The organism is Delftia lacustris, assembly GCF_040267515.1.
GTDB lineage: Bacteria > Pseudomonadota > Gammaproteobacteria > Burkholderiales > Burkholderiaceae_C > Comamonas > Comamonas tsuruhatensis.
On record NZ_CP141274.1, the window covers coordinates 4,303,396 to 4,417,122 of the forward strand.

General features: G+C 64.7%; 106 protein-coding genes and 2 pseudogenes (1 of these 108 only partly in view). 36 read left to right on the forward strand and 72 right to left on the reverse strand.

The genetic code is table 11. From position 1 onward, the window contains the following. Positions 1-137 precede the first annotated feature (137 nt). Positions 138-1,280 (reverse strand): DUF3883 domain-containing protein, encoded by a 1,143-nt coding sequence (locus U6958_RS20980; protein ID WP_074923465.1) that lies wholly within the window; start codon positions 1,278-1,280, stop codon positions 138-140. Positions 1,281-1,599: 319 nt separating this feature from the next. On the opposite strand from U6958_RS20980, the gene U6958_RS20985 reads away from it, so the two are divergent. Both U6958_RS20985 and U6958_RS20990 read left to right on the forward strand, forming a co-directional pair. Continuing rightward, on the forward strand, positions 1,600-1,974 hold the full coding sequence (locus U6958_RS20985) for a nucleotide pyrophosphohydrolase (protein ID WP_016448215.1): 375 nt from the start codon (positions 1,600-1,602) through the stop codon (positions 1,972-1,974). Then, the gene (locus tag U6958_RS20990; RefSeq protein WP_074923466.1) at positions 1,971-3,842 is read left to right on the forward strand and encodes a DUF2075 domain-containing protein; all 1,872 of its coding nucleotides are present in this window, start codon (positions 1,971-1,973) and stop codon (positions 3,840-3,842) included. The genes U6958_RS20985 and U6958_RS20990 overlap by 4 nt, the downstream gene beginning before the upstream one ends. 462 nt (positions 3,843-4,304) lie before the next feature. Here U6958_RS20990 and U6958_RS20995 read toward each other — a convergent pair whose 3' ends face one another. Beyond that, positions 4,305-6,569: a DEAD/DEAH box helicase gene (locus U6958_RS20995; RefSeq protein ID WP_074923467.1), complete on the reverse strand. Its 2,265-nt coding sequence runs from the start codon at positions 6,567-6,569 to the stop codon at positions 4,305-4,307. An 18-nt stretch (positions 6,570-6,587) separates the two neighbouring features. Beyond that, a pseudogene (locus tag U6958_RS21000) lies at positions 6,588-7,379 on the reverse strand (BREX system ATP-binding domain-containing protein); the annotation flags it as partial. Positions 7,380-7,435: 56 nt separating this feature from the next. Here U6958_RS21000 and U6958_RS21005 point away from each other — a divergent pair. After that, positions 7,436-8,244, forward strand: a protein-coding gene (locus U6958_RS21005) for an IS5 family transposase (RefSeq protein WP_085930546.1) whose coding sequence is annotated in 2 segments (ribosomal slippage) — positions 7,436-7,766 and positions 7,766-8,244 — 810 coding nt in all. Because the reading frame shifts where the segments join, the coding sequence is not laid out codon by codon here. Positions 8,245-8,252: 8 nt separating this feature from the next. Here U6958_RS21005 and U6958_RS21010 read toward each other — a convergent pair. Together U6958_RS21010 and U6958_RS21015 are read right to left on the reverse strand one after the other, a co-directional pair. Then, positions 8,253-8,768: pseudogene (locus U6958_RS21010) on the reverse strand (BREX system ATP-binding domain-containing protein); the annotation flags it as partial. Then, the gene (locus U6958_RS21015; protein WP_074923314.1) at positions 8,765-11,161 is read right to left on the reverse strand and encodes a TerB N-terminal domain-containing protein; all 2,397 of its coding nucleotides are present in this window, start codon (positions 11,159-11,161) and stop codon (positions 8,765-8,767) included. The gene U6958_RS21015 and the pseudogene U6958_RS21010, both read right to left, overlap by 4 nt. A 362-nt stretch (positions 11,162-11,523) precedes the next feature. Here U6958_RS21015 and U6958_RS21020 point away from each other — a divergent pair, with 362 nt between their 5' ends. The 6 genes from U6958_RS21020 (at position 11,524) to U6958_RS21045 (ending at position 22,118) form a co-directional block, all read left to right on the forward strand. Continuing rightward, positions 11,524-12,870 carry a hypothetical protein gene (locus U6958_RS21020; protein ID WP_143044648.1) on the forward strand — a complete coding sequence of 449 codons (1,347 nt, stop codon included), beginning with the start codon at positions 11,524-11,526 and terminating at the stop codon, positions 12,868-12,870. Then, a complete protein-coding gene (locus U6958_RS21025; protein WP_074923312.1) occupies positions 12,867-16,232 on the forward strand; it encodes an RNaseH domain-containing protein in 3,366 nt (1,121 codons plus the stop codon). The genes U6958_RS21020 and U6958_RS21025 overlap by 4 nt, the downstream gene beginning before the upstream one ends. A gap of 32 nt (positions 16,233-16,264) precedes the next feature. After that, positions 16,265-17,986, forward strand: a complete 1,722-nt coding sequence (gene xseA, locus U6958_RS21030) for an exodeoxyribonuclease VII large subunit (protein ID WP_074923318.1) — start codon at positions 16,265-16,267, stop codon at positions 17,984-17,986. After that, a complete protein-coding gene (xseB, locus tag U6958_RS21035) occupies positions 17,983-18,306 on the forward strand; it encodes an exodeoxyribonuclease VII small subunit (RefSeq protein WP_083393655.1) in 324 nt (107 codons plus the stop codon). The genes xseA and xseB overlap by 4 nt, the downstream gene beginning before the upstream one ends. A gap of 93 nt (positions 18,307-18,399) precedes the next feature. After that, positions 18,400-20,235 carry an ATP-dependent endonuclease gene (locus tag U6958_RS21040; protein ID WP_244160537.1) on the forward strand — a complete coding sequence of 612 codons (1,836 nt, stop codon included), beginning with the start codon at positions 18,400-18,402 and terminating at the stop codon, positions 20,233-20,235. Between the two features lie 11 nt (positions 20,236-20,246). Beyond that, the gene (locus U6958_RS21045; protein ID WP_074923317.1) at positions 20,247-22,118 is read left to right on the forward strand and encodes an ATP-dependent helicase; all 1,872 of its coding nucleotides are present in this window, start codon (positions 20,247-20,249) and stop codon (positions 22,116-22,118) included. A 122-nt stretch (positions 22,119-22,240) separates the two neighbouring features. Here the strand turns inward: U6958_RS21045 and U6958_RS21050 are convergent, their stop codons facing one another. From U6958_RS21050 to U6958_RS21135, 18 genes are all read right to left on the reverse strand, one after another. Further along, complete coding sequence (locus tag U6958_RS21050; RefSeq protein ID WP_074923310.1) at positions 22,241-22,483, reverse strand: DUF2274 domain-containing protein; 243 nt, start codon at positions 22,481-22,483, stop codon at positions 22,241-22,243. After that, on the reverse strand, positions 22,480-23,748 hold the full coding sequence (locus tag U6958_RS21055; protein WP_074923309.1) for a TrbI/VirB10 family protein: 1,269 nt from the start codon (positions 23,746-23,748) through the stop codon (positions 22,480-22,482). Before U6958_RS21055 ends, U6958_RS21050 begins: the two co-directional genes overlap by 4 nt. Positions 23,749-23,750: 2 nt before the next feature. After that, entirely contained in the window at positions 23,751-24,743 is a 993-nt protein-coding gene (trbG, locus tag U6958_RS21060) for a P-type conjugative transfer protein TrbG (RefSeq protein WP_074923308.1), read from the reverse strand. Beyond that, entirely contained in the window at positions 24,740-25,444 is a 705-nt protein-coding gene (trbF, locus tag U6958_RS21065) for a conjugal transfer protein TrbF (protein ID WP_074923307.1), read from the reverse strand. Before trbF ends, trbG begins: the two co-directional genes overlap by 4 nt. A gap of 11 nt (positions 25,445-25,455) precedes the next feature. After that, complete coding sequence (trbL, locus tag U6958_RS21070) at positions 25,456-26,811, reverse strand: P-type conjugative transfer protein TrbL (protein WP_074923306.1); 1,356 nt, start codon at positions 26,809-26,811, stop codon at positions 25,456-25,458. A gap of 12 nt (positions 26,812-26,823) precedes the next feature. After that, positions 26,824-27,579, reverse strand: coding sequence for a P-type conjugative transfer protein TrbJ (gene trbJ / locus U6958_RS21075; RefSeq protein WP_012436237.1), 756 nt, complete (start codon positions 27,577-27,579; stop codon positions 26,824-26,826). Beyond that, positions 27,576-30,053 carry a conjugal transfer protein TrbE gene (gene trbE, locus U6958_RS21080; protein WP_012436236.1) on the reverse strand — a complete coding sequence of 826 codons (2,478 nt, stop codon included), beginning with the start codon at positions 30,051-30,053 and terminating at the stop codon, positions 27,576-27,578. Before trbE ends, trbJ begins: the two co-directional genes overlap by 4 nt. A gap of 19 nt (positions 30,054-30,072) precedes the next feature. Further along, positions 30,073-30,357, reverse strand: coding sequence for a VirB3 family type IV secretion system protein (locus tag U6958_RS21085; protein WP_012436235.1), 285 nt, complete (start codon positions 30,355-30,357; stop codon positions 30,073-30,075). Next, a complete protein-coding gene (locus tag U6958_RS21090) occupies positions 30,354-30,746 on the reverse strand; it encodes a TrbC/VirB2 family protein (protein WP_012436234.1) in 393 nt (130 codons plus the stop codon). The genes U6958_RS21085 and U6958_RS21090 overlap by 4 nt, the downstream gene beginning before the upstream one ends. Next, positions 30,743-31,780 carry a P-type conjugative transfer ATPase TrbB gene (trbB, locus tag U6958_RS21095; protein ID WP_012436233.1) on the reverse strand — a complete coding sequence of 346 codons (1,038 nt, stop codon included), beginning with the start codon at positions 31,778-31,780 and terminating at the stop codon, positions 30,743-30,745. Before trbB ends, U6958_RS21090 begins: the two co-directional genes overlap by 4 nt. Continuing rightward, the gene (locus tag U6958_RS21100; RefSeq protein WP_012436232.1) at positions 31,777-32,241 is read right to left on the reverse strand and encodes a CopG family transcriptional regulator; all 465 of its coding nucleotides are present in this window, start codon (positions 32,239-32,241) and stop codon (positions 31,777-31,779) included. The genes trbB and U6958_RS21100 overlap by 4 nt, the downstream gene beginning before the upstream one ends. Next, positions 32,238-34,256 carry a conjugal transfer protein TraG gene (locus tag U6958_RS21105; RefSeq protein WP_012436231.1) on the reverse strand — a complete coding sequence of 673 codons (2,019 nt, stop codon included), beginning with the start codon at positions 34,254-34,256 and terminating at the stop codon, positions 32,238-32,240. Before U6958_RS21105 ends, U6958_RS21100 begins: the two co-directional genes overlap by 4 nt. A gap of 217 nt (positions 34,257-34,473) precedes the next feature. After that, positions 34,474-34,704 carry an EexN family lipoprotein gene (locus U6958_RS21110; protein ID WP_012436230.1) on the reverse strand — a complete coding sequence of 77 codons (231 nt, stop codon included), beginning with the start codon at positions 34,702-34,704 and terminating at the stop codon, positions 34,474-34,476. A gap of 25 nt (positions 34,705-34,729) precedes the next feature. Further along, on the reverse strand, positions 34,730-35,644 hold the full coding sequence (locus U6958_RS21115) for a LysR family transcriptional regulator (RefSeq protein WP_012436229.1): 915 nt from the start codon (positions 35,642-35,644) through the stop codon (positions 34,730-34,732). A gap of 17 nt (positions 35,645-35,661) precedes the next feature. Beyond that, positions 35,662-36,594: an electron transfer flavoprotein subunit alpha/FixB family protein gene (locus U6958_RS21120; RefSeq protein WP_012436228.1), complete on the reverse strand. Its 933-nt coding sequence runs from the start codon at positions 36,592-36,594 to the stop codon at positions 35,662-35,664. Continuing rightward, positions 36,595-37,344 carry an electron transfer flavoprotein subunit beta/FixA family protein gene (locus tag U6958_RS21125; RefSeq protein ID WP_012436227.1) on the reverse strand — a complete coding sequence of 250 codons (750 nt, stop codon included), beginning with the start codon at positions 37,342-37,344 and terminating at the stop codon, positions 36,595-36,597. A gap of 24 nt (positions 37,345-37,368) precedes the next feature. Beyond that, positions 37,369-39,150, reverse strand: coding sequence for an acyl-CoA dehydrogenase (locus U6958_RS21130; RefSeq protein WP_012436226.1), 1,782 nt, complete (start codon positions 39,148-39,150; stop codon positions 37,369-37,371). 24 nt (positions 39,151-39,174) lie between these two features. Further along, positions 39,175-40,542, reverse strand: coding sequence for an MFS transporter (locus U6958_RS21135; RefSeq protein WP_012436225.1), 1,368 nt, complete (start codon positions 40,540-40,542; stop codon positions 39,175-39,177). Positions 40,543-40,809: 267 nt separating this feature from the next. On the opposite strand from U6958_RS21135, the gene U6958_RS21140 reads away from it, so the two are divergent. Then, positions 40,810-41,088, forward strand: coding sequence for a transposase (locus U6958_RS21140; RefSeq protein ID WP_012436224.1), 279 nt, complete (start codon positions 40,810-40,812; stop codon positions 41,086-41,088). A gap of 188 nt (positions 41,089-41,276) precedes the next feature. On the opposite strand, the gene U6958_RS21145 is transcribed toward U6958_RS21140, so the two are convergent. Together U6958_RS21145 and U6958_RS21150 are read right to left on the reverse strand one after the other, a co-directional pair. Continuing rightward, positions 41,277-42,326 (reverse strand): MBL fold metallo-hydrolase, encoded by a 1,050-nt coding sequence (locus U6958_RS21145; protein WP_012436223.1) that lies wholly within the window; start codon positions 42,324-42,326, stop codon positions 41,277-41,279. 331 nt (positions 42,327-42,657) lie between these two features. Further along, positions 42,658-43,698 carry an AraC family transcriptional regulator gene (locus tag U6958_RS21150; protein ID WP_027015141.1) on the reverse strand — a complete coding sequence of 347 codons (1,041 nt, stop codon included), beginning with the start codon at positions 43,696-43,698 and terminating at the stop codon, positions 42,658-42,660. 194 nt (positions 43,699-43,892) lie between these two features. Here U6958_RS21150 and U6958_RS21155 point away from each other — a divergent pair, with 194 nt between their 5' ends. From U6958_RS21155 to U6958_RS21190, 8 genes are read left to right on the forward strand one after another with little or no spacing between them, the layout of a single operon-like run. Next, the gene (locus U6958_RS21155; protein WP_035479518.1) at positions 43,893-45,038 is read left to right on the forward strand and encodes an acyl-CoA dehydrogenase family protein; all 1,146 of its coding nucleotides are present in this window, start codon (positions 43,893-43,895) and stop codon (positions 45,036-45,038) included. A 2-nt stretch (positions 45,039-45,040) separates the two neighbouring features. Beyond that, entirely contained in the window at positions 45,041-46,108 is a 1,068-nt protein-coding gene (locus U6958_RS21160) for a CaiB/BaiF CoA-transferase family protein (protein ID WP_027015142.1), read from the forward strand. Continuing rightward, positions 46,105-47,772 (forward strand): long-chain fatty acid--CoA ligase, encoded by a 1,668-nt coding sequence (locus U6958_RS21165; RefSeq protein ID WP_035479516.1) that lies wholly within the window; start codon positions 46,105-46,107, stop codon positions 47,770-47,772. The genes U6958_RS21160 and U6958_RS21165 overlap by 4 nt, the downstream gene beginning before the upstream one ends. 27 nt (positions 47,773-47,799) lie before the next feature. Next, positions 47,800-48,981, forward strand: a complete 1,182-nt coding sequence (locus U6958_RS21170) for a thiolase family protein (RefSeq protein ID WP_035479512.1) — start codon at positions 47,800-47,802, stop codon at positions 48,979-48,981. Continuing rightward, complete coding sequence (locus tag U6958_RS21175) at positions 48,978-49,778, forward strand: enoyl-CoA hydratase/isomerase family protein (RefSeq protein ID WP_034386985.1); 801 nt, start codon at positions 48,978-48,980, stop codon at positions 49,776-49,778. Before U6958_RS21170 ends, U6958_RS21175 begins: the two co-directional genes overlap by 4 nt. Before the next feature lie 30 nt (positions 49,779-49,808). Further along, on the forward strand, positions 49,809-50,591 hold the full coding sequence (locus U6958_RS21180) for an SDR family NAD(P)-dependent oxidoreductase (protein WP_035479509.1): 783 nt from the start codon (positions 49,809-49,811) through the stop codon (positions 50,589-50,591). 33 nt (positions 50,592-50,624) lie between these two features. Next, the gene (locus U6958_RS21185; protein WP_230965136.1) at positions 50,625-50,996 is read left to right on the forward strand and encodes an enoyl-CoA hydratase/isomerase family protein; all 372 of its coding nucleotides are present in this window, start codon (positions 50,625-50,627) and stop codon (positions 50,994-50,996) included. Next, positions 50,986-51,420: an enoyl-CoA hydratase/isomerase family protein gene (locus U6958_RS21190; protein WP_230965135.1), complete on the forward strand. Its 435-nt coding sequence runs from the start codon at positions 50,986-50,988 to the stop codon at positions 51,418-51,420. Before U6958_RS21185 ends, U6958_RS21190 begins: the two co-directional genes overlap by 11 nt. A gap of 47 nt (positions 51,421-51,467) precedes the next feature. Here the strand turns inward: U6958_RS21190 and U6958_RS21195 are convergent, their stop codons facing one another. The 9 genes from U6958_RS21195 to U6958_RS21235 all read right to left on the reverse strand — a co-directional run bounded on the left by U6958_RS21195 (position 51,468) and on the right by U6958_RS21235 (position 58,831). Further along, the gene (locus U6958_RS21195) at positions 51,468-53,450 is read right to left on the reverse strand and encodes a relaxase/mobilization nuclease and DUF3363 domain-containing protein (protein ID WP_012436214.1); all 1,983 of its coding nucleotides are present in this window, start codon (positions 53,448-53,450) and stop codon (positions 51,468-51,470) included. A 436-nt stretch (positions 53,451-53,886) separates the two neighbouring features. Beyond that, on the reverse strand, positions 53,887-54,474 hold the full coding sequence (locus U6958_RS21200) for a S26 family signal peptidase (protein WP_012436213.1): 588 nt from the start codon (positions 54,472-54,474) through the stop codon (positions 53,887-53,889). Continuing rightward, the gene (locus tag U6958_RS21205) at positions 54,471-55,004 is read right to left on the reverse strand and encodes a DUF2840 domain-containing protein (protein ID WP_012436212.1); all 534 of its coding nucleotides are present in this window, start codon (positions 55,002-55,004) and stop codon (positions 54,471-54,473) included. The genes U6958_RS21200 and U6958_RS21205 overlap by 4 nt, the downstream gene beginning before the upstream one ends. Then, complete coding sequence (locus U6958_RS21210) at positions 55,001-55,264, reverse strand: hypothetical protein (protein WP_012436211.1); 264 nt, start codon at positions 55,262-55,264, stop codon at positions 55,001-55,003. Before U6958_RS21210 ends, U6958_RS21205 begins: the two co-directional genes overlap by 4 nt. Next, entirely contained in the window at positions 55,261-55,899 is a 639-nt protein-coding gene (gene parA, locus U6958_RS21215; protein ID WP_012436210.1) for a ParA family partition ATPase, read from the reverse strand. Before parA ends, U6958_RS21210 begins: the two co-directional genes overlap by 4 nt. Before the next feature lie 253 nt (positions 55,900-56,152). After that, positions 56,153-57,001, reverse strand: coding sequence for a replication initiator protein A (locus U6958_RS21220; RefSeq protein ID WP_012436209.1), 849 nt, complete (start codon positions 56,999-57,001; stop codon positions 56,153-56,155). Between the two features lie 26 nt (positions 57,002-57,027). Further along, the gene (locus tag U6958_RS21225; RefSeq protein WP_012436208.1) at positions 57,028-57,309 is read right to left on the reverse strand and encodes an AlpA family transcriptional regulator; all 282 of its coding nucleotides are present in this window, start codon (positions 57,307-57,309) and stop codon (positions 57,028-57,030) included. Between the two features lie 83 nt (positions 57,310-57,392). Continuing rightward, on the reverse strand, positions 57,393-58,142 hold the full coding sequence (locus U6958_RS21230) for a DUF2285 domain-containing protein (protein ID WP_012436207.1): 750 nt from the start codon (positions 58,140-58,142) through the stop codon (positions 57,393-57,395). A 341-nt stretch (positions 58,143-58,483) separates the two neighbouring features. Continuing rightward, positions 58,484-58,831, reverse strand: a complete 348-nt coding sequence (locus U6958_RS21235) for a DUF2958 domain-containing protein (RefSeq protein ID WP_012436206.1) — start codon at positions 58,829-58,831, stop codon at positions 58,484-58,486. Between the two features lie 223 nt (positions 58,832-59,054). Between U6958_RS21235 and U6958_RS21240 the strand changes: the two genes are divergently transcribed. Next, positions 59,055-59,348, forward strand: coding sequence for a helix-turn-helix domain-containing protein (locus U6958_RS21240; RefSeq protein ID WP_012436205.1), 294 nt, complete (start codon positions 59,055-59,057; stop codon positions 59,346-59,348). 365 nt (positions 59,349-59,713) lie between these two features. Here the strand turns inward: U6958_RS21240 and U6958_RS21245 are convergent, their stop codons facing one another. The 5 genes from U6958_RS21245 to U6958_RS21265 form a co-directional block, all read right to left on the reverse strand. Further along, the gene (locus U6958_RS21245; protein WP_003056203.1) at positions 59,714-60,028 is read right to left on the reverse strand and encodes a DUF736 domain-containing protein; all 315 of its coding nucleotides are present in this window, start codon (positions 60,026-60,028) and stop codon (positions 59,714-59,716) included. A 787-nt stretch (positions 60,029-60,815) separates the two neighbouring features. Further along, positions 60,816-61,277: a DUF6367 family protein gene (locus U6958_RS21250; protein ID WP_012436204.1), complete on the reverse strand. Its 462-nt coding sequence runs from the start codon at positions 61,275-61,277 to the stop codon at positions 60,816-60,818. A gap of 216 nt (positions 61,278-61,493) precedes the next feature. Further along, positions 61,494-61,703, reverse strand: a complete 210-nt coding sequence (locus U6958_RS21255; RefSeq protein ID WP_012436203.1) for a hypothetical protein — start codon at positions 61,701-61,703, stop codon at positions 61,494-61,496. A 62-nt stretch (positions 61,704-61,765) separates the two neighbouring features. After that, positions 61,766-63,805, reverse strand: coding sequence for a ParB/RepB/Spo0J family partition protein (locus tag U6958_RS21260; protein ID WP_012436202.1), 2,040 nt, complete (start codon positions 63,803-63,805; stop codon positions 61,766-61,768). A gap of 65 nt (positions 63,806-63,870) precedes the next feature. Beyond that, entirely contained in the window at positions 63,871-64,695 is an 825-nt protein-coding gene (locus U6958_RS21265; protein WP_012436201.1) for a DUF932 domain-containing protein, read from the reverse strand. Positions 64,696-65,601: 906 nt separating this feature from the next. Between U6958_RS21265 and U6958_RS21270 the strand changes: the two genes are divergently transcribed. Both U6958_RS21270 and U6958_RS21275 read left to right on the forward strand, forming a co-directional pair. Continuing rightward, complete coding sequence (locus U6958_RS21270; protein ID WP_074923303.1) at positions 65,602-66,285, forward strand: hypothetical protein; 684 nt, start codon at positions 65,602-65,604, stop codon at positions 66,283-66,285. Next, positions 66,282-66,500, forward strand: a complete 219-nt coding sequence (locus U6958_RS21275; RefSeq protein ID WP_350337283.1) for a hypothetical protein — start codon at positions 66,282-66,284, stop codon at positions 66,498-66,500. Before U6958_RS21270 ends, U6958_RS21275 begins: the two co-directional genes overlap by 4 nt. 142 nt (positions 66,501-66,642) lie before the next feature. On the opposite strand, the gene U6958_RS21280 is transcribed toward U6958_RS21275, so the two are convergent. Next, complete coding sequence (locus U6958_RS21280) at positions 66,643-66,993, reverse strand: DUF2958 domain-containing protein (RefSeq protein ID WP_074923302.1); 351 nt, start codon at positions 66,991-66,993, stop codon at positions 66,643-66,645. Between the two features lie 642 nt (positions 66,994-67,635). On the opposite strand from U6958_RS21280, the gene U6958_RS21285 reads away from it, so the two are divergent. From U6958_RS21285 to U6958_RS21300, 4 genes are all read left to right on the forward strand, one after another. After that, a complete protein-coding gene (locus U6958_RS21285; RefSeq protein WP_074923301.1) occupies positions 67,636-69,372 on the forward strand; it encodes a hypothetical protein in 1,737 nt (578 codons plus the stop codon). Next, a complete protein-coding gene (locus tag U6958_RS21290) occupies positions 69,369-70,340 on the forward strand; it encodes a DUF2726 domain-containing protein (protein WP_074923300.1) in 972 nt (323 codons plus the stop codon). Before U6958_RS21285 ends, U6958_RS21290 begins: the two co-directional genes overlap by 4 nt. A 2-nt stretch (positions 70,341-70,342) precedes the next feature. After that, positions 70,343-71,746: a DUF6035 family protein gene (locus U6958_RS21295; RefSeq protein ID WP_083393653.1), complete on the forward strand. Its 1,404-nt coding sequence runs from the start codon at positions 70,343-70,345 to the stop codon at positions 71,744-71,746. Positions 71,747-71,854: 108 nt separating this feature from the next. Continuing rightward, positions 71,855-72,238 (forward strand): AlpA family transcriptional regulator, encoded by a 384-nt coding sequence (locus U6958_RS21300; protein WP_074923299.1) that lies wholly within the window; start codon positions 71,855-71,857, stop codon positions 72,236-72,238. A 15-nt stretch (positions 72,239-72,253) separates the two neighbouring features. On the opposite strand, the gene U6958_RS21305 is transcribed toward U6958_RS21300, so the two are convergent. The 8 genes from U6958_RS21305 to U6958_RS21340 all read right to left on the reverse strand — a co-directional run bounded on the left by U6958_RS21305 (position 72,254) and on the right by U6958_RS21340 (position 78,250). Beyond that, complete coding sequence (locus tag U6958_RS21305; RefSeq protein ID WP_074923298.1) at positions 72,254-72,778, reverse strand: AlpA family transcriptional regulator; 525 nt, start codon at positions 72,776-72,778, stop codon at positions 72,254-72,256. Positions 72,779-72,782: 4 nt separating this feature from the next. After that, complete coding sequence (locus U6958_RS21310) at positions 72,783-73,058, reverse strand: hypothetical protein (protein ID WP_074923297.1); 276 nt, start codon at positions 73,056-73,058, stop codon at positions 72,783-72,785. Then, positions 73,058-73,252 (reverse strand): hypothetical protein, encoded by a 195-nt coding sequence (locus tag U6958_RS21315; RefSeq protein ID WP_143044645.1) that lies wholly within the window; start codon positions 73,250-73,252, stop codon positions 73,058-73,060. Before U6958_RS21315 ends, U6958_RS21310 begins: the two co-directional genes overlap by 1 nt. A gap of 12 nt (positions 73,253-73,264) precedes the next feature. Next, positions 73,265-74,521 (reverse strand): tyrosine-type recombinase/integrase, encoded by a 1,257-nt coding sequence (locus U6958_RS21320; RefSeq protein ID WP_074923296.1) that lies wholly within the window; start codon positions 74,519-74,521, stop codon positions 73,265-73,267. 301 nt (positions 74,522-74,822) lie between these two features. Continuing rightward, a complete protein-coding gene (guaA, locus tag U6958_RS21325; protein WP_026062747.1) occupies positions 74,823-76,439 on the reverse strand; it encodes a glutamine-hydrolyzing GMP synthase in 1,617 nt (538 codons plus the stop codon). Positions 76,440-76,470: 31 nt separating this feature from the next. Further along, positions 76,471-76,905: a type II toxin-antitoxin system VapC family toxin gene (locus U6958_RS21330; RefSeq protein WP_012204856.1), complete on the reverse strand. Its 435-nt coding sequence runs from the start codon at positions 76,903-76,905 to the stop codon at positions 76,471-76,473. Then, the gene (locus tag U6958_RS21335) at positions 76,902-77,180 is read right to left on the reverse strand and encodes a type II toxin-antitoxin system Phd/YefM family antitoxin (protein WP_012204855.1); all 279 of its coding nucleotides are present in this window, start codon (positions 77,178-77,180) and stop codon (positions 76,902-76,904) included. Before U6958_RS21335 ends, U6958_RS21330 begins: the two co-directional genes overlap by 4 nt. A 140-nt stretch (positions 77,181-77,320) precedes the next feature. Then, positions 77,321-78,250 carry a LysR family transcriptional regulator gene (locus U6958_RS21340; protein WP_074923295.1) on the reverse strand — a complete coding sequence of 310 codons (930 nt, stop codon included), beginning with the start codon at positions 78,248-78,250 and terminating at the stop codon, positions 77,321-77,323. Between the two features lie 93 nt (positions 78,251-78,343). Between U6958_RS21340 and ilvD the strand changes: the two genes are divergently transcribed. Next, a complete protein-coding gene (gene ilvD / locus U6958_RS21345; RefSeq protein ID WP_074923294.1) occupies positions 78,344-80,038 on the forward strand; it encodes a dihydroxy-acid dehydratase in 1,695 nt (564 codons plus the stop codon). Positions 80,039-80,151: 113 nt separating this feature from the next. On the opposite strand, the gene guaB is transcribed toward ilvD, so the two are convergent. Further along, on the reverse strand, positions 80,152-81,627 hold the full coding sequence (gene guaB / locus U6958_RS21350; RefSeq protein ID WP_013803023.1) for an IMP dehydrogenase: 1,476 nt from the start codon (positions 81,625-81,627) through the stop codon (positions 80,152-80,154). Positions 81,628-81,711: 84 nt separating this feature from the next. On the opposite strand from guaB, the gene U6958_RS21355 reads away from it, so the two are divergent. After that, positions 81,712-82,266, forward strand: coding sequence for a DUF4124 domain-containing protein (locus U6958_RS21355; protein WP_034364364.1), 555 nt, complete (start codon positions 81,712-81,714; stop codon positions 82,264-82,266). 19 nt (positions 82,267-82,285) lie between these two features. On the opposite strand, the gene U6958_RS21360 is transcribed toward U6958_RS21355, so the two are convergent. Then, the gene (locus U6958_RS21360) at positions 82,286-82,630 is read right to left on the reverse strand and encodes an RnfH family protein (RefSeq protein ID WP_016448868.1); all 345 of its coding nucleotides are present in this window, start codon (positions 82,628-82,630) and stop codon (positions 82,286-82,288) included. Then, on the reverse strand, positions 82,623-83,075 hold the full coding sequence (locus U6958_RS21365; protein WP_016452375.1) for a type II toxin-antitoxin system RatA family toxin: 453 nt from the start codon (positions 83,073-83,075) through the stop codon (positions 82,623-82,625). Before U6958_RS21365 ends, U6958_RS21360 begins: the two co-directional genes overlap by 8 nt. Positions 83,076-83,243: 168 nt before the next feature. Between U6958_RS21365 and smpB the strand changes: the two genes are divergently transcribed. The 4 genes from smpB to U6958_RS21385 all read left to right on the forward strand — a co-directional run bounded on the left by smpB (position 83,244) and on the right by U6958_RS21385 (position 85,654). After that, positions 83,244-83,717 carry an SsrA-binding protein SmpB gene (gene smpB, locus U6958_RS21370; protein WP_016448870.1) on the forward strand — a complete coding sequence of 158 codons (474 nt, stop codon included), beginning with the start codon at positions 83,244-83,246 and terminating at the stop codon, positions 83,715-83,717. A gap of 109 nt (positions 83,718-83,826) precedes the next feature. Beyond that, positions 83,827-84,243, forward strand: a complete 417-nt coding sequence (locus tag U6958_RS21375; RefSeq protein ID WP_016448871.1) for a hypothetical protein — start codon at positions 83,827-83,829, stop codon at positions 84,241-84,243. Between the two features lie 30 nt (positions 84,244-84,273). Then, positions 84,274-84,807 (forward strand): RNA polymerase sigma factor, encoded by a 534-nt coding sequence (locus U6958_RS21380; protein ID WP_016448872.1) that lies wholly within the window; start codon positions 84,274-84,276, stop codon positions 84,805-84,807. A 10-nt stretch (positions 84,808-84,817) separates the two neighbouring features. Further along, positions 84,818-85,654 (forward strand): anti-sigma factor, encoded by an 837-nt coding sequence (locus tag U6958_RS21385; RefSeq protein WP_074923293.1) that lies wholly within the window; start codon positions 84,818-84,820, stop codon positions 85,652-85,654. A 15-nt stretch (positions 85,655-85,669) separates the two neighbouring features. Here the strand turns inward: U6958_RS21385 and U6958_RS21390 are convergent, their stop codons facing one another. Continuing rightward, complete coding sequence (locus tag U6958_RS21390) at positions 85,670-86,365, reverse strand: DAPG hydrolase family protein (RefSeq protein ID WP_016448874.1); 696 nt, start codon at positions 86,363-86,365, stop codon at positions 85,670-85,672. 156 nt (positions 86,366-86,521) lie between these two features. Between U6958_RS21390 and U6958_RS21395 the strand changes: the two genes are divergently transcribed. Further along, positions 86,522-87,187, forward strand: a complete 666-nt coding sequence (locus U6958_RS21395) for a TetR/AcrR family transcriptional regulator (protein WP_074923292.1) — start codon at positions 86,522-86,524, stop codon at positions 87,185-87,187. Between the two features lie 75 nt (positions 87,188-87,262). Here U6958_RS21395 and U6958_RS21400 read toward each other — a convergent pair whose 3' ends face one another. The 4 genes from U6958_RS21400 to U6958_RS21415 form a co-directional block, all read right to left on the reverse strand. Beyond that, entirely contained in the window at positions 87,263-88,354 is a 1,092-nt protein-coding gene (locus tag U6958_RS21400) for an enoyl-CoA hydratase/isomerase family protein (protein WP_074923291.1), read from the reverse strand. Positions 88,355-88,507: 153 nt separating this feature from the next. Next, the gene (locus U6958_RS21405; RefSeq protein WP_074923290.1) at positions 88,508-89,521 is read right to left on the reverse strand and encodes a tripartite tricarboxylate transporter substrate binding protein; all 1,014 of its coding nucleotides are present in this window, start codon (positions 89,519-89,521) and stop codon (positions 88,508-88,510) included. Between the two features lie 42 nt (positions 89,522-89,563). Continuing rightward, positions 89,564-90,061: a MaoC family dehydratase gene (locus tag U6958_RS21410; protein WP_013803034.1), complete on the reverse strand. Its 498-nt coding sequence runs from the start codon at positions 90,059-90,061 to the stop codon at positions 89,564-89,566. A gap of 1 nt (position 90,062) precedes the next feature. Continuing rightward, on the reverse strand, positions 90,063-91,259 hold the full coding sequence (locus U6958_RS21415; protein ID WP_074923289.1) for a CaiB/BaiF CoA-transferase family protein: 1,197 nt from the start codon (positions 91,257-91,259) through the stop codon (positions 90,063-90,065). 83 nt (positions 91,260-91,342) lie between these two features. Between U6958_RS21415 and U6958_RS21420 the strand changes: the two genes are divergently transcribed. Next, entirely contained in the window at positions 91,343-92,233 is an 891-nt protein-coding gene (locus U6958_RS21420) for a LysR family transcriptional regulator (RefSeq protein WP_074923288.1), read from the forward strand. Positions 92,234-92,356: 123 nt separating this feature from the next. Here the strand turns inward: U6958_RS21420 and typA are convergent, their stop codons facing one another. From typA to U6958_RS21465, 9 genes are all read right to left on the reverse strand, one after another. Then, positions 92,357-94,186, reverse strand: a complete 1,830-nt coding sequence (gene typA / locus U6958_RS21425) for a translational GTPase TypA (protein WP_026062109.1) — start codon at positions 94,184-94,186, stop codon at positions 92,357-92,359. Positions 94,187-94,209: 23 nt separating this feature from the next. Beyond that, entirely contained in the window at positions 94,210-95,175 is a 966-nt protein-coding gene (gene truB / locus U6958_RS21430) for a tRNA pseudouridine(55) synthase TruB (RefSeq protein ID WP_047217232.1), read from the reverse strand. A gap of 4 nt (positions 95,176-95,179) precedes the next feature. Further along, the gene (gene rbfA, locus U6958_RS21435) at positions 95,180-95,551 is read right to left on the reverse strand and encodes a 30S ribosome-binding factor RbfA (RefSeq protein ID WP_016448883.1); all 372 of its coding nucleotides are present in this window, start codon (positions 95,549-95,551) and stop codon (positions 95,180-95,182) included. 6 nt (positions 95,552-95,557) lie between these two features. Beyond that, a complete protein-coding gene (gene infB, locus U6958_RS21440) occupies positions 95,558-98,413 on the reverse strand; it encodes a translation initiation factor IF-2 (RefSeq protein ID WP_016448884.1) in 2,856 nt (951 codons plus the stop codon). A gap of 23 nt (positions 98,414-98,436) precedes the next feature. After that, a complete protein-coding gene (gene nusA / locus U6958_RS21445) occupies positions 98,437-99,924 on the reverse strand; it encodes a transcription termination factor NusA (RefSeq protein ID WP_074923287.1) in 1,488 nt (495 codons plus the stop codon). An 86-nt stretch (positions 99,925-100,010) separates the two neighbouring features. Beyond that, entirely contained in the window at positions 100,011-100,589 is a 579-nt protein-coding gene (rimP, locus tag U6958_RS21450) for a ribosome maturation factor RimP (protein WP_026062108.1), read from the reverse strand. A 278-nt stretch (positions 100,590-100,867) separates the two neighbouring features. Next, positions 100,868-101,269, reverse strand: a complete 402-nt coding sequence (locus U6958_RS21455; RefSeq protein WP_016452383.1) for a thioredoxin family protein — start codon at positions 101,267-101,269, stop codon at positions 100,868-100,870. A gap of 10 nt (positions 101,270-101,279) precedes the next feature. Beyond that, positions 101,280-102,620 (reverse strand): cytochrome c, encoded by a 1,341-nt coding sequence (locus tag U6958_RS21460; RefSeq protein ID WP_074923286.1) that lies wholly within the window; start codon positions 102,618-102,620, stop codon positions 101,280-101,282. Further along, positions 102,617-103,444, reverse strand: a complete 828-nt coding sequence (locus U6958_RS21465) for a c-type cytochrome (protein WP_016448889.1) — start codon at positions 103,442-103,444, stop codon at positions 102,617-102,619. The genes U6958_RS21460 and U6958_RS21465 overlap by 4 nt, the downstream gene beginning before the upstream one ends. A 168-nt stretch (positions 103,445-103,612) precedes the next feature. Here U6958_RS21465 and U6958_RS21470 point away from each other — a divergent pair, with 168 nt between their 5' ends. Both U6958_RS21470 and U6958_RS21475 read left to right on the forward strand, forming a co-directional pair. Beyond that, a complete protein-coding gene (locus U6958_RS21470; protein WP_016448890.1) occupies positions 103,613-104,602 on the forward strand; it encodes a DnaJ C-terminal domain-containing protein in 990 nt (329 codons plus the stop codon). After that, positions 104,599-104,934, forward strand: coding sequence for a hypothetical protein (locus U6958_RS21475; RefSeq protein WP_016448891.1), 336 nt, complete (start codon positions 104,599-104,601; stop codon positions 104,932-104,934). The genes U6958_RS21470 and U6958_RS21475 overlap by 4 nt, the downstream gene beginning before the upstream one ends. Before the next feature lie 181 nt (positions 104,935-105,115). Here U6958_RS21475 and gmtX read toward each other — a convergent pair whose 3' ends face one another. From gmtX to U6958_RS21500, 5 genes are all read right to left on the reverse strand, one after another. After that, a complete protein-coding gene (gene gmtX, locus U6958_RS21480) occupies positions 105,116-105,796 on the reverse strand; it encodes a gamma-mobile-trio protein GmtX (protein ID WP_012204585.1) in 681 nt (226 codons plus the stop codon). Further along, positions 105,793-108,402: an integrase family protein gene (locus tag U6958_RS21485; protein ID WP_012204584.1), complete on the reverse strand. Its 2,610-nt coding sequence runs from the start codon at positions 108,400-108,402 to the stop codon at positions 105,793-105,795. The genes gmtX and U6958_RS21485 overlap by 4 nt, the downstream gene beginning before the upstream one ends. Positions 108,403-108,411: 9 nt before the next feature. Beyond that, a complete protein-coding gene (gmtY, locus tag U6958_RS21490; RefSeq protein ID WP_012204583.1) occupies positions 108,412-109,812 on the reverse strand; it encodes a gamma-mobile-trio recombinase GmtY in 1,401 nt (466 codons plus the stop codon). A 7-nt stretch (positions 109,813-109,819) separates the two neighbouring features. Beyond that, entirely contained in the window at positions 109,820-110,125 is a 306-nt protein-coding gene (locus tag U6958_RS21495; RefSeq protein ID WP_012204582.1) for a hypothetical protein, read from the reverse strand. Between the two features lie 284 nt (positions 110,126-110,409). After that, entirely contained in the window at positions 110,410-110,571 is a 162-nt protein-coding gene (locus tag U6958_RS21500; protein WP_012204826.1) for a hypothetical protein, read from the reverse strand. Positions 110,572-110,817: 246 nt separating this feature from the next. Here U6958_RS21500 and U6958_RS21505 point away from each other — a divergent pair, with 246 nt between their 5' ends. Next, positions 110,818-111,444 carry a lipocalin family protein gene (locus tag U6958_RS21505; protein WP_016448892.1) on the forward strand — a complete coding sequence of 209 codons (627 nt, stop codon included), beginning with the start codon at positions 110,818-110,820 and terminating at the stop codon, positions 111,442-111,444. 24 nt (positions 111,445-111,468) lie between these two features. Here U6958_RS21505 and U6958_RS21510 read toward each other — a convergent pair whose 3' ends face one another. Both U6958_RS21510 and U6958_RS21515 read right to left on the reverse strand, forming a co-directional pair. Continuing rightward, complete coding sequence (locus tag U6958_RS21510; RefSeq protein ID WP_046240372.1) at positions 111,469-113,157, reverse strand: ABC transporter ATP-binding protein; 1,689 nt, start codon at positions 113,155-113,157, stop codon at positions 111,469-111,471. Then, positions 113,154-113,727, reverse strand: the 3' portion of a protein-coding gene (locus U6958_RS21515) for an ABC transporter permease (protein WP_074924285.1). It continues 569 nt past the right edge of the window; 574 of the gene's 1,143 nt are visible here — the last part of the coding sequence; its start codon lies beyond the right edge, outside the window — the gene reads right to left on this strand; it ends in the stop codon at positions 113,154-113,156. The genes U6958_RS21510 and U6958_RS21515 overlap by 4 nt, the downstream gene beginning before the upstream one ends.

A 113,727-nucleotide genomic window follows, 5' to 3' on the forward strand; every position in this document is an offset into this window, starting at 1 on the left:
TTGCCGCCAGGGGCTTTTCTTGAATCATGGGCTATTGTCGTCGCGCTCCAGAGGATGCGCAGGGCAGCCCTCTTCAGCCCTCTTTCATGTGCCTGTGCTCAAAGCTGCGGGGAGCTCTGGCCCGGCCGACCTGCGCGTTACCCCACCAGGCGCCGGAACGACGCCCGAAAATCGATGGGCTCCAGGTGCAGCTGGTCCGCCAGCGGCCCGTTCAGGATGTAGAGCCTTGGTTCCTCCCGGAACTGAAAAACCCGGTAGAGATGGAAGGCATCCCCGGCCTCTGCTGCGAAATCCAGTTCGTTGCGGCTGATGATGAAGGACGAGGCATGCCCGCCATTGGTGGTCTTGACCTCGATGAAGCGATGCTCGCCGGGCCGCTCATGCGAGAGGATGTCGTAGCCGCTCCCGTCGCCGAGCCGGTCAGACACCCAGTCCAGCTGCTGGAAAAGCTCCGGATACCCGGCATGGACAAGTCGCCGCTGCTCGAATCCTATGACCCACTGCTCTCCGGCACGGCCAAGATGCCGGTTGGCTTCATCCCGCTGGGCCCAGTTCGTCTTGCGTGGAAATCTGACCTTGGCGCCGTCTTTCGCTAACTGCGCCACTGTCTCCAGCGCAGGCGGTTCAACCAGGCAGGCATGAAAACTCTGCTCAGCAGACGTCTTGACCTCCTCCATCGCATCCACCACACGGGAAACTAGGCCCGGCTGATTCAGGACGAACTGCTGCACCGCCTGACGCAACAGAAGCTGAGCGTTGCTCCGGGGCTTGTAGCCGCGGATGAAGGGCAGCTCCAGGTCATGCAGGACGGCGCTGATGTTCTGGAACTTCAGCTCCACCGATCCCTTGCTGCGCTCACGCAGCCGCTGGCGCAACTGCGCATTGAATTCGGTCTTGGTGTAGCGCTGCTGCTCGGCCTCCAGCAAAAGCATCTCGAAATACGACGCGACCGTGGCCTGCACCTCATCGAAGGTCCAGTCTTCACCAATGCGCACGACATCGAAGCCCAGATGCTGCAATCGAGGAACGACGGTGGCCTCTCCACCGGAGAAATCAGTCGGCTTGAGCGGTCCCTCCTGCGGGAACTGATGGCCGAACGCAGCTCCGACGATGGCCTTGGAGTCGCATAGCTGCCCGGTTCTTGCATTGCGAACCAAGAAATCGCGCGATTTTCCAAATCCGTATCGCTTCAGGAATGCCGTCCGACCAAGACGTGAAAACTCGTCCAACGCCGCCTGAACGGCCGCAGGACTTTGAAGGCGAGAGAGTTCAACAGCCATCAGCGTTTGGGAGAAGTATCTTCATGCGGAATCAATACCCACGGGCTAGGTCCGCAGCAGCACACAGCAAATTGCAAAGAAATAGTACTTTACGTTACAAACGCATGCTTGGTCTGGTAGCAGCCATGTCTTTCATGGGGAACACTGGACTTCGTCTGTCTGCGCGCAAGTGCTTGCACCTGGCCTGGTAATCAGGCGGCTAGTTCTTACATCCAAGCCTCGCCCGGGCTCAGAATCTTCCTAGGCGCAGCGATACTTCAGGTCTCTGAGTCCTAGGAACTGCAGAATAGGTAACAATCCGTTCCGAAAGGGTCTGGATGTGGACAAAAGTCTGATTGACGTGACGGGCGCGGTACACGCGCTGAGGCAGTTTGCGCAAGAGCGGGAGTGGCAGCAATTCCATTCACCCAAGAATCTGGTCATGGCTCTCTCGGGCGAGGTGGGTGAGTTGACCGAAATATTCCAATGGATGACCGAGGCCGACTCTCATTCGGCCGCCTCGAATCCTAAAACCGCCTCGGCGGTACGCGACGAACTGGCCGATGTCGCCCTGTACCTCATCCGCTTGGCGGATGTGCTGGACGTGGACCTCAACGCAGCCATCGCCAGCAAGCTGGCTTCCAACGCCGCCAAATACCCTGTCGAGGCGTCGCGCGGCGTTAGCACCAAATACGACCAGCTGCCCGAGCCATGATCGTTTATCAGGCCGAGAAGACACAATTCCTGCTCGACTACGACGAACGCGATATTGAAGACGTCATCTACGCGAAGTACCAGGCAGCGACTCACCGCAAGGTAGCCAAGGCGGAGATCCGATCATGGCGCGAGTCGCTGGGCTACATTGCCCGCCTTCTGCGTGACCCGGAAATCGCACCCGACATCGGGGTCGCTGTCGAATTCATCCTGCCGCAATCGTCAAAACGCATCGATGTCATTCTTGCCGGACATGCCGACGACGGCTCTCGACGGCTGGTGGTGGTCGAACTCAAGCAATGGTCATCGGTCGGCGCCACCGACCGCGATGCCATCGTGCTTTTGCGCGGTGGAATGCGCCCTGACCAGGCGCGCATTCACCCCAGCTACCAGGCGTGGTCGTACACGGCATTTCTGGAGGGGTTCAACGAGGCCATCTATGACGGCGGGCTGCAGCTGAAGCCTTGCGCCTACCTGCACAACTATGCCGCCGATGGCATCATCGACTCCCCCCAGTACCAGCCCTATATCGAGCGGGCACCTTTGTTCCTGAAAGGCGATGAAGACCGCAAGAAACTCCGCGAGTTCATCAAACAGCACATCCGGCATGGCCGAGGCCGCCAGGTGCTGTTCGATCTTGAACGAGGAAGGATGCGGCCATCCAAAGCGCTGGCGGATGTGGTCGGCAAGCTGCTGAAGGGCAACAGCGAGTTCGCGCTAATCGACGACCAGAAGGAAGTGTTCGAGGCTGCGAAGGCGGCATGCCGCCAGGCCAGCGCCAGCGGCAGGCCTCGCGTCTTGATCATTGAGGGCGGTCCTGGAACCGGCAAGTCGGTGATCGCCGTCAACCTGCTTGCGGCTCTGCGCGAAGGCTTGACCGTCAAATACATTTCCAAGAACGCTGCCCCACGCGCTGTCTATAGCGACAAGCTGATACAGACGCGCGACAACGCACATCTGGTCAATCTTTTCGGCGGATCAGGCTCCTTCACGGAAACCGTGCAGGATGCCTTTGATGTCTTGGTCGTGGACGAAGCACATCGCCTAACCGAAAAAAGCGGCTTCTATGGGAATCTGGGCACCCATCAGGTCAAGGAGCTGATAGAAGCTGCCAAGTGCAGCATCTTTTTCATCGACGAAGACCAGCGCGTGACTCTCAAGGATGTAGGTTCCAAGGAGATCATCCGCAAGTTTGCAGCCGGGCGGAATGCTGAGGTAGAGGAATATTCGCTGACTTCCCAATTTCGGTGCGCCGGCTCCGACGGCTATCTGGCCTGGGTAGACCATACGTTGCAGATCCGAACTACCGCCAACCCTAGCCTTGCAGATATTCCGTTTGACTTTCAGGTGTTTGACGACCCCTCGGATCTGCACAAGGCCATCGAGACGAAGAACGCCAACAACCGGGCACGCGTTGTGGCTGGTTACTGCTGGCCATGGAACAGCAAGAAGAATCCCAAGCTTATGGACGTAGTCATCGGAGACTACGAGCGCCAATGGAATCTGGACCAGGACGGCAGCCTCTGGATCGTGGCACCGAACTCTGTGGCACAGGTCGGCTGCATACACACCTGCCAGGGGCTGGAAGTGGACTATGTGGGAGTCATCATCGGGCCAGACCTGACCATCATGGGCGACACGCTGGTGGCAGTGCCCCGAGCCAGGGACAGACATGACAAGACCATGAAGGGATTCGTGAAGATGACGAAGGAGCAGCCTGCCGAGGCCGCACGGCTGGCGGAAAGCATCATCAAGAACACCTATCGCACCTTGATGACCCGTGGCATGAAGGGGTGCTATGTGTATGCCACGGACGCGAAGCTGAGGGCATACCTGCGCGAGCATTCGGCTATTCCAGCACCCCACTGAACAAAGGCGGGCGGGCAGAAAAAAGCCCGCAGTGCCGCGGGCTTGATTCGGAAATACGGCCGGACGACCCCGGCCGTTTCCTATTGCGCAATCATTCCCACTCGGTCATCAATGAGACTCGCAAGTCCGCATGGTTAAAGGGATTTGCGGTGATCGAAATGGGGCATTACCGTCGCTTTTACCGTCAAAGCAGCTCATCTTTTGCTGGCGCGGGAGATGGAGCGATTTGCGCGGCGTCGACATTTTCAGCCCGATTGTCAATCGCGATACATCTTAGCGCGCTTCATCCAGCCTTGGAACGATCGAGTTTTCTCTCGCTTACGACACCACCCCGAGTGCCCTTGCTGCCTACTCGTTCCCGCCCAAGACGGCATCAGCGGCACGCAGTCAGAAATCTTGCGGCATAGCCGCTACTCGGGATTCAGGTAAACGCAAAATATCTGAAATACAACTAAACGACTGCTACGCTGCACTAGCCGCGCCACCCTCATCCACCCGACTCAACGGTGACTCACGGCCATGGAATGCATGATCACCAGGAAGTGCCCTCGCCCAGGAGAGAGCCTCTTCAAGGTTCAGGTACAGACTTGCATACGCCTTGCGCAGAAGTTCATCGGGCAACGCCCAATCCCACTTCTCGCGCTGTAGGTTGCGGACATCGGCCAGAAGCATGTCGAGCGGCGGAGGCTCATCCACCGCCGCATCGATAAGGGCATCGACGATGCTCTCGACACCCGAATCCCCCTTAGCGACTTCGATGCCCGGGCCGGCCGCATTGGCCGAATAGCCTCGCCGGCGGAGCAGGCAAGCCAGCGCTTCGTTGGCGGCATCCCCGAGCCAGGTCAGCAGCACCACTTCCCGCCCCTGGTCAATCACGAAGTCATTCGCTAGGTTTCGTTCGGCGTAGTTCGCCCTGCCCCCAGCCAGGAACCGCTTGGCCACTTCATCCAGAAACGGCGGCACATCGGAGGACTCGAACAATTGGCGCATTCGCTGGTGAACGCGTGTGTGCGTGCGCCCTGCTCCACCCGAAAACAACGGCGGCGCTCCGCCACCAGAGCGGACGACAAATATGGTTTTTTGCTCCTCGTCGATGTCTTCCACCAGCCAGGTCCTGCCGGCAAACAGAATGCGCTGGCCCACACTGAGCATCTGCGATACCGGCAAAGTGCCGAGCGTTTTCCCGCCGCAGACAATGCGAAACTCCTCATCAGCGGCAAACGCGGCATAGAAGGTGTAATGGTTGACGAACTTCTCGCCGATACGGCCATGCAGCAAAAGACCACTGGACTCCTGCATCAGCAGTTCTTTCTGGCCGAGATGGCGAACGAGTTCAACAAACTCACCTTTATCCAGCCCAACAAAAGGAGTTCCGGAAGCACAGAACATCGCATAGAGCTGCCCGATGGAAGCCCCACCGTTCTGCGCCACATAGGACAGCATTTGTTGAACCAGCGTCGACAGATGAACGCCATGCGCCATGGGTGGCTCAAACCAGCCTTCCAGCAGCAGCGAGATCATCGCCGTCACCTTCACCGTCTCCAGCCGGAGTTCGTCGGCGAGTGAGGGCTTCCCGCCAAGCGCGTTCTCCACGCTGTAGCCTCGCAAGATGGCCGGTTCTCCCTTGCGGCGGCCAGATCGCCCCAGGCGCTGTCGCAAGCTGGCCACCGAAGGCGGCGGGCCGATCTGGGCCACGCTCCTGACGGCACCAATGTCGATGCCCAACTCCAGCGTGTTGGTGCAGATGGCCGTCGCCGGGAACTCCTTCTGCTTCAGGGCAGCCTCGGTCTCCGCCCGTATCTCTTTGGACAGGCTGCCGTGGTGCGGCCAGAACTCGTTCGGCACCTTTTGTTGCTCGCACAGTCTGTTGAGAAGGTGCGTGTAGCGCTCGACCTCACGGCGAGAGTTCGGGAAGACCAGGTTGTTCGTGCCGCGCAAACCCTGGAAAAGATGCAAGGCGATCTTCGCTGGTGTGACGGATTCCAACTCCTCGTCGCCATCCTCATTGCGCACGGCCAAGGGCTCCTCATACCCTTTGACCAGGACTCTCAGTTCACTGTGCGAAGATTTCGACTCCACCAGGGCGACCGATACTCCCTGTCCCGGACGCAGGAAATCGGCTGCCAGGCGCATGTCGCCCAGTGTTGCCGAAAGACCTACGCGCGGCGCCTGGCGCCCGATGACCCGCTCGATACGGTGCATCAGGGATTGAAGCTGTTTGCCACGCTCTGAGCCGATGAAGGCGTGAAGCTCGTCGACAACGAAGAACGCCAGCCGGTCGAACACTGCATTGATTGACGTTCCGCGATGGCACAACATTGCCTCCAGTGATTCCGGCGTGATGAGCAACACCCCTTGCCGTTTCGCCAGGAAGCGCGCCTTGGCCGAGGAAGAAATGTCGCCATGCCAGGGCCAGACGGGGACCTCCAGTTGCTCGCACAGTCGGTCGAGGCGCCCAAACTGGTCGTTGATGAGCGCTTTGAGCGGACTGATGTAGACGATGAGCCCCATCGGCTCCGCCTGAAGCAGATGCGTCAACGCCGGCAGAAATGCCGCCTCCGTCTTGCCGGCGGCCGTGGCGGCTGCCACGATGACGTCCCGGTCCGCCTTGACGATCAACGGAATGGCTGCCTCCTGGGCATCTCTCAGCGACTCCCAGCCTTCGGCCCATATGAAGCGCTGGATGCGCTCGTCGAGCAGGAAGAAGGAAGCGCTGTCGCCGGACATGTGTTCAGGCCGAGACCGTCACATCTTGAACGAGGCGAATTCATCGCTGTCGTCCGCGTCAACCTGCTGATCGGCCACACCGCCGGTGTCCGCAGCGACCTCTATGCCGCCCAGCAAGTCCTGCCATGCCGCGCCAGGGTTCTGTTCGAGCACGGCAAGCATGTTGATGAAGGCTGTGATGGTCGTCCGCGGCGTTCGGAAATACGTATCGCCGATGCGTTTGGAGCAATGCTCCATGAAGCTGAAGATACCTTGGTCCGGCACGAGAAACTTGTCGGCCTCGCCGAAGGCATAGACGAAACGAATCTTCTGCAGCAGGACGTAGAAGTCCTCCGGCGTAAGACTCGACAGCCGGACCACCGGTCCGCTGAAGTCGACCAGTCCATCCGAGGCGAAGGTGTTCTGCGCCAGGCGACTCTGCAAGGCCGGATAGCTGTAGAGTCCCCGCCGGGTGTCCAGCAGAAATTCGGGTGTCCCGCCCAGGACAAACCCAAGGCCCACGGCCGTGCCTTGCAGCGAGTCGTTGAGGATGCGCAGAATTTGTTCGTAGTTCGCATTGCGGGCCTGCGTGTTGGCCAGCTTGTAGAGATTGACCAGTTCATCCAGGCCGACCAGCAGGCCCGCGAAGCCGGCCAGGCGCACGAAGCGCGCCATGAGCTTGAGCTGGTCATAGACCTCGGAATCGTCGACGATGCTCCGCACGCCGAGCGCCTGCCTAGCATCTGTCTTGGTGGCGAACTCCCCCCGCAGCCAGCGGATGGCATCGGACTTCAGCTTCTCGTTGCCCTCTTCATAGCCACGACAGTAAGAGTGGCTAACACCACTTCGTCACAGGCCCCCGCAGAGCAGTTATGCTCGCTGCCCTCATGGCAAGACGACCCGTTAGCAAAGAACTGTGGCGACAGCTACAACCCCTGATCCCAGCCTTCGTGCCTTCTGCCAAAGGCGGTGCGCGCAAGCTCGCAGTCAGCGATGAGGCCGCCCTCAACGGCATCTTGTTCGTGCTGCAAACAGGCATTCCATGGGAAGACCTTCCCCAATCCCTGGGCTACGGCAGCGGCATGACTTGCTGGCGGCGCCTACGCGACTGGAACGCCGCTGGTGTCTGGGAGCAGCTGCACCAGGCCATGCTGACTCGCTTGCGTGAACATGACCAAATCGATTGGAGCCGGGCCAGCATTGATGGCTCCTCGGTACCAAGCCCCCGGGGGGCCAGGAAACGGGCCCAAACCCCACGGACAGAGGCAAGCTCGGCTCCAAGCGGCACATCGTCGTAGATGCCAGAGGCATCCCGCTGGTGATCTTGGTCAGCGGCGCGAACCGGCACGACTCCAAGATGTTCGAGAGGTGCGTGGACGCGATTCCTGCGATTGCTGGCCTGCCAGGACGTCCCCGTAGAAGACCGGCAAAGCTGCACGCCGACAAAGGCTACGACTTCAAGCGATGCCGAGCCCACCTGAGGCAGCGGGGCATCATTGGCCGAATTGCCAGACGAGGCATTGAGAGCAGCGAGCGGCTGGGCAAACACCGGTGGGTGGTGGAGAGGACGCACAGCTGGTTTGCAGGCTTTGGCAAGCTGCGAATCCGCTTTGAACGACGGCTGGATATCCACGAAGCGCTGCTGAAATTGGCGGCAGCGATCATCTGCGCGCGCTTCGTGGATCGGTGGTGTTAGCCAGTCTAAGCCGCGATGACATCCGCGAAATCATAGCCATTCACCAGCTCAGTCAATTGGTCGAGCTTCTGGCGCAAGAGCGCCTCGGTCGACTGGCCCGACGCCTTGGCCTCCGTCTTGGTCGTAGCGATGAACTTCTCGACGATGCCCGCCAGCGCACCCCCATCCGGCTTCGTTCGGGTCGACAGGTTGCGCATGAGTTCGGCGTAGAGGGAGCGGGCCTGACCGCCGCTGGCGTGAAGACGCCGATCCGGGTTCAGGTCGGCCGTCGCCACCACGAGCTTCTTCTCCAGTGCCACGGCACGCACCAGGTTCAGAAAGAAGGTCTTGCCAGCGCCGTACTCACCGATGACGACACGGAATGCTGAACTCCCATCAGCGATGCGGGCGATGTCGGCTACCAGCGTCTCGATTTCCCGGGCACGGCCGACCTGAATGAGGTGCTGGCCGCTGCGGGGCACAACACCCGCGCGCAACGATTGGATGACCGCATCACGGTCTCTGGGGCGGATCGGTGCGTTCATGCTTCCAGCTTCTCCAATAGTTCAGGGTTCACGGTCACGACATCCTCGCCTTCGGTGAACGGTACGTCGTGCAGGTCGAAGGCCGCCTCATTGAGGGTTTCAATGGCGCCGTCGAGCATCAGGTCCAGATCTGCTGCTGCATCGCCAAGTTCGTCCTTCGTCCACTCCGGCCGCGACAGCAGCAGGCGTGCGAGCGCACTGTGCGCCTCGTCCAGGCCAAGCAGTCCAGGTGGCGTCGGCTCCACATCACCTTCAGGCTCGGGTTCGGCGAACACCGGCTCGGGCGGGCTCTCTTCTTTGAAGATACCCGACAGCAGTGCTGATACGGCCTCGGTGTCCTTCTGGAGGGCGGCAATGCGTGCGGGATCGAGCTTGAACCCCGTTTCCTCGACCTTCGCGGTAGCCGCCGCCGTTGGTTTTGCCCCCGCAGCCACTGCATGCACGTCGGAAAACACCTTCTTGGGTTCGACGCCGAGAGCCTTGTAGACCTTCTCCAGCATCTTCACTTCTGTCGGCGACACATTTCCATCGGACTGCGCAACCGTGGCCATGAAGGTGGCTATGGTCTCCTTAGCGCCAGCGTCCAGCGGCTCCAGCTTCTTTCTGAGCGTGGTCAGCGATGCCGGCGTCGTCATCAGCAGACGTAGGTGCGCCAGAAGCCTGCGGACATGGTTCGGCGTGAGATGCGCCCAGGACTGCACCTGCGCCCGGAGATACCCCATTTCCTCGACACTGAACTCGCCATCAGCCGCAGCCACGGCCGATGCCAAATCCAGCGTCAACGCGGCGGCTTGATAGTCCGGCGTCGATCGGCTGGTGACCTCTCCTGGCGGAACGGAGAACAGCACGACCTTCTCGTCCGCCTTGGGCAGCTTGGCCCCACCCAAGACATCGGGCTCGATGCCGATGTTCAAGGATTCGAGAGCTCGCGCCAACGCCAGCGTTCGGTCCCTCGTCAGCGTCGTCTTCGCATCCAGGCTGCCAAGCAGTTCCTGGAACGACATGGCGATCATCCCCTCGCCCATACGCGCTTTCAGGGCGTGCAAGGCCTTCTGGGCACCTTCGGGCCACAACGCGGCGGGCAATTGCAGCAGCCCCTCCAGCGCATGCCTGGAATCCGGGTTCCGCCCCACATAGCGGCTGAACGGCTCCAGTTCCTTCGTGGCCGCCTCAACAACCTGGCGCAGCTTGTTGATGGGCCCTGTAAGGACCGTGACGTCGGGCGTGTTCCCAAAGGACAGGCTCAAATCCGTGTACCCGCGAAAGCCGGCGGAGGCTGGTCGGTGAACCAGCTTGATCTTGGTCTTGTTCCTGGGAAGAACCAAGCCCTCCCCAAACGTCTCGTGGTACTTGGATACGAACAGCTTGTCGAACTCCTCCGCGCAACGCGTTGCCGGTGTTCGCAGGTAGCTGGTCGGATCCAGCTTGGCCCAGGCCAGTGCCAGTTGCGCTGGCACCGGCACACCATCCACCGCCGCCTGCCCCAGGGCGACACGGATGTAGAGCGGCAGCTCGTAGGTCTTGGGAAAACTCGGAATGGGCTTGAGATAGGCTTTCTCGGGGTGCTCGGCCAACGAGACCCAATCGAGCAGCGAACCGGCGTAGCTTTGGAATGAGCCCGACTTGGCGCCATAGATGTCCAGCAGCCGACGCAGCTCTGCCGCAATCATGGGCCAATCGCCCTTGGCCGCCTCGTCCTTCGAGGCATCCAGAATGGCGCGACGCTCCAACCCGTAGAAGAAGATGAAGACGTACCCGACATCCGCCTCGGGATCCTGCCTGCCGCCCGCCAGCCAATTCAGGTAGGCACGCCGGGCGGAAGGCGAAATCTCCGAGTAGCTCGGCCAGTAACCCATCTGCCGCTCTGTGTAGTCGCCATGCGACGCAACAGACTTCGATGGGTCGATGAGACACGGATCATTGCCACCCATGGGCGTCGGCAACGACGTACCAACATAGACCAGGCCACCGGAAATCAAGATACCACCGACTTCTATCGTTTCTCCAGCAGGGATCCAGGCACCAGGACCGAAACGCTTGGGCGCTGCCGGAATGCGAAACGACGGTGCGGCAGGCGCCGGGCTCGCCGCGACCGGTACAGGCTGTTGCTCATCCGAGAGCCGGCTGGCCACGCGGGAATTGACCACGGGACTCGACACAACCGGTGCGCGACTCTCGGGACGAGGGACAGCGGGAGCGGGAGGAGCGGCCTCCTGTGGGGCAGCTTGCGCACTGCCCTTGGACTTGAGATAGAGATAGATGCCGACGCCAACGGCGGCGAGTACTCCAACCCCGATCCAGACCTCGCGCGGAATGGCGGCCAGTAGCACCAGCAGCCCCACGACGACTGCGCCAATTCCCCCTCCGGCCCCCGCTTTCTTCCGCCTCGCCATGCTTTGCACCCTCCTACCGCTGCAAACAATCGTTACGAATATTGTGCACGGCAATCAGGAACACCCTACTTCCTTACTCGTATTTGGGAAGGAGCGCGATCTTGATATGGCGTAACCAATGAACACCTTCAATGAGCTTATGAGCTAATGGGAGGTCTAGACAAATATATATTCAGATATCAGAATACAAATTCAAATATCGCCCACCAGTAATTGTGATATCGATACTGCCCCAGACGCTCCTGAAACTGTCTACATGGAACGGGTCCCTTGAAGACCTCGCCGCAACGGCAGGGCAGTTGCTGCTCGAGCAGGGCAGTTGGCAAGGACATCCTCTGCGAGCACCCACTCGATCCGTGGTCGTGGACTACCGCAACGTGGGCATCATCGCCCCTGCGCTGCGCAAGCGCTATCAGTGGCGCCACTTGGTGCAATTGGTTGTGGCTTGCGTGCTCGTACAGCTCGGCCAGACGCGAAAGTCAGTGAGCAAGCGCATGCAGTCGCTGGCGCCGACCGAGCTTGTTGCTTTGCTTGAGCACGCATCTTCAGAAAACGCCTCGCCGCCCGGACCACATGCACCATCAGTGACCGTTGACGAGTCGCGGGCGCTGGAGCTGGCGCACGAGGCCGTTCCATTGTTGGCGGCCGGGCTCGCGGATCATTTCCGGCGCGCACGTGCGGGGCAACCTCTCGTGCACGACGCTGCCATGTCCCACTGGCTGCGCGCTGCGATGCTGCGCCTGGCCAGCCTGTATGTACTTTACGGCCGACCGGTGCAGGCCGATGGCGCCCACACACTCGTGGCCAACAGTACACTGCCCCTGCGCGAGCGCGAATGGGACTTGCCCGTCTTCGACACTCCGGGGTTCCGCTTTCATGGCGTTCGGTTGCTGGACCCAGGCACGAGGCTGCCGACCATCGAGTGCATCGACCTGGCACGTCAGACCGCGTCTGAACTCGACCTGAAGGAGCAGCAGGCCTTCGCTCAACTGGAATCCGCATGCGACCTGTTCGGATCGCGCGGCAGCGAGGTGTACTCGGCGCTGCGCGAATTCATTACGCGCCACCCGATCAGCTCGGCCGCGGAGCAGCGCCGTTTTCTCGAGGCCGGCAATCTTCAGCTTGCGGCCCCTTTTTTGGCCTCTTGCTACGAGCAAGTTCAGCCGCATCACCTTGTCAAAGGAGGTTTATTCCGATGCGCAACGTGTGGGGCGCCTTTGATCGAGTCCACGATCGATGCACACGTGAGCTGCACAGTCCGGCAGTGCAAAGCCTTTGAGTCGCCGGTGCCGCGAGAGCTCGCACGCGCAGTCACGCTACAAGACGCACTGATCGTCAAGGCACACATCTTGGTGTACTGGTGTGGTCCTGGCCAGGACGAGATTGCCCTGTACGACACGGCGACAACCGAGCCTTCTGGATTGGATGCCGCGCTGTACCCAGGCCGTGACCGATGCGATTTGAGCCTTGACGCCGAAGGCACTGGCATCGACGTCAAGAGCCACGCAAATCCTTTTGTCCTTGCCGCTAGTCTCAATCGCAGCCTTGGTGGTCTCGAGCTCTACACCACGAAGGTCATCGCCATCAACGACCAAGCGCTGTCGCGCTTCCCCGACTACTTGGATATCTTGCGCCGGGAGTGCAACCGGCATGACGTCGAGTTCACATCCGTGAGCGCCCTGCGGCGTGATTTGAGGGCCAGGGCATGATCGCTGAGCGCCTAAAGGCCCTGCAATTGCACCGCCTGGATCTGCTGGCGGGCTTCTTCTTTCACGAGCTGGGAGTCAGGTCGCTGCAAAACGCGCCGGCGCTCCTGATGGGCTTTCGCAGCGTCGCGCGCACGCCCTTGCTGCGTGAGCGCGAGACAGAACTCGACAACCTTCGCCGCGCGTGCAGCGGCTTGTCAACGCTTGCCGCTCTGAAAGGGGCAGCTGTTCGCTATAACGACATTTCGCTGGCGTCGGGGCACCGACGGCTGTTTCGGATTGACGAACGGACCTTGGCAATCAAACCGCAGTTCGACATCGTTGCGCCGGAGCTCAGCGAAGCCCTATCCGCCCTGAAAGTGCCCCATGTACCCCAGCCCCATGGCATGACACTGGCTCGGCCAGACAAGCCCATAGCGATCCATGTGCAATTTGCCGGGGAGTCGCGCCGCTACGCCGTCCAGTCTCTTCCCTCCAGCCTGCCGCCACCGACGAGACACGACGCCGAGCGCCCTACGCGGCGTCCGATCATGGTGAGCTGGTCGGACCTCATCAATGAGGCACGGGAGATGGATGCGATCGATGAACGCCTGCATGTCGCACGTCGAGGCAACTGGGCCCAGCGCCTACAAGCCGTAGCATTGCAAAGCGTTGACGCTGACGGTGAGTTCAAGGTGGAGGGTGAGCTGGCGCTGGACGGGCTGAAGCACCTGATCGGCCTGCCAGGCGCTGGCAAGACGACGCTGCTGATGTGTCTGCTGCGCTATCTGGGAGTGCGTGGCATCAAGGCTGCCGTCTTCTTCCCGTCGATCGAGGTGTGTCGTCAGTACCTCGAGGACTTGTGCCGCTACGGTGTCGCCGCAGGCCTACTAGTGGGTCAGTCACGCGACACCCGATTGCGTCACGCGCACAAGCTTGCCGAGGCGTTGGCAACAGACGACCCCCTGCGAGGGTTCTGCACGACAACGGCCAGCGCGGCATTGTTCGAGGGCGTCTGCGCCCTGCCCGCCCTGACATCCGCGCCCAGCGCAGCCTTCGCTATCGCTGACAGCTTTTGCTCACGCATTTGGCAGCGCCGTACAGCGGAACCGAGTGACGATGCCGAAGGCAAGGACCTCGAGCGCCGGCTGTGCCCAGTGTGGTCGCTTTGCGGTTTCACACGGGCACCGCGTGAGCTGCCAACTGCCAGCGTTTGGTTGGGCCACATCCTCTCGGCAGACACTCAAGTTCCTCGTCAGACCACGGCACTCGACGAGCGCTACTTCGACCTTATCGCGCGTGTCTTCGATGTCGTGATCTTCGATGAGGCCGACCGAGCGCAACAAGACCTGGATCGCGGCGGGATTGCCGAACTTAGCCTCTCGGGTCACGACAGGTCATTTCATCGCCAAGTGCAGCGCGGCACGCTGCAACCCATCGCCTCGGGACAGAATGCAGTGCTGCATGGCGTCGACTATGCTCAGTTGGCCATCGAGATCGCCGAGTTCGAGAAGCTCAATGTCGCTCTGACGCACGCCGTCCTACGCCTCACGGACGATCTGCGCAAGGCGTTTGACGGGTTGCTGATGTCTCCGCTTCGCATCATCGGTGATTGGCTCTCGCCCAAACGTCTTAGCACTCTGGCGGACGATCTCGGTGCTGACCCTCAGGCGCAGGCCAAGGATGCACTGTGCGAACTGTGGGAGGGTGCGGCCATTCGCGCGTTTCAGCTACGTGGCGCCCGCTCGGGCAGCGTTGCCGCAGCGCCGGACGCCATCGCCCGTACCGCCAACGCGTTTGAGGTCACGCTCGGGCGCCTGCTCGATCGCCACGAGCACGACGATGACGAGGCGCCACCCGGTAAGGCACTCGAGGCCATCACGTCAGTTTCTCCTGACCGCTGGTTCAAGGCGGACGTTCCTGCCCCCGATGCCGAACGCGACAGGGTGGTCGCGGCGGTTCGCAAGCTGACTGCAGATACGGCATATATAGCCGACACATCCCGTCATCAGCTCTATGTGGTCACTCAAACACCCGAGGACGTCGAATGGATCAAGACCACGGCAGCAGCCATGCTGGGCGACGTCATCAAGGTGTTAAGCGTGCCATTGCCAGCAAATACCCACGGCCCCATGCAGAGCTTCACCGAAGGCCGGCGCAAGCAGCGCTTCGACGCACGTGTGCGCGAATGGCTCAAGTTCGGCGAGAGCCTCAAGCTGGGACCCCGCTCGATGGTGCTAGTCCAGGCGCCCATGTTCTATAAGGTCGAGGGCGACAAGTTCAAACCCGACGACAACGTCAACAAGCTTGCGGCGCGCAAGGCGCTCGGCAGCCTGGGTTGTACCGTCCAGTACCTGCTGCCTAGCGAGCACGGTCGCGTCGACAAGTTTCTGCCGCGTGTGCAGGCCGCGCTTCTCGACCTGGTGTTCGGCCACGCAGGCTCGGTCTGGGGCCTGAAGCAAGCCGGTGAGGCATGCTTCACGGGATCAGCGTCGCCCCCACGTTGGGTCGGTGCAGTGAGTTCACTGGTCGTGCAGTCCGAATGGTTCCGCGACCGTGCGCAGTCCGTGTTCGTCGCCACCCGCATGGACTGCGAGACCGGTCAGGCTTGGGTGCGTTTCGCCCATCAGACGGCCGAGATCGTGCAGACGGACTGGATGCGCTTCGACGAGGGGGCCAAATACCTGGCATCCACCCGAATGGAATTGCCAGCCCCTTGGGCCGCAAGGCGCGAGCTACTCGCGCAGTTCTTTCAAAGCACCTTCGACGACATGGTCGCCGTCGATCCAAACGCCGTGGTCTTCATCGACTCGACTCGAGCTGCTCGACTGGCTTCGTGGTTGTCTGATTCGGGCATGCGCGAGACCTCGCGCCAAGTGGCACCAGGTGTGTTGACCGCGCAGCGCTGGCCCACCTTGCGCTTGATCCGGATTCGTGAGCAGGCCCCGACGATCGGCCAAGAGAAGATCTTCGGCGTTTCCAACGGGGCAGAGGCGCCGCTGCGTACCTGGACATCCACGCCCCGCCTGTTTCGGGTCAGTGGCGCTTCAGCGCCGACCTTCTGGTCACTGGCCAGGCCCGGGACACATCACAAGCGGGGGGCAAGCTGCTACCGAGAGATGCTCCTGCCGAACAGCAATCAAACAGAGGACAACCCAAAAGCGTTCGTCCCCTTTCCTGCACAGCCCGACAAGCAGCATCTGAACTCCCGAGCCGTGGAGGTCGTCATCCTGCAGAAGCAGGCCGATGACGACGAGGTGCAACTCGCCTCGTTCGCGCAGCATTTGCGGGCCGGCTTGTTAACGGCACGCAATGAGCGATGGGTCACGGCCCCTACCCCGCTGCGCATCATCGACAAACTCACCGAGTACATGAGGGGCGGTTGACGATATCGCGCTTACCCCTCCCCCAGCCAGCCATGCCCCTCACCTACCTCAACGTCGAATACGCTCAGCGCGGCGCCGTAAAGGCGCTCGGCGCAAGGTGGGATGCAGAGGCGCGCAAATGGTTTGTGCCCGAGGGGCGTGACCTGGCGCCCTTTGTCGCTTGGCTGCCTGCTGAGCGGCGGTTCACCGACACGGCTGTTGCGAAATCGAGCAGCGGTGCCGTGCAAGTGCAGCGTCGAGGCAAGTCGCTATCGCTGCTGTTGGCCGGTGTGGCGGATGCTGTCAATCGGACCTTCCACCAGGGCGAGTGGACTATCGTCGACGTCGTGCAGGTCTCCGTCAGGAAGCATGTGTTCCTGGAGCTTGCCGAGCGAGACTCAAATGGCGTCGTGCTTGCCAAGGCGAATGCCATGATCTGGGCCAGCATCGCCGACCAGATCCTGCCGCCGTTCGAAGCGGCAACTGGGATGTCCATCGGACCGGGCATGAAGCTGCTCGTGCGGGCTCGCCCCATATTCAACGTGCAGTACGGCTTCAGGCTCATCCTCGATGCCATCGACCCGGACTTCACTCTGGGCGAGCTTGAGGCCCGCAAGCGGGAAATCCGCGCGCGCCTGCAACAACAGAACCTGTGGGGACTCAACAAGGCGTTGGACTTTCCTTGGGACTTCCGCGCCGTGCTTGTGATTGCACCACAGGACGCTGCCGGGCTCGGCGACTTCCGTGCCGAAGCTCAACGGCTGGACCGTGCCGGTGTTTGCCGCTTTGTGTACGCACACAGCCGCTTTCAGGGTCCTGGCGCCGCAGAGGAAATCATTGAGGCGGCTCGCACTGCGCTGACCGCGGGGAATTCTGTGGGGCAAGTTCTGTTCGACGCAATCGTCTTCATCCGCGGAGGCGGTGCAGTCAACGACCTCGCCTGGCTGAACAACTACGAGCTAGCGCGCTTCGTCTGCGAGCTGAAGTTCCCTGTGCTCACGGGCATCGGTCACGAGCGCGACTCGACGATTCTCGATGAAGTGGCGCACACGAGCTTTGACACTCCGAGTAAGGTCATCGCAGGTATCGAGGCAACCATCGCCAGACGAACCAGGGAAGCACAGACCGCGTTTGCGGAGGTGGTCGCCGCAGTGCAGCGACGCATCGGCCTAGTTCGGCAGGGTGCAGAGCAGGCGAGTTCGCATATCCGCGAAGGCGTATCGCATCAGCTTTACACGGCCCGCGCCGCAGGTGCTGAGGCCATGGCTGATGTTCGCCTGCTGGCACTGCGTGAAGTTTCCGTGGCGTCGCGGCACTCGGGTGAGCTCGTGCGCGACGTTCGCGCATTGACGAGCACCCAGTTGGCCATCGCCAAGGAGAGAGCACCGCTGCTGCTGATACAGACCCGAGATCAAGCGGGAGCGCATTTGCGCACAGCGACGGCCAAATCGAATCAGGCGCTGAACGCGGTGCTGGACCGTGCACATTCAGATGCAGGTCGCGCCACCCGGGACGCCTCTGGCGCCCTGACCGGTCTGATGCACAGTGCACGGCAGCGGGTGACCGGCGCCCGTAGCGGCTCCGAGGCGCTGCTGCGTGAGATCAGCGGCCAGGGCCCACGGAAAACACTGGCCCGGGGCTTCGCGCATATTCGGGATTCGAGTGGGCGAACCGTGATGAACGCGGGATCACTCGCCGCAGGCAATGAGTTCAGCGTGACGTTCCATGACGGAATGGTCGAGGCGAAGGTGCAGGGCGAGGAAAACAAGCAATGACAATGACGTTCAAGGAAGCCTATGGCGTGCTCAATCGGCATGCACAGACTCTGCGCAACCAGCAAGAGCCCAATATCGACGATCTCCTGGGCATCGTTACCGAATCGGTCGAAGCCTACAAGATCTGCAAGCAGCGCATCGATGCGGTCGAGGCGGCGCTAGAACAGGCGTTGGCCGACCCAGCCGTCGCCTCCTCCACATCCGTCAGTGGAGAGGACGGTGCCGCGCTCCGCCCCGCTCCCTCGTCGGCTCGCCCACCGAGCCGCGGAGGCGCGAAGCCGAGCGGATTCGATGACATGGACGACGACATTCCGTTCTAGAAGGGACTGGCGCCGATGGGACTCAATGAACAAACAATGGGAGGAATGCCTTTGACTACCGGAATCAAGCCACCTACGCCCAGCGGAGTGCGCGTGACCGAAGTGCGTGTCTCGAATTTTCGATCACTGGTCAACGTCGTCCTCGAGCTCGACGATTTAACCGTCTTGGTGGGCGCCAACAACGCGGGCAAGACGAGCTTCCTTGACGCGATGTATGCCGCGATCGGCGCAGGGCGCAAGACGCTGGGTCAGGAGGATGTTCATGTGGCTGCAGCCGAGGCGGTCGCACCGCAGGATCGCGTGGTCACCGTGGATGTGCGCGTTCAGCCGTTCGACGCCGACGGCAAGCCTCTTCAAACCTTCCCACAGGGCAGCTACTGGACGTCGCTGTGGGGCACGGGTCTATCTCAAGACCTCGATTTCAACGACTTCATGGCTTTTCGCACCACCTTGTCGTGGAGCGACGTCAAGGGCGACTACGCGCTCGAGCGCAAGTTCCTGACCGAGTGGAAACCCGCAGCGGACTGGCTGTCTGCCACAGTATCGGCGGAAGGCGTCAGCGCCGAACAGCTCGAACATGTAGCGCTGCACTACATCGATGCCAAACGCGACCTCGAGGACGATCTGCGCCGACAGGGGTCGTTCTGGCGTCGCCTGACCGACAACCTTGGACTGACGGAGGCGGATGTCGACGAGTTCGAGCAAGCGCTTTCCCAGCTGAACGACGAGATCGTCTCGAAGAGTTCGGTGCTGCAGCACCTCAAGACAAATCTTTCCGACATGTCCTCAGTCGTCAGCGCAGACAGCGCCGGCGTGGATATCACGCCAGTGGCTCGCCGCCTCAGAGACCTCTCCAAAGGTGTCGACGTCACCTTCGCGACCACTGGCGCACAGGCATTCCCGCTCGCTCGGCACGGTATGGGAACGCGCAGCCTCGCGTCGCTACTTGTCTTCCGGGCTTTCATGTCCTGGCGCTATGCGCTGGCTGAAAAGCAAGGTGACCAGACACATTCGCTGCTTGCACTTGAGGAGCCCGAGTCGCACTTGCACCCGCAAGCCCAGCGGGCGCTGTTTGCCCAGATCAAGTCTATCCCCGGCCAACGCATCGTCAGCACGCATTCGCCTTATTTCGCCGGCCAAGCCAAGCTCGGCGAACTTCGGCTCTTCAACAAGCTGGCCGGTGTGACCGTGGCTCAGCGACTGGACCTCACGAAGTTGACCGCAGACGACATCCGCAAGCTCGAGCGGACGGTGATCGCTACGCGCGGCGACTTGCTGTTCGCTCGCGCGGTGATTCTTTTCGAAGGCGAAACCGAAGAGCAGGCCTTTCCGCTCTGGGCTCAAGCGTACTGGGGCGCGAGCGCACACGAATTGGGCTTCAACTTCGTGGGTGTCGGAGGCACCGACTACTTCCCTTTCATCTGGCTGGCGAAGAGCTTCGGCATTCCCTGGTACGTCTTCTCTGACGGCGAGGATCAGCCCGTCACAAAGCTCAAGGCCGATGCCAAACGCGCCGGAATTGATGACATTGCCAAGCACGCCAATATCGTCGTCATCCCCAACAAGAAGGATCTAGAGGCACATCTGCTCGATGCAGGCTACATGGACGCTTTCGAGGCTGCCATTGCCAATTTCGCCGGTGCAACGGCCCTGGACGACTACATCAAAAGCCTGCATGGCAAGCCAGGCAAGTCCGTGGGTGGAGTCGCCCAAACTCGGGACTATTCCGGCGCCGCAGGGCGCGAGCGCGCGGCGCTTGACATGGTCAGCGACAAGAAGACGCGCTATGCGACGCCCATGGCCAGCGCCATCCTGGCGCTTCAGGACCCCGAGCGTCGTGTTCCCACGCTGGTCGCACAGTTGTTCGAGGCCATTGGCACCAAGTTCGGTCTGAAGAAGGTCGATGCTGCCAAGATGGTCCTTCCTTGACGGAGATGATGATGTCCACTGTTCGCCTCTCTGCAACGCAGCGGCAGGTTGTCGACTTCGGCGAAGGCGCCCTAGCGGTCATCGCGGGCCCCGGATCGGGAAAGACGCGCGTTCTCACCGAACGTATCCGCCGCCTGCTGACCCAAGTGCCAGGTCACTTCCGCGTGCTGGCTTTGACTTTCACGAACAAGGCCGCCAAGGAGATGACCGATCGCCTGGGTGACTTGGCTGAGGCGCGCAAGCGCGCATTCATCGGCACCCTGCACGGCTTCTGCCTCGATGTCCTTGCGGATCGCGGAAAGCACATCGGTCTCGCCACCATGCCGCAGATCTTCGAGCAATACCAGGATCGCAAGCAAATCCTCGCGCAAGCGGTCAGCGAGGATGCAATGCTTTGCAGCGAGATATCGCACTTGTCGACAAAGGAGCAAGCTCAGCGCCTAGACGATTGGCTTAGGAGCGTCGGGCATATCAAGACGCATCCGATCACCACGGCGGTCAGTGGCATCGACGACCCCATCATTGAGCGCGTGTATGAGGGATACAACGCCGGACTGCAAGCCTGCGGTGCTTGCGACTTTGACGACCTGCTGCTCTACACCTATCGGCTGTTCTCTGAATTTCCTCAGGTCGCCGATCTCTATCGGCGCGTCTATGGCTATGTCTGCGTCGATGAGGCTCAGGATCTGAACGAAGCCCAGTACGCCGTCATCCGTGCGATGGCTGGCGATTCGCTGCGCAACATCATGATGGTCGGCGACCCCAACCAATCGATCTACGGCTTCAACACCTCGAGTCCGAAGTACCTCACTGACGACTTCAAAGCGGACTTCAATGCTGCCCAGATTTGTCTTGAGGAGAACTATCGATCTTCACGCGCAGTGGTCCGCGTAGCGCAGTCCCTCGATCCGACTTACACCGTCGCTGGCCAACTTGCCGTGGAGGGTTACGCCCGGAAGATGGTTGGCGATAGTGAGGCCAACGAGGCTTCACGCGTTGTAGACGAATTGACGCGTCTGATGGCTGCGGGACACCCGGACATTGAGGGACCCATAACACCAACGAGCTTCGCCATTCTCGGACGGACTCGCTATACGCTGATTGGCGTCGAGCGTCAGCTCAAGGAGCGTGGCCTGCCCTACTTCAAGCGCTTGAGCGTCACGCACGAAAACGAGTCCGATCTAGCCGATGAGTTCCAACTGGCGCTGAGGGTGCTGTCCAATCCCAAGGATGCCGTGCACCTGAGCGCGCTTCGCAAGCGGTGGAACCTACCCGGCCCGGTCACTGCCCCTGCCGATGCGGCACAGGTGGTGCAGATGGTCCAGTCCATGTCCACGGCAACACAAGGGCCGGGGTGCGTGGCCATCGCCGACGCGCTGGCGGCCGTGCATGCGACCACCGCTCGCCGTCTGGACTTCATGCCCGCCTTCAAGGTCCTGGAGGCGCACGCGGACAAGCTGGATGAGCCGGATCGACGAGCTATTCGCGAAGACGTGGCGGTTTTGCGCGAGGAGTGGGACCACTTTCTGCGATCCGAAGGCTCACGCGCGCGAACACTTCAGAGCTTCCTGAGCAACATCGCCCTGGGCACTTCTGGCCAAGCCACGCGGGACGGCGTAGCGCTGCTGACCGTGCATTCTTCCAAGGGTCTTGAGTTCGATGTAGTCTTCGTCGTAGGCATGGCTGACGGCGTGTTCCCTGACTACCGTGCGACCACCAAGAAGCAAAAGGATGAAGAGCGCCGCAATGCGTTCGTCGCAGTGACGAGATCCAAGCGGTTGCTGTACCTGTCCTATCCGCGCCAAAGGCTTATGCCCTGGGGTGATGTGTGGCAAGGCGCCCCTTCACCCTACATCACAGCAGCGCCGCTACAGAGGCCCTGAAAACTCCGAGGTGGCCAAGAGCACATAAGCGTCGCGCATCCCGATGCTCCACCGAGCATGCCTTAGACATTTCCGAACGAGCAATGGGTACGGGTGCGTCGATTGGAGCGCTATTGCCGTGTTCAGCCAGTTACAGGTTTTGGGGCAGTGTCCCGCCCCCTTTGAAACCCCCGATCCCTCGCCATGAACGCATCCAGCATATGCGGAATCAGAACCACCGCATCGACCGCCTCGCCATACGCCTGCGCGTGCACCGCGGCGTAGCGGTCGAGGTCGACCTTCAGATTGGCCGGGCAGTTGAAGGTCAGCTTGACAGTCTCGGTCTTGGGCAGCGGCCCGAGCCGTAGCTTCTTGGTGGTGTTCATTTCGCAGCTCCCCGGTTGAAGAACAGAGGCTGGTACGGTCGCAGCACCAAATCGCGGTTGACGATGATCCGCACCGACAGGCCCGGACGCTCCGTCAGTGTCGGCTGGATGTTCATGTTGCGCCGGGTCATCTCCTGGCCCACTTGGTTCACGCTGTCCTGCAGGCTGTCGCGTCCGGCGATGATGACGCGGTTGCCGTCTTGCCAGTTTTGCGGCGCAGCTAGCTCGGCACCCACGCCCAGCAGCGTCGTTAGCGCCGCGCCGGCAAAGACGCGATCCCAATGCCAATCGACACCATCCTCCAGGCCAGAGTAGCCGGCCGGATCGGTGCCGGCGAGGTTGTCGAGCTTCAGCGAAGACGTGTCCGGCAGGATGACGCGGTTCCACACCACCTGCACGCGGCTCTGCCCGTAGCTCACCTGGCTGTTGTACTTTCCCAGGATGCGCGAACCTTGGGGGATCAACAGGAACTTGCCCGTGGCCGTGTCATAGACCGGCTCCGTCACCGTGGCGATCACGTCGCCCGGAAGATCGGACTTGATACCCGTCACCAGCGCACCCGCGATCACGGTCCCAGCCATGACCTGGTATGGCGAGGCCGGCATCTGCAGATTCCCGGAATTGCGGGTTTCTGTAGAACCGCCTTTCAGGAAAGCCTCTTTCTGGTCTTGCCGGTTCTGCACGGCGGTCGGGTCGGATGGCTGGGCCGCCGTCGAGGCCGGCCCGGCCGCCAGCGGATCGAAGCCCGCCAAGGCGCTGCCAGGCGAAGCCGCAGCGACTTGGGCTGCGCCAGGCACCGCGGCCTTGCCCTGGTTGCCCGAGCGAAAGAACACCGTCGAGGCCGCTGCGGCCTCAGCCTCCTTGCGCCGTGCATCCTCCGGGTCATGGCCCGGCGGCGCATAGGCCGGCGTCACCGACTGCTGCGACTTCACGATGGCCGGGCCGAGGTCGCCCGGCAGCGGCGGCCCCAGCTCAGGCACCTTCGGCGGCAGCTTGGAGTAATCCGAAGGCAGGCCATCCAGCCCTTCGGACTTCGAGACGCGATCCACGTTGTAAAGCTCGGTCTGCTCGCACGCGCCGCGCCGATGCGGCTGCAATGACCAGATCGTGGCCCCGAGCACGGCGACCGACAGGCCGCCGACGAGGATGGCCAGCGTGCGCCGGTTCAGGCGCGTGACCGGGCGCGGCTGGGCGCGCAGCGCCACCGCCTCGGGCGCGACCTTGCCCGCTCGCGGAGCAAGGTCAGGGGAATCGTCCTGGTTCATGGTCAATTCCTCCGCGTTCCGTCCGTGCGCTCGACCCGCACCACATCGCCCTTGTCCCCGCCCAGGCGCAGTTCGGCCGCACCAAACAGCCTGTCGACGATGTAATACGGCGACCGAAAACGGTAGTTCACCAACTGCCCGTCGCCCTGCACACCGATCACGAACAGCGGCGGCAGCTCGCCCTGGGCGATGCCTGGCGGGAACTGGATATAGACCTTCTCGCCATCGTCGAAGGCCCGCAGCGGCTTCCACGGCGGATTGCTGCCGCTGACCGCATAACGGAAACGGATCTTCTCCAGCGACAGGCCAGCATCGACCGGCGCGGCGGCGCTGGCCGCCTGCGACTGGCGCTGCAAGGCCAGCATCTTGTCCTTCGGATATTCCCAGGACACCGAGGCCATCCACGTCTTCTCGGTCGAAGTCAGCTCCAGCAGGTAGGTGCGCCGACTGGTCGTGATGACCAGGTTGGTCTTCAACCCTGAGCGGATCGGCTTGACCATCACGTTGACGCGCAGCGCATCACCGCTGCCGCTCGATGTGTCGCCGACGATCCACCGGACGGTATCGCCAGCGGCCACCGTCACCAGTTCCTCACCCGGCTGGAGCGCGATCACCGTCGCGCGGCCCACGGCTGCATAGACCTGGTACAGCGCGCCATCGGTGAAGGGCCAGACCTGGATTGCGTTGACGTAGCCCTCGCGCGTCGGCGCGATGCGCGCCTCGGCGTTGGCGCGGGACACCCGCACGGTTTCATCGGCGGGTTCCGGCGTGGGCTTGGCATCCGGCACAGGTTTCATCTGCGCCGGCATCGGCAGCACCTGCGGCACGGCCACCACTTCCACAGGCGCAGGCGGCTCCGGCAGAGGCTGGGCCTGCACCGGCTCATCGAGCGAAATGGACGGCGGCGGCTTGCCCTGCGAAGCGCAGCCTGCAAACAGGACGGTGGATACCAGCAGGATCACCGGCAAGGCGGATTTACGGAAATGTGCGTTCATGGTTTTGCTCCTTCGTTTCCTTCCAGTTCGCGGCTCCACGACAGACCATTGACGTAGATGCCCAAGGGGTTCTTGCGCAGACGCTGCTCGGTGCGCGGGGCTTGCAGCACCGTGGAAACCACCGCGTTCCAGCGCTCGGTGCGATCCAGCGCACCGTTCACAAAGCGGGTCTCCGTCCAGCGCACGTTGAAAGACGTGTCGCTGGCGCGGGTCACGCTGGTGATCTGCACCGTCACCGACTCCTTGCCGATGCGCGCGAACGGATCGTTCACCCGCGCGTACTCGTTAAGCACCACGGCGCCCTTGTCGGTCGTGTAGTCGTAGGCATCGAGCCAGTTCTGCCGCACCACGATGGGGTCGATGGACAGCGAGCGCACCAGCCCGATGAAGCGGCCCAGGTGATAGGCCATCTGGGCATCGCTGGGCCGGTATGGCGTGGCGGCTTCGCCGACAGCGCGCACTTGGCCCACGTTGTCCACCTCCACCACGTAGGGCGTAACGATGGACTGCGCCGAGCGCCAGACCAGGCCGCCGGCCATCAGTACGGCCAGCGTGAGGCAGCCGAAGGCCATGAAGCGCCAGTTCTTCGCCTGCACGCGGGCCGAACCGATGCGCTCGTCCCAGACCTGGGCGGCGGATTGGTATGGGGTAGCAGGCTGCGGCGTATCGGCGTAGCGCACCTGCGGTCGTTTGAATCGCATGGGAGTTCTCCTTATGAGTCGGAATCGCGAAGGCTTGGGCCTTGACTGGAGCTGCCGCCATCGCCGCCGCGCAGCGTGTGGGCGGCGGTGGTCGCCGCATGGGTGAGCTGCTGCCTGCGATGCAGGCGCTTGGCCCACGCGGGTTGTTCGGCAGATGGAGCCGATCCGGCAGCGTCAGGGCCGGTGGGTGCGGCGCCGGAGGCTGATGTGTCATCGGGCCGGAAGGCGGCAGCGACACGCTCCTTCATCGAGCGTGCGCCTTCGGCCACCTTCTGCCCCGCCGCCTGCGCGCCAGTCTTGGCAACATTGCCCACGCCCGCGGCGGCACCTTTCAGGCCTCCACCGGCCGAAGCGGAGCCCGCCTGGTACGCCGACCTGGCGCTGCTGGCGGTCGATGCCATCGAGCGGGCACCGCTGGCCGCTGCTTTGGCGGCTGCGGGCGCCATGCGCGCGCCAGCCGCCACGGCGCTGCCGACGCCAGTAGCCGCGGCACCGACCGCCACAGCGGTTCCGGCTGCACCGATGGCAGCACCGGCCATCGCGCCCGCGCCGAGCTGCGGCCCGCCCGATACCAAGCCCGTTGCAATGCCCGGCCCGAAGATGCCCAGGGCGAGCAGTGACAACGAGGCCAGCATGATGACCAGCGCCTGGTCGATGGACGGCTCGGAGCCCGGCGGTATCCTGAATTCGGCGAACAGCCCCGAGCCGATGCCCACGATGACGGCGAGTACCAGCACCTTGATGCCCGAGGACACCACGTTGCCCAGCACCTTCTCGGCCAGGAACGCCGTCTTGTTCCAGAGGGCAAACGGAACCAGCACGAAGCCCGCGAGCGTGGTCAGCTTGAACTCGATCAGCGTGACGAAGAGCTGCACCGCCAGCACGAAGAAGCTGACGATGACCACCAGCCACGCGAGGAACAGCACGACGATGGGCGCGATATTGATGAACACCTCGGGGAAGCCCGCCATCTCCCGGATCTGGTCGAGGATGGGCGCCGCCGCGTCGATGCCGGCCTTGGCCAGCCGTCCCGGCTGCAGGAAGTTGCCCATGCTCAAGGTCGAGCCGCTGGCCGTCAGGCCCAGCCCGGCGAAGGAACGGAACAGGATGCCCGCCAGGGTGTTGAAGTTGCCGATGATGTAGGCGAAAGCACCCACGTATAGCACCTTGCGGATCAGCTTGGCGATCACGTCCTCGCCCTGGCCGGTGGCATGCCCCATCGCCCAGAACAGCCCGGCCAACGTCATGTCGATGACGATCAACGTTGCGGTCAGGAACGCCACCTCGCCCTGCACCAGGCCGAATCCCGAGTCGATGTAGCGCGAGAAAACGTCGAGGAAGCGGTCGATGACCGAAACGTCGTTCATGGCCCGGCTCCGTCAGCGGCTGTAGAAGTTCACGGGCTGCGGCGTGTACGGCGTGCCAGTGCCCACGAAGCGCCGATTCACCTCGCGGCCACGCTCCACTGCGGCGGCCTGCCGCGCCAGCTCCAGCGAGGCCGCGCGGTCCTGCGTGATCTGCAAGCGCTGGGTCTGAATGGACTGCTTGGCCTGCAGGGCCAGCAACTGGTTCATGGCCTGCATCGCCTGGAGAGCGCCCACGGCGGACTGGCTCTTGCCCACGAGGTCGGCCAGCACGCCCTCGTCATCGCTCAGGTTCTGCGAAGCCTGGGCCTGCATCTGCATGGTGGTCTGAAGGCCAGTGAGCGTGTTCTTCCAGCGCTCCTGCGCATCGCGGTACATCTGATTGCCGCTGACGGTGGCGGAGTACTGTTCGGGGTACAGACGCTGGAACATCTGGTCCATGTTCGCCACGTCGTAGGCCATGCCCTTGGCCTGGGCGATGAGCCGCTGGGTGGTCGCCAGGTTGGCGCGCAGCTGGCCCACCACGCTGGACGGCAGGCTGGCCAGGTTGCGCGCCTGGTTGATGAGCATCTGCGCTTCGTTTTGGAGCTGGCGGATCTGGTTGTTGATCTGCTCCAGCGTGCGAACGGCGGTGAGCGTGTTCTGCACCAAATTGGTCGGATCGAACACGATGTCGCCAACGCCGAACAGTGCATGCGCGGGCTGCGCAATGCCGAAGGCGAGCACGCAGGCGGTGGTCAGCGCGGCGAGATTGTGGGCATGGGGTTTCATGGCAGGTTCTCCTGGGAATGGCTGGGGATGGGGGCGGCACCCGGCGCGGGGCCGGGGAAATCGCGCAGCAGATCGGCCGCCCAATCGAGGCTGCGGTGGCGCAGCCATGCGGCTGCGAACGGGGTGGAAGCGGAAGGTGTGGAGGTGCTGGCGGCAGCGAGCACCGCGTCGATGTCGCGCTGGTCCTGCGCCGTGGATGCGCCCGCGAAGGCCAGCGTCGCCGGTCCCAGGTCGAGGTCGAACAGGCGATTGCCGAGGCGGGATTGGTAGTAGTAGTCGCGCTTGGGCTGCGCGGTGGCGACGATCTCGATCTGGCGCAAGTTCAGCCCAAAGCCTTCGTAGATCGTGCGAATCTGCGGCTCGGTCGCCTGCGGGTTCGGCAGGAAGATGCGGCTCGCGCAGCTTTCGATGATCGCGGGCGCGATGCTCGAATCCTTGATGTCGGCCAGGCTCTGCGTGGCGAAGATGACCGACACGTTCTTCTTGCGCAACGTCTTGAGCCACTGGCGAATGCGCGCGGCAAACACCGGGTCATCGAGGAACAGCCAGGCTTCATCGAGGATCAGCAGCGTGGGCGCACCGTCAAAGCGCTCATCGAAGCGCGCAAAGAGGTAGTGCAGCACGGCCATGACGGCGGCCTTGCTGTGCATCAATTCCTCCATCTCGAAGCACTGCACGGAGCCAGCGCCCAGGCGATCCGAATCCGCATCCAGCAGCTTGCCGTGGGCGCCGCCCAGCACGTACGGCGCAAGCGCCTGGCGCAGCGCATTCGATTGCAGCAGTACCGACAGGCCCGTCATCGTGCGCTGTTCCATCGGCGCACCGGCGAGACTGCCGAGCGCCGACCAGATAGCGGCCTTCTCTTCGGGGCCGACGGCCACGCTCTCATGCCGCAAGCGCCCTTCGATCCATTCGGCGGCCCAGGTGCGGTAGCCCTCGCGGTCGATGCGGGCGAGAGGCTGAAACGCGATCTCGCCATCCATCCCGAGGTCGTAGTGCTCACCACCCAGCCCGAGGATGGTGGCGCGCATCGAGCGCCCCATGTCGAAGGCAAAGATGCGCGAGCCGCGATAGCGCCGAAACTGCATCGCCAAGGTGGCGAGCAGCACCGACTTGCCCATGCCCGTAGGGCCAGCCACCAGCGTGTGGCCCACGTCGCCGATGTGCGTCACCAGCCGGAACGGCGTCGCGCCCTCAGTGCGCGTGACGATCAGCGGCGGGCCGTCGAGGTGCGCGTTCTTCTCCGGCCCGGCCCATACCGCCGACACCGGCATCAGGTGCGCCAGGTTCAACGTGGAGACGATGGGCTGGCGGACGTTGGCGTAGGCATGGCCCGGAATGGACGACAGCCACGCATCCACGGCGTTGAGCGTTTCGGGGATGGTGACGAAGCCACGCCCCTGGATGACGCGCTCCACCCTGCGCAGCTTCTCGTTGGCCACGGCGGCATCCGCGTCCATGACGGTGACGGTCGCTGTCACGTAGCCGAAGGCCACTTGATCGCTGCCCAGCTCCTGCAAGGCGGCATCGGCATCGGTGGCCTTGTTGCTGGCGTCGGTATCGACCAGCGGGCTTTCCTGCTGGAAGATCGTCTCGCGCAGCAGCGCGATGACGTTCTTGCGTTTGGCGAACCACTGACGGCGCAGGCGGGCGAGTTCTTTTTCCGCCTCGGCTTTGTCCAGGCAGAGAAAGCGCGTACTCCAGCGATACGCGAAGCCCAGACGGTTGAGGTCGTCCAGAATCCCCGGCCAAGTCGAGATCGGAAAACCGCGCACCGACACCACGCGCAGGTGCTGGTCGCCCAGCATCGGCGCCAAGCCACCGATCAGCGGCGCGTCGGCCAGCAGCGCATCGAGGTGGAATGGCACCTCGGGCACGCCCACGCGGTAACGCCGTGTAGACACGGTGGCGTGCAGGTAGGTCAGCGTCTGGCTATCGTCGAGCCAGGCGATCTCCGGCATCACGCCGTCGAGCAGGTCAAAGATGCGTTCCGTCTCCGCGATGAAGGCAGTCAGGCGCTCGCGCCAATCGACGCCTTCGGTCAGCCGGTTCTCGTACAGCAGGCCCGCGGCACGGGCACGGGCCTCCTCGGGCGGCAGGTACACCAGCGTGAGGTGGTAGCCGCTCTCGAAGTGATTGCCCAAGTCCTCAAAGGCGGCCCGTCGCTCCTCGTCCACCAGCCACGACAGCGGCTCGGGAAACTCCGAGTGCGGGTAGTTGGCGGCGGGCCGGCGCTCGGCTTCGATGAACAAGGCCCAGCCCGAACCCAGCCTGCGCAGCGCGTTGTTCAACCGTGCTGACGTAGAGATCAGCTCGCCCTGCGTGGCACTGTCGAGGTCTGGCCCCCGAAAGCGCGCCGTGCGCTGGAAGGAGCCATCCTTATTCAGCACGACGCCCGGAGCGATCAGCCCGGCCCAAGGCAGCCAGTCAGCCAGCAAGGCCGGGCGCTGGCGGTATTCGGCAAGGTTCAGCATGCGATATCTCCCTTTGCCCCTACACGTCCAGCAGCGGCCGGTGCTTGATATGGCGCGCGAAGACTTGCATGAACCGCGGATCGACACGCGCGCCCCAGACCGCCAACGCATGGCCGGCGATCCAGAGCACCAGGCCCGGAATCCACAGTTGCAGGCCCAAGCCCACGGCCGCGGCCAAGGTGCCATTGGCAATCGCCACCGTGCGCGGCGCGCCGCCCAGCAGGATCGGCTCGGTCAGCGAGCGGTGCAGTGGCACTTCGAACCCCGGAGCGAACCCCTGCACGCCATCGTGGGCCGCGCTCATACGACAGCCCCGCCCGAGAAGCTGAAGAACGACAGGAAGAACGAGGACGCGGCAAACGCGATCGACAGACCGAAGACGATCTGGATCAGCTTGCGAAAACCGCCCGAGGTATCGCCGAAGGCCAGCGCCAGGCCCGTGGCGATGATGATGATGACCGCGATGATCCGGGCCACCGGACCCTGGATCGACTCCAGGATGGATTGCAGCGGCCCCTCCCAAGGCATCGAGGAACCGGCGGCCTGCGCGGTGCCTGCGAGCAGCAGCATCAGCGCCGCGAGCATCAGGCCCTGCAGGGCTGGGCGTGCCAAGCCATCCAGCCGCGCGGGACGGCAGCGCAGGGCAAGCGGGTTTGCAGAAATACGGAAAGCAGGAACGATCATCTGCGTCATGGCAGTTCTCCAGGTTGGTCAGGGGACAGGGAAGAAAGGTCGGACTGCGACAGCAGCTCCGGGAATGGAGCCTCCAGCGCATCCGCCAGTTGGTAGCCCGCGCCATCGAAGCCGACGACGCGGGCGATGCTCTCGATGCGGCGCTTGCGTCCGCGCCCGGCGATGTGGATGACCACGTTGACCGCTTCCGCGATCAGCGCACGGGGCGGGTTCTCCGCCACTTCGAGAATCAGTTGCTCCAGGCGCAGCAGCGCGCCCAGCGCGGAGCCGGCGTGGATGGTGGCGATGCCGCCGGGGTGGCCCGTGCCCCATACCTTGATGAGATCCAGCGCCTCGGCACCACGCACTTCGCCAACGATCACGCGATCCGGGCGCAGGCGCATGGAAGAGCGCACCAGCTCGGTCATCGACACCACGCCCTGGCGCGTGCGCAGCGGTACGTGATCGCGCGCCGCGCATTGCAGCTCCACCGTGTCTTCAAGCACCAGCACGCGGTCACCGGTAGCGGCAATCTCGGCGAGCAAGGCATTGGCGAGCGTGGTCTTGCCCGTGCTGGTGCCGCCTGCGATCAGGATGTTCTGGCGCTCGCGCACGGCGCGCACCAGCAGGCCCGCCTGCGCGGCGGTCATCATTCCGTCCTCGATGTAGCGCGACAGTGGGATCACGCCAAAGGCGCGCTTGCGCAAGGCGAAGGCCGGCCCCGGCGCGGCGGGCGGCAGGATGCCCTCGAAGCGTTCGCCCGTCTCGGGCAGCTCTGCCGTCAACAACGGCTGGCCCCGATGAACTTCCGTGCCAACGTGAGCTGCAACGAGGCGGATGATGCGTTCGCCATCGGCCTCGGACAGTTCCACGCCCATCGGCGCGCGGCCCGTGGACAGACGATCCACCCAGAGCGTGCGATCGGGGTTGAGCATGATTTCCACCACGTCCGGGTCTTCGAGCGCGGCAGCGATCAGCGGCCCCATGGCCGTGCGCAGCATCTGGATGCGGCGATCCAGCGAGGTGGCCGTGAAGGAGGAAGGAACGGCGCTCATAAGGCACGCTCCTGGGCATCCGCGACGGCCGCAGCGCCCTCCGGTCGCGTCGGATCGGTGTGCAGTTCCTCCACCACATCCCGCACCAGGCTGCGCCCGCGCAGCAAATGGCGACCGAGCTGCTCGACGAACTGCTCGAAGCGGGCCTTGCCCTGGGCGCGAGCGGCATCCTGATGGGCCTCGGGCACGGGTGTGCTCACCGTGAGGAAATAGCGGATGAACAGCGCCAATGTTTCGATGGCAATGTTCTGGTCGCGCTCCAGGCGCTCGGCGTGGCGCGACAGGCGGTCCAGCCGCTTGGCAATTGCCGCCTCGCGCTGGTCGGCCGCATCGGGCGACAGCCAGGAGGCCAGGGCCGCCGCGACGATGCTGGACTTGGACACGCCCTTCTTGGCGGCCAGTTCATCGAGCCGCTTGCTGTGCTCCGGCTGGATGAACACATTGAGGCGGTGTTGGGTCATAGGTCGATTCCGTCGTCAGGGTCGAGGGAAGCCAGCCGGGCCGTGCGCTGCAGGGCCGGATCGAGCTGGCGAGGAAGGGGATGCGGCATGTCGTCGTCATCGAGCAGCCCGAGGTCGGCTGCGGGCGCAACCAGGTCGGGGTCGTAGGTGACGGCTTCGGAAAGTTCGGGCTGGCGGCGTGGGCCGCTGTCGTCGGCCGAACCCAGGTTCTCCAGCCCATCGGCGGCGTCGGCCGTCGGTGCGACCGGCATGGCGGGAATCGCCAGCCCGCTCCAGTCGTCGGCGCGTTCCGGTGGCACATCGGCATAGCGCCCCTGCATGGACAGGGTTGCAAGCACCGGCGGCGGAAGCACGCGCCGCTTGAAATTGCTGTCCGCGTAGTAGCGCAGCTTCTTGGCCTTGATGGGCGCCACGCTGGACACCATCACCACGGCCTCGTCGGGCGGAAGCTGCATTACCTCGCCCGGCGTGAGCAGCGGACGTGCCGTCTCCTGGCGCGACACCATCAGATGCCCGAGCCATGGCGCGAGCCGGTGGCCGGCGTAGTTGCGCTGCGCGCGCAGCTCGGTCGCGGTGCCCAGCGTTTCGGAGATGCGCTTGGCGGTGCGCTCGTCGTTGGTGGCGAACGTCACCCGGACATGGCAGTTGTCCAGGATCGAATGGTTCTGGCCGTAGGCTTTGTCAATCTGGTTGAGCGACTGGGCGATGAGGAAGCTGCGGATACCGTAGCCGGCCATGAAGGCCAGGGCCGTCTCGAAGAAGTCGAGCCGTCCGAGCGCGGGGAACTCGTCGAGCATCAATAGCAGCTTGTGGCGGCGCGCGATGCCGTCGCTGCCGTCGAGCGATTCCGTCAGCCGTCGCCCGATCTGGTTGAGGATCAGGCGAATGAGCGGTTTCGTCCGCGAAATGTCCGAAGGCGGCACCACCAGGTACAGCGACACCGGATGCTCGGCCGCGATCAGGTCGGCAATGCGCCAGTCGCAGCGCGAGGTGACTTCGGCCACCGTGGGGTCGCGGTACAGGCCGAGGAATGACATGGCGGTGCTCAACACGCCGGAACGCTCGTTGTCCGATTTGTTCAGGACTTCGCGCGCTGCCGATGCCACCACCAGATGCGGCCCACCACCGATGTGCGGCGTGGTCATCATCCGATGCAGGGTCAGCTCGAAGGGACAGGCCGGGTCGCTGAGGAAGTTGGCGACTCCGCGCAGCGTCTTGTCTTCGCCTGCGTAGAGCACGTGCAGGATGGCCCCAACCAGCAGCGCATGCGAGGTCTTCTCCCAATGGTTGCGCCGCTCCAGTGCTCCTTCGGGATCGACCAGAATGTCTGCGATGTTCTGCACGTCGCGCACTTCGTGCGCGCCGCGCCTCACCTCCAGCAGTGGGTTGTAGGCCGACGACTTCGCATCGGTCGGGTTGAACAGCAGGCAATGCGAGAAGCGCGAGCGCCAGCCGGCGGTGATGCTCCAGTTCTCGCCCTTGATGTCGTGAATGACGGCCGATGCAGGCCAGCTCAACAAGGTGGGAACCACCAGGCCCACGCCTTTGCCCGAGCGGGTGGGCGCGAATGTCAGGACGTGTTCCGGGCCTTCATGGCGCAGGTACTGCTGGCGATGCAGGCCGAGGAACACGCCCGCAGGCTGGTCAAGGCCCGCCTTGTGGATGTCCTCCGCATTGGCCCAGCGGGCCGAGCCGTAGGTCGTGACCAGCTTGGACTGGCGCGAGCGCCAGATCGACATGCCGATGGCAACTACCATCGCGATCAGGCCGCTGCCTGCGGCAATGGCACCGCCCGCGTCGAAGATATGCGGCGCGTAGGCGTCGAAGAAGAACCACCACTCGAACAGGCCCCAGGGGTGGTAGACCGGCGTACCGAAGAAGTCGAACCACGGCGAGCCCAGGCGTAGCTGGTAGCCCAGGGCCGCTGCTGTCCATTGCGTGGCGCTCCATACGCCAGCGATCACGATGCCGAAGACGACGGCAATCTGACCGAACAGCACGTTCGTTCCTTGCATTGGTCAACCTCCCACTACGGCACAGGAACGTGCCGTAGTGCCGAGGATCAAGGCGAGCGTGCAGGCCGGTCAAAGACCGTTATGGCGGGGATTCAGGCCAAAAGAGCCAGACTTCTTGCGGTGGCGAAGACAATAAAAATGCCGCATGCGCGAGCGCGCTGCGGCGTGATGAGGTAACTGCGAGAACTTTGTCGCGGCGCCGCGACGGAAGGTTACCTTATTGGGACTTCTGCTCCGGCCGGTCACCAAAGAAGCGGCGATTCGCGGCCTCGGCGGCACGTCGGCAGAGTTCTTCGCCGGCCTTCGCGCGCTCTTCCTTGCACAGGCGCTGGACTTCCTTGAGACGCTCAGGATGGGCCACGAGGAAGTCCACGGTTTCCGTCGGTTGGGATGGCCCACAGGAGGCTGTCAGTGCAGCGGCCATCAGCAGCGACAGGAATCGGGGCATGGCTTGGGTCCTTTCAGCAGGTGGATCAGGAGTCCTCGGCGGCGCTGGAGCCATCCGCCGAATCAATGGAGTCCACTCGTGCGATGAACCGAGCCAGCATTTCGGAGGGCTCCACGTCACGGTGCAGCAGATACGTGGCCAGCATCTGCGACTTGCCCGCCAAGCGCCGGGCCACAACACCTGGCCCACGGCCGGATGCAATGTGCGCGGCGCCCGCCAAACCAAGTGCCAATCCGGCGGAGACTAAGGTCATCATCACCTCATAGGACGCCACGCGCTGGGCGATCAGTGGCTGTTGCTCGTAGCGCTGCAAAACGCGATCAACTTGGCGTGCATGGCCTTCGCATATCGCCGGATCGCATAGCGCCAGCGGATAGCGCAGCACTTCTTCCAACGGAACGTGCTTGTGGGCCAGCACAGGATGGCGAGCTGGGACCGCCACCATCAGCTCGTCTTCCCACGCAGGCCTGACCACAATGCCGTCGCCCACCTCTTCGGCCATCGAAAAGCCGACGTCATACAGGTCATCGTGCAGACCCTTGATCTGTTGGTCCAACGGCATCTCAAATAACCGAATGTCAATCTCTGGATCTTCCTCTCGGCACCGTGCCAGCAGCGTCGGCATTCGCGAGGGCGTGATGCCATCGGACAAAGCGATGCGCAACTGTCCCTGAAACCCACTGGCGGCGGACTTGACGCCGTCACACGCCTGTTTCAGAGCTTCGAAGATTCGCGGCACCCGCTCCAGGAATGCCATTCCGGCAAAGGTCAGGCGGGTGCTTCGCGTGGTTCGCGTGAACAGTTGCGCCCCGAGCTCTTCCTCTATCTCCTTGATGGTGCGCGACAAAGGGGACTGATCGATGTGCAGCTTTTCCGCTGCGCGGCCAAAGTGAAGTTCTTCGGCCACCGCTATAAAGCAACGCAAATGCCGAAGCTCCATGGTGTATCTCATCCAAGTTAAAAGGCCTTGACGAGTTCCGGCACAGCCGCGAACAGGTCCGCCTCCAGCCCGTAGTCGGCCACGCTGAAGATCGGCGCCTCCGGGTCCTTGTTGATCGCCACGATCACCTTGGAGTCCTTCATGCCCGCCAGGTGCTGGATCGCCCCCGAGATGCCCGCCGCCACGTACAGCTGCGGCGCCACGATCTTGCCGGTCTGGCCCACCTGCAGGTCATTGGGCGCGTAGCCCGCATCCACCGCCGCGCGGCTCGCGCCGATGGCCGCGCCCAGCTTGTCGGCCAGCGGGGTGATGACTTCGTCGAATTTTTCCTTGCTGCCCAGCGCACGGCCGCCGGAGACGATGATCTTGGCCGCCGTCAGTTCGGGCCGGTCGCTCTTGGCGATTTCGCTGCCCACGTAGCTGCTCTTGCCGGTGTCTGCCGCTGCGGTTGCCGTTTCCACTGCTGCGTTGCCTCCGGTCGCCGCTGTGGCGTCGAAGCCGGTGGTGCGCACGGTGATGACTTTGGTGGCGTCGCTGCTTTGCACGGTGGCGATGGCATTGCCGGCGTAGATGGGGCGTTCGAAGGTGTCGGCGCTCACCACCTTGGTGATGTCGCTGATCTGGGCGACGTCGAGCTTGGCGGCCACGCGGGGGGCCACGTTCTTGCCGCCGGCCGTGGCCGGGAACAGGATGTGGCTATAGTTGCCGGCGATGGCCAGCACCTGGGCGGCCACGTTCTCGGCCAGGCCGTGGGCCAAGCCTGCGGCGTCGGCGTGGATGACCTTGGCGACACCGGCGATCTGGGCGGCGGCTTGTGCGGCAGCGCCGGCATTGTGGCCGGCCACCAGCACGTGCACGTCGCCACCGCAAGCGGCTGCAGCCGTCACGGTGTTCAGGGTTGCGCCCTTGATGGATGCGTTGTCGTGTTCAGCAATAACGAGTACCGACATTTAGATCACCTTCGCTTCGTTCTTGAGTTTTTCGACCAGGGCGGCCACGTCAGCCACCTTCACGCCGGCGCCGCGCTTGGCGGGTTCGGTCACCTTCAGGGTCTTCAGGCGCGGGGCGACTTGAACGCCGAGGTCTTCGGGCTTGATGGTGTCCAGCGGCTTTTTCTTGGCCTTCATGATGTTGGGCAAGGTGACGTAGCGCGGTTCGTTCAGACGCAGGTCGGCGGTGATGACCGCGGGCAGCGTGAGGCTAAGGGTTTCCAGGCCGCCGTCCACTTCGCGGGTCACGGCTGCCTTGTCGCTGGCGAGCTCGACCTTGGAGGCGAAGGTGGCTTGCGGCAGACCGGCCAGCGCCGCCAGCATCTGGCCGGTCTGGTTGCAGTCGTCGTCGATGGCCTGCTTGCCCAGGATCACGAGGCCGGGCTGTTCCTTGTCGATCAGGGCCTTAAGCAGCTTAGCCACGGCCAGCGGCTGCAGTTCTTCATTGGTCTCGACTAGGATGCCGCGGTCGGCACCGATGGCCATGGCGGTGCGCAGCGTCTCCTGGCATTGAGACACGCCGCACGAGACGGCGACGATCTCCGTTGCCGCGCCTTTCTCCCTGAGCCGCACAGCCTCTTCGACGGCAATCTCGTCGAAGGGGTTCATGCTCATCTTGACATTGGCGATGTCCACGCCGCTGCCATCGCTCTTGACGCGGACCTTGACGTTGTAGTCAACCACCCGCTTGACGGGAACCAGGATTTTCATGGGAGGGTTTCCTTTCAGGATCATTCAGAGTTGATCGTCCGCCAGGGCCAGCGTGCTGGCGGCGCCGCCCGTGACGATGTCGCGCAGCATCGGCGCCTGCACCAGGACATGCGCCGCGTAATGGCTGGCTGTGGCGCGCTTGGTACCGAGAAAGCCCGCATCGCCCGCGCCCGCCGCGAGTTGCGCGGTAGCGGCTTCGGCCATGCGCGCCGACAGCCAGCCGCCGATCACGGTGCCCGCCAGCCGCAGGAAGGGCACGGCGCCCGCCGCGCACTGCGCGGGTTGACCGTCGTGGGCCAGCAGCCAGTCGACCGCTTCGTCCAGCGCCTGGGCAGCGGCTGCCAACGCGCGGCCGATCTGCGCCAGCACTGCATCGGGCGATTCGACCAACCGGCGCGCATCGCCGTCGATGCGGCCCAGCAGCGCCTTCAGCGTGCGCCCGCCCTCGCGTGCCAGCTTGCGGCCGATCAGGTCGTTGGCCTGGATGCCCGTGGTGCCTTCGTAGATGGTCGTGATGCGCGCGTCGCGCATGTGCTGGGAGGCGCCGGTTTCCTCGACGTAGCCCATGCCGCCATGCACCTGCACGCCGTCGGACGTGATGCCCTGCGCGCTGTCGGTACACCAGCCTTTGACCACCGGTATCAGCAGGCCGACCAGGGCCTGCGCCTGCGCGCGCTCCTGCGCATCGGCGTGGCCCGCGGCGCGGTCCATCTGACCGGCGCAGAAGTAGGCCAGCGCGCGCATGGCCTCGGTGCGGGCCTTCATGTCCATCAGCATGCGCCGCACGTCCGGGTGGCCTGCGATGGCGGTGCTGCCGCTGATCAGCGGCTTGCCCTGCACCCGCTCCAGCGCATAGGCGCGTGCGCGCTGGTAGGCGCGCTCGGAAATGCCCACGCCTTCCAGGCCAACGTTCAGCCGCGCGTGGTTCATCATGGTGAACATGCAGGCCAGCCCCTGGTGCGGCTCGCCGACCAGGTAGCCGATAGCGCCGCCGCTGTCGCCAAAACTCATCGACGCCGTGGGGCTGCCGTGGATGCCCATCTTGTGCTCAATCGACGTGCAGGCCAAGTCGTTGCGTTCGCCCAGGGTGCCATCGTCGTTGACCAGGTACTTCGGGCACAGGAACAGCGAGATGCCTTTCACCCCCGGTGGCGCATCGGGTAGGCGCGCCAGCACCAGGTGCACGATGTTCTCGGCCATGTCGTGCTCGCCCCAGGTGATGAAGATCTTGTTGCCGCTGACGTGGTAGTGGTCGCCCTCGTGTACGGCACGGCTGCGCAGCGCGGCCAGGTCAGAGCCGGCCTGGGGCTCGGTGAGGTTCATGGTGCCCGTCCAGCGGCCCTCGACCATGGGTGCCAGGAAGCGGCGCTGGAGTGCGTCGCTGCCATGGTGCGCAATGGCCTCCACCGCGCCCAGCGTGAGCATCTGGCACAGGCTGAACGCGAGGTTGGACGACTTCCACATCTCCAGCACGGCGGTGGAGACCAGCGTGGGCAGGCCCTGGCCGCCCCATTCGGTGGCAGCGGGCATGCCGTTCCAGCCGTTCTCGCAGAAGCTGGCCCAGGCTTCGCGAAAGCCGTCGGCGGGCGTGACCCGACCATCGTGCCAGCGCGCGCCCTGCACGTCGCCGGGGCGGTTGAGCGGATCCAGCACGCCAGCGGCGTAATTAGCCGCCTCCTGCAGGATGGCCTCGACCAGGTCGGGCGTGGTTTCTTCATGGTCGGGCTGGGCGCAGATCGCGTCCAGGCCGCCGACCTCTTTCATGGCGAACAGCATTTCGCGCAGGGGGGCTATGTAGACAGACACAGCGAATTTCCTTGATGGCTACGATCAGGCGTTTTGCGGCGTCTGTTGCGACGGGCGCAACTCGCGTGCAGCCTCTTGCGGGCCCACCGACGCCGGGCCGCCATGCCTGATGAACGCCAGGGCGATCGAGCCGATGATTCCGAAAGCCCCGATCACCAGGAAGTTCTGCTCCAGCGGCAGCTCAAGCGCAACGATCTGGCCGATTAGCAGCGGCGCCGCGATCGCGCCCAGGCGCCCCACGCCGGAGGCCATGCCGATGCCGGTCGAGCGGATGGACATCGGGTAAAACTGCCCGCAGTAGGCATAGGCCACCAATTGCGCGCCGGTGGTGCAGGCGCCGACCGCGCCGATGATCAGATAACGCAGCTCGGTCGAGGTCTGGAACGTCATCAGGTACAGCAGCACGCCGCCCAGCGCATACATCCCCACCAGCACCCACTTGATGTTGAACTTGTCGGCGAGCCACCCGCCTCCCACGGCACCGATGATGGCGCCAACGTTCAGCGCGATCACGAAGCTGAGGGCAGACCCCAGGCTGTAGCCAGCCATAGCCATCAGCTTGGTCAGCCAGCTGCTGAGCGCATAGACCATGAACAGGCCCGAGAAGAAGGCGATCCAGAACAGCACCGTGCTCGGGCCTCGCCCGTCCTGGAACAGCCGGGAGACCGGCGCACCCGCCACGCGGTCGGCGGTGGGCACGACGAACTGGGCGTCCGCCGGGTGCTTGACTCCCGGCTGGAGATTACGGGCCACTTCGGCCAGTTCGCCGTTGCGGCTGCGCGAGATCAGGTAGGTCATTGATTCCGGCACCAGCTTCAAGATGAACGGAATCAGCAGGACCGGCACACCCGCTGCGATGAAAACGACCTGCCAGCCGTACTCGCCGATCAGCTGCTTGCCGAGCACCGCGGCCAGGATGCCGCCCAGTGCGTAGCCCGAAGTCATCAGCGCCGTCATCAGGCTGCGGATCTTCTTGGGCGAGTACTCGACCATCTGTGCCACGATGACCGGCAGCACACCGCCAATCCCCAGGCCCGCGATGAAGCGCACCACGCTGAAGCTGATGGGATCCTTGGTGAATCCGGCGGCCGCGGTGAACACGCTGAACAGCATGACGCCAATGGAGAGGGCCCAGCGCCGACCAATCCGGTCGGACAGCGTGCCCAGAACCATGGCGCCGAACATCATGCCGAACAGGGCCGAACTGGCCATGAAACCGGCAGTCGATGCGTTCACGCCCATCTGCTGCATGATGGACGGCAGGGCGATGCCCACCACGGCGATGTCATAGCCGTCGATGATGAGAATCAACAGGCACCACAGAAGCACCTTGGCATGAAAGCGGTTGAAGCGAGCGTCGTCGGCGAGCTTCTGCATGTCGATTTGGCACACGTGTTTGTCTCCTTTGAGTTAGGCTCTGGATCGTGGGGCGGCGGTCATCGCCGCTCCGCTACATGTCGTCCAGCGCACACAAGGAATCCTAGGTGCCGGTGCTGCGAGCCGCGATGACGAAGCGCCCCGATCGAATGACAAACGGCCCCTTTCTGAGAGCACTGTTCAAGTGCGCCAAGAGGTCAGGCGTCAAGCTGAATATGGTCGCCGCGTGCGGCTGATATTCCAGCACGAAGGGCGCTTCTGCCTGCTGGGAACACCCCGGCAGTGTTGGGTGCCCAGGGGCTCACGCCCCATCGTCGGCGCACGCCTCAACGCCAGACCCTGTACGCCTTCGCCGCCGTCAGCACGCACGATGGCGTGATTGACTCTCTGGTGCTGCCCTGGGCCAACGCTGAGACGATGCAGGTGTTCCTGGCCGAGATGGCGCGACGCCATGCCGTCGAGTTCATCATGATGGTCATGGATCAGGCGGGTTGGCACATCGCGGGTCACTTGGATGTGCCACAGAATATGCGCCTAGAGTTTCTGCCAGCCTTGAGCTGAACCCGGTCGAGCATCTGTGGAAGGTGCCGTGCCAGGATTGGTTTGCCAACACGGTGTTCAAAGAACTGGAGGCCGTACACGACGCGCTGGTGCAAGGACTCATTGCTCTCGAAACACATCAGCAAAGAACCCAGTCAATGACAGGCTTGATTGGGTTACTTCTATATCCTTGAGGGCAAATTAGTGCATCAGGCGAGCCGATAGCGCATTGCGCCGTCTTCGTCTTCTGCAGACACGATTTCCCCACGCTGGTCGAGATAGTTTAGGTGGGCGAGCGTCTCTCCGGTCGCGAGGTTGAGGTGCATTTGCTCCGCAACAATGGACGAACGGTACAGGGCGCGAACCAGGTCGATGACCCTCAGAGGCTGCGCAAGTTGTTGCCTGACGCGGTCGGTGCCTCTGACGGTGCTCGCACGCAGTTGCTCCAACCGTAGGTGCAGGCCATGGAAAGGTTCGTTGTGGGCAGGCAGAATCAGGGCGCTCCCAGGTACGCGTTGCATCAACCGGTCGATGGAATCGAGCCAACCCTGCAGAGGATTCGCATGCGGCTCGGTGGCGTACACGGAGGTATTGGAACTGATCCTGGGAAGAACCTGATCCCCCGATATCAGCAAATCCAGTTCGCGCGAGTAGAAGCACGCGTGCTCGGGGGAATGTCCTGTGCCGACGATGACTTCCCATTCCTGGTCCCCGATCCGCAACATCTGGCCATCCGTGAGCCGCACAAAGCTGTCAGGCAATGGATGGATCATTTTACCGAAGTCACCGAACCGGGTGCGGTACTCATCCACCTCGGTGTCGCTCCATCCGGCCCTCCGATAGAAGCGAACGCCATCGACTGGCGCTTCCCGCCCCGTATCGGCAAGCATCACCCGACAGCTCAAATACTCGTCTCGTGTCATCCAAAGCGCGCATTCGAAGCGACGTGTCAACCATCCCGCCATGCCCACATGATCCGGGTGCATGTGCGTCGCTATCACACGGGAGATGGGTCGGCCGGCTAGCGGCCCCTGCGGAGCGAGCAAGGCGAGCCACGCGTTCCTGACGTCCACGCTGCGAATGCCCGTGTCCACGACCGCCCAACCAGGACCGTCGCTCAATGCCCAGAGGTTGATGTGATCCAGGGAAAACGGCAGCGGCATGCGCAGCCACAGCACACCAGGCTTGATTTCCGTGGCTTGGCCAGGGAGTGGGAGATCCGAGAACGGATACGAGAGTGCCGGGGCTGCGTCGGTCATGATGCTTGATTTACATTCTGGCAGTGCTGCTCCTAATGGCGCAGAGCCATCACTCCTATGCAGTGCGAGCTCAGTTTTAGCTTAGGAAGCTTAGAAGTCAGCCTCAACGGTGGCAATGACGAATGACCTCGATAGGCTGACGGAAAGCGTCTGCTTCCTGGCGCAGCCTGTCGCTGCGCTGCCGTCGGTGCAACTGCCAGGGCTGCAAACAGTCTCTTGAGCGCACGAGAGCCTCGCTCGATGTGGGCCAAGACCCGGCAGCTATGAAGGCGCCGATCTTCTCGGTGGTCGGCTACAGCCTCGTGGCCGTGCCGGAATTGGTCGAATGCCTCTATGTAGGGTGCTGCGGGCTACGCGAGCGGGCGCGGTAGGCTCCCGGCGCGCTGCCGGTCCAGACCTTGAATGCGCGCTGGAAGGCGGTGCTGTCGGTGAAGCCCAGGTCGGCGGCGATGGCGATGAGCGAGGCTTCGCTGCTGGTTAGGCGCACGATCGCCATGTCGCGCCGCAGTTGGTCCTTCAGTGCCTGGAAGGAAGTGCCCTCGGTGGCCAGGTGCCGCTGCAACGCACTCACCGACATATGCAGGCGCTGCGCGGTGACGGGCAGGTCGGGCCATTCGGGGTTGGCCAGCTGCAGCACCATGCGGACCCGCGCGCTGGCGCTGCGCTCGTTCAGGTGCGGCCCCACCACGTTGCCCGGCGTGGCGCGCAGAAAGGACTGCAGCGCGTCCCGATCGCGCCGCACCGGCAGTTTGAAGGCGTCGGCGTCGAACCAGGCGGCCGTGCGCGGCTGCCCGAAGCACAGCGAACCGGAAAAGATGCGCCCGTAGCTCATCGCATGGAGCGGCAGCGCAAAATTGAAGTCGAATCGCTGCGGCACCAGCCGGCCGCCGTGCAGCCACAGCAACAAGCGCCAGAACACGCGCAGCAGATGTGCATGAAGGAATTCGGCATGTGCGCCCGGGCCGCCGCGCATCTCCAGCGCGAAGCCCCCCAGCGCGCCCTCGGTCACGGGCACCAGCGTCACGTCGTCCTGCAGCAGGGCGAAGGATTCGCTCAGGCGACGCAGGGCGCATGACAACGAATGGGCAGTGAACGCGCTGCGCACCATTAGCGCGAAGCTGCCCGGGCGCATGGGTCGCTCATGTAGGTAGCCCAGGCACTCGTCGTTCAGGCTGTCCTTGACAGCGATAAATAGCGCGTTGAACTGCTCCACGGTTACGCGCGAATCCTCGAGCTCCAGCAGCGATTCGCTGATGCCGGCGCGCCCCAGCACGCCCTTCAGCCATTCTTGCGTGGCCAGCCCCTTGCCGCGCGCGCCGTCCAGCAGGCCATGCACGGCAAAGATAGGAGCGGTGAAGACGGGTTGCAGCATTGCGTGTGATCGAAGGAGCCAACGCCGGTCGCGCGGGCCAAAAGAAGTTATTTGTCAGTTGATTGAGGCAATCCGCTATCGCCCTTGCAGGGGCCAATTATTACGATTGTCGCATCCCCAAAAACACTTCGGCAGTGGCGCTGTGCGGAACGCCCGGTGCGGGGTCAGAAGCCAACATACAAGGAGACATGCCCATGCTGCCACAGCTGTATCGCCACGCCTGGATGGACCACGAGATCGACGCTTTTCGCGAGCAGGTGCGTCGCTACGTTGCCGCCGAATTCACTCCCCGGCTCGACGAATGGCGCCGCCAGGGCTACATCCCGCGCGAGGTCTGGCGTCTGTTCGGCGGGATGAGCTTTCTGCTGCCCGAGATGCCCGAGACCTATGGTGGTGCCGGCGCCAGCCTCGCCTACCAGCTGGTGGTGCAGGACGAACTGGCCAAGGCCGAGATGCCGGTCAATATCGCGGTGCACACCATCGCTTCGCATTACATCCTGGACTTTGGCACCGAAGCGCAAAAGCAGCGCTGGCTGCCCAAGGTGACGAACGGCGAGATGCTGGCCGCAATCGCGATGACCGAGCCGGGCTGCGGCTCGGATCTGAAGGCCATCTCCACCCGGGCCCGGCGCGACGGCGACTACTACGTGATCGACGGCGCCAAGACCTTCATCACCAACGGCTTCACCGGAAACCTGCTGATCGTCGCGGCGCGCACCAGTGGCGCGGGCAGCAAAGGGGTGTCGCTGTTCGTACTGGAGACCGAGAACCTGCCAGGCTTTCGTGTGGGCCGCCTGCTTGAAAAGATCGGCATGCAGGCCTCGGACACGGCGGAGCTCTTCTTCGACAGCGTGCGCGTTCCAGCCGACCAACTGCTGGGGAGCGTTGAAGGACAAGGCTTTGGGCAACTGATGGGCGCGCTGCCCTACGAGCGCATGGTCATTGCAGTGCCGGCGGCGGCCGTCATCGACCGGGCGTTGGAGCTCACCATCGAATACACGAAGCAGCGCAAGATATTCGGTGCGCCTCTGTTCGACATGCAGACAACGCGCCAAAAGCTGGCCGAGATGGCGACCATCGCGCATGTGGTGCGCAGCTTCGTCAACGACTGTACACAGAGACTGCTGGACGGCACACTCGACAACGAGGCCGCCTACATGGCCAAGTGGTGGTGCACCGAACAGCAGTGCCGCGTGGTGGACGAGTGTCTCCAATTGTTCGGCGGCTACGGCTACATGGCCGAGTATCCGATCGCGCGGATGTATGCCGCTTCGCGAGTGCAGAAGATCTACGGCGGCGCCAACGAGGTCCTGAAAGACCTGGTTTCGAGGAAGCTGTGAACATGCCGCACACGCTGCAGTTGCCTCTGCACGGCGTCCGTGTGGTGGAGTTTGAGGGCATCGGTCCAGGCCCTCTGGCCGCCAGGATGCTGGTCGACATGGGCGCCGAGGTGATCGCGCTGGCACGGGCCGAGCAGGCTGCTGGGGCGCAGCGGCTGGGCGGGGCGGTGGAGAACCCGCTGCACCGCGGCAAGAAGGTCGAGGTCATCGACCTGAAGTCGCCCGGTGGCAAGGCGCGCGCACTGGAACTGATTGCCCAGGCCGACGCTCTGATCGAAGGCTTTCGCCCAAGGGTGATGGAGCGGCTGGGCTTCGGCCCCGCAGATTGCGCGGCGCTCAATCCCCGGCTGGTCTATGGCCGGATGACGGGCTGGGGCCAGGACGGGCCACTTGCCCAGGCCGCGGGCCACGACCTGAACTACGTCGCGCTGACGGGCCTGCTGTCGCTGTCGGCGCACAGGGGGCAGGCGCCCATCGTGCCGCCCTCGGTACTCGGGGACGGTGCCGGGGCGCTAGGCATGGCTTTTGGCATCGCCTGCGCGCTGGTCGATGCACGGGCCACCGGCCGTGGCCGGGTTGTGGACGCAGCCATCGTGGACATCGTGGCCATGCTGGGCACGCTGGTGCACTGGATTCGCGCCAACGGGCAGATCGACGGCGCACAGCCGAGCCCGTTCCACGATTCGCCGTTCTATGACGTGTACGTCTGCGCCGACGGCGGCTTCATCAGCCTCGGCGCGATCGAGCCGCCGTTCTACGCATTGCTGTTGTCCAAGTTGGGCCTGGCGGACGTGAACCCTGCAGACCAGTACGACACGGCGGCGTGGCCAGCGTTGAAGGAGCGCATCGCGGCCCTCATCCGCACCCAGCCCCAGGCGCACTGGTGCGCGCTGCTTGAAGGCAGCGACGCCTGCTTTGCACCCGTGCTCAGCCTGGCCGAGGCAGTGCGGCATCCGCACAACGCGGCACGGGGCATCTACCAGACCACCTCTTTCGGCGCCATCGAAGCGGCCTCGGCCCCACGGTTCCAGGCACTCAACGCAACCACCACCCAGGAGACAAAGAAATGACTGCTACCACCCACATCGTCCGCGGCTGCCCGTCCACCACGGGCAACGACCGCCAGCTCAACACCACGACGCTGATCCGGCACGCCGCGCGCACCCATGGGGACCAGGAGATCGTCTACCGCACACCCGATGGCGGCTGGGATCGCTACACCTACGCGGACTGCTACGCGCGCATCTGCCGCAGCGCCAATGCACTGCGCGCGCTCGGTGTCGAGCCCGGCGACCGGGTCGGCATCCTGGACTGGAACAGCCGACGTCACTTCGAGCTGTACTGGTCTATTCCCGGCCTGGGTGCTGTCATGTTGCAGATGAATCTGCGCCTGGGCCCAGAGGACCTGGGCTACGTGGTCGACCACAGCAAGGTGTCCTACGTTTGCGTAGACGAGTCATTGCTACCCCTTGCCGAATCCGTCGCAGCGAATTCGCCCCAGATCAAGGGCTGGATTGTCATGACCGACAAGCCGCTGGACCAGATCAAGACCACGCTGAAACCGCTGCTGCACTACGAAGACCTGCTGGCCGCCGCCGACACGAAGATCGACTGGCCCGAGATCGACGAAACCTCGGCCTACAGCGCCTGCTATACCACCGGCACCACAGGCAAGCCCAAGGGCGTGTACTACTCGCACCGCGGCATCTATCTGCACTCCACGGCCATGGCCACCAATCTGGGCATGACGCTGGACGACTGCGTCATGCTCATCACGCCCATGTTCCACGGGCAGTGCTGGGGCCTGCCACAGGCCGCCACGCTGCTGGCCGACAAGATCGTGCTGCCGGGCCGCTACGCTGCCGAAGACACCAAGCCGCTGGTTGACGCCATGATCGCTGAGGGTGTGACCATCACCAACGGCGCACCGGCCATCTTCCAGCCCATGCTGCAGTACATCGAGACGATGCAGGTCAAGCCGGACTTCAGCCGCATGCGCATGCTGTCTGGCGCCTCCGAGCCGCCGCTGTCGATGATGATCGGTTTCTACGACCTCACGGGTGCTGAGGTGGTGCACGCCTACGGCGCCACCGAAGCCACGACGCTGGTGACGATGAACCGCCTCAAGTCCACGCTCAAGAAGCGCTTGACCGAGGAAGAGAAGTGGAACCTCAAGCGCAAGCAGGGTCTGGTGCTGACCGGGGTGGATATTCGCATCCTCGATGCCGACGACAAGGACTTGCCGCACGACGGAAAGTCAGCGGGCGAGATTTGCGTGCGCGGCCCCTGGATCACGGCCAGATACCACGACATGCCTGATTCCGCAGACCGTTTCCTGGAAGGCGGCTGGTGGCGCTCGGGCGATGTCGGAACGGTGGACGAGAACGGTTACCTCAAAGTTACCGACCGCATCAAGGACGTGATCAAGAGCGGCGGCGAATGGATTTCTTCCATCGACATGGAAAACCTGCTCATGGGCCACCCCGCCGTGCGCGACGCCGCCGTGGTCGGCGTTCCGCATTCGAAGTGGCAGGAACGGCCGCTGGCCCTGGTGGTGCTCAAGCCCGACCAGCAGGCGACCCAGGAACAACTGAAGGAGTACCTGGGCAGCGCCTTCGCCAAGTGGCAGTGGCCGGATCAGGTCCTGTTCGTCGAAGCCATCCCCAAGACCAGCGTCGGCAAGCTCGACAAGAAGCGCATCCGCGCCGAGCATGCGGGCCGCTACGCCGAGTGAGCCAACCTTTTGAACCAGGAGAACAACATGAATGACCATGAACCCGTCATCGTCGGTGCGCTGCGCACCCCCGTGGGCAAGCGCGGCGGGCGCTTGCAGAAATGGCATCCCGTCGATTTGTTGGGCGAGACGCTGCGCCAACTGGTCGAGCACTCCGGCATCAACCCGGCCGATCTGGACGATGTGATCGTCGGCTGCGTGCTGCAGTGGGACCAGCAGCACGGCAACCTGGGCCGTCATGCCGTATTGGCGGCGGGGCTGCCCGAATCCGTGCCGGCGGTGACGGTCGATCGGCAATGCGGGTCGGGCCAGCAGGCGGTGAGCTTTGCCGTGCATGGCATCCGGGCGGGCGCTTACCAACTGGTCATCGGTGCCGGGGTCGAGTCGATGTCGCAGGCCCCCATGCCGCCGTCGTTCAAGCCCGGCGCGCCGCTGGGCTCGCAATACAGCCCGAGCGAACTGGCGCGCTACCAGGACAACCCGCTGATACCGCAGGGCGCTTCCTCGGAGTTGATGAACAAGCGCTTCGGTCTCACGCGCGAGGCCTTGGATGCCTTCGCCGTGCGTAGCCATCGGCGGGCCACCGAGGCCTCGCAGGCTGGCCGCGTCAGGGATCAACTGGTGCGGCTGACCGAGGATCCGGCCGATCCGGACAGCCCGATCGTCGCCGCCGACGAGGGCGTGCGCGCGGACCCCAACCCCGAGAAGATGGCCACGCTGAAAGGCGTGTTTGCCGCCGACGGCGCCACCACGGCCGCCAACTCATCGCAGATCAGCGACGGTGCCGCCGCGCTGCTGATCGCCAGCCGTGCCTACGCCAAGCAATACGGCCTGAAGCCGCGTGCGCGCTTCGTCAGCACCGCCGTGGCAGCCGCCGACCCGGTGATCCAGTTCACCGCCGTGCTCGACGCCACCCGCAAGGCACTGAAGGAATCGGGTCTGACCCTCGACGATATCGATCTGTTCGAAGTCAACGAGGCCTTCGGCGGCGTGCCGCTGATGTTTCAGCAGGAGTTCGGCATCCTGGACGACCGCCTCAACGTCAACGGCGGCTCGATAGCCATCGGCCATCCGCTGGGCTCTACCGGCGCGCGCATGCTCACTGACCTGCTGTGCGAGCTGGAGCGCCGGGGCGGCCGCTATGGCCTGCAGACGATTTGCGAGGCCTCGGGCACGGCCAACACCACCATCATCGAGCGGCTTGGATGAGCGGGGCCACCATGAGCGAAGCCAGCGAAGTGCTCGTCAGCCGCGATGGCGCCATCGCCACCTTGACCATCAACCGCCCGCGCGCGAAGAACAGCTTGAACCGCGCGGTATTCGATGGCCTGCGTGCGCAGCTTGTGCAACTGCGCGACGACGATACCGTGCGCGCGGTCATCATCACCGGCGCCGAGGGCGTGTTCTGCGCCGGGGCCGACATCACGGCCTTCGATGCGCTGCGCGCCGAGCCACTGCTGGGCGATCGTGCGGCAGCAGGCGGCCACTTTTGGTCGGAACTGGAGCGCTTCCCCAAGCCCGTCATCGCAGCGGTGGAAAAGCTCGCGCTGGGCGGCGGCACAGAATTAGCGCTGGCCTGCGACATCGCGATCGCTGGCGAGTCCGCCAATTTCGGTGTGCCGGAAGTCAAGCTGGGCGCCATTCCGGGTGCCGGGGGCACGCAGCGCCTGATCCACGCTATCGGTAAGTCCAAGGCCATGGCCCTGTTGCTGACCGGCGATTTCATCGACGCCCGCAAGGCTTGCGATGCAGGCATGGTCGCCGAAGTGACGGCTGATGGCCAGGCCCTGCCGACGGCGTTGGCGATGGCCAACCGGATTGCAGCCAATTCGCCGCTGGCCGTGGCGCTGGCGAAAGATGCGGCACTGGCCAGCTTTGAGACTCCGCTCGCGCAAGGCCTGGAGCATGAGAAGCGCAATTTCCTCGTCGCTTTGCGTTCGGCCGACAACCTGGAAGGGCAAGCGGCATTCCTAGGCAAGCGCACACCCAACTTTACCGGCCAATAACGCCTGTTTCTCACCCATCGAGGAAAAACCATGCAACTGAACTCCGACATCTCTGCCGTCATCACCGGGGGCGCTTCCGGCCTGGGAGCCGCCACGGCCCGGCGTTTGGCCAGCCATGGCGTCAAAGTCGCCATCTTCGACATGAACGAAACCTTCGGCCAGGCGTTGGCTAGCGAACTCGGCGGCGTTTACTGCAATGTGGACGTGATGTCCGAGGAGCAGGTGGACGCCGCCTTCGCCAAGGCCCGCGCGGCCATTGGGCAGGAACGCATTCTGGTCAACTGCGCCGGCACTGCCGATGCCGTCAAGACTGTCAGCCGCGACAAGAAAACCGGCGAAATCCGCCCATGCGCGGCAGATCGTTTCAATCGCATCATTCAGATCAACCTGGTGGGCACCTTCCGCTGCATCGCCAAGTCAGCTGCGGGCATGTTGACGCTCGCGCCGCTGGCCGATGGCGACCGCGGCGCCATCGTCAACACTGCTTCGGCCGCCGCGCAGGACGGCCAGGTCGGCCAGGCCAGCTATGCGGCCAGCAAGGCAGCCATCGTGGGCATGACCCTGCCAATCGCGCGCGACATGATGGACGAAGGGATCCGGATCAACACCATCATGCCGGGGATCTTCGGTACACCGTTGCTGCTGGGTCTGCCGGACAACGTCAAACAGGCGCTGGCGGCCAGCGTGCCCTTCCCCAAGCGTTTAGGCGACCCCGATGAATTCGCGCAGGCCGTCGAGTTTCTCGTTACTTGCGGCTACATGAATGCCGAGTCCATTCGTGTGGATGGTGCCATTCGCATGGCGCCGCGCTGACGCTGAAATTTTGATCAATCAGGGAACGTCAGCATGCCTGGAAATCCGGTAATTCTCGAAAAGAATGGTGCCGTCGCGACCATAACACTCAACTCGCCAAAAAAAATGAATGCGTTGAGCACGTCGGTCGTAAACGTGCTCGCTGGTGTCATTGCAGATGTCGAACGCGATGGCTCGATTCGAGCTTTGCTGCTGCGCGGCGAGGGCCGGATGTTCAGTTGCGGAGGCGACATCGAAGAAATGGTGGCCGCAGGCGATGCGTTGTCTACCTTGGTCGATGACGAACTGAGAGTGGCCGAAAGCATGATTCCTCAATTCGCCAGCCTGCCGTTCCCGGTAGTCTGCGCCGTACAAGGCGCGGTAGCCGGAGGCCGGAGGCGGTCTCGGGCTTGCCTTGGCCTCTGACTACCTGATTGCCGCAAGTGGGACGAAGTTTGTGGCGGCCCATACCGGCCTCGGATACGCGGGGGATTTCGGCATCAGCTGGCTACTTCCACGCGCAGTGGGTGGACGACGCGCACGAGACATGATCTTGACCAATCGCGTAGTCAGTTCGGACGAGGCCTTGGCCTGGGGATTGGTCGAGAAAGTGGTTCCTGGCGAGAGCCTGCTGGGCGAAGCGCGGCGTATGGCGGTGCAATTTTCGGTCGGACCAACGCAAGGTTATGCGGGCGCCAAGCGCCTGCAACTCGCTGCCTTCGAGAGTGATCTGGCGACCTCATTGAGGCTGGAGGCGGCCGAAATGAATCGAGCCTCGAAAACCACAGATTCGCTGGAAGCGGTTCACGCGTTCGTCGCAAAGCGAGTCCCGCAGTTTGCCGGACGCTGAACGGCTGTAGACGCATCCGGTCGGTAGGTGCTCAATCGCTGCTGGCGTCAGGTAACGGATAAACCCTGCTGCCGTCGGATTTGCCAGGATAGGGTGCCACCATGTACCTGCCCAGAAATCAGCATGCCGAGTCGTTGTTCGATGACCGGCGTCCATGGCACCAAGCTGAACCCCATACCATCATCGAGCATGGCAAAGCGGCCACTGGCGAGCATGAGGCTGCGCCGGTAGATGCCGGTCACGCGCTGGCCATCGGCCGCCAGACGGTGTTCCAGCCCGGTTTCGGTGGCAATATCCTTGGCAGCCCGAATCACATCCCGATCGCGTAGTGTCGCCAATAGATTGCGCGCGAGGATTACGCGCTGCCCGCGCCGCTCTGCCAGCCCCTGTTCGGCCAGGAATTCGGCGCGCTGCTGCATCGCCTGGTTGACCTCGCTGCCAAAGCCCAGGTTGCCCAGGCCCGAGCCGCCGCCGATCAACTGCTGGTCGAGCCAGGTGGCTCCGATCACGCGGGCCTGCCGCTCGATGGGCAGGTGCGATTTCAGCTCCACCGCCACGCCGCCCAGGCGCTGCGCATCGTAGCGACGGCCCTGCTCGGGCAAGTCGTCCGGCACCTTCCATAGCCCCTCGGCCACCCGTTCCACGATACCGGCACGGCGCAAGGCTTCCAGCCGGCGGACGTGGGACGCGACCACTTCCTGCGGATCGCGGCCGGGCACGGCCTGACCCTGCGCGATGGCAAGGTGGTGGTCGGTGCGGTACAGGCCATCGCTCGCCAACGCGGCGATGTTCTTGTCGGCCGCGCGCACGTCAGCCGATCTCCTTGCCTCCACCACGGCGCCGGTCGGATAGTTCGCCAGCTCGTCGCGGGCGTTGAGCGCAACGTAGTGGGCCTTGCCGTCCACGCCGTCGATGACCAGATAGCCCCGGTCGTGCAGTTCGTCGGCCAGCCCCTTCGCGGCCACGCGGCCGAGGATGGTTCGGCCATCGTCCCCAGGCTCGAACACCGCCAGTTCGCGTGGCTCGCCGCGCATGGCCCGCTGCATGGTGCGGATGATGTCGCCGCGCTCGCCCAGGGCGCGCAGGGTCTTTTCCGCATCGTTGTGGACGGTCCACGTGCCGGGCTGGGCCTCGTCGGCCAGGCCCAGGCGCTGCAAACGCTGCAACCTGCCGATCAGCAGCAGACGCTGGCGTTGCAGTCGGGGTTCGTTGAGCCGTTCGACATGCACCATGCCATCGTCGCCGGCCTCGCGCTTCAAGGTGCGATCCAGGCTCGTCCACCGCTCCTGATCCACCTCGCGCCGCAAGGTCTGCTGGATCTCCAGCTCGGTGCGCGGCCCCAGCCATTCGGTCGCCAGTTCGGCGGCGCGATGGCGGAACCCATCGGCGATGTAGTCGCCCGCGATGATGAGGTCTTTGCCGGTGTCGTCGCGCCCGCGCACGACGATGTGCGTGTGCGGGTTGTCGGTGTTCCAGTGATTGACGGCCACCCAATCGAGGCCCGTGCCAAGGTCGGCCTCCATGCGACCCATGAGGTGCCGGGTATAGGTGCGCAGGTCTTCCAGCTCCGCGCCATCTTCGGGCGAAAGGATAAAGCGGAAGTGATGCCGGTCGTCGGCGCAGCGTTCCTTGAACGCATCGAGGTCGGCGGCATCGGTCTGCGGCCCGTAGGCTTGGCCCGACTCGCCATCGCGGCCCACACCATCGCGCTCGATATAGCGCAGGTGCTTGGCAAGCGACTGCGGGCTGGCTCGGTGCTGATTGAGCAGCAGCGTCTTGATGGTCACACGCCGCGACATGGACGTGAGCTTCGCCCCCGCGAAGCGCGCCGCCGTGTGGCCGCGTCCCAAGCGTGAGCCGGGCCGCTGGCCGGAGCCGGCACTCTTGCTACTGCCACCAGGACGGCGCACCGAGGACTTACCGCCGCTGGCCTTGCCCGCCTGCTTGAGTACCTTGGAGACGAAGCTCTGGCCCCGGTTCTTCGGGGCGCTGGGACGGATGCGGAAATCGTCGTCGCGGCGGTCGGTCATGGCTGTGCTCCTTGCAAGTTCTGGCGTGTCCGGGCGTGCGAAGCACGCGGACATGCCCGCATCGGCGCGGGCTTCGCGCCCCACGCGGCACGGTGGCGAAGCCGCTGCGTGTCGCGCCACCCCCATGTGCAGACTGGCTTTGCGGGCCGACAGGTGCCGCACCCTTTTGTCTTGCCTTCCGCATTTGCCTCTCGCATCCGCTCCCGGCAACTGCGGCCCGGTGGCAAGGCTGCACCAGCAGCCAGCGCACCGGCGAACACGGCGATGGCCGCAGGCCAGCCGTGTTCGAGGCAAGACGCCTGCACGTGGGACGGCTGCGCCGGAGGCAGCGCGAAGTGCCGCGCGGATGCGCTCGCACTGCACGCACGACGACACCGCGACAGCAGCCCGAACGACACGCCCAATAGCACGACGATGCGCAGCGAATCGGCGGCCGTCATGGGCGCGACTCCAACCAGACCGGACGCGCAACGCCGATCACGGCGGCTGCGCTGACCGGCCCGAAATACCGGCTGTCGAACGACGCCGGATTGGTGACACTGAGCAGGAACAGCTCGCCAGGCCGAAGGCGGTGGCACTGCTGCCAGGATGGCAGCGGCCGGCCCCAGCGATCGGCAGACAGCACGGCGGCCGAAGGCACGCCGTCGATAAGGACTCTGCCGTCGGCGATACACACCTCCTGCGGCGCCACCGCGCCCACGCGCTTGAGCAACGGGATGCGCGTCGGCAGGTAGCCGCGCTGCGCAGCGAGCGCGGCAGCCTCGGCAGGCAGCGGCACCAGCACGATGCTGCCCACGGACAAAGGATGTGGCGGCGAGCTGGTGCGATGGTCGAGCGGATCGACGCGATACCAACCGACCGCCACGCTGTCGGACGGGTTGTAGGTCAGGCGCGGCAGTGGATGCACGAAGGACGCCCAGGCCAGCGCAGCGAGGCCGCAGACGGACAGGCCCGCCAGCACGATGCGAGCGCGCAGGCGCGAGCGAGGATGCGTGACAGCAGTGGAAACAGAAATCGTGGTCATGACAGCGCTCTCCCGGCCAGCCAGGCGGCGTGCCGCTCGGCGCTGTATTCGGGCAACTGCAGGCGCGCCGCGAGCCGGTTGCCCAGCGTGCGCCAGTACGCGGGCGAAGCGCCAGCAGGCACGATGCCCAGCGCCTCGATGGCGTCGATGCGTGCCAGCACCGCACGCACCGACTGCTCACCCTCGGCGTGCAGCAACAGGCGCGCGCCTGGCTGCACGCCGGGGATGCGCTGCGCGCCATCCATCGACATGCACGCCTGCATCACCATGAGCTGCCAGCGGATCGTGCCGTAGTCGTTGGCCTGCCAACGGATGCGGCAGAGAACCGCATTCGGAGTGAACACCGCGCAGCGGCGCCAGCGATCCAACCGGATGATGTGAGCAGGATCACCGAAGCGCAGGTAGAGGTCGAAGCGTTGGTCGATGTATGCGAGCGCAACGCGCGTCAGCGGCACGCCGTCGGCCACGCCGACAGGCGGGATGGACGGCGGTGCCGATGCAGTCGAAGTCGTTGAGGCGGACGTGTTCATGAGGACTTCTCCGGGAATTCGCGCTCCAGCAGCGCGCGCAGCAGATCGGCCACCGTCACGCCTAGCGTGAAGGCCGATACCTTGATGCGCGCCCGCATGGCGGGCGTGATGTCGAGGGTCAGGCGAGCTGTGTAGAGGTCGCCTTTCTGGAGGTCATCGGCGCTGCCCTGGCGAATCCACGCCTCAGCGTGCGGATTCGCGGGCGGACGCGCGCCGATACCGACGCGCTTTGCCGTGCGCTTGCTGGCGGGACTGCTCATGACGGCCACCGCAGCAGTTCATCGACCAGCGCAGCGATTTCGCGCGCGGCGGCGCTGTCCGGCGCCGTCTCGCGTGCAAGCCGGCCAGCGGCCACGCTGTCGGCGAACACGATGCGCTGATGCATTTCCGCGCGCAGCGCAGGCAGCGGCTGCTCGGCCAGCGCGCCACGTGCCTCGCGTCCGATTACGGTGGTGCTGACGCGCCGATTGATGACGAAGGCCGCGCGCAGCGCTGGCCGGAACACCTGCGCCTCGCGGATCAGCGCCACCATCTCGGCAGAAGCCCACAGGTCGTAGGGGCTGGGCTGAACCGGGATCAGCACGCGCTCGGCCGCCAGCAGCGCGGAGCGCGCCAAGGCGGCGATGCGCGGCGGGCCGTCGATGACGACATGATCGGCCCGCCTGGCGAGTTCTGGTGCTTCCTGATGCAGCGTTTCGCGTGCGAGGCCCACGGCGCTGAACAGCCTTGGCAAACCTTGCTGGCTGCGGCGCTGTGTCCAGTCCAGCGCGGAGCCCTGTGGATCGGCATCCAGCAGGATGACCGACTGCCCGCGCATCGCCAGCTCGCCGGCGATGTGGGTGGCGAGCGTGGTCTTGCCCACGCCGCCTTTTTGGTTCAGCAGCGCGACGATCATGGCCTGGCCCTCCGCGTTGGAAAGCCTGGCTGTTGCAGCTGGATTTCGGGCAGCGTGGTGGTTGTCCACCGTGGCGCGGCGCTTCTACTATCAGTTAGATGTTTTAAGTTAGGGAAGTTAAGGGAGGCCGAAACCCGCGCCAGCATTGGCTTTGCGGCCGATGGACACGCCTGATAGCACGATAGTCCCACGCCTGATAGCACGACACCGGGCACGCCTGATAGCACGAGTCCGTCCACAGGGCGCGCACCGTTTATCCCCGTGCCGCGGACGGCACGGGACGCCCTGGCCGGAACGTCAGCAGCTCGGCGCCATCCAGCCGCTCGATGCCCAGGACGTAGCCCGGTAGCGACTGCCGCGCCACCAGGGCGCGCAGGTCGCAGGCGAAGTCGTAGGGCTTGGCCGTGCTGCCCGACTTGCGGTGCAGGTGCCGGAAGTCGAATTGCCAGCCGCCCGGCTGTCGCCCGCCGTGCTTGCGCACCAGACGGTACAGCCACCGCTCGATCCCGCCCGTCAGCTGGAAATACGCCGGATCGATGGTCAGCACCAGCGCGGCATCGAGCACGCCCGCATAGAACCAGTCCGGCAGGATCAGCTCCAGCCCCAAGGGCGTGCCCTTGGCATCGGCCAGCTCCTTCCACTCGTTGATCCACGAGAAGCGATGCAGGCGCCGCCCAGTCGTCTCGCGGATCGACGTGGCCACCGTCGTGGATTGCAGGCGATCCAGCGCCGCCTTGAGGCGCTGGTAGTCTCGCAGCGACGTACCGCGCCCGATGAAGCGCAGGATCTCGTAGGGCGTGGCCTGCATCAGCCGCGACGGGCGCAAGCCCGCGTCGCGGGCTTCCACGATCTGCGAAGCCGCCCAGATCAGCACGTCCGCGTCCCAAATCGTGGCGATGCCGTGCTCCTGCGTGCCCTCCACGCGGATCGTCACGCCGCTGGCCTGGAAGTCGATGGGCGCCGTGCGCCGCGACTTTGCCAGCGAGAAGAACGGAAAGGCCATCAGGTCCTGGCTGTCGCGCGGCGCCATGTTGCCCGGCAAGGCGCGGAACAGATCGAGCTGTTCGCGCTCCTGCCTGACTGCCCCGGATGGGCTGGACATGGCGAAGGCCACCCGCACTCCAGCGATCAGCGCGCACGGCTGTCCGCCGAGTGCTGCTCGGCGTATTCGGGATCGGACGTGCTCTCGAAGCTGCGATCCGCAGCCCAGGCATCGAGGTCGGCCACGGCGTACATGACGCGGCGGCCGAACTTGCGAAACTTGGGGCCGCCACCCAGCACGCGCTGCTTTTCCAGCGTGCGCGGCGACAGCCGCAGGTAATCGGCAGCCTCGTCGTTGGTGAGATAACGCTGCGGTTGCGCGGCAGCGGTCGAGACAGTAGCGGCAGGCCGCAAGGGAGCAGGACGCATGGTGAGAACCTCCATCGGTTGCAGGGCTCCGGCCACACAGCGCAACCGGATGGAGGCAGTCTCAGAAAACGAAGCCCTCGTGCTCAGGGTCGTTTTGCGCTCTCTTCAAAACGACCCTTCTCAAGCGGCGGCAGTTGTGCTAGGCGGCGATAGCCGCCGCGCATCAGCGCATCGCCGCGCCGCACCAGGCGGCGCACCTTGGAGCGCAGGCCGCCGTCGCTGTACCAACCAGCTGCGGCATCCGCGCCGAACAAGCCTTCAGCTACGTCGCGTAAGGACGCACCCGCCAGGGTCGCATCGAGCGCCTGCAGGGTGTGCAGCTCCAGCAGCGCCGCAGGCGGTGGCCTGGGCCGCGCCATTGGCGCAGGCGTGTCGGGCACATGCGTGGTGCCGTGACCGCGGTGGGCGTAAGCCACGGCCATGCCGTCCTCCAGGCCAGGCGCCAGCGCATAGCGCAGGCAATGGCCTGAACTGCGCGCGATCAGCGCCAGGCCCTTGCCGTCATGCAGCAGCTGCTTGTGACCGGGGATGCACCAGAAGGCGAAGGCCGCAGCGTCAGGCGGCGGATCGGCATCCGGGTGGAGCTGCACCACGGCTTCATGGCCAGGCAGCCAGGCCGGATGCGCGTCACGCGCATCCAGGGCCGGGTCTTCCAGCAGACGCAAGCCCCAGCGATGCGCAGCATCGAGGCGGCGCGCACGGTGGAGCCAGTCAAGCCGGTAATCGGGATGGCGGCGCAGATACTCCCAGGCCAGTGCCAGCGTATCCAGGCACAGCACGTAGAGGTAGGCGGCAGTCGGATACCAGTGCGCGAGGTGGTGCGGTTCGGCCATGACGCAAACTCCCGTAGAGCAGGACGGCCGTCACCGGTTTCACACGCAAACGTCACCGCATCGAACTAGCATCCAATCGTGAATAAGCTGGTAGATTAGTAACTTGCGTGTCAAGACGAAAAGCATCCGATGGATTGCGTGGATCGTCTGAATGCGACGGTGGCGCGCGAGGAAATGCGGCCTCCTGCGATACCCACCGTGCCCGATGGCACGGCCGGCATCATGACTGTTTGCGTCAGGATGGCACCGGTTTGGTGCAACAGTGCGAACTAAGACCTGACAGGTCTGAAGCAAGACCGAAATAGTCTCAATGCGCCCGGCTAGACCGTGGCGCGAACGGCTCAATCGAGGACGGAACCGTTCTCCTTAGCCAGCCGCAGGTACTCCGACAACGGGCGCACCGCCCGGAAATACCGATCCCGCATGACGGGTTGCTGGCGTGGCCCGACGATGGAAGCCAGGTCGGAAAGTTTCACCGTCCCCAACTCGGGCATGCTGATTCCCAGGTCGATCAGGCCGTAGGCCGTGTCGCCATCGACGGGATCGAGCGAAGTCAGCAGCCAGGTGGCGTGCGCATCTGGCGTGAACAACCGCACCACGGGCAACGGGTCATTGGCCAAGCCAGCGGCCCGGACCCGGCCGTGTTCCAGCAGTTGCTTGCGCTCGTCCTCGGTGATGAGCCGGTTCATAGATACCCCCTCATTCGTACAAAACCGCCGAAGAGTGAAAGCGCAGAACCGTATCGGCGGGTTTGAGGAAAGGCACGCAAGCGGCTTTGCGCTTCCGTCCAAAACCGCAGATACGGATTTCCGTAAAAGCACAAAAGCGGTAGGTTTACATGAATGAACACTATAGGTTGTAGTCCTATAGGGCGCAATCGACTGTCATCTTGGATTTTGGGGAGATCCAAGGTTGGCAGCGAAACATACATTGTCGGAGGCACTAAAGACCATCAGGAAAGCGCGTGGATTGAGCCAGGAGGCGTTCTCCGACGTGTCCAGCCGCACCTACATGAGTACGCTGGAGCGCGACCTCAAAAGTCCGACCCTGAACAAGCTCGCCGAGCTGTGCGAGGTCATGGAGATCCACCCGCTCACGCTGCTGACGCTGGCCTATGCCGGCGACGACCTGCAGCAGGTCGATCAACTGCTGGCGCAGGTGCGCCAGCAGTTGGAGACTGTGACGAAGAAGAGTGACACGCCATAGCGTGCGACGTCGCTGGCGTGGCCGATCCGGCGCCGCCGGTTCGGGGACTGCAGGGGCGCCAAGCATCGCGCGGCGGGGATAGGCCGCAGGGCTTTCCCCGGGAAGCAAGCGAAGCGCGCAGCGCCGTAGGCGCGAAGGCGTGAGGGATTGAAGCCGGATGGCCGTGACGGCGAAGTCGGCACGGGGCGCAGCCCGCAAAGCCCGGCGGTGCAAGGCACCGACACGCCCGGCCATTCTTGCAACCGAAGGCTGCAACGCCCAGGAAGCAACTCGACACGGCGCAACCCAGGCGATGGTGTCGCCTCCTTGAAGTGCCGCGAAGGCAGCACTGCGCCCCGCCGCGGTGGACGGGGCGCTGGCGGCCGTCAGGCCGCCTGGGGCTTGCTGCGCGACCAGATCAAGTCGTGCGTGCCGTTCTCGCCTTCGATTAGCCGGGCATAGACCGTTGCCGGAAACGAAGGATCATCCAGGGTCACAGAGATGTACTCCCGCCCAGCTTCGCTGGTCTTCTTCCACGCCGCGCCGATGTCGTGACTGGCCGCCTGCAGGCGGAAGTCCGGGGCCTTCTCGTTGTCGCCCTTGTCGTTGGGCACCAGCTTGACCTTGACGTTGAGCGTCAGGGTGCGAAGCGTGCCGGTGAAGCCGTCTTTGTCTGCGGTGAAGGTGCCGATGTTGGCCATGATGGATCTCCTTTTGGTGGAACAAGGTTCGCGCCCATCGCGTCCTTGTTGTGATCCGGCCGGCGGGGGACGGGCGGGCTGCACCGCTTGCGGGCGCAACGCAGTGGAGCACCGGGAGGAGAAAACAATTTGGCCCGCGAGGAATCTGCGCAGCAGAGGGGAAATTGTTTTCGCTGGACGGTTGCAGCCATGAAGCCCGAGGCGCAGCCGCGCCACCGCCAGGATTCACAACAACACAAGGACGCCTTGGGCCGAACCGCACCGAACGGAGGCAGGGCCGGCTCGGCATCCCCGCACAAAGGCTGCACCGGCTCGCCCACTGACGCGGGCCAGGTCAACCACCCGACGACAAGCGAAAACGCCCCGGCCGCACCGAGCGGCGCCGGTCTTGAGGCGTGGCGTGGAAGCTCCATAGCGAGGCCGGGCGGGCTGTCCGTGAACCGTCCTTCGTGACGTGATGGGTGAGAACCTCCAGCGTTGAGGACGGCACCGATTCGCACAACCTGCCGCAGCAAGCTCCAGCGTGTTCGCCAACCCGTCCATTGCGGCGAGGCACTGGCCGGCCCGATCCGGCACAGCCGGTTCGGTGGTATCGAGGGGCGCCAAGCCTGCGCGGCGGGGATGGGCCTTGCGCCCATCCCCTGGAGGCAAGCGCAGCGCGCAGCGCCGCAGGCGCGAAGGCGTGAGGGATTGAAGCCGGATGGCCGTGACGCCGGAGTCGGCACGGGGCGCAGCCCGAAAGCCCGGCGGCGCAACTCGCCGACACGCTCACCTCACGCTGTCATTCTTAAAGCGCGCGAATGGAAACGTAGGCAACCTTCCCATCCGTGGAAAACCGCACTTCGTCAACCCAAGATCCAGCAACTCCGGGATGGTCAGCGCTTTCGAGCGTGACATTTGGCGGGAGACTCAGAACGCTTCTCGCAATCTCCCTAACGCGCGCCGTGTCACCGACAGAGGTGTTGAAAGACCCCCTGTCGTGACGAGAACCATCGTCATTCCATGAGGCCTGCATACCTTTTGAGCTGGTGTGCTTGCTCCTTGCAATGTGGATGTGACGTTTCAAGGGAATGCTTGGATTTTCCGGGTCAACACGGTACATCCAGTCTTTATGCCCAGAATGTTCCCATCGGCTTTCCAATGTGATTTGCAGGCCGCAGCGCTTCAAAATTTCCGACGTGACTTCAATCAAAATTTCGTCCGGATCTTTCTCTGCGTCAAGGTCCTTCAAAATATCAGCAAGCTTCATCTAGATTCCCTCCTGAAGACACTGTTTTACAAACATGAAGCAAGCAATATGAGGGGGCCAGCCGAAATCTCAATGCCGCACTGAGCCATTGCGAAGGCTGCGGCGTTCTGATTGGGCTATTGGCCTTCAACACCGGGCGCGGCCACCGCCGCGCCCGGATTTTTTGAAGTTCACCGCGCCCAGGGCGGAACGGCCTGGGCGCGGTGTTGACGACGGTTATTCCTTCGTCTCGATGATCCACCACATGGCGCGCACCAAAGCGCGGCCCGTGATGGGGTGAATATCGGTGAGGTCTGCGCGGGCCGTCCAGCCCGAGGGCGGGCGGTAGCCGCGCACGTCGCCATCGCCGTGCCAGCGGCGAGCGCGTACCGTGCCGGGGGAGTAGATCGCCGCCATGCGCGGGCGGCTGGTGGTGGTGCGGGTCATGGGGGGTGCTCCTGACAGCGAAGCGCCCCGGTCGAGGCCGGGGCGCGCGCCTTCAGCGCGGGTCAAGCGGCCAACACTTCAGTGGGTTCATCCGCCTCGGTGGCGACTTCCTCCGCACCGTCCTGCGGGCCTTTCTCGGGCCCGTCTTCCGTCTTGAAGATGGCAGGCATCCAACCCTTGCCGTTCACCAGCCGCTCGGCCTCGCTGGCAATGTCGGCCTTCTTGAGCTTCGCCAGCCGATTGACGCTCTCGGGCGCAAATTCGCCCACGGCTTGCAGAACCACCACCTTCGGAACGTGCTTGAAATACCCTTCGGCGGTCGGCTTCCACCATGCGGCCATATCGAGGCCCACGGCCTGCGCCAGTTCCGCACCGGGTTGCTGCGCCGTGGCGCGCGGTGTCACCACATCAACCGTCGAGGCCACGCACACCGCCAGCAACTTGACCAACTCGCCTTGCTCCATCGCCAGCAGCGCGGCGAACAGTTCGGCACTGTCCTCGGGTAGCTTGCCGCTCCATGCCTCTTGCAATTCGCGCAGTGCCACGGCGGCAGGCGATTCCGGCCAGTCCGGGGCCATGCCTTCCAGCCGGTCCTGCACCGTGAGGCGCACGCCCAGCGGTAGATCGTGGCCGTAGTAGCGGCCTCGCAAGACGGTCTGCACCATGCCATGCATCAGCGCGGCCAGTGCGACTTGCGGATGCTGGGCCACTTCGATTTGCAGCGCAGCGGTGCGATGGGCGCTCAGGCGCTGGGCCAGCCGGTCGGAAATCGCTGCGGCCTTGGGCGCTTCGTCTTCCTCGCCTTCGTCATCGCTGGCAGCATCCGCGCCACTGAACCCTAGGCGCAGCTTTTCGAGCGTGCGCAGCGCCTTGGCCTCGGCCTCGCGCAGCAGCCCGCGATGAATCACGGCCTCGCCGTTGCGGTCAATGGTGACGATGGCCCCGGCTGCGGCCTTCACGTTCGCGGCATATCCCTGCAAGCCATCCTCCAGCGCCTGCAACTGCTCGCCCAGCCGCTCGCCTTCCTCTTGCAGCGCGTCGGCCTTGTCCTCGTCCTCGGCGTCCACCGCGGCATCCACCGCTTCGGCGACCTCCTGCATCTTGGCTTGCAGCTTCTCGATGCGCTGCGCTTCGCGCTTGTTGGGTTCGCGCCGCTCTCTCGGAGCACGCTGGAAGGCGTGCAGGTCAGCGTGGGTCACGCCCGGCGTGGCATCGGCCCAAGCCCAGCCCTCGGCCTTCACTTCGGCGGCGATGCCCGCCAGCTTGTCTTGTGCCAGCCGTTCCAGCAGCGCGGCGTCGGTCAGGTACACGCCCGTATCACCTTCCGCGAACAGGTCGCGGCGGATGCCGCCGCCTGCGGCTTCGTAGCTGTCCAGTCCGACGAAGCGCACCAGAGGATGGTGGTAAGCGTCAATCTCGCGCTCGGTGAGGCGTTCGCGCAGCGCGGACGGCTGACGTTGCCATTGCGGCGCATCGTAAAACGCGCTTTCCTGCGCGGCGTGGTCGTCGGTGATGGAAAGGGCCATCAGTTGGTCAAGGCTCACGGCGTCGGCCCGGTAGTCCGCCATCAGGCGCGGCGAGACGTTCGCCAGCTTCAAACGGCGCTGCACCACCAGCGGCGTGACGGAGAAATCCGCTGCAATGTCCTCAATCGGTCGGCCTTCGGCCACCAGCGCCGCGAAGGCTTCAAACTGGTCGGCCGGGTGCATGGCTTCGCGCTGCACGTTCTCGGTGAGGCTCGCCGTGCGTGCGGTGCCATCGGCCACCTGCAGGCAAGGCACGTCCCAATCCTTGGCGATGCGGTGCTTTTTCGCCAGCAACTTCAATGCGGCCAGCCTGCGCCCACCGGCCACCACCTCGTAATGCAGGCCATCGGCGGCGGGAATCACGATCAGGTTTTGCAGCAGGCCCACGCGCTGAATGGACGCGGCCAGTTCAGGGATGGACATGCGCGGGACAGCCTTGCGCACGTTGCGGCCCGTGGGACGCAGCACCAACCGCGAGAGCGGAACCAGAATCATGTGCTTGCTCGGGTCGGCGGCTTGCAGCACATTGGCGCGGGTGTCGAGGGCTTGGGTTTCGATGTAGGTAACGGCGTTCATGGTGAATCTCCAATCGAGTGAAGCAAGGGAATGGAGGGGAAACCGCCCCTCCGGCGGGGGAACGGCTAAGCTTTGAGGGCGCGCATGCCATCGGCCAGCAGCCACAGGGCGCGGTTCAGTCGAATGTCGGAATCAATGCCCTGCACGGGCCGGGTGCTCTGGCGGCGTCCATTGCTGCTGCGGCCATGCAATCCGCCCTTGGTCAAGTTCTCCTGCGTGCGGTTGAACACACTCCACAGGTCGGGGCGGCGGTCTTCAAACCGGCGCGGCATCAGGATTTGCGATTCCGTGACGGGCGCGGGCTTGTTCGGGTCGTCGTACTTGAGTGCCAGCGCGGCGCGGGCGAACACTTCGGATTCACCATCGTCCAAGGTGATTGCGCGCATGGCATCGCGGGAATCGCGCACGCGGTCAAAGCCGCTCAGTACCTGATACGCGCCTTCGATCACCAGTCCGGCCACGTCGCCTTTGTGGGGCACGCGCACATCGGCCACCGTGTCACCACAAACAAGGCCATTGCTGCAAACGAACCTGAACTGGCCCGCCAGCATCTGATAGCTGCTCGTGCCATCGTGCGAGTTCAGCAGCACAATCTCGTTAGCTTCCGCGCCGTTGATCTGGCTGGCGTGGCGCAGACGCAGCATGTGTTTGGTGTGCTCGCGCTTGCCTTCATCGCGCACGCGGGTCTGCGTCACCATGAAGGGCTGAAACCCCTCCTTGCGCAGTTCGGTCAGAACCGCAGCCGTGGGGATGTAGGCGTACCGCTCGGAACGGCTCTCATGCGGGGCATCCGCGAAGATGGACGGGGCCACCCTGCGAATCTGGTCATCCGACAGCGGGTAGTCGCTGCGCAGCGTCGGGGAGTGGGAGGCGAAACGGGTTGCAAGCATGTCGTTCTCCTGAACAAAAAGGCTGTTGAAGAAAACCGCACACCGGATTCCAAGATTCGGAGCCCAGCCTTTCGGCTGTTCGGTGCGGTCGGCACGAGGAACCCGGTTGGCCCTGTTGCCACCGTCTTTCCTGAGTTCATCGCCCGCGACGGAAGGGAGCCCGTGGACGGGGGCCGTCAAGGAAACAAGCGCAGGGTTGGTGCGGCCCGCAGCGCAGCGAGGACACGGCCCTGCGCGCCTTGACGGCCCACGGCCGCGGGCTACAGTCGCGGACAAGGTGATGAAGTCAGGGGAGACGGCTGGACAAGGCAACGGCCCTGCAGCACGCCGACTGCACGGCAAGCGAAGCGCGCAGGCCCGAAGCTGGAAGCCGGGCCGGAGGCGCCAGCCGAGCGGAGCGAGGGAACGATGGAAGCCCGGCAGGGGCGAAACCCCGTAGGGGGTTCGATGCGCAGCACGACAGCGCGACCGGCCATCTCTCAGGTGGCCGGGGACGCCCAGGTTTCAGCGTGGAATGAGCAACAGAGTCACGACGAACCCGTGCCCACGGGGTAGCGGATCAGTGATTGCAGGTGCCGTCTGACCGAGCCGTCGCAGGCAGCTTTGAGCCCCTTTTCCTACAACCATTACCCGGGAGAACGGAGAGCACAGAGAGCACAGGGATAAACAGGAGGACGAGGAGCACCGAAACTTCTAAATAACACGTTGATTTATAAGTGTTTTTCTGAGAAATTTCTGCGGAATCATGCAATCTCAATCTATCAAATTACGTGATTCAGCTTATTTGATAGGTACTTGATGGCGATAGACTCAAACCGAACCGTGTGATGTTCAGCGTATTCAATCATTGAAGTTGCGCGGATTCGAGCGTCCAATAGGTCCATCAAAAATACTCAAAGGACTGACATGGCAACGCAGAAGCAATCGCGAAACCGGCGGCTCAACATGGCCGAGCGCGCCAAGCAGCAGATGGACATCCAGTTCCCCGGCCACCCGGATGCGCTGCTCTGGCACCGCAAACTGAATGATGGCTACTCAACGATCCCCCGCACACTGCCACTGGCGATACAGGCCATCGACGCTCAATCCAAGGGACAGCCTGCGGGGCACACGCTGCTGTGCCTGTGGATTCGCGCACCTGACCACCCTTTTCTCACGATTGAGGCCCCGGCCACCTTCGCCGCTGAAGCGGGCTTCGATGGTGAGCGTGCGGTTGATACCTGGCGCCGTCGTATGCGCGCGCTGCGCGATCTGGGGTTCATCGAGGCAAAGAAGGGGCCTACCGGTGACTTCCACTACGTACTGCTGCTCAACCCCAACGTGGGCATCGAAAAGCTGAGGCGAGCGGACAAAGTGCAGACGGTTCTCTATGGACGCTTCCGGGATCGCTTGATCGACATCGGCGCGCAGGACGACATCACGGACTATGACAACTACCTGGAGGATCTCAAGAAGGCCGAAGTGAAGGCCGCTGCGAAAGCGCCGAAGACTGCCAAGAGCCCTGCCGCTTCTGCGGACGCATCGACCAAGACGGCCAGTGCCTCCGCAAAGCCCAAGTCAAGGACTCGTTCGAGGGTGAGAGAGGAATGATGATGTCCCGTATCAAAGATCCTCCAGAAGAAAGCAGCTTGTTCGGTCGATGGGCTCGATGGGCGGCTGCGCCGTACTGCGAATTCAAAGACGACCGCGCCCGACTGCTTGCCCTGGTTGCGCGCGATGTACGCAAGGTGGCCATCGTGATCGTGCTCGCGGTCACGGGTGTCTCGGTGCCGTGGCGTGGGTGGGCAGCCTTTTTGCTAGGATGAGCCCGGCGTGTCGCTCAATGCTGGCTGGCCAGCCGATCCGGCGCTGCCGGGTCGGCAGTATTCAGGGGCGCCAAGCCTGCGCGCAGTTATCACGCGGCGCGGGCGCGTGTGAAGGGGCGTCCGACGACGCCCCAAGGCCGAGTCAGACAACGACACGTCCGGCCAGCCGCGCATCGCGCGCATAGGCGCTCAATCGCTTCTCGGCGCGAAACGACAAGTCGCGCTCGATCGGCAAGCCCAGCCCGCCGCGCACCGTCGCCAGTTCGCCCAGGCTGACCCAGCCGATTTTCGGCATCCCCAGGCCCAGGTCACAAAGACCAAAGGCATGGTCGTGGTCATCGGGATCAATCTCGGTCAGCAGCCAGGTCGCGCCAGCGTCAGGCGTGAACAGCTTGACCACAGGCGCCGGATCGAAGTCCGGGTTCTCCAGCGATTCGCGGCCGTTGGCCAGCAGCACGACGCGCTGCTCGTCGGTGATGAGTGCGTGGTTCATGGTGAACTCCTGAAAGGTTGCCGGGCGGAATTGCCCAGCCCTTCCGGGGCACTGCGCAGCGCAAGCAGTCAAGGGTCAACGACGGCCGCAGGCCGCCAGCGTGCAAGGCACGCGCCGCCCTTGCACAGCGAGCACGCCGTGACACGATGAAGGGAACAGCAAGCCGCCACACCCCACCCCCAGCCATACCCGCCCCGGTATTGGCAAGCGAAGCGCGCAGGCCCCAAGCTGAACGCCGGGCCGGAGGCATCAGCCGAGCGGAGCGAGGGAGCGATGGAAGCCCGTCACGGGCGAGACCCCACAGGGGGCACGATGCGCTATGCGCACGACAGCACGACCGGCCATGTTTCCTGGCCGGAAACGCCCAGATTTCAAAGGGCAACCTCTTGGAGTCGAGAAGGGCCTTGACGGGACCTACCGCCATAGCAACTTGACGTCTCTGCGTAAATCTGGTTACGATTCAATCGCGGTTCAGCCGAACCGTGGGTGAGTTGCTCCCGTCAGTGCACGCACCGGACACCTGTCCGGCCTGGCAAAACCAGCGTGAAGTACCCCCTTCATTTTCCCGGCTTGGTTTGAGTCCCGGAAAGCCGAACAACGCGTGCCGTTCTTCATTGTGCTTTCCATGACGGAGCTCAATCCATGGCAACGCCCACTTCGGGTTCTTCGGCCGCCACGGCCGCATTCCCTTCCCCCTCTGCTGCTTCGGCGGCGCCGCTGACCGACGAAGCACGCGCCGGTGCTCTCTGGACCTTTCTCCAGGCCCAGGCACCACGCTTCACCTTCGACCAGGCGCTCGAGGTTGTCCAGTCGCTGCGCATCGACCCACGCGAGGATCACAAGACGCTCGCCAAGCGTTTGCGCAAGGCGCTGCAAGAGCGGCGCATCGCGCTCAAGCACGTGAACGCCCTGCATGCTGCCGCCCGGCTGAACGGCCACGCCAGTTGGCACACCGATGACGAGGCGGCAGTTGCGCGCCTGCGCTTCGAGGTCATCGAGAGCGGCCCCCAGATGCGGCGGTCCGAGTTCGCGTCCTGGAGCGAGCTCGCCGTAGAGCTGCGCGTCTGGGCAGACAAACTGCATGCCAGTGGCCAGTTGCCACTGGGCGTGCTGGCGATGAACTTCACGGGTCGCTCGCTGCGCTTCACGGTTCCGGCGCCCAAGCAAGGTGAAGGTGCTGCCCCGGGCCGCAACGAGCTGTGGACGGTAGCTGGCGTTGGACCAGTGTCCGACGATGACCAGGACTGGCTCGCCGAAGCGCCGGCCGCGCTGGAGAAGCTGCGCCGGCACCTGGAAGAGACCGGCAAGGCCGTGCTGGACGGCTACGCCACGCTCTACCTGTGCGCCAACTCCCATGACCGGGCCGGCGACGTCAACGCCGTGGCTGCTGGCGATGTCGTGAATTCGGAACTGGTGCTGCTGCGGGAGCCGGATGAAGACGACCCGCACAGCGGCTACGAAATCGCCCGTGGCGACGAGCTGACCTGCTGGCACCAGTTGGAGCTGTCGCTGCGCGACGACCAGACCGCGCGCAAGCCGGCTTCCATCGATGTGCACATCCCGCAAGAGGGTGTGGGGGCCTGGTTCGTCAATGGCGAGCGCTATGTGTGGGCGCTGGAAACGTTGAAGCCCAACGAATTCGTGCCGGGGCGCGTCAACCGGCAGCTCGGCATCCCGGACTGCGAGCGGCTGCTGCGTCGCTACAAGCTCGCCCGTCGCCTCCACGACGGCGGCTTCCGCCACCACGACATGACCAAGCGCGTCGACTATCTGGGCGGGCCGCTGGAGACCTGGCGTGTCGATCTGCACCGGCTGCTGCGCATGCTGAATGAGGCTGGCCTGACCTGGGAGGGCTACATCGAGAAGTTCGGCGCCGAGCCGCTGCCGATGAAGGCCGCCCTGCCAGTGGGCTTCGTGATGCAGATGCTGGAGGATCTGAAAGTCGAAGAGCCGAACAAGGTGTTCGCCTGGCCAACGCTGGCCGAGATGGCACTCGTCACGAACGACAAGCTGCTGTACAGCCTGCTACCGCGCGTGGATGCTGTCCGCTACGTCAAGCCGAAGGACCTCGACACGCAGACTGCGGCCGACGTGCACAAGGCCATCGATGAGTTCGCCAGCGCGCTGCAGGTGCACAAGATGGTCGCGGCCGGGGCGCTGCCCATGAAGGACGAACTGCCGTACCTAGTGTATGCCAACGATGCCCAGGAGCTGCGCATGTCCGCGGAGGCCCTGGGCATGCGGCTGTACGTGGCGGTGTCGCCGCACCTCATTTCGACCAAGGGCCTGCTGCCCGAAGTACCGGGGGTGAAGACCTGGCCGTGGGCGTTCGCACACGCGCTGCTCGTGCGCTACGAGCGCGAAGGAGCTGCGCAATGACGCCGGCAGCCGAGAACCTGCGCGTGCTCCTCGAAGCCCGCGACATTGACGGCTTCCTGACCGCCTTGGAGGCCTACCGCCAGCAGCACCCGTTCGAGCCGGTGGTCACCGCCTTGACCCAGCGGGTGTTCCCGCCGCTGCTGCGCACGGCGTTCCAGGAAGAACGCCTGCCGCCCGCCGTCCTGGCCCGGCTCTACCGCATGGTGCGCTCCGGTCAGTTAGTGCTCGTGGAGAACGACCTCCTGGTCGCCATCAACTTGCGCATCGACGATGCCATCCGCGAGGTAGAGCCGGCGACGGTCACGCCGGTGCCGCCGCTGGTCACCAAGGAGGATGTCAGGCCGAAGGCCGTGCAGTGGTCGCCGCCCTCGATGCCAGGTGGCCAGCGGGTGGCCGCGACAGAGATGAAGCGGATTGCTGTCGTCAGCGCCTTCACCTTCGGCACCTGGGCTGCGGTCGACGCCTTCGACTTCCGCCGCAACGCCTGTGCCAGCCAGCAGGAGCGCGAGTTCCTGCGCGCAGTCCGCCAATTCTTCCCGTCGCTGCAGGCCTATCCCAACATGCCGTTGAAGAACTTCATCGACATCGACAAGCTTGAGGCGACCGTTCCGGCGCGGGTCCGCCAATACGCGTGGCTGGCGCAGGTGGATGTCCTGCTGTGCACCGCCGACGAAGACCCGGTTGCCGGCATCGAGCTGGACTCCATGCACCACGACACCGAGGAAGCGGCCGAGCGCGACGAGCTGAAGAACATGCTTTTCAGGCTCGCCGGACTGCCCCTGGTGCGTATCAGGGCGGACGACGAGAAGGCGGTGCGGGCGGAAGACTTCTACGACCTGCTGATGGCGGAGTCCAAGACACTGGATGCGCTCAGGCCACGGCGCATGCGGCCGAGAAGGACTCACGACTTCCTGGTGCCGGCGGAGTCGGCCACACGCACAGCGCCTGCAAGCATGGCTCGGGGATAGGCATGGAAGAAGGAATCTCCCCGTTTCAGCATGAGAGCGACGCCCGCCTGCGGCCTGCCCGGCGGCGGGCGCAGGAGCGGCCCATTCCAGGCGAGCCGCTTGCGCTCGACAAGCCCGAGGTCAAGGAGGTGATGGATACCGAAACGGGCAGGCATCTGCCTGTGTCGGTCGTGATGGGCACCGACTACGAGAAGCTCATGCAGCTGCGCATGGCGGTTCGCACTCAGATGCGCAAAAGCGATCCGCTCTACCGGTGCTCGCTGTGCGGCGTCGCGGTCCACATCTGCCGCGCCAAGGACAAACCAAAGTTCTTCTTCCGGCACCAGCACGAGGATGGAAGCTGCCCCGCGCAGACCAAGGGCGAGTTGAGCCAGGATGAGATCAACGCCCGCAAGTACAACGGCGCCAAGGAAAGCAGGCTACACCGCCGGATGAAGGACTGGCTCTGCCAGTGCCTGGCGGTGGATGGCCGGTTCGAAGACATTGCCCAAGAGCCCACCTGGAAGGGCCCGCTGACCGGCAGCCGCCGGCGACCGGATGTCAGAGCCGTATACAACGGGCTGCCCATCGCCTTCGAAATCCAGCTGTCCACGACGCATCTGGATGTCATCGCCGCGCGGCGCGACTTCTACATGCAGGAAGGCGGGCTGCTGGTCTGGCTGTTCGCCGAGTTCGACACCGAGCACCGGCGCATGACCGATGACGATGTCTTCTACAACAACAACCTGAACGCCTTCGTCGTCAACGCCAAGACGGTTGAAGCGTCGCTCGAAGCGAAGGAGTTCCTGCTGGACTGCATCTGGGCACAGCCTGTCAAGGGTGGTGGCCATTCAGGCCTATATCGCCGTGTCGTGCCCTTCCACGAACTGCGGCTTGACCCGAAGACCCAACAGGCATACCACTTCGACTACGAGACAGCGAAGCGACAACTTGAGGCAGAGGTCGAATCCGAGAAGCAATTGCTGCGCAACGACTTCGAGGCCTGGATGGGGGCTACCGGCTACTATGGCCCAGAGGCCTCCACACAATGGTCCACGTTCCGCAGGCGCTTCAAGCAGTTCGATGTCGAACTGCCACAGTACCTTGGTGAATTTGACAGGCCGCTGCTGACCTGTCTCTATTCGGCGAAGAACAACCGTCCGTGGGGCCAGAAGCACAAGCATCTGGTCGAAGTGGCGCATCGTGTCGCCAACAGCGAGAAGGACCACCTCAAATGGTTCATGCACGCGGTGCGCAAGTATGGGCGACTCGAATCAATGAAGGCCGAGGGACAGCACGGGCTTTGGCAGAAGCGGTACGGCGAGCTTCGCACGGAATACGACACTGACCCAGCCCCGTTCGAGCCCGCGCGAGAACTCCAGCCGATGGTGTCGCTCCTGTTCCCGGAGCTCCTGCCTTTGCCCTGAGCGGGTGCCTGCTGATGCGCGAAGGTGTAGACGTACTATGCCCTTCTGCGCCACAGCAGGTTGTGCCGATAGGTACTGAAATTCACCATATCTCCATGCAGCGTACTCATGGAGTCCAGGGTGGAACAACTATCGCAAACATCCAATACCGCCGACATCGACGCCGGCCAGGCCCTCCCCTTGCCGGGCACGGAAGGTTATGAGGCACTGCCGCAGTTTCCGAAGCGCAGCGCCCTTCCCTTCCGGCGCACCATCCGCCGCCAGGAACTGCGGCAGATCGTCCCCCTGGCCGAAACGACGATCTACGAAATGGAACGCCGCGGCGAATTCCCACGCCGCTTCAACCTGACGGCGCGCTGCGTGGTGTGGGACCTGGCCGAAGTCGAGGCGTGGGTCGAAGAGCGAAAGCAGGCACCTCGCGGCCGCACCACCAGGCCAGATGTCCACCAGCGAAAAACCCGCCCAGTCCGAGCGAGTTCGAGCAAGACATGAGGCTGGGCAACGGCCTCATCCAACCAGAGCTTCCAGTGCCTTGGACGCCGAGCGCGGTAACCGCCGCCCCTCCTTCGCCACATTGACCTGCAAGGCCACCCGAGCCACGTCAAACACATCCTTGGCCAGCGCATAGCTGCCCTTGGCCTGCAACCAGGCCAGCACATCTGCCAGGTGCCAGATCGACGCGCTGCCCTCGTGCACGGGCGCCGGAAAGCTGCCCGGATGGGCCAGCATCAGCTTGCGCATGTTCTGCCGCGACACGCCCACGATGTCGGCCACGTCGGTCAGCCCGACCAGATCCGGCGCCACTTCGATCAGCCGGGCTGACGGTGCAGCATGGCGCACGTCGGCGAGCGCGCTGCGCACCGCCTCGTCCGCATCGGCCGCCTCGCGGGTGAACTCCAGCGCCAGCCGCCCCGGTTGCCCGATACCGACCAGGGCATCGTCGCAACCGGCTTCGCCCAGACGCTCGACCAGCGCATCGGCGTCGCGGTCCTCGTCCGCAAGCTGGTATTTCAAGGTGAACGTGTATTCCATCGCGCTACTCCTGGGCACCGTCGTCAGCCTCGCGCTGCTGGCGGTGCGTGGTGCAGTTGTCCACGACGCGCCGCAAGGCGCGGGCGTGGTTGCCGGGGTTCTTCGGCGTGCTCCAGACACTGGTGATGCAGAACTCGCCGCAGCGGCATTCCTCATCGTTATACGGGCAGTAAATTCGCCCCCAGGCATGACTGCCGCCGACTTCGACGCGCCAGCCCTGCCCTTCGGCGTGTCTGAGGGCTTCCTCGACCTCTTTCTTGGGATGAGAGGGGCGAACCATCAGTAGCCTCCAGTATCAGCACAAGCCATAAGGTTGTCAAGTGACAACCTTATCTCGGCAGGATTGACCCGCATACCGCGCGGCTCGGCCATCAGGAAGTTCAAATTTCCAGGTTTTCGATCACTCTGAGTGATCGTTTTCTCAAAACAATAAACCTGACGCAGCCCGGCAAAGACCGATTCAAGGCAAACCATGATGCGGCCCTCCTACGCGATCGCGCTCAACGCTGGCACGGTCACGTTCTCTGGCATCAGCTTCGGCACGTAGGTCTGCCCACCGCCCCAGGCATCGACCAAGTGGGCCCACTCTTGCAGCATGTGGCGCCGCTGCACGGCGTATTCGGCCTTGTTGTAGACCGAGCGCGAGGAACGCCCCTCCTCGTGCGCCAAGCACTTCTCGATCCAGTCGCGGTTGAAGCCGATTTCGTTCAGCAGCGTCGAGCCAGTGCGGCGCAGGTCGTGGACGGTGAATGGCTGCAGCGGCAGACCCTTGGCCTTAGCGCCTTCTGCCACGAGCATCGTGATGCGATTCAAGGTCGCATTGGACATGCACCGCCGTGGATCATAGCGAGAAGGAAAGACGAAGCTGGAGCCTGCGGCGCACGCGTGCAGCGTGACGAAGATGTCGAGCGCCTGGCGTGACAGATAGACCACATGCGGATTGCGCCCCTTCATCCGCTGCTTCGGAATCGTCCACGTCGCGTTCTCGAAATCGACCTCATCCCAGGTGGCCTGGATCAGTTCGCTCTTGCGCACCAGCGTCAGCAGGATCAGGCGCAACGCCAGCTTGATGGTCGGATAGGTCGCCACCGTCTCCAGTTGCTGCACCGTCAGCCGGATTTCCAGCGGCGACAGGGCACGATCCTTCGGCACGAAGGTGGCGATCGAGGACGGTCCCACGCTGTCGGCCGGGTTGACCACCTTTTCGCCGTGGGCGATCGCGTAGACGTAGACCTGCTTCACGATGTCCCGGATCTGCACCGCGGTGGCCGGCGCCCCGCGCTCCTTGACCTTGTTGCACAAGATCCGCAGGTCTTCGGCTTGGATTTCGGTCAGCAGGCGATTCTGGAAGACCGGCAGGATGTCCCGGTCGATGATGTGCATGCGCGCGGCGCGGGTGCTGTCGGCCCACCTCGTATGGGCGAGGAACGTCTCCATCGCCGCGCCGAAGGTCTTGATGGCGCGAACCCGGCGCTTGTCGCGTTGCTTTTCCAGCGCGGGCGAGATGCCCTGGAGAACGGCTTTGCGCGCCTCCAGGAGCAGTTCGCGCGCCATTGCCAGCGAAATACCAGCTGGCCCGTAGCGGCCGATGGTCAAGGTCTCGCGGCGGCCGTTGAGACGGTAGTCGTATCGGAAGGTGACGGTATTTGCGGGCGATACCGTCACGTACATCCCATCCCGGTCAGAAACCTTATAAGTCAAGGACTTAGGCTTCAGATTGCGCAGCGCTGTGTCGGTCAGCATCGAGGTTTTCTCCTGTTTTTTTGACGGCTTTTACCGTCAGGGACCAGGAGACCCGCTGATGCCCGGAAAGCCGCATGAAACAAGCTTTCCCGAGAAGGCTTTTACCGTCAAAGACGGTAAAAGTCTCAATAGTGAACGAGAGTGTCTTAATTGCGCATCAATTCTTACCGTCAGCTCTACCGTCAACCGTTTTTGCTGGTCGGCGATAGCCATCGATAGTTACCGCGACGTATTTCTTTTTAAATCAACACGTTACAGCGGCCTTGTCGATAGCTGGCGATAGTCCTTGAAGGACCTAAATTCACTCCCACTCGATCGTCGCCGGCGGCTTCGTCGAAACGTCGTAGGTCACGCGGTTGATGCCGCGCACTTCATTGATGATCCGGCCAGACACCTTCTTGAGCAGGCCGTAGGGCAGCTCGGCCCAGTCGGCGGTCATGAAGTCGCTGGTCTGCACGGCGCGCAGGGCCACGACGTAGTCGTAGGTGCGGCCGTCGCCCATGACGCCCACGCTCTTGACGGGCAGGAAGACGGTGAAGGCCTGGCTGGTGAGGTCGTACCAGTTCTTGCCGGTGGCTTCGTCCGTCCAGTTGCGCAGTTCCTCGATGAAGATGGCGTCGGCGCGGCGCAGCAGGTCGGCGTATTCCTTCTTGACTTCACCCAGGATGCGCACGCCCAGGCCCGGGCCGGGGAAGGGGTGGCGGTAGACCATTTCACGCGGCAGGCCCAGGGCCACGCCGAGTTCGCGCACTTCGTCCTTGAACAGGTCGCGCAGGGGCTCGAGCAGCTTCAGGCCGAGCTGCTCGGGCAGGCCGCCGACGTTGTGGTGGCTCTTGATGGTGACGGCCTTCTTGCTCTTGGCGCCGCCCGACTCGATGACGTCGGGGTAGATGGTGCCCTGGGCCAGGAAGGTGGCGCCCTTGTGGCCTGCATCGCCGGCCTTGAGCTTGGCGGCCTCGGCCTTGAACACGTCCACGAACAGGCCGCCGATGATCTTGCGCTTGGCCTCGGGCTCGCTGACGCCGGCCAGCTTGCCCAGGAACAGGTCGCTGGCGTCCACGCGGATGACCTTGGCGTGCAGCTTGCCTTCGAACATTTCCATGACCATGTCGCCTTCGTTCAGGCGCAGCAGGCCGTGGTCCACGAAGACGCAGGTCAGCTGGTCGCCGATGGCGCGGTGGATCAGGGCTGCAGCCACGGACGAATCCACGCCGCCAGACAGGCCGAGGATGACTTCCTCGTCACCCACCTGCTCGCGGATTTTGGCGACGGCTTCCTCGATGTAGTCGCCCATGATCCAGTCGGCGTTGGCCGCGCAGATCTCGCGCACGAAGCGGTTGAGCAGGGCCGCGCCCTGCACGGTGTGCGTGACTTCGGGGTGGAACTGGACGGCGTAGAAGCGGCGCGCCTCGTCGGCCATGCCGGCGATGGGGCAGGACGGCGTGGAGGCCATGACCTTGAAGCCCGGGGGCAGCTCGGTGACCTTGTCGCCGTGGCTCATCCAGACCTTGAGCATGCCGTGGCCTTCGGCCGTGGCGAAGTCCTGGATGCCCTTGAGCAGTTCGGTGTGGCCATGGGCGCGCACTTCGGCATAGCCGAATTCGCGGGTGTGCGAGCCTTCGACCTTGCCGCCCAGCTGGGTGGCCATGGTCTGCATGCCGTAGCAGATGCCCAGCACGGGAATGCCCAGCTCGAACACGGCGTCGGGGGCGCGGTCGTCCACTTCGTAGACGCTGGCGTGGCTGCCCGACAGGATCACGCCCTTGAGGCGGCCGTCGGCGGCGAATTCGCGCACCCAGTCGCTGCTGACGTCGCAGGGGTGGACTTCGCAGTAGACATGGGCTTCGCGCACGCGGCGGGCGATCAGCTGGGTGACTTGGGAGCCGAAGTCAAGAATGAGGATCTTGTCGTGTTGCATGGTCATCTCAGGCAAAGGTGATGGGAGGGGATCAGAAATCTTCAGGGGCCAGCAGCGCCAGCCCGCGCTTGCGGGCGGCGGCGGCCTGGGCCGCGTCAAAGGTGGCCAGCGGCAGGCGCAGCGACTGCGCCAGCCACAGGTAGGCCGCGTCATAGACCGGCAGGCGGGTGTCCAGCGCCACGTCGAGCACGGCCTTGTGCTGGGCGGGCGCCAGCTCGTGCAGCTCCACGCGGTGGCGGATGGCCTCGAGCACGCCCCACAGGCCTTCGACCGAGCTGTGCGGAATGCGGCCGCCGTGCACGCCCGAGGCGATCAGGTTGCCGCATTCCCACTGCCAGAGGTTGGGCGCCTGCGGGTCCACTTCGTGGCGGCGGATGCGGGTATACAGGCGCTGGGTGTGCACGCTGGCGGCATCGGGCAGCAGCCAGGCGGCGGTGACGGAGGCATCGAGCACGAAGGAGGTCATGCCTGGCTCCGGCCTGCGTGGCGCAGTCGGGTGGTGGAGTCCGGCGCCTGTGCCGACTGTGCCGGCTGGGCCGGCCGCACCGTGGCCTGCAGCGCCTGCATCTGCTCCAGCTCGCGGGCGATCTGCTCGTCGGTGATCACGGGGCGGCGACGCACCGGCAGCATGCGCACCACTTCCTTGCCGTGGCGGGTGATGCGCACTTCCTCGCCCTGCTCGACAAGTTCGATCAGGGCGGAGAAACGGGTCTTGGCTTCGTAGATGCCGACAGATTGCATGGCGGGGCTGAAAACAAAAACAGGCCTGGTATCCGGCCTGGCCCGAATTCTATCATTCTGGCCAGAATTTCCAAAAATTCAGACCAGAACCTCGCGGATATTCCAGGCATTGGCCTCTGCTGCCTGCTGGCGCGCCCCACTCAATGCTGTTCGTGCACGAAGCCGACAAACCGCGCCAGCGCGGGCGACATGGCTCCGGCCGGCCAGGCCAGGCTGGTCTCGCAGACCGGCAGGGCAACGGCCTTGCTGCCTGCACGGGTGCTGGCGAAAACCGCCTCGCGGTAGACCACGCCGGGCCTGCAGAACTGCATCACGCTGGCGGGCACCCAGGCCAGGCCGATACCGCCCCAGACCAGGTTCACGATGGTCTGCATCTGTATCGCCTGCTGCGCGATGCGCGGCACATGTCCGTGCCGTCGGTACAGATCCGTCACCGCGTCATGGAGCGAGGGCATGATGCGGCGCGGAAAGATCACCAGCGGCTGCTCCAGCACCTCGTCGAGCATCAGCCGGTCCGCACCGGCAAGCGCATGCTGCTGAGGCAGGGCCAGCACCATGGCTTCCCGTCCCACGGCCAGGCGCTCCAGGCCGGCCGGCGCATGCCCGGGGGCATGCAGCATCAACCCGGCATCGATCTGCCCGCGCTCGAACGCCTCCATTTGCACATCGCTGGTGGCCTCGACCAGCTCCAGCGCCACACCGGGCGTGCCTGCAACGAAGTCCCGCACCCACAGCGGCAGCCGGGTGAAGCCGATGGTGGAGACAAAGGCCAGCCGCACGCGCCCCACTTCTCCCGCTGCCGCAGCCCGCGCAATCCCGGGCAGCGCTGCCGCCCGTCCCAGCAGTTCACGCACCTGCGGCACAAGCGCCTCGCCGGCGGGCGTCAGCGCGACGTGGCGGCTCGAGCGCTCGAACAGCGCCACGTCCAGGCTGCGCTCCAGCTGCGCGATGGCCTGGGTGAGCGGCGGCTGCGTCATGTGCAGGCGTGATGCGGCCCGGCCGAAGTGCAACTCGTCCGCCACGGCCAGGAATTGCCGCCAGACGCGCAGATCAATGGGGGGCTCATTCATATGTGCAGCATATCAATCATGCCGATGAATAGGATTGGATCAGATGAATCAGTCGGCCCATACTCATCCAACCCCCACAACGAGAGACATGCCATGACCCCGCCGAACCAGATCAACCGCCGAAGCTCCCACATCACCGAAGGCAAGGCGCGCGCCGCCAACCGCTCCATGTTCTACGGCATGGGCTACAAGGAAGAGGATTTCAAGAAGCCCATGGTCGGCGTGGCCAACGGCCACAGCACGATCACGCCGTGCAACTCCGGCCTGCAAAGGCTGGCGGACGCGGCCATCGCAGGCATCGAGGAGGCCGGCGGCAACGCGCAGGTGTTCGGCACGCCGACCATCTCGGACGGCATGTCCATGGGCACGGAAGGCATGAAGTACTCGCTGGTCAGCCGCGAGGTGATCGCCGACTGCATAGAGACCTGCGTGGGCGGCCAGTGGATGGACGGCGTGCTGGTGGTCGGCGGCTGCGACAAGAACATGCCGGGCGGCATGATGGGCATGCTGCGCGCCAATGTGCCGGCCATCTATGTCTACGGCGGCACCATCCTGCCCGGCAGGTGGAAAGGCCGGGACCTGAACATCGTCAGCGTGTTCGAGGCCGTTGGCGAGAACGCCGCGGGCAAGATCAGCGACCAGGAGCTCAAGGACATCGAGCAGCACGCCATTCCCGGCACGGGCTCGTGCGGCGGCATGTACACCGCCAACACCATGTCGAGCGCGTTCGAGGCGCTGGGCATGAGCCTGCCCTACTCCTCCACCATGGCCAACCCCCATGATGAAAAGGAGAACTCGGCCAAGGAATCCGCCAGGGTGCTGATCGAGGCCATCAAGATGGACCTCAAGCCGCGCGACATCGTGACGCGCAAGTCCATCGAAAACGCGGTCTCGGTGATCATGGCGACCGGAGGCTCCACCAATGCCGTGCTGCACTTTCTCGCGATCGCCCATGCGGCCGGCGTGCCCTGGTCCATCGACGACTTCGAGCGCATCCGCCAGCGGGTGCCGGTGCTGTGCGATCTCAAGCCCAGCGGCAGATACCTGGCGGTGGACCTGCATCAGGCGGGCGGCATCCCGCAGGTGATGAAGATCCTGCTGAATGCGGGCCTGCTGCACGGCGACTGCATCACCATCTCGGGCCAGACCATCGCCGAGACCCTGGCCGGCGTGCCTGACGAACCGCCCAACCCCCAGGTCATCCGCCCCCTCTCGGATGCGCTCTACCCGCAGGGCCACCTGGCCATCCTCAAGGGCAACCTGAGCCCGGAAGGTGCGGTGGCCAAGATCACGGGCCTGAAAAACCCGGTCATCACCGGCCCGGCACGCGTGTTCGACGATGAGCAATCGGCACTGGCAGCCATCCTCGACGGCAGGATACAGGCCGGCGACGTGATGGTGCTGCGCTACCTGGGCCCCAAGGGCGGCCCCGGCATGCCGGAAATGCTGGCCCCCACGGGCGCCCTGATCGGCGCCGGCCTGGGCGAGAGCGTGGGCCTGATCACCGATGGCCGCTTCTCCGGCGGCACCTGGGGCATGGTGGTCGGCCACGTGGCGCCGGAAGCGGCCGTGGGCGGCACCATCGCGCTGGTGCACGAGGGCGACTCGATCACCATCGACGCGCACGCATTGCAACTGCAGCTGAACGTGCCCGAAAACGTGCTCGCCCAGCGCCGCGCGGCATGGAAGGCCCCCGCGCCCCGCTACACGCGGGGCGTGCAGGCCAAGTTCGCGTTCAACGCATCGAGCGCCAGCTCGGGCGCGGTGCTGGACAACTTCGCCATTTGAGCGTCGTCATCTGAGCTTCGCCATCTGAGCTTCGTGAGCGCACGAAAAAAAGAGGCCCGGGCAGCGGCTGCCCGGACCTCTTTTCCATCCCGCGCCAAGGCGCTGGACCTGGATCAGTCGGCGCGGTAGTTGGGCGCTTCCTTGGTGATCTGCACGTCATGCACGTGCGATTCACGGATGCCTGCGGCGGTGATCTCCACGAACTCGGCCGTGTTGTTCATCTCTTCGATGGTGGCGCAGCCGCAGTAGCCCATGGCAGCGCGCACGCCGCCGGCCATCTGGTAGACGATGGAGACCATGGAGCCCTTGTAGGGCACGCGGCCTTCGATGCCTTCGGGCACGAGCTTGTCGGCGTTGGGATTGCCGGTGCTCGATTCCTGGAAGTAGCGGTCGGCCGAGCCCTGCTGCATGGCGCCGATGGAGCCCATGCCGCGATAGCTCTTGTACGAACGGCCCTGGTACAGGATGACTTCGCCCGGAGCCTCTTCGGTGCCGGCGAACATGCCGCCCATCATGATGGTCGAGGCGCCAGCGGCCAGGGCCTTGGCGATGTCGCCCGAGAAGCGGATGCCGCCGTCGGCGATCAGCGGCACGCCCGTGCCTTGCAGGGCCTGGGCCACGCTGTCGATGGCCATGATCTGGGGCACGCCCACACCGGCGACGATGCGCGTGGTGCAGATGGAGCCGGGGCCGATGCCGACCTTGACGGCGTCGGCGCCTGCCTCGGCCAGTGCCAGCGCAGCGGCGCCGGTGGCGATGTTGCCGCCGATGACGTCCACCTGCGGGTAGTTCTGCTTGACCCAGCGCACGCGGTCGATCACGCCCTTGCTGTGGCCGTGGGCCGTGTCCACCACCAGTGCATCGACGCCGGCCTTGACCAGCAGCTCCACGCGCTGCTCGGTGCCCTCGCCCACGCCCACGGCGGCGGCCACGCGCAGGCGGCCTGCGCTGTCACGCGCTGCGTTGGGGAAGGTGGTCTGCTTGGTGATGTCCTTGACGGTGATCAGGCCCTTGAGTTCAAAGGCGTCGTTCACGACCAGGATGCGTTCGAGCTTGTGCTTGTTGAGCAGGGCCTTGGCTTCCACGGGCGTGGTGCCGTCCTTCTCGTTGACGGTGATCAGGCGCTCGCGCGGCGTCATGATCTGGCTGACCTTGACGTCGTAGCGGGTCTCGAAGCGCAGGTCGCGGCTGGTGACGATGCCCACCACCTTGCCGCCGTCGCAGACGGGGAAACCCGAGATGCCGAGATTCTCGGACAGCTGCAGCACCTGCAGCACGGTGTGCTCGGGGGTGATGACCACGGGGTCGTGCACCACGCCGGATTCGTGGCGCTTGACCTTGGACACTTCGGCGGCCTGCTGCTCGGCCGTCATGTTCTTGTGGATGACGCCGATACCGCCCTCTTGCGCGATGGCAATGGCCAGACGCGCCTCGGTCACGGTGTCCATGGCGGCGGACACAAGGGGAATGTTCAGGGAGATGTTGCGCGAAAAGCGCGTCTTGAGCGAAGTGTCCTTGGGCAGGACCTGGGAGAAAGCGGGGACCAGAAGGACGTCGTCGAAGGTCAGGGCTTTACCGAGAAGGCGCATGTGAGAGCTCCAAAAGAAGGATTGTACCCGTGCGCCGGATCACAATGTATGCTGTAGGCCATTCGGCCCGATCCCCAACTCACCATGCACGCCATCAAGCTTGTTTTGCTAGTCACGCTTGCCGCCTGTTCGCTGCCCGCAGCCGCCCAGTGGCAATGGGTCGACGCCACAGGCCGCAAGGTCTTCAGCGACCGCGCACCGCCTCCTGACATTCCCGCCAAGAACATCCTGCGCCAGCCTGGCGGCAGCACACCGCCGCCTGCCGCCGCGCCCTCCGCCGCTGCGGCAGCTGCGGATGCAGGCACGGCGCCTGCGGCGGACGCCGCGGCACCGGCAGCACCTGCCGCAGCCGCCAAGGACACCAAGCCCGCAGGCACCGACAAGGCCCTGGAAGAACAAAAGCGCAAGGCCGAAGCCCAGGAGGCCGCCAAGGCCAAGGCGGAAAAGGAACGGATTGCCAAGCAGCGCCAGGACAACTGCGCACGCGCCAAGCAGTCCAAGACCGCGCTGTCTTCGGGCCGCCTGCTGGGCTACACGAATGAGCAGGGCGAGCGCGGCTTCATGGACGACGCCACGCGCGATGCGGAACTCAAGCGCGCCGACGCCATCATCGCCTCCGATTGCGGCGCAATGCGCTGATCGCCGAATCCGGGCCGGCTCAGTAGCCGGCCTTGGCTCCAGGCCTCTGGCGCTGGAACAGCCCCGTGGCCCGAGCGCCCTGGCGTGCGAAACGCTCGCGGCGCGCCACCTTGGGGTCCACGGTCAAGGGCCGGTACAGCTCCACTCGGTCACCGTCGCGCAGGGCTTGCGTCAAAGGCGCGCTGCGGCCCCACAGGCCTGCCGGCCCGGCCTGCGCAAAGCCCAGCGCCTGCCAGCCGCCCGCCGCCGCCACCGCATCGGCAATCGTGGCACCGGCCGGCAATTGCAGAAACAGCTCGACGACTTCGCCGGCGCGCGCACTGCAGGCCAGCGTGATGCGCACAGCGGGCTGGGGCTCAGCCATAGACCTGCTCGGCACGCTTGATGAAGGCATCGACCATGGAGCCTGCAATGCGGTCGAACACCGGGCCGACCACGGCGGCCAGGGCCATGTTGTCGAAACCGTAGTCCAGTTGCAGTTCGACACGGCAGGCGCGCTGCGATCCGTCGCCCACGGGGCGGAACATCCAGTGGCCCTCCAGCCGCGAGAACGGCCCCTTGATCAGGCGGATGCTGACCTGGCGCCCGCCATCGTCGAGCACGCTGTGCGTGTTGCGCGTGACGAAGGACTTGCGCATGCCGCCGAATGCAATGCCCACCTCGGCCGTCATGCCCTGCTCGTCCTGCTCCAGCACCCTGGCCTGATCGCACCAGGGAAGGAAGTCGGCATAGTGGGCCACGTCCGTCACCAGGGCAAACATTTCTTGGGGGCTGTACCAGATCAGGACGGACTTGTTGACTTTTTTCATGAATGGGGCGGGCTGCACGGCATGCAAAACACCGGCAGCGCCGCCATGGCACAGCCGGCTGTCACAATGACGGCAAGGCGAAACTAAAATCCCGCACGGCGGGAAGACGGCAATCCAGTATTGTAGGGAGACCTTTCATCTCCAGGTTTTCGCCGCATCTATTACTCCATGGCCAAGAAACCTGAAACACAGTCGCGCATCGCCGACAACAAAAAAGCCGCATTCAACTACTTCTTCGAGGAACGCTTCGAGGCCGGCATCGTGCTGCACGGCTGGGAAGTGAAGGCACTGCGCAGCGGCAAGGTGCAGTTGACGGACGGCTACGTCATCGTCAAGGACGGCGAGCTGTTCCTGCTCGGCTGCCAGATCAACCCGCTCAAGACCGCCTCCACCCACGTCAACCCCGACGCGGCGCGCATCAAGAAACTGCTGCTCAAGAAGGACGACATCCTGCGCCTGATCGGCAAGGTGGAGCAAAAGGGCTTCACCCTGGTGCCCATCAACCTTCACTGGAAGAACGGCTATGTCAAATGCGACATTGCCCTGGCCAAGGGCAAGGCCGAGCACGACAAGCGCGACGTGATCAAGGACCGCGAAGGCAAGCGCGAGGTCGAGCGCGCCATGAAGAGCTTCAACCGCTGACGGGCATCCGCAGCTTTTTTTGCACTGCTGCGGAATAAACCGGCACGGCCCAGTGTTCATTGCAGTGTCCGGCCGCAATTTCGCGCGCCGGCAAGCACCGGAGACAGCGATGAAGAAGCTCGGCATGAAACTTGGTACCTGTGCCTTCACGGCAGCCCTGACATTGGCCCTGGCAGGCTGCTATTCCGCGCCTGCGGCCAACGCCTCTGGCCAGACGCCGCCCAGTGCGGTCAGCGTGCAAAACGGCATTCTGGTCGGCGCCAACGGCATGACGCTCTATACCTTCGACAAGGACACGGCCGGCAGTGGCAAGTCCGTCTGCAATGGCCCCTGCGCGACCAACTGGCCGCCCCTGATGGGCAAGCAGGCGCCCTCTGGCGGCAACTACAGCGTGATCCAGCGCGACGATGGCAGCAGCCAGATCGCCTACAAGGGCAAGCCCCTGTACTACTGGGTGAAGGACGGCAAGGCCGGCGATACCACGGGCGACGGCGTCATGGGCGTCTGGCATACCGCACGCCCCTGAGTCCGGCCCCCTGCGCGATCGGACCTGCCCATGGACCGCAGCCAGATCCTGGAGCACCTGCCCGGCCTGCGCCGCTACGCGCGGCTGCTGGCAGGCGATGCCTGGGCAGCCGACGACCTGGTGCAGGACACGCTGGAACGCGCCTGCCGCAAATGGCTGCTGTGGCGCTCCGATGGCGATCTGCGCGCCTGGCTGTTCACCCTGATGCACAACCTCTACCTGAACCAGCGGCGCTCTGCCGCACGAGGGCAGTGGCTGGACATCGACAGCCTGTCCGAGTCCCTGGCAGCGCCCGAGGACAGCAGCGACGCTGCCCTGGACCTGGAGCGCTGCCTGCAGCGCCTGCCCGCCGAGCAGCGGGCCGTGCTGCTGCTGGTCAGCGTGGAGGACATGAGCTATGCCGACACGGCGCGCGTGCTGCAGCTGCCCCTGGGCACCGTGATGTCGCGCCTGTCGCGCGCACGCTCCCGGTTGCGCGAGCTGATGGAGGCACCGCCCGCAGCTTCGCCCGCCCAGACTGCTGCACCCCAAGCCGCAGCCCCGTCGCTGCGCCGGCTCAAATGACGAGGCCGCCATGACTGCCCCCGCCCCCACCTCCCCCTCCTCCTGTGTCTCGGCTGCCACGGCCATCCCCGACGAGCAGCTGCATGCCCTGGTCGATGACCGCCTGCCGGCCCCACAGGCACAGGCGCTGCGCGAGCAGCTGGATGCAGACAGCGCAGCACGCGTGGAGCAATGGCAGCGCCAGCGGCAGCTGCTGCGCGCCCTGCACGGCGCCCGCAGCGAACCGCCCATGCCCGATGAAATGCGCGCCGCCGCCGAGCAGCTGCAGGGCCTGCAAAAGCGCCAGCAGCAATGGTGGCGCTGGGGCGGCATGGCCGCAGGCTGGCTGCTGGCCTTCGGCCTGGGCTGGCTGGTGCACGGGCAGCAGGCAGCGCCTGCGGCACCCTCAACGGCGGACACGCTGGCCGCTGCCGCACCTGCCCGCTTCGCCCATCAGGCAGCAGTCGCCCACGCGGTCTACCAGCCCGAGCAGCGCCACCCGGTCGAGGTCGAGGCAGCGCAACAGGCCCATTTGCTGCAATGGCTTTCCAAGCGGCTGGGCCGGCCGCTGAAGCTGCCAGCCCTCACGGAACTGGGCTATGAGCTGGTGGGCGGCCGGCTGCTGCCCGGCGACAGCGGCGCACGCGCCCAGTTCATGTACCAGGATGCGGCCGGCGAGCGCATCACCCTGTATCTGGGCGCGCTGGAGGACCCGGCCACGCGTGGCGAGACCGCCTTTCGCTTCAGCAGCGACGGCCCCGTGCCCAGCTTCTACTGGGTGGACCAGGGCTTTGGCTATGCCCTCAGCGGCGCCCTGCCACGCAACCGGCTGCTGCAGCTGGCCACGGCCGTGCACCAGCAGCTTTGAAGCCTGGGGCCACGGCTACCAGGGCAGCGGCGCCGCCTCGCCGTTGCCATGTTCGCCGTAGTACAGCGAGGGCAGGAAGCGCGACAGGTAGGTGAACTCCGTGTAGCAGTGGCGCAGCAGGCCCAGGCCCAGCGCGTCGGGCAGCTCGGCCGCCGGGTCCGTGCAGGACTGCCCCAGCAGGAAGCGGCTGCGCAGCACGCAGCCAAAGGGCGTATCGCGCGCCAGGTGCACCATCTGCCCGTCCATCGGGTCCCCGCTGGCATCCAGCTGCACATGCTCGCCGAAGCCGATGCGCGCATACACGGCGGCCGATGCGCGTTTTTCGGCAAAGGCCAGCTCCAGCTGCGCAGGGTCGAAAAGCTCGCGCGGATCGTGGAACTTGAGCCTGGCCGCCACGGGCGGAATATCGGCCAGGGACTCCACGGCCTCGATGGACGCGCCGATGTAGCTCTCGCCCTTCTTCCATTGCGCATCCCAGCCACGATGCGCGATGTGGTCGTGCGGATGCCACCACTTGATGTGCTGCGTGGTCTCGAAGAACTTGAACCACCAGTCCAGCATGCGGCCGCTGCAGCCGTGCAGGTCGGTGCGGCAGGCCACCACCAGACAGCCGCTGGGCAGGCGCTGGATTCCCGTCTCCAGCCGCAGCGGCGTGATGTGCAGCAGCTCGTCGATGCGGGAAATGTCGGGCTCGAAGGCATGGGAGTTCATGGGTGTTTTCCGTTCCTGGGTTGATGAGGAAAAGCCATCTTATATTAAAGAAACGAACAACGTTTCCAAACAATCGGATAATCCCAGCCGGGTAACAAAATGCTGCACAACCAGGCACGACCCTGCACAACACCGAACGGAACGACAAGAAATCCAATGGAAACCGAAATCACTCCTGTGGCCCCCAGGCCGCGCGGGCGGCCGGCCCGGCCCGAGCACGAGGCCAACGATGCCGCCCTGGCCGCCGCCACCTGGCTCTTGCTCAATGAAGGCTATGCCGCCACCACCATGGAAGCCGTGGCCAGGCGCGCGGGGCTGGCCAAGAAGACGCTCTACCGCTTTGCCGCCAACCGCGAGGATCTGGTGGCCCTGGTGGTGCGCAGCTGGACCGACGGTTTCCGCCCCGCCCTGTCGGCCGATGCGCAGTCGGCCTCAGAGGTGGCTCCGGCGCTGGCCGAGATCCTGCGCGTGATTGCCGCGCGCGTGCTGTCGGCCGAGGCGGTGGGGATGTTCCGCCTGCTCACCACCGATTTCCCCGCCAAGCCCGAGTTGCTGGAGGTCTACCAGCGCAACGGCATAGAGCGCGGCCGCGGCATGCTGGTGGACTGGCTGCGACGCCAGTGCGCGAAGGGGTTGCTCAGGGCAGAGCAGCCCGATGTCATCTGCGACCTGCTGCTGTCCATGGCCATTGCCGAGCCGCTGCGGCAGATGGCCCTGGGCCTGACGCCGCCCGTGCCCGAATGGGATCCGGGCCCGCGCATTGACGACGCGGTACGGCTGCTGGCAGGCCATTCCTGCCGCATGGAGCCCGCTGATCGCTGAACCGAAAAAAAGGCCATCCGGCGCGGTGCCGGATGGCCTTTTGAACCCTTGGAGGTTTGGGCAACCGCCGCGCGATCAGTCCAGCGCCGCCAGCGGGTGCGAGTGCACGGGCCAGGGGCTGTCGAAGAAGGCACGCCATTGCGCGTCCTGCACGTCTTCGATGCGCGCATGGTTCCAGCGCGGTTGGTGGTCCTTGTCCACGGCCAGGGCGCGAATGCCTTCGATGGTCTCGCTCTGGCCGGGGCGCAGGTAAAAGCAGTGGCGCACCATGTCGCGCTCCATGCGCAGGTCCTGGGCCAGTGTCATGCCGCGTGCGCGGCGAATCTGCTCCAGCACCACGTGCAGCATCAGCGGCGAGCGCTTGCGCAGCGTGGCTGCCGTGTGCTGCGCCCACTCGCCATCCGCCGCTTCCAGTGCCTGCACCATGGCAGCCACCGTGGGCAGGGCGAACACGCGGTCGATCTCGGCGCGGGGCTGGGCCGCTGGCTTGGCCGGGGCCGTGAACTTCGACTTCACCAGCGCCTCGACGGCCGCTGCATCGGCAAAGCTGCCGGCGGCCAGCGCGTCCCACAGCGCAGGCTGCTGGTCCGAGGGCAGATAGCCATCGGCCAGGCCGAAGTCCAGCGCGTCGGCCGCGCCGATCACGTCGCCCGTCAGCGCCAGCCACTCACCCGCATGACCGGGGCAGCGCGATAGGAAGTAGCCGCCACCCACATCGGGGAACAGGCCGATGGCCGTCTCCGGCATGGCCATCTTGGTGCGCTCGGTGACGATGCGCAGCGTGCCGCCCTGGCTGATGCCCATGCCGCCGCCCATGACGATGCCGTCCATGAAGGCGATGTAGGGCTTGCCAAAGGTGTGGATCAGGTGGTTGAGCGCGTACTCCTCGGTGAAGAAGTCCTCCAGCTGGGGATTGCCCGTGCTGCCTGCGCCGTGCAGAAAACGGATGTCGCCGCCCGCGCAGAAGGCGCCGAAGGCCCCTTCCTTGCCCATGCCGCGGATGGCCACGGCCAGCACCTGATCGTCCTTTTGCCAGGCCAGCAGGGTGGCCAGCAGATCGCGCACCATGCCCAGCGACAGCGCGTTCAGCGCCTTGGCCCGGTTCAAGGTGATCATGCCAATGCGGCCCCGCACTTCGCTGAGGACTTCGCCGGCAGCTCCCGTCATATCTTGCTCCTTGTTGCTATGCATGCCCTGCCCCGGCGGCCCGGGGCGATGAGCCGCAACCATAGCTGAAAATCCGCGCCCACCCCTGACAAACAGGTGCCAATTTGCGCAAGTGCACGACAGGGCGGGCAGCCGCCGCGCACCGCAGCGCACTCAGTCCAGAGAGACGCCCGTGCTCTTGACCACGCCGGCCCAGCGCTTGATCTCGCTGCGGATGTAGGCGCCGTATTCCTCCGGCGTGGAGCCCAGTCCTTCGGCGCCCTGCAGCTGCAGCTTCTCGACCACGCCCGGGTCCTTGAGCGCGCGCATCAGCTCCTGGTTGAGCCGCTGGATGATGGCGGCTGGCGTCTTCGCGGGCACCATCACGCCCTGCCAGGCCCCGGCCTCGAAGCCGGACATGCCGCTTTCGGCCAGCGTGGGTGCATCGGGGAAGTTGGGCAGGCGCTTGGAGGAACTCACGGCCAGCAGCTTGAGCCGTCCCTCCTTGATGAAGGGAGCGACGGAGTTGATGGTGTCCGTCATGAAGTCGATCTGCCCGGCCACCAGATCCACGTCGGCCGGCGCGCTGCCCTTGTAGGGCACGTGGCTGGCCTCGATCTGGTAGTGCTGCACGACCTGGAAGGCCGCCAGGTGCGTGACATTGCCGTTGCCGGCCGAACCATAGGACAGCTGGCCCGCCTTGTCCCTGGCATGGCGCACGAACTCCTGCACGTTCTTCACCGGCAGCTTGGGGTTGACCACCAGGCCCAGCGGCACCACGGCCGTCAGCGCCACGGGCATCAGGTCCTTGTTCACGTCGTAGCTCATCTTCTTGTAGAGCGACGGGCTCAGCGCAATGGACGAGGTGTTGTAGAGCACGGTGTAGCCATCGGGCGCGGCCTTGGCCACCAGGGCGTTGCCGATGTTGCCGTTGGCGCCGGGCCGGTTGTCCACGATCACGGTCTGGCCCAGTTGCTGCCCCACCTGCTGGGCCAGCACGCGCGCCACCAGGTCGGTGGGCCCGCCCGGCGGGAAAGGCACGACCAGCGTGATGGGCTTGCTGGGCCAGGGCTGCTGGGCCAGGGCCGCTCCCGGCACTGCCGCTGCGGCTGCCATGCAGGCCGCCACGGCGGCCAGCGCCCTGCGCCGCCCTTGTCTGCCCGCGGCCTTGTTGCCTTTCTTGTCCATGCTGTTGTCTCCTGGTGTCGTTATGGGAATTCTTTTGTCCGCCTAGCTGCGCCCTGCCAGCAGGCGCACGGCCGTGTATTCCATGACCTTCTGGTGGCCCTGGTTGAAGACCTCGATGCGCGAGGTGACGACGGCGCGGTTGCCCTTGGAGGTGGGCTTGATGGCGGTGACTTCGACCAGGGCCTCGATGGTGTCGCCCACCAGCACGGGGCCGAGGATCTTCTGGTGCAGCTCCAGCATGGCCAGGCCCGTGCCCTGGATCATGCTTTGCAGGATGAAGCCTTCGATCAGCGCATAGGTCATGGCGCCCGGCACGGGGCGGCCGGCAATGGCGCCGCCGTCGTAGCCCTCCTCGATGAAGATGGCCTCCAGCATGCCCGTGGCATTGATGAAGGCGACCAGGTCGGACTCGGTCACGGTGCGGCGGAAGGTGCGCAGCTGCTGGCCAACCTGCAGGTCCTGCCAGAAAAAGCCCTGGCCCATGCGGGGCACGGCGTTCCAGGCGGCGCCAGGGTGGGGCTGCGGGGTGTTCACTGTCATCTCATGTCTCCTGTTGCGTGATCTGCAGGCCGGCGATGCGCTCGGCGCTCCAGCCCGCCTGGGCCAGCAGCGCCGCCGTGTGCTCGCCCAGGCGCGGTGGCATGCCCATGGGGGCCTGCCGGCCATCCATGCGCACGGATGAACGCGGCAGGTGCACGGTGCCCATGGCGGCGTCGTGCAGCGGCACGAAGAACTCCGTGGCCTGCAGGTGTGGATCGGCAGGCAGATCGTCCATGCGTGCCACCGGGGCGGCAGGAATCTCCAGGCGCTGGCAGGTGTCCAGCCAGTGCTGGGTGCCGTGCAGGGCCACATGCTCGCCTGCGGTCTCCAGCAGCTCGGCAATGTGGGCCGTGCGGCTGGCCTGGCTGGCAAAGCGCGCGTCCAGGGCCAGCTGCGGCTGGCCCACCGCGGCGAAGAAGCGCTGCCAGTGCGCATCGGTGTAAGGCATCATGCAGACGTGGCCGTCCAGCGTTCGGTAGGGCTTGCGCCAGGGCGCCATCACGCGCGGGTAGCCTGCGCCGCTGAGCGCGGGGCTGAAGTGCATGCCGTAGAAATGCTCGACCAGGTTGAAGCCCACCATGGTCTCGTACATGGGCACTTCGACAAAGCAGCCGTGGCCGCTGCGCTCGCGCTGGAACAGCGCCGCCAGCACGGCATGCGCGGCCACCAGGGCGCAGGTCTTGTCGGCCGCGATGGTGGGCAGGTAGCGCGCCTCGCCCGTCTGGCGCTCCATCAGGTCGGCCAGGCCGCTCATGCCCTGGATGACGTCGTCGTAGGCGGGCATGCCCGCATAGGGGCCGTCCTCGCCAAAGCCATGCAGGCCTGCGTAGACCAGGCGCGGATAGCGCTCGCGCAGCGTGTCGGGGTCCAGGCCCAGCGGGGCCAGCTTCTGCGGGCGCATGCTGTGCATGAACACATCGGCCGTGGCCAGCAGCGCATGCAGGGCCTGGCGCGCCTCGTCCTGCTTGAGATCGAGCACCACGCTCTTCTTGCTGCGGTTGGTGCCCATGAACATGGCCGCCATGCCGGGCTCCACGGCAGGGCCGGTGTGGCGCGTGGAGTCGCCGGCCGGCGGCTCGATCTTGATGACTTCGGCGCCATAGTCGGCCAGCACCTGGCTTGCCAGCGGCCCGAACACCACGCTGGACAGATCCAGCACCCGAATCCCTGTCAACGCAGCCTGCACTGTGGTCTCCATGTTGCTTCAGGGAGCCAGTATTTGATATCTTTGAAGTCGCGTCTAAGACTTAATTCAGCATCGCTGATACACGGTGGATATCAATGGACCTGCGCCAACTGCGTCACTTCGTCACCCTGGCCCGCACGCTCAACTACCGGCAGGCGGCCGAGCAGCTGCACATGTCGCAGCCGCCGCTGTCCCAATCCATCCGCCGGCTCGAAGACAGCCTGGGCGTGCAGCTGTTCCAGCGCGACCGCCGGGGCACGGAGCTGACCGAGGCAGGCCTGGCGGCCCTGGAAAGTGCCGAGCTGGCACTGCACCATGCGCGCCAGGTGCAGGAGGTCTCGCAGGCCACGGCCAGCGGCGAGCGCGGCCGGCTGCACATAGGCTTCATAGGCTCGGCCACGTTCTCGCTGATTCCACGGCTGGTGCAGGCCTTTCGCAGCGAATATCCGCTGATCGACCTGGTGCTGACCGAATCGACCACGCGCGAGATCTGCGCGCAGGTGGCCAGCGGCGATTTCGATGCCGGCCTGCTGCGCTACCCGGTGACGCAGGCCACCGAGCTGTCCATCACGCCCGTGGAAAAGGACGAACTGGTGGCCGTGCTGCCCGAAGGCAACCCGCTGCTGCAGCGGCCCGCCTTGCGGCTGCGGGATCTGGCCGACCAGCCCTTCGTCAACTACCGCCCCAGCGAAGTGCCCGGCCTGCATGCGCTGGTGGTGCTGGCCTGCCAGAACGCGGGCTTCATGCCCCAGGTCAAGCAGCATGCGGTGCAGGCCCAGACCCTGGTCAGCCTGGTGGGCGCGGGCCTGGGCGTGGCCCTGGTGCCGGCCGTCGTGGCCAAGGGCAGCACGCCGGGCGTGGTGTTCCGCACGCTGCAAGACGCCGGGACCCTGCCCTCCATCGGCCTGGCCCTGGCGCTCAACCCGCACCAGAGCGCAGCGGCCGGCCAGCGCCTGCGCGAATTGCTGCTGCGGCTGAACGCCTGACGGACGGCCTGGCGGACGGCGTGGCAGAAGCCGCCGCAGAAAAGACAAAGGCCGCGGATGCGGCCTTTGACAATCAGGGCGGCTAAGCCGGCTGGCTTGCGCGCGCCCTCGGCGCCACGGCGCTTATGCGCCTGCGCGCGAAGCGCGCTTGCGCTCGTTCTCGGACAGGTGGCGCTTGCGCACGCGGATGCTCTTGGGGGTGATTTCCACCAGCTCGTCGTCCTCGATGAATTCCACCGCGTATTCCAGCGACAGGTCGATCGGGGGCGTGATCTTGATGGCATCTTCCTTGCCGGACACGCGGAAGTTGGTCAGCTGCTTGGTACGAGTGGCGTTGACCACCAGGTCGTTGTCACGGCTGTGGATGCCGATGATCATGCCTTCGTACACGGGATCGTTGGCCTTGACGAACATGCGGCCACGGTCGTCCAGCTTGCCCAGGGCGTAGGTGAAGATTTCGCCTTCGTCCATGGAGATCAGCACACCGTTCTTGCGGCCGCCGATTTCGCCCTTGTGCGGCTCGTAGCTGTCGAAGATGTTGGAGATCAGGCCGGAACCACGGGTCAGGTTCAGGAATTCGTTGGTGAAGCCGATCAGGCCACGCGCAGGAATGCGGTATTCCAGGCGCACGCGGCCGCGGCCATCTGGTTCCATGTTGACCAGCTCGCCCTTGCGCTCGCCCAGGGCCTGCATCACGCCACCCTGGTGGCCTTCCTCGATGTCGGCCGTCACCAGCTCGATGGGCTCGTGGCGCACGCCGTCCACGTCGCGGTAGACCACGCGGGGCTTGGACACGGCCAGCTCGTAGCCTTCACGGCGCATTTCTTCCAGCAGGATGGTCAGGTGCAGTTCGCCGCGGCCCGACACTTCGAAGATGCCGTCTTCGTCGGTTTCCTTGACACGCAGGGCCACGTTGGAACGCAGTTCCTTTTGCAGGCGGTCCCAGATCTGGCGGCTGGTCACGAACTTGCCTTCACGGCCCGCCAGCGGCGAGGTGTTGACGCAGAAGTTCATGGTCAGCGTGGGCTCGTCGATCTTGAGCATCGGCAGCGGCCGGGGGTTCAGCGGGTCGGTCAGCGTGACGCCCATGCCCAGGTCGGCGATGCCGTTGACCAGCACGATGTCGCTGGGGCCGGCTTCGGTCACCTGCACGCGGTCGATGCCCTGGAACTTCAGCACCTGGTTGATGCGGCCCTTGTAGCTCTTGCCGTCAGGACCTTCCATGACCAGCACGTCGGTCGAAGGCTTGAGCGTGCCGGAGGTGATGCGGCCCACGCCGATGCGGCCCACGAAGGTGGAGTAGTCCAGCGCCGAGATCTGCATTTGCAGCGGAGCGGCGGGATCGCCCTTGACCGAAGGCACGTGCTTCAGGATGGTGTCGAACAGGGCCGACATGTCGGGGCCCCACTGCTCGCCCGGAGCGCCTTCTTCCAGCGAGGTCCAGCCGTTGATGCCCGAGGCGTACACCACGGGGAAGTCCAGCTGCTCGTCGGTGGCACCCAGCTTGTCGAACAGGTCGAACGCGGCGTTGACCACGTAGTCGGGACGCGCGCCGGGCTTGTCCACCTTGTTGACCACGAGGATGGGCTTCAGGCCCAGGGCCAGCGCCTTCTTGGTCACGAAGCGCGTCTGGGGCATGGGGCCTTCCTGCGCGTCGATCAGCAGCACCACGCCGTCGACCATGGACAGGGCACGCTCCACTTCACCGCCGAAGTCCGCGTGGCCGGGTGTGTCGAGGATGTTGATGTGCGTGTCGTTCCAGCTCACGGCGCAGTTCTTGGCCAGGATGGTGATGCCACGCTCGCGTTCGATGGCGTTGTTGTCCATCACCGTGTCCACGACTTTCTCGTGTTCGGCGAAGGTTCCGGATTGGCGCAGCAGCTGGTCCACCATGGTGGTTTTGCCGTGGTCCACGTGGGCGATGATCGCGATATTGCGGATTTGTTTGCTCATAGTGTTTTCCCATTGCCGCTGCGTCATGGGCGCGGCGTGTCTTCCAAAATCTGTTGAATTTCCAGTGAACTGAGCAGGCGGGCGGGGATGAGTTCCCCACGCACCACGCGCCCCACCCCCAGCAGAGCCTGGGGGTTTTCGCCATACACAGCCACCGCCTCGGCATCGGCCCAAGCGCCCTTGCGGGGCAGGCCCGTGAGAAAACGGGCCGCATCTTGCTCGCCCAGCGTGACAGCCGTGTGGCTGGCCAGCAAGGCATCGACAGGCTGCAACTGCTGCAGACGCTCGTCCTCGCCCATGGCGGCCAGCGCCTCCAGCGAGATACAGCGCTCGACACCCAGCCCGCCGGTGTCGATACGGCGCAGCGCGCGCAGGTGCGCGCCGCAGCCCAGGGCCTCTCCCACGTCCTCCGCCAGCGTGCGGATATAGGTGCCCTTGCTGCAGGTCACCAGCATCCGGATCGCCGGCTGGCCTTGGCTGTCTTGCGTCAGCGAAAGCTCCAGTGCGTGGATTGTCACTTCGCGCGCCGGTCGCTCGACTTCGATGCCGGCACGCGCATATTCATAAAGAGCCTTGCCGTCCTTCTTGAGCGCGCTGTACATGGGCGGCACCTGGCGGATGGAGCCCGTGAACTGCGCCTGCACGGCGGCAAGCCGCTCGGCCGTGAGGGCGGCGGGATCGATGGCGCGCTCGCGCAGCACCTCGCCCTCGGCATCGGCCGTGGTCGTGGTCTGGCCCAGGCGCGCAATCGCCTCGTAGGTCTTGGCAGCTTCGAGCTGCAACTGGCTGAACTTGGTCGCCGCACCGAAGCACAGCGGCAGCACGCCGGTGGCCAATGGGTCCAGCGTGCCGGTGTGTCCGGCCTTTTCGGCGCGCAGCAACCACTTGACCTTCTGCAAGGCGTCGTTGCTGGACAGCTCCAGCGGTTTGTCGAGCAGCAACACCCCATGCACAGGGCGCCGCTGCACCCTTGTGCGTGGCGCGTTCATGGGGCTACTCTTCCTTCCCGCGCGAGGAGACGGCCTTGGCGATCAAGGCGTTCATGTCGGCCGCACGCTCGGTGGTGCGGTCGTAGATGAAGTGCAGCGTGGGCACGGTATGGATGTGCAGGCGCTTGAACAGGCCGTTGCGCAGGAAGCCTGCGGCCTGGTTCAGGGCGTCCTGCGTCTCCTGCGGATCGCCGATCAGCAGGCTGAAGTAGACCTTGGCGTGGGCATAGTCCGGAGTCACCTCCACGCTTTGCAGCGTCACCATGCCCACGCGCGGGTCCTTCAACTCGCGTGCGATCAGCTCCGCCAGATCCCGCTGGATCTGGTCGGAGACTTTGAAGCTGCGGTTCGGCGCAGCGGACTTGCGTGTTGCCATGTCGAATTACAGCGAGCGCGCGATTTCCTTGATCTCGAACACTTCGAGCACGTCGCCTTCGCGAATGTCGTTGTAGTTCTTGAGCTTGATACCGCACTCGAAGCCTTCCTTGACTTCCTTGACGTCGTCCTTCAGGCGCTTGAGCGATTCGATCTCGCCCGTGTAGATGACCACGTTCTCGCGCAGCAGGCGGAAATGCGCATTGCGCGTAACCTGGCCTTGCGTGATGTACGAGCCAGCCACGGTGCCGATCTTCGACGCCACGAACACGGTACGGATCTCGGCCATGCCGATGATCTCTTCCTTGCGCTCGGGAGCCAGCATGCCGGACATCGCTGCCTTCACCTCTTCGACGGCGTCGTAGATGATGTTGTAGTAGCGCAGGTCCACATCGTTGCTCTCGGCCGTCTTGCGCGCCTGGGCATCGGCCCGGACGTTGAAGCCGATGATGATGGCCTTGGAGGCCAGCGCCAGGTTCACGTCGGACTCGCTGATGCCGCCCACGCCCGAGTAGACCAGCTGCACGCGGATCTCTTCGGTGGAGAGCTTGAGCAGCGATGCGCCCAGTGCTTCCTGCGAGCCCTGCATGTCGGCCTTGACGATGATGGGCAGGGTCTGGACCTCGCCCGCACCCATTTCGGCGAACATGTTCTCGAGCTTGGCAGCCTGCTGGCGGGCCAGCTTGGTGTTGCGGAACTTGCCGGCGCGGTAGGTCGCGATTTCGCGGGCGCGGCGCTCGTCCTGCAGCACCATGAAGTCGTCGCCGGCCTGGGGCACGTCGGACAGACCCTGGATTTCCACCGGGATGGAGGGGCCAGCGGACTTGGTCTGCTTGCCGTCTTCGTCCAGCATGGCGCGCACGCGGCCGTAGGTCTGGCCTGCCAGCACCACGTCGCCCACCTTCAGCGTGCCGGACTGCACCAGCACCGTGGCCACGGGGCCGCGGCCCTTGTCCAGCTGCGCTTCGATGACCAGACCCTTGGCAGCGGCTTCCACGGGAGCGGTCAGCTCCAGCACTTCGGCCTGCAGCAGGACCTGCTCCAGCAGCTCGTCGATGCCCTGGCCGGTCTTGGAAGACACGGCGATGAACGGGGACTCGCCGCCGTACTCTTCAGGCACCACCTGCTCGGCCACCAGGCCTTGCTTGACGCGGTCGAGGTTGGCATCGGGCTTGTCGGCCTTGGTGATGGCAACCACGATGGGCACACCCGCCGCCTTCGCGTGCTTGATGGCTTCCTTGGTCTGGGGCATCACGCCGTCGTCGGCAGCGCACACCAGGATGACGATGTCGGTGGCCTGTGCACCACGGGCACGCATGGCCGTGAAGGCCTCGTGGCCCGGGGTGTCCAGGAAGGTGACGATGCCGCGGGGCGTCGTCACATGGTAGGCACCGATGTGCTGGGTGATGCCGCCGGCTTCGCCCGACGCAACCTTGGTGCGGCGGATGTAGTCCAGCAGCGAGGTCTTGCCGTGGTCCACGTGGCCCATGACGGTGACCACGGGGGCGCGCGACTCCTGGGCAGCTTCCTGCTGGGACACTTCCTCGGCCGTGAAGGCTTCGGGATCGTCCAGCGCAGCGACCTTGGCGGTGTGGCCCATTTCCTCGACCACGATCATGGCCGTGTCCTGGTCCAGGGGCTGGTTGATGGTGACCATCTGGCCCATCTTCATCAGCACCTTGATCAGCTCGGATGCCTTGACCGACATCTTGTGCGCCAGCTCGGCCACGGTGATGGTCTCGGGCACGTGCACTTCGATGGCGCGGAATTCCGTTGCCGCGCTCTGGTGCTGTCCGTCATTGCGGTCATTGCCACGACGCCCGCCACGCGGGCCGCCGCGCCAGTTGGAACGGCCGCCCACGCCACCGGAGCTGTCGCCACGGGTCTTGATTTCCTTCTTCTTGCCATCGCCGGCCCAGCTCGAGGAGAGCTTGGCGGACTTGACTTCCTTGCCGGCGCCGGCAGGCGCGCGCGCACCGGCTCCGCCGGCGGTCGTGCCAGCGGGCTTGTGCAGCGTGGTCTTCTTGGCATCGGCGGCAGCAGGCGCTGCAGGCTTTGCCACGGGCTTGGGCTCTTCGGGCTTCTTGGCCACGAGCACCTTCTTGGGCGCGGCCATCATGGCGCGAATGGCTTCGGCTTCGGCCAGCGCCTTGCGGCGGCGGTCTTCCAGATCCTTGGCGCGTTCGGCTTCCTCGGCCGCACGGGCCTTGGACTCTTCCTCGGCCTTGGCGCGTGCCGCGAGCTGGGCTTCGGCGCGCGCTATCTGGCCGGCAGCCTGCTCGCGCGAGGCTTCCTGCTTAGCGCGGTTGGCCTCGACAATCTTTGCGGCTTCGGCAGCCGCATAGGCGGCTGCGCGCTCTTCGGCTTCGCGCTCGCGCTGTTGGACTAGCTCGCGCTCTTCGCGCTCACGGCGTTGCTGTGCCAATTCTTCCTCCTCCCGGCCGATCATTTCGGCCTGGCGACGTGCTTCCCCTTCGCGGCGCACCAATTCCTGAGATTCGCGCTCCGACGCCGCGCGCTGCTCCTGGGCAGCCGCAACGGCAGCGGGGTCGGAGGCGCCTTCGGCGGCCTCGTCGCGCTTGACGAAGGTGCGCTTCTTGCGCACTTCCACCTGGATGGTGCGGGCGCGGCCCGACGAATCGGCCTGCTTGATCTCGCTGGTGGACCGTTTGGTCAGCGTGATCTTCTTGGCGCCACTTCCGTGGCTGGCCTGCAGATGGCTGAGCAGTTGCTGCTTGTCGCCGTCGGTCAACGCATCCGATGCGTTGTCCTTGGCGACGCCTGCAGCCTTGAGCTGCTGCAGCAACGTGTCAGGGGTCTTGTTGAGCTCTTTTGCAAACTCGGCAACCGTATTACTGGACATAAATGCTCTGAACCTCCCTGACCTTACTCTTGCCCTTCGGTGAACCAGTGCTCACGCGCCTTCATGATCAAAGCCTTCGCTTCTTCCTCGGTCTGCCCGGTCAGCTCGGTCAACTCATCGATGGCCAGATCGGCCAGATCGTCGCGAGTGTGCACATTGGCCTCGGCCAGCTTGTCCACGATCTTCGGAGTCATTCCCTCGAGCGTCAGCAGATCCTGCGACACCTTGCCCACGTTTTCCTCGTGCGCGATTTCCTGCGTCAGCAGGGCATCCTTCGCACGGGTGCGCAGCTCGTTCACCGTCTCTTCGTCGAACGCCTCGATTTCGAGCATTTCCTGCAGCGGCACGTAGGCCACTTCTTCCAGGGTCTCGAAACCTTCCTCGATGAGGATGTTGGCGATTTCCTCGTCCACATCGAGCTTTTCCATGAACAGCTGGCGCGCAACAGCAGACTCGTCCGCCTGCTTTTGCGCAGACTCAGCCGCGTCCATGATGTTGATCTTCCAGCCGGTAAGCTCGGAAGCCAGGCGAACGTTCTGGCCGCCACGGCCGATGGCGATGGCGAGGTTTTCCTCGTCAACCACCACGTCCATGGCGTGCTTTTCCTCGTCCACAACGATGGACGACACATTGGCCGGAGCCAGCGCACCGATCACGAACTGTGCGGGGTCCTCGGACCACAGCACGATGTCCACGCGCTCGCCAGCCAATTCATTGGTGACGGCGTTGACGCGGGTGCCCCGCACGCCGACACAGGTGCCGATGGGATCGACACGCTTGTCATGGCTGAGCACGGCGATCTTGGCGCGGCTGCCGGCATCGCGAGCGCAGCTCTTGATCTCCAGCAGGCCCTGCTCGATCTCGGGCACTTCGTTGCGGAACAGCTCGACCATGAACTCCGGCGCCGAACGCGACAGGATGATGGGCGCGCCGCGCAGCGTGGCGTCCACTTCCATGATCATGGCCCGCACGCGGTCGCCGTTGCGCAGGTTTTCCTTGGGGATCATTTCGCTGCGGCGCAGGCGTCCTTCGACACGGCCGGCCTCGACGATGATGTCGCCCTTGTCCATGCGCTTGACCGTGCCCGTGAAGATCCGGTCGCCGCGCGACAGGAACTCGTTGAGCAGCATTTCGCGCTCGGCATCGCGGATCTTTTGCAGGATGACCTGCTTGGCCGCCATCGCACCGATGCGGCCGATGGGCACCGACTCGATCTCTTCCTCGATGTACTCGCCTTCGGAGATGCCGGGGACGCGGTCCTGTGCGTCCATCAGCATTTCTTCGGCATCGGGGTTTTGCAGGCCCGCATCATCGGGCACCACCAGCCAGCGGCGGAAGGTGTCGTAGTTACCGCTGTCGCGATCGATGGCCACGCGGATGTCCACTTCACCTTGGTACAGCTTCTTCGTGGCTTGGGCCAGGGCCGATTCCACTGCACCGAACACCAAATCGCGCTCCACGTTCTTTTCGCGCGAAATGGCTTCTACCAACATCAACAATTCGCGATTCATGCGACGACTCTCCTATTTCAATCACGCAGAAAGGGGATGGCAATGCCCTTCTGCCCCAATGATTCGACGTACCCTGCCCGCTCCGATCAGACCGGCTTGGCAGAACGCCCCTTGAAATCCACAAGGGGAGCCAGACGCGCCTCGCGCAGCTCCTCCAGCGTGAAACCCAGCGCCTGCAGGGGCGCGGGAACACGCTTCTTGCTGACCCTCTGGCCAGGCTTGACGGGTGGCTCGTCGCTCCAGACGATCTGCCAGCCACCACCTTCGGCACGCTCCAGCGTGCCGCGGAATTTCTTGCGATTGGCGCTGACCTGCCCTTCAGCGGCAGCGCCGATGGGCTCCTTGAGGGTCAGGTCGATAACTTCCCCGACAAAGCGGATGAAGTCCTGCTCATGCCGCAGGGGGCGGTCGATGCCCGGGGAGGAGACCTCGAGGCGCGTGTAATCCGTGCCATCGACCTCCAGCGCGAACTGCAGCTGGCGCGTGATCTTCTCGCAGTCCTCGACTGTCACGAACTGCTCCGGCACCACCGGCTCGCCCTCCACCGGGGGCTGCCAAGGCAAATCAATTGTGACGCGCAACAGCCCGCCTGCCGAGCGTTCTATTTCCACCAGGTCATAGCCCAGACCTGTCACGGTTTGTTCAACGATTTGCTGTAGTGCCACGTGTAATTAAATTCAATCCTGCAAACACAAAAGACCCGGAACGCCCCTGAAACCTTGGCAGCAGCCATGTCCCAACAGCGCCGAGCCCCATGGCAATCCCTAAGGTCGCCCGAAGATCGCCCAAAAAAAAGGGCGGTTGGTACCCGCCCGTTTGGTCGTGAATATGCCATTGTATCCGCAAACGACCTTCAGGCCAAGTTCGCGCCGTACAAATACAGGCGCTGGCAGGCACTGCGCAAGGCAGCCCAGGCCAGGGCGGACACCCCTCCGCCGGATGCTCAGGCGCCCACGCGCTCAAGCGCCTGCGCCGACTGAAGCCGCCGCAAAAGGGCCTGCGCTTCGGCGGGGTCGGCCGGGGCCGCGCCAGGGTCCTGGGCCAATGACTGCAGCATGCGCGCCACAACGCCCGGCTGGGGCAGCACCGGCCCCAGAAAGCGCGCGCGCTCGCCGTCAGCGATCAGCACAGAGGGAAAGGTTTCGATGTCCAGGTCCCCGGCCACATCCTCGCGGTCCTCGACATCAAGCCAGACGAAGTGCATCTGCGGGAACTGGGTGGCCAGCTCCGCAAACGCGCTCCGGTACTGGTTACAAACGCCGCACCATTGCGCACACAGGCAAACCACCCACCAGGGGCTGGCTGCCGCGCTGTCGTCCGGCAGCTTGCCGGCCATTGAATCCATGGAAAACCTCTCAGAAACCACGCCCTTCCCGGGCGCGATAAACCTCCATGGTACCGATTTCCGCCGCCTTGTTGCCCCAGGCATTGCGCACATAGCTGGCCACGGCGGCCACCTGTGCGTCAGACAGCACATGGCCAAAGGGCGGCATGCCATGCGGCTGCGGCTGTTGCCGCGTGGACGGGGGATAGCCACCGTCCAGCAGCACCAGCAGCAGGTTGCGCGGCTCGGCCATGGTCACGGAGGCATTGCCGGCCAGCGCAGGAAACGCGCCCGGTGTTCCCTGGCCCTGCGCACCATGGCAGACCGCGCACTGCCGTTCGTACACGGCCCGCCCCAAGGCCATCTGCCCAGGCTGCACAGCCTTGATGGCGCCGTGCCCGTCTGTGCCGGCAGATGGGGCAGCAGCGCCCTGCTCCTGCAGATAGGAAGCCAGCGCCTGCAGATCCTTTGGCTGCCAGTGCTGGGTGCTGCGCGCCACGACTTCGGCCATGGGGCCCAGTGCCGAGCCTGAAGGGCCGGACCCCGTCTGCAGCAACTGCACCCAGGCGGATTCCTGGCCGGCACGCACACCCGCCTCGCCGGGATCGAGCAGCGAAGGCGCATACCAGGACTGCCCTGCCACAAAGCCGCCGGACATGGCCTGGCCGGAGGCACCCAGGCCATTGCGCGGCGCATGGCAGGCCGCGCAATGGCCCAGCCCCTGGGCAAGATAGGCGCCGCGATTCCAGGCCGGGGCCTTCCCTGGCTGGTCCTGCCAATCCTTCGGCGAGAAGAACAGCGCCCGCCAGACGGCCAGCGACCCCTGCCAGCCATAGGGAAAGTCCAGCGCATGCAGCGGCGTCTGCGCGCGCACGGCGGGCAGGCTTTGCAGATAGGCGAACAAGGCGTCCGAATCGGCGCGCGTCACGCGGGTGTAGCTGTCATACGGGAAGGCCGGATACAGCAGGCGCCCACCACGCGAGCGCCCGTTGTGCAGCGCACGCCAGAAGTCCTGCGCCGACCACAGCCCCAAGCCCGTCTCCTTGTCGGAGGTGAGATTGCTGGTGTACAGCGTGCCGAACGCGGTGGGCAAGCCCCGCCCGCCCGCATATTCGGCACCGCCCGCCGCCGTGTGGCAGCCAGCGCAGTTGCCTACCCGCGCAAGGTAGGCGCCGCGCTCGACCAGGGCGGCCTGTGTTTCGGTCGATCCCGACCAGCCGCCGTGGCCATAGGCATGAACCCCCTGCTCCCCCCGCAGGTTGAGCCAGACCAGCAGCAGCCCCACCAGGACCAGGGCCAGGACCACAAGAGCCAGCAGGGGCCACCGCCCGCGTACGCTCGCGCTGGCCGGATTTTCCACTTGGACACTCATGGCCTGCCCTCCTGACCGCCCACAGCGGCCACCGCACCGCAGCGCAGCGGCAAGGAGCGCGCCAAGGCCTCGCGCCCTCCCGGCGTCGCCGATGCAGGCCGCGACGACAGCCATGCCGTGACGGCCACGACTTCCTGCGGCGTCAGCGCCTTGGCCACCTGGTCCATGCAATCGGGAGCGGCCGCCTGGCGCTGGCCCGAGCGCCAGGCGCCTATCTGGCTGTTGAGATAGTCGCGTGACAGACCCAGCAGACCCGGGATATCGTCGCCCGCGCCCATGAGCCGCTGGCCATGGCAGGCAGCACAGGCGGGCAGGCCCCGCTGCGCGTCGCCCTGCAGCACCAGCTGCTCGCCACGCGCGAGGTCGGCGGGCGGCAGCTGCGCCGGCACGGGCGGCGCATAGGGCAGCTCAAGGCTTGCGAAATGCACGGCGATCTGGCGCAGATAGTCGTCCGACATGAATTCGATCAGCCGGTTCATGGCCGGATAGCTGCGGCGCCCCTGCTGGAAATTCTTGAGCTGGCGGTAAAGATAGCCCGCAGGCTTGCCCGCAATGCGAGGAAAGTAGCCGCTGGGTGTGGCCCGTCCCTCGGGACCATGGCAAGCCGTGCAGGCCAGCACCCTGGACGCCATGGAGCCCACATCGGGCAGAGGCGCACTGACCACGGCGGGGGGCAGGTCCGCCATCGGCACGCCCGGTGCCGGCTGGGCTGACTGCGCCATCACGCCGCATGCACAGGCCGCCAGCCATGCGCCCAGCAAGCTCCTTGCCCCCTTGACGCCTGAAAGCCCTGTCCCGTACCGCCATCGCCTGCCATGTGCCATGTCCGACGCCTCCTGTTGCGTCCTGCCGACGCGCGAATGTAGTAAACCCGTCACAAGATGCCAGTCCAGCAGGAAAAGGCCCATCGGTTGAGACCCTGCCATGACCGGGCTATGCTGGCTTCTGGCTTGTCCAGAACATCGCCCGCAAGGGCTGGAGGACGGAAATTCATGGAATACAAGGACTACTACCGCATCCTGGCCGTGGACCGGCAGGCCAGTGCTGACGAGATCAAGAAGGCCTACCGCAAGCTGGCGCGCAAGTACCACCCGGACATCAGCAAGGAAGCGGATGCCTCGCAACGCATGGCCGAGATCAATGAAGCCAACGCCGTGCTGTCCGATCCCGAAAAGCGTGCCGCCTACGACGCGCTGGCCGATGCGCCCCGCCGCAGCGCAGGCGCCGGCGGATTCCAGCCGCCACCGGACTGGGAAGGTCAGGACTTCCACTTTCGCAGCGGCGATGGCGCCATGCCGGACGGCGATGCGGATTTCAGCGAATTCTTCTCGCAGATGTTCGGCCAGGGCGCCCGCGCGCGCCATGCGGGCGGCGGGCAGCACCGACCTCCACCCGACCTGCGGGGGCAGGACCAGCACGCCAGCATCGAGCTGGACCTGCTGGACAGCTACCACGGCGCCCAGCGCAGCCTGCACCTGCGCAGCACGGTGCTGGATGAGGACGGGCGGCCGGTGGCGCGGGACAAGGAATTGCAGGTCAGCATTCCCAAGGGCGTGCGCGAGGGCCAGATGATCCGCCTGGCAGGCCAGGGCGGCCAGGGCCTGGGCAAGGGTCCTGCAGGCGACCTGCTGCTGCAGGTGCATCTGCGCCACGACCCGCGCTGGTGGGCCGAGGGCAAGGATGTCTATCAGCCCATCGCGCTCGCGCCCTGGGAAGCCGCGCTGGGCGGCACGGTCCGTCTCGCCACGATTGCCGGCGAATTCGATGTCGGCATCCCTGCCGGCAGCCGCGCAGGCCGCAAGCTGCGGATCAAGGGCAAGGGCTTGCCCGCCGCCACGCCAGGCGATCTGTATCTGGTGCTGGGCATCAGCCTGCCGGAGCCGCAGACCGACGCCCAGCGAAAGGCCTATGAGGCACTGGCCCAGGCCTTCCCCTCATTCGATGCCCGCCAGCACGGCACGGGCCAAGGAGCCTCGCGATGAGCACGCCGCTGTATCCCTTCTACGAACCTGCAGAACTGCTGGATGAAGGCGCACTGGATCTGCACGATCTCGCCCGCCACTGCCAGCGCAACACCGCCTGGGTGGTGGAGCGCGTGCAGACCGGGGTGCTGTACTGCGAGAACGAGCCGGCCGGCGACGCGGCCGACGCGCAGGCACAGTGGCGCTTCAGCAGCCACATGCTGGTGCGTGCGCGCCGCATAGCCCATCTGGAGCACAGCTTCGATGCCGACCCTCAACTGGCCGCGCTGACGGCGGACCTGATCGAGGAAGTGCAGATGCTGCGCCGCAAGCTCCAGGCACTGCAGCACTGAGCGCATTCGCCCCAAAAGCAAAAGCCCTTTAATTGACTCATTCCCTAAACATACATAGGATGTGGGTGAATGAGCGTAGAGCCTTGTCAGAATTGATTTTTTTCTACGAGTCATTGCGGTGTAGAGATACATCGTAATACATCGTAACTACAAAGCGCCGAGGGCAACTTCGGCGCTTTTTTCATGGAATTTTGGGCGTGGATTCGCCCAGCACCTTGCGAACGGCACGAGCAAAGCCCACCTCGAACACCGTCCGTCCGCGCTCGTTGACGATTTCGCCGTGGCTGCCTTCCTTCAAGCCGCGCTCTTCAAGGTAGCTTGCCGAAACCGCTTTCTGCAAGGCTTCACGCTCCGACGACGTCAACTGCGCAGACAGGGCGAGGACAGCCACCGGCAGTGTCCCCGGAGCAGCAGAGATGGTCGCCCCTAAGGGACGTCGATCCACGGTTACCAGCGTGTGGGCCTTCAGCACGTTGAGTTGCGCTTTGAGCTTGTCGCGCTCAGCGATGACGGCCTGCATGATGGAGCGGATGGCAGGGTCTTCGATGCGCATCAGGTAGTCATGGCTCGCCAAGGTTTTGGGTAGCTTGGGCTCAGCGGGTCCGGCATAGGCGGACCACGCTTTAATGAGCACCCGATAGTCGGCGGACTGGGCGTTGTAGAGCGCTCGGCCTTTCAGGATGCCTTCGGCTTCAGCTAGGCGGCCGATGGCCGGCAGGGAGAAGTCGCGCGAGCCGGCTGCGTGCTGCCGGCGGCAAAGCTCGTGCATTTTGGCCAGGTTGGCCTGTCGATTGGAGCGTCCGCCCTTGTCGAGCAGCGACGCAAGCACGGCGTCCGGGTGGATGTCCGTCATGCCGCTCATGCTGCGTCTCCGGTCAAGGGTCGGGGGCCGGAGGGGAACGACTGAACCGGGCGGTCGGCGTGCAGCAGCGAAGCGAGGTCCATGTTGAAGTGCTGGCTGAGGCGTACGCCTGCGTCCATCAGGCGAATCACCTCCCGCTGGCCAAGCACGGGATTCGCAGCGTTCATCTGCTGGGCCAGTCTTCGCATGAAGGCGTTGCCCGCGAGCAGTTGCTCCTGCTCGCCCAGAAGCATGAACACGGGTGGCAGGTCGTCACGATAGAGCACACCATCGAGGAGTTGGCTGCGGCGGAAGACCGCCTTTCCCGGCTCCAGGTCGGGGTAGACCTCGACGCTGTCGCAGACACCGCTCAACTGGAGCAGTTCGGAGTCCGTCTCCTCAAAGGCAACCTGCACGTCGGCCACCTCGCCGACCGTGACCAGTTGCGTGCCGTCGCCTTCTGCGGCATTCAGCGCAGCCTTGCAGCGCTCAATAAGACGCCAGCAGGCCACCAAGTCTTCGGCCAAGTCGCTGAAGCGCTTCATCGCGCTTTCCCACACCCGCTCGGCCTGCCGGTAAGCGTCCTGGCAAGCAAACGGATGTCCAGCGTCCTCCGCGTCAGCCTTCTGCTTTTTCAGGCCCTGAAGCTCCTGTTCGCGCGCAAGGCAGGCGTTGCGTGCCTCGTCGAAGTGATAGGCCAGTGTGTTGAAGTGGGCTGCCAGCGCAGGCAGGTGGTGTGGTTCGGTCACGAACCAGCGGCAACGCACGCAATTGCGACTGCCGCCCGGAACCGCTCCGTACTTCGGAGCGGAAGGTGAGCCTAGGTTTGGCCCGCCGTTATAGCAGCCGCCCACAACGCCGTTATCCTCAGTCTCACTCGTGTTGCCACCGACCAGACACAGACCATGGTGCATCGGCATCCAGCCTACCGGGTTGCGCGCAGCGGGATGCTGCGGGATGGCAGCGGCAAGGCTGGGCACGCTGTTGCAGATGGCCTTTTGCAGCAGTTCGTCGTGTGCGGTATCCAGTAGGAAGTTCTGGATGCTTGATTCCTTGCGCGCCTCCAGCCGCTCCGCAGCACCATGCAGCACATCTCGTATGTGGGTTGCGCCGGGCTTGGTGTAGTAGAGCGTCATCAGCAGCCGGCTGTGGCCGACGAGTTTTTGCAGTATCGGAAACGGTACCTGCCCTTCCAGAGCCAGTGCGGTGATGAGGGAGACGCGCAGGCTGTGCAGCGGGAAGAGGGTTGTCCGCCCATTGTTCTGCTCCTCTGGCGGCGGGAGGAAGCGAATCGGGTTTCCGTTACGGTGGGTTTCACCCAGGTCGGCGAGTCGCAGTTCGAGCGCTTCCAGCAGAACGAACCACGCCCTATCCATGGAACCATCCACCATCGCCAGATGCCGCTCGTCGTCTCGGGCCTCCGGGAACCTGAAGAGGAAGCAAGCGTCAGGATAGCCAGCGAGCTGCACCTCGCTCTTCGCCTTGATGTGGCGGCCATCCAGTTCCGTCCAAGCTGCGCGCCGTGAGACGGGGTTGTACTTCTCCTGCCAATTGCGCAGCTTCTCTAGCCAGTAAAAGACGTCCTGATGTACCGGTCCACCTAAGGACCAGGGCAACACGTAGCCTTTCTCTGTACCGGATTTGGCGATGTCCGCAGTCTTGTTGGTGTTGATGTGAAGCACGGTTGATGCATCTTTACCATCGGAGAGCGGGTTGCTGCGGCGAAACACCCCTTGCTGGAGGGGGCGTCGTTCGCTGCCCCGTGCAAGTCGGTTCGTATTCAAAGTCCACTCACCCGCTGAATAGCGCCAGGTATCCGCTTCGCCCGAGTCGAGCATGCGCACCTGGAAGGTTCGCAGCGGCAGGATGAGCTTCACGAGCAGGGCAACCCAACGCACCGGGCTCCACATCTCCAGCACCTGGCCACCGCGATATTTCGGACTCACCTTGCGGACTCGCCACACGCAGTCGGGGTCGTTCCGGTCAATCTGGCCCTCGGTCACTTCAAACCAATCAGGTGCACCTTGCCCGCGCTGGCCAATTTCCACACCCAGAGCGCTCTGCGCCCACGGCCAGTCGCAGAAGTTTGGGCCTGCTGCCAGCATTTGCCGCAACTCGTCAATGTACCCATAGGGCAGTGGCGAGTGGACGCTCTCATCCCGCCTGGGCAGGCCACTCTTGGACATCCGGAGCACAGGGTTGCGGAAGGCTGGTGAGACCACCGGTTGGCCATTGTCGTCGGCTTCGCTGAACTCCCGCAGCAGCACGAAGTGCAGGAAGGCGTGGATGTTATTGTTGTACTGGATGCCATTCGCTGAATCCGGGCAGGTCGTGCGGTAGAAGTCCGGCAGGACCGTGCTGCGGGCCAGGAACACCGAGGGGTCAAGCGGCAGCCCCTGCTGGACGAGGTAGCGTTCGAAGAAGGCCGCCAAGGCATTAAGCCTCCACCCAACCCCGCTCGTTTCCCCTTGGAGCCACTCCACTGCCAATACGCGCCAGGCCTCGAGTTGTGGATGCTCCAGTTCGACCCAGCGCAGGGTGATGTCGCTTTTACGCGAGACCCTTTTGACCTTGGGAGCCGGGGCGGTAGATGACTTGGCCGTAGTCGTTGTTTTCTTTTCGGTCATACGGATTACCTATTCATCTAGCTCGATACCCGGCTGTGGCCGGCCCAGCACAGTCGGAGGGCCGGCGTGCTGAGCCCGCAGTCGCTGCGCGGCGGTTTCAAGTGCTGCGATGGCCTCGTGGGTGGTCGCTTGCGTGTAGACCTGCTGGCTCTCCTCGGATGCGTGATGCATAAAGCGACGGATGAGCGACTTATCGACATCGGCGTTGCGCAGCCGCCGACCATAGGCGTGACGGTGGCCATGGGGTGTCGTGCCCAGTGCCTTGCCGACCGTAAGACCGATACGTTCACAGGCGGCGGCATGCGCCTTGTTGTACTGGTTGAGCGTGTACACCCCGCCCACTGGCTCTCGACTGAGGTTGATAAAGGCAAACGGGTGGCCACGGTCGATACGCGCGACCTGCTCCAGGTAACGGTGCCAGAGTTGCAGGAACCACTTGCCATATTCTGGCAAGAACCAGTACGCCTGCTTGTAGTAGGCCGCGTCATGCGTACCGCCTTTCCAGCCGGCATGGCGCCTGTCCATCAACTCATTGCGAGGCACAAGGCCGAATTGCTGGGCAAGGTATTCCGCCCGGTTGCCCTTGCGTGACTTGCCTCTTTCATCGCGCCAATCGGCGGGTGCTCCGCCATGGCTCGGGTGATGGATGAGCACCCTGGCCTGACTCGGGTTGGCTGGGTCCGGGAATACATCGGAGATGTAGAGGTGGAAAGGCTCCGACTCTCGGAAACCGGCCCCGTGCAGCAGCAACGTGATGAGCATGCCACGGTAGTCCTGGCGTCCAGCTGCATGGAATCCCTTGGCAAGCAGTTCCTCGAAACGCTCTTCCGGGAAGGCTGGCGGTTCACCCTTCTCAACTCTCGGCAGGCGTTGGCCCCGGACACGGTGCCCGGTCTCGGCGGGGGAAGCGTTAGCCGCCCAGGCGTGCCCGAGGAAGGCCTTGCTGCGCCGGTACTGGTAGGCGGCTTCATCGGTCTGGCGGTCGAAGGCGCCGCCCGCGTAGCGCGGGTTCACCTGGGCCGCCTCGGGACGCATCTCGCCGAGCCAGTCAAAGAAGTCGGTCAGGTGGGTGACGATGTGCGAAGCATCCTGCGGCGAGCGCGGCGCCCAGCAAAGGCCACTGGGGTCCAGACCGGTCGCACGGTCGAAGGTGCCGGTGTACAGCCGCTGGGCGAAGTTCTGGAACAGACGGTAGGTGTCGCGCTCGCCAGGGTTGGATTGCAGGTATTCGAGGAACATCCGCACCGAGCGGGTCACTTTCGACATCCAGGCCAAGCTGCGGTCGTGGCTGCGGTACAGGCAATAGTCCAGCAAGGGCTCCAGCACCCCCGCCGGGGTCAGTAACGCAGGCAACTCGGCGTAGGCCCCGGTGGCATCAGTATGGACACGGGCTTTGACGGTCACGAACATGGTCGACCTAGACAGCCAAGGTGCGCAACAGGTCAGTTGCGCCTTTGAAATCGATGTGGCGCGCATGCATGACCATATCCATGGCGCCCCCACCGCAGCGCTGGAGCCGGGTATCGAAGAACTTGGGGCCGCGCAGCAGCAATTCGAAATCCCGCCCTTCAACATTGATGTGATAGCGCTGGGTGCCGTGCGTGCTCAGTGGCTCAAACGTGTCGTCGGCCTTTACGTAGCTCTCCAGCTTCTCCAGCATCAACAAGGCATCGAGCTCCCGCCAGCGCCCCAGAGTCAAGCTATCGACAAAAAGTCGTCCCATACGTCCCTCCCCCGGACCCCACCTGCTACTCGTCTTCAAAGAAAGACGGCTACTCGAAACAGCCAGAGATAGCGCTGCATCTTCGCACTCAACCTACATAAGATGCAAATTCATGGAATAGCTACAAGATAATTAGGTCAAGAAAAAACCCCTGCAAGAGGGGTTTGAGTAGCTTCCGACAGTTAAACCGTCCCAACTATGTATTGATTGTTGGGGGGAATAACTTTCGAGGGCTTTTGCTTTCAGAACGCGGCCGCGGCAGGCACGCACGCGGCCCGCCGTGCTCAGCGGTGACGCTTGCCGGGGTTCTTCTTGGTATGGGTGTGGGCGCCACGGGCGCGGCTCACGCGCTGGCCACGGCCGGGCGTCGGCAGGGTGACGCCGTTGGGCAGGGGAGGCTGGGGAGTGAACTTGCGGTCGGCTTCGGTAACGATCTTGTTGCCCATGGCATTTCCTTCTTCAAAAAAATGAGAACGCGCAATTAGGCCATAGACCTGCAGGCCCGCGCATAAAAAAACACATGGCCTGCTCCGGCATAGGGAAAGTTCCTGCGTTGCGCAGCCCGCACAGCCGCAGTTCCGGCAGCGCCGGCCTACACCGCGGCCCGGCGTTCTGTCCTAAAGTAGGAGCACGCTGCCAAGCGCACATGATGCCCCTGGCATGCGCTCTGCCTGAACACGGAGTTCCGCACGATGTCACCCCGCCAACCACGCACAGAAGTCACCACCCCGTCCACACCCCGCCCTGCCTGGGTTCGGCCCGCGGCAGGCCTGGCTGGGCTTGCCGTCGGGGCCGCTGCAGCCGCCTTGCTTTGGAAGGGCCTGCGCAACCCGCCCATTCCTGCCACAGTGGAGCCCGTACGCGGCTGGGACATCCAGCGCTACATGGGCCGCTGGTACGAGGTGGCCCGCATAGACCACCGCTTCGAAAAAGGCCTGGAGCGCACCCAGGCCGAATACACGCCGCTTCCCGATGGAAGCGTGCATGTGCTGAACCGGGGCTACGACGCAGGCCGCCGGCGCTGGAAGTCCGCTGAAGGCAAGGCCCGCACGGTGCATGGCCCCGGCGTTGCGGCGCTCAAGGTCTCGTTCTTCGGACCGTTCTACGGCGGCTACAACGTGGTGGCCCTGGATGCCGACTACCGCTGGGCCATGGTGGTCGGCTCGGACCTGCGCTATTTCTGGATTCTTTCGCGCACCCCTGAACTGCCCGATGGCGTGGCAGCGCGCCTGCTGGCCCAGGCCCGGCTGCTGGGCGTGCCCGTGGACAAGGTGCAGTGGATTCTTCAGGACGGGGTCAATCCCACAGGCAGCTGGTAGCGGCCCGGCGGCAGGCCGGCGAACTCAGAACCCTTCGGGCATGCCGTCACCCGAAAAGCCAGCAGCCTCCACCAGCCGCTGGGTATAGGACTCACGCGGCGCGCCCAGCACCTGGGCCACGGGGCCGGATTCGACGATGGCACCATCCTTCATCACCACCACGTCATGGGCCATGGCGCGGATCACGTCCACATCGTGCGTGATGAGCAGATAGGCCAGGCCACGTTCGCGCTGCAGCCGCTGCAGCAGGCCCAGCACCTGCTGCTGAATGGTCACATCCAGCGCACTGGTGGGCTCGTCAAGCACCAGCACTTCAGGCTCCAGCACCAGGGCACGCGCAATGGCGATACGCTGGCGCTGGCCCCCGGAGAACTCATGCGGATAGCGATCGAGCAGACCGGGGAACTGCTCATCCGTCAGCCCGACGGCAGACAGCATGTCCACGACACGGTCACGGCGCTGCCGCCCCGTGAGCGCCGGGGCGTGCACGCGCAGGCCCTCGCCAACGATCTGCTCCAGCGTCAGCCGTGGCGACAGCGATGAATACGGGTCCTGGAACACCACTTGCACCTTGCGCCGCAGCGCAAGATTGGCCGGCGAGTTGCGCGTGGCCGGCTGCCTCCAGGCCTGGCCAGCGATGCGCAACTGGCCTTCATGCGGCAGCAGGCCCAGCACGGCCTGGGCCAGCGTGGACTTGCCCGAGCCCGACTCCCCGACCACACCCACGGTGCGCCCGGGCATCAGGTCCAGGTCGGCGGACTGCACGGCAACAAAACGCCCCTGGCCAAACCAGCCGCGCACGCCCGTCAACGGCACCGGGTAGCTGACCTTGAGGCCCTGCGCATGGACCAGCGGCTCGGGAGCCGCCCCCGGTGTACCGGCCTGCGCCTCGACCAGATCGCGGCGCGGCACACTGGCGAGCAGCTTGCGCGTGTAGGCATGGCGCGGAGCTGCCATGACCGCCGGCACCTCGCCCTGCTCCACCAGCTGCCCGCGCTCCATCACCGCCACGCGATCGGCAAAGCGCCGCACCAGGTGCAGGTCGTGGGTGATCATCAGCACGGCCATGCCGGTCTGGCGTTGCAGGTCATCGAGCAATTGCAGGATCTGTCCGCGCAGCGTGACGTCGAGCGCCGTGGTCGGCTCATCGGCCAGCAGCAGGCGCGGGCTGCTGGCCAGTGCCATGGCGATCATGGCGCGCTGACGCTGGCCGCCGCTGAGCTGATGCGGAAAGGCGCGGGCACGGCGCACGGGCTCGGCAATGCCCGTGGTCGCCAGCAGTTCGGCCGCCTGGGCCAGGGACTGCGCCCGCGTCAGCCCCTGCTTGAGGCGCAGCACCTCGCCCACCTGTTCGCCCACGGTCATCAGCGGATTGAGCGCCGTCATGGGCTCCTGGAAGATCATGGCCACGTCGCCGCCGCGCACGGCCCGCATCTCGCGCTCGGGCAGGCGCAGGAGGTCGCGGCCGTCGAAAAGCGCCTGCCCGCCCAGCTGGGCGTCACCGGCCAGCCGCAGCAGGGACAGCGCCGTGATGGTCTTGCCCGAACCGGACTCACCCACCAGCGCCAGCTTCTCACCGGCCGCCAGATCGAAGCTCACGCCGTGCACTACGTCCTTGCTGCCAAAGCGCACGCGCAGGTTGCGCACAGACAGCAGCGTCCGGCCGCGACCGGGGGCGGAAGGCATGTCCATTGCCGGCTGCTCTGCGTTCATGCGGCGTCCTTCGCATCAACGGCCGGGGCTGCATCGGTGGCAGCGGCCTTGCGCGGGTCCAGCGCATCGCGCAGCGCATCGCCCATGAAGGTCAGCAGCAGCAGCGTCACCACCAGCACCGCAAAGGTGGACAGCGAGATCCACCAGGCATCGATGCTGTTCTTGCCCTGGCTCAGCAACTCGCCCAGGCTGGGCGTATCGGGCGGAACGCCCAGGCCCAGGAAATCAAGCGAAGTCAGCGCCAGGATGGCTGCACTCATGCGAAACGGCAAAAAGGTGACCACGGGCGTCATGCTGTTGGGCAGCAGATGGCGCCAGATCAGCGCGCCATTGCCCACGCCCAGCGCACGCGCCGACTTCACGTAGTCGAGCTGGCGGTTGCGCAGGAATTCGGCCCGCACATAGTCCGACAGCCCCATCCAGCCGAACAGCGACAGCAGCACCAGCAGCAGCGAGACGCTGGGCGCCAGCACCGCGCTGAAGATGATCAGCAGATACAGCTCGGGCATGGAGCCCCAGATCTCGATGAAGCGCTGAAACGCCAGATCGGTCCTGCCGCCGAAAAAGCCC

Bases quoted from the DNA above. Each gene is read 5' to 3' on its own strand.
- U6958_RS21505 (WP_016448892.1), top strand. From the start codon at position 110,818: ATGTCACCCCGCCAACCACGCACAGAAGTCACCACCCCGTCCACACCC.
- U6958_RS21420 (WP_074923288.1), top strand. From the start codon at position 91,343: ATGGACCTGCGCCAACTGCGTCACTTCGTCACCCTGGCCCGCACGCTC.
- U6958_RS21335 (WP_012204855.1), bottom strand. From the start codon at position 77,180: ATGCAATCTGTCGGCATCTACGAAGCCAAGACCCGTTTCTCCGCCCTG.
- U6958_RS20980 (WP_074923465.1), bottom strand. From the start codon at position 1,280: ATGGCTGTTGAACTCTCTCGCCTTCAAAGTCCTGCGGCCGTTCAGGCG.
- U6958_RS21485 (WP_012204584.1), bottom strand. From the start codon at position 108,402: ATGACCGAAAAGAAAACAACGACTACGGCCAAGTCATCTACCGCCCCG.
- U6958_RS21180 (WP_035479509.1), top strand. From the start codon at position 49,809: ATGCAACTGAACTCCGACATCTCTGCCGTCATCACCGGGGGCGCTTCC.
- U6958_RS21170 (WP_035479512.1), top strand. From the start codon at position 47,800: ATGAATGACCATGAACCCGTCATCGTCGGTGCGCTGCGCACCCCCGTG.
- U6958_RS21330 (WP_012204856.1), bottom strand. From the start codon at position 76,905: ATGACCTCCTTCGTGCTCGATGCCTCCGTCACCGCCGCCTGGCTGCTG.
- xseB (WP_083393655.1), top strand. From the start codon at position 17,983: ATGACAATGACGTTCAAGGAAGCCTATGGCGTGCTCAATCGGCATGCA.
- U6958_RS21320 (WP_074923296.1), bottom strand. From the start codon at position 74,521: ATGCTGACCGACACAGCGCTGCGCAATCTGAAGCCTAAGTCCTTGACT.
- trbB (WP_012436233.1), bottom strand. From the start codon at position 31,780: ATGAGCGCCGTTCCTTCCTCCTTCACGGCCACCTCGCTGGATCGCCGC.
- U6958_RS21155 (WP_035479518.1), top strand. From the start codon at position 43,893: ATGCTGCCACAGCTGTATCGCCACGCCTGGATGGACCACGAGATCGAC.
- smpB (WP_016448870.1), top strand. From the start codon at position 83,244: ATGGCCAAGAAACCTGAAACACAGTCGCGCATCGCCGACAACAAAAAA.
- U6958_RS21165 (WP_035479516.1), top strand. From the start codon at position 46,105: ATGACTGCTACCACCCACATCGTCCGCGGCTGCCCGTCCACCACGGGC.
- U6958_RS20990 (WP_074923466.1), top strand. From the start codon at position 1,971: ATGATCGTTTATCAGGCCGAGAAGACACAATTCCTGCTCGACTACGAC.
- U6958_RS21160 (WP_027015142.1), top strand. From the start codon at position 45,041: ATGCCGCACACGCTGCAGTTGCCTCTGCACGGCGTCCGTGTGGTGGAG.
- gmtX (WP_012204585.1), bottom strand. From the start codon at position 105,796: ATGAGCGGCATGACGGACATCCACCCGGACGCCGTGCTTGCGTCGCTG.
- U6958_RS21055 (WP_074923309.1), bottom strand. From the start codon at position 23,748: ATGAACCAGGACGATTCCCCTGACCTTGCTCCGCGAGCGGGCAAGGTC.
- U6958_RS21120 (WP_012436228.1), bottom strand. From the start codon at position 36,594: ATGTCGGTACTCGTTATTGCTGAACACGACAACGCATCCATCAAGGGC.
- U6958_RS21395 (WP_074923292.1), top strand. From the start codon at position 86,522: ATGGAAACCGAAATCACTCCTGTGGCCCCCAGGCCGCGCGGGCGGCCG.
- U6958_RS21260 (WP_012436202.1), bottom strand. From the start codon at position 63,805: ATGAACGCCGTTACCTACATCGAAACCCAAGCCCTCGACACCCGCGCC.
- U6958_RS21310 (WP_074923297.1), bottom strand. From the start codon at position 73,058: ATGGTTCGCCCCTCTCATCCCAAGAAAGAGGTCGAGGAAGCCCTCAGA.
- U6958_RS21125 (WP_012436227.1), bottom strand. From the start codon at position 37,344: ATGAAAATCCTGGTTCCCGTCAAGCGGGTGGTTGACTACAACGTCAAG.
- typA (WP_026062109.1), bottom strand. From the start codon at position 94,186: ATGAGCAAACAAATCCGCAATATCGCGATCATCGCCCACGTGGACCAC.
- U6958_RS21265 (WP_012436201.1), bottom strand. From the start codon at position 64,695: ATGCTTGCAACCCGTTTCGCCTCCCACTCCCCGACGCTGCGCAGCGAC.
- U6958_RS21050 (WP_074923310.1), bottom strand. From the start codon at position 22,483: ATGAACACCACCAAGAAGCTACGGCTCGGGCCGCTGCCCAAGACCGAG.
- U6958_RS21245 (WP_003056203.1), bottom strand. From the start codon at position 60,028: ATGGCCAACATCGGCACCTTCACCGCAGACAAAGACGGCTTCACCGGC.
- U6958_RS21195 (WP_012436214.1), bottom strand. From the start codon at position 53,450: ATGACCGACCGCCGCGACGACGATTTCCGCATCCGTCCCAGCGCCCCG.
- U6958_RS21295 (WP_083393653.1), top strand. From the start codon at position 70,343: ATGGAAGAAGGAATCTCCCCGTTTCAGCATGAGAGCGACGCCCGCCTG.
- U6958_RS21285 (WP_074923301.1), top strand. From the start codon at position 67,636: ATGGCAACGCCCACTTCGGGTTCTTCGGCCGCCACGGCCGCATTCCCT.
- U6958_RS21385 (WP_074923293.1), top strand. From the start codon at position 84,818: ATGACTGCCCCCGCCCCCACCTCCCCCTCCTCCTGTGTCTCGGCTGCC.
- U6958_RS21495 (WP_012204582.1), bottom strand. From the start codon at position 110,125: ATGGGACGACTTTTTGTCGATAGCTTGACTCTGGGGCGCTGGCGGGAG.
- U6958_RS21150 (WP_027015141.1), bottom strand. From the start codon at position 43,698: ATGCTGCAACCCGTCTTCACCGCTCCTATCTTTGCCGTGCATGGCCTG.
- U6958_RS21255 (WP_012436203.1), bottom strand. From the start codon at position 61,703: ATGACCCGCACCACCACCAGCCGCCCGCGCATGGCGGCGATCTACTCC.
- U6958_RS21025 (WP_074923312.1), top strand. From the start codon at position 12,867: ATGATCGCTGAGCGCCTAAAGGCCCTGCAATTGCACCGCCTGGATCTG.
- U6958_RS21365 (WP_016452375.1), bottom strand. From the start codon at position 83,075: ATGAAAAAAGTCAACAAGTCCGTCCTGATCTGGTACAGCCCCCAAGAA.
- U6958_RS21375 (WP_016448871.1), top strand. From the start codon at position 83,827: ATGAAGAAGCTCGGCATGAAACTTGGTACCTGTGCCTTCACGGCAGCC.
- U6958_RS21380 (WP_016448872.1), top strand. From the start codon at position 84,274: ATGGACCGCAGCCAGATCCTGGAGCACCTGCCCGGCCTGCGCCGCTAC.
- U6958_RS21045 (WP_074923317.1), top strand. From the start codon at position 20,247: ATGTCCACTGTTCGCCTCTCTGCAACGCAGCGGCAGGTTGTCGACTTC.
- trbE (WP_012436236.1), bottom strand. From the start codon at position 30,053: ATGCTGAACCTTGCCGAATACCGCCAGCGCCCGGCCTTGCTGGCTGAC.
- U6958_RS21205 (WP_012436212.1), bottom strand. From the start codon at position 55,004: ATGAACACGTCCGCCTCAACGACTTCGACTGCATCGGCACCGCCGTCC.
- U6958_RS21305 (WP_074923298.1), bottom strand. From the start codon at position 72,778: ATGGAATACACGTTCACCTTGAAATACCAGCTTGCGGACGAGGACCGC.
- U6958_RS21475 (WP_016448891.1), top strand. From the start codon at position 104,599: ATGAGCACGCCGCTGTATCCCTTCTACGAACCTGCAGAACTGCTGGAT.
- U6958_RS20995 (WP_074923467.1), bottom strand. From the start codon at position 6,569: ATGTCCGGCGACAGCGCTTCCTTCTTCCTGCTCGACGAGCGCATCCAG.
- U6958_RS21400 (WP_074923291.1), bottom strand. From the start codon at position 88,354: ATGACGGGAGCTGCCGGCGAAGTCCTCAGCGAAGTGCGGGGCCGCATT.
- U6958_RS21185 (WP_230965136.1), top strand. From the start codon at position 50,625: ATGCCTGGAAATCCGGTAATTCTCGAAAAGAATGGTGCCGTCGCGACC.
- U6958_RS21220 (WP_012436209.1), bottom strand. From the start codon at position 57,001: ATGTCCAGCCCATCCGGGGCAGTCAGGCAGGAGCGCGAACAGCTCGAT.
- U6958_RS21225 (WP_012436208.1), bottom strand. From the start codon at position 57,309: ATGCGTCCTGCTCCCTTGCGGCCTGCCGCTACTGTCTCGACCGCTGCC.
- U6958_RS21340 (WP_074923295.1), bottom strand. From the start codon at position 78,250: ATGAATGAGCCCCCCATTGATCTGCGCGTCTGGCGGCAATTCCTGGCC.
- U6958_RS21230 (WP_012436207.1), bottom strand. From the start codon at position 58,142: ATGGCCGAACCGCACCACCTCGCGCACTGGTATCCGACTGCCGCCTAC.
- U6958_RS21015 (WP_074923314.1), bottom strand. From the start codon at position 11,161: ATGGCGAGGCGGAAGAAAGCGGGGGCCGGAGGGGGAATTGGCGCAGTC.
- U6958_RS21210 (WP_012436211.1), bottom strand. From the start codon at position 55,264: ATGAGCAGTCCCGCCAGCAAGCGCACGGCAAAGCGCGTCGGTATCGGC.
- U6958_RS21090 (WP_012436234.1), bottom strand. From the start codon at position 30,746: ATGACGCAGATGATCGTTCCTGCTTTCCGTATTTCTGCAAACCCGCTT.
- guaB (WP_013803023.1), bottom strand. From the start codon at position 81,627: ATGCGCCTTCTCGGTAAAGCCCTGACCTTCGACGACGTCCTTCTGGTC.
- U6958_RS21315 (WP_143044645.1), bottom strand. From the start codon at position 73,252: ATGGTTTGCCTTGAATCGGTCTTTGCCGGGCTGCGTCAGGTTTATTGT.
- nusA (WP_074923287.1), bottom strand. From the start codon at position 99,924: ATGAATCGCGAATTGTTGATGTTGGTAGAAGCCATTTCGCGCGAAAAG.
- U6958_RS21085 (WP_012436235.1), bottom strand. From the start codon at position 30,357: ATGAGCGCGGCCCACGATGGCGTGCAGGGGTTCGCTCCGGGGTTCGAA.
- U6958_RS21280 (WP_074923302.1), bottom strand. From the start codon at position 66,993: ATGAACCACGCACTCATCACCGACGAGCAGCGCGTCGTGCTGCTGGCC.
- gmtY (WP_012204583.1), bottom strand. From the start codon at position 109,812: ATGTTCGTGACCGTCAAAGCCCGTGTCCATACTGATGCCACCGGGGCC.
- ilvD (WP_074923294.1), top strand. From the start codon at position 78,344: ATGACCCCGCCGAACCAGATCAACCGCCGAAGCTCCCACATCACCGAA.
- U6958_RS21460 (WP_074923286.1), bottom strand. From the start codon at position 102,620: ATGAGTGTCCAAGTGGAAAATCCGGCCAGCGCGAGCGTACGCGGGCGG.
- U6958_RS21470 (WP_016448890.1), top strand. From the start codon at position 103,613: ATGGAATACAAGGACTACTACCGCATCCTGGCCGTGGACCGGCAGGCC.
- U6958_RS21235 (WP_012436206.1), bottom strand. From the start codon at position 58,831: ATGAACCGGCTCATCACCGAGGACGAGCGCAAGCAACTGCTGGAACAC.
- U6958_RS21360 (WP_016448868.1), bottom strand. From the start codon at position 82,630: ATGGCTGAGCCCCAGCCCGCTGTGCGCATCACGCTGGCCTGCAGTGCG.
- U6958_RS21465 (WP_016448889.1), bottom strand. From the start codon at position 103,444: ATGGCACATGGCAGGCGATGGCGGTACGGGACAGGGCTTTCAGGCGTC.
- U6958_RS21410 (WP_013803034.1), bottom strand. From the start codon at position 90,061: ATGACAGTGAACACCCCGCAGCCCCACCCTGGCGCCGCCTGGAACGCC.
- guaA (WP_026062747.1), bottom strand. From the start codon at position 76,439: ATGCAACACGACAAGATCCTCATTCTTGACTTCGGCTCCCAAGTCACC.
- U6958_RS21115 (WP_012436229.1), bottom strand. From the start codon at position 35,644: ATGGAGCTTCGGCATTTGCGTTGCTTTATAGCGGTGGCCGAAGAACTT.
- trbJ (WP_012436237.1), bottom strand. From the start codon at position 27,579: ATGAAACCCCATGCCCACAATCTCGCCGCGCTGACCACCGCCTGCGTG.
- U6958_RS21300 (WP_074923299.1), top strand. From the start codon at position 71,855: ATGGAGTCCAGGGTGGAACAACTATCGCAAACATCCAATACCGCCGAC.
- rbfA (WP_016448883.1), bottom strand. From the start codon at position 95,551: ATGGCAACACGCAAGTCCGCTGCGCCGAACCGCAGCTTCAAAGTCTCC.
- U6958_RS21290 (WP_074923300.1), top strand. From the start codon at position 69,369: ATGACGCCGGCAGCCGAGAACCTGCGCGTGCTCCTCGAAGCCCGCGAC.
- U6958_RS21500 (WP_012204826.1), bottom strand. From the start codon at position 110,571: ATGGGCAACAAGATCGTTACCGAAGCCGACCGCAAGTTCACTCCCCAG.
- U6958_RS21415 (WP_074923289.1), bottom strand. From the start codon at position 91,259: ATGGAGACCACAGTGCAGGCTGCGTTGACAGGGATTCGGGTGCTGGAT.
- U6958_RS21175 (WP_034386985.1), top strand. From the start codon at position 48,978: ATGAGCGGGGCCACCATGAGCGAAGCCAGCGAAGTGCTCGTCAGCCGC.
- U6958_RS21105 (WP_012436231.1), bottom strand. From the start codon at position 34,256: ATGCAAGGAACGAACGTGCTGTTCGGTCAGATTGCCGTCGTCTTCGGC.
- trbG (WP_074923308.1), bottom strand. From the start codon at position 24,743: ATGAACGCACATTTCCGTAAATCCGCCTTGCCGGTGATCCTGCTGGTA.
- U6958_RS21250 (WP_012436204.1), bottom strand. From the start codon at position 61,277: ATGAAGCTTGCTGATATTTTGAAGGACCTTGACGCAGAGAAAGATCCG.
- xseA (WP_074923318.1), top strand. From the start codon at position 16,265: ATGCCCCTCACCTACCTCAACGTCGAATACGCTCAGCGCGGCGCCGTA.
- truB (WP_047217232.1), bottom strand. From the start codon at position 95,175: ATGAACGCGCCACGCACAAGGGTGCAGCGGCGCCCTGTGCATGGGGTG.
- U6958_RS21270 (WP_074923303.1), top strand. From the start codon at position 65,602: ATGGCAACGCAGAAGCAATCGCGAAACCGGCGGCTCAACATGGCCGAG.
- U6958_RS21145 (WP_012436223.1), bottom strand. From the start codon at position 42,326: ATGACCGACGCAGCCCCGGCACTCTCGTATCCGTTCTCGGATCTCCCA.
- infB (WP_016448884.1), bottom strand. From the start codon at position 98,413: ATGTCCAGTAATACGGTTGCCGAGTTTGCAAAAGAGCTCAACAAGACC.
- parA (WP_012436210.1), bottom strand. From the start codon at position 55,899: ATGATCGTCGCGCTGCTGAACCAAAAAGGCGGCGTGGGCAAGACCACG.
- U6958_RS21390 (WP_016448874.1), bottom strand. From the start codon at position 86,365: ATGAACTCCCATGCCTTCGAGCCCGACATTTCCCGCATCGACGAGCTG.
- U6958_RS21355 (WP_034364364.1), top strand. From the start codon at position 81,712: ATGCACGCCATCAAGCTTGTTTTGCTAGTCACGCTTGCCGCCTGTTCG.
- U6958_RS21510 (WP_046240372.1), bottom strand. From the start codon at position 113,157: ATGAACGCAGAGCAGCCGGCAATGGACATGCCTTCCGCCCCCGGTCGC.
- U6958_RS21200 (WP_012436213.1), bottom strand. From the start codon at position 54,474: ATGACCACGATTTCTGTTTCCACTGCTGTCACGCATCCTCGCTCGCGC.
- trbL (WP_074923306.1), bottom strand. From the start codon at position 26,811: ATGAACGACGTTTCGGTCATCGACCGCTTCCTCGACGTTTTCTCGCGC.
- U6958_RS21275 (WP_350337283.1), top strand. From the start codon at position 66,282: ATGATGATGTCCCGTATCAAAGATCCTCCAGAAGAAAGCAGCTTGTTC.
- trbF (WP_074923307.1), bottom strand. From the start codon at position 25,444: ATGCGATTCAAACGACCGCAGGTGCGCTACGCCGATACGCCGCAGCCT.
- U6958_RS21110 (WP_012436230.1), bottom strand. From the start codon at position 34,704: ATGCCCCGATTCCTGTCGCTGCTGATGGCCGCTGCACTGACAGCCTCC.
- U6958_RS21405 (WP_074923290.1), bottom strand. From the start codon at position 89,521: ATGGACAAGAAAGGCAACAAGGCCGCGGGCAGACAAGGGCGGCGCAGG.
- U6958_RS21100 (WP_012436232.1), bottom strand. From the start codon at position 32,241: ATGACCCAACACCGCCTCAATGTGTTCATCCAGCCGGAGCACAGCAAG.
- U6958_RS21455 (WP_016452383.1), bottom strand. From the start codon at position 101,269: ATGGATTCAATGGCCGGCAAGCTGCCGGACGACAGCGCGGCAGCCAGC.